Annotated in this window: 113 protein-coding genes, 3 tRNA genes, 2 pseudogenes and 1 riboswitch (2 of these 119 running past the window's edge); of the genes and pseudogenes, 97 read left to right on the top strand and 21 right to left on the bottom strand. The window is 70.7% G+C overall.

Annotated features, from left to right (window positions below; translation table 11 throughout):
• The 3 genes and pseudogenes from ACQPWW_RS31030 to ACQPWW_RS31020 all read left to right on the top strand — a co-directional run.
• A protein-coding gene (locus ACQPWW_RS31030; protein WP_433127377.1) for a pentapeptide repeat-containing protein crosses the window boundary here: on the top strand, window positions 1–98 show its end. 1,324 nt of this gene lie to the left of the window's left edge; the window shows 98 of its 1,422 coding nt (coding positions 1,325–1,422); its start codon lies beyond the left edge, outside the window; its stop codon occupies window positions 96–98.
• Window positions 99–169: 71 nt separating this feature from the next.
• Window positions 170–280, top strand: a pseudogene (locus ACQPWW_RS31025) (GntR family transcriptional regulator); the annotation flags it as partial.
• A pseudogene (locus tag ACQPWW_RS31020) lies at window positions 277–954 on the top strand (HAD family hydrolase); the annotation flags it as partial. The pseudogenes ACQPWW_RS31025 and ACQPWW_RS31020, both read left to right, overlap by 4 nt.
• Before the next feature lie 648 nt (window positions 955–1,602).
• Here ACQPWW_RS31020 and ACQPWW_RS31015 read toward each other — a convergent pair.
• A complete protein-coding gene (locus tag ACQPWW_RS31015; protein ID WP_433127376.1) occupies window positions 1,603–1,956 on the bottom strand; it encodes a hypothetical protein in 354 nt (117 codons plus the stop codon).
• A gap of 228 nt (window positions 1,957–2,184) precedes the next feature.
• Here ACQPWW_RS31015 and ACQPWW_RS31010 point away from each other — a divergent pair, with 228 nt between their 5' ends.
• The 58 genes from ACQPWW_RS31010 to truA all read left to right on the top strand — a co-directional run bounded on the left by ACQPWW_RS31010 (window position 2,185) and on the right by truA (window position 47,768).
• The gene (locus ACQPWW_RS31010) at window positions 2,185–2,442 is read left to right on the top strand and encodes a hypothetical protein (RefSeq protein WP_433127375.1); all 258 of its coding nucleotides are present in this window, start codon (window positions 2,185–2,187) and stop codon (window positions 2,440–2,442) included.
• 174 nt (window positions 2,443–2,616) lie between these two features.
• On the top strand, window positions 2,617–3,810 hold the full coding sequence (locus ACQPWW_RS31005; RefSeq protein ID WP_433127374.1) for an epoxide hydrolase family protein: 1,194 nt from the start codon (window positions 2,617–2,619) through the stop codon (window positions 3,808–3,810).
• Between the two features lie 566 nt (window positions 3,811–4,376).
• Window positions 4,377–6,902, top strand: a complete 2,526-nt coding sequence (locus tag ACQPWW_RS31000) for a putative bifunctional diguanylate cyclase/phosphodiesterase (protein ID WP_433127373.1) — start codon at window positions 4,377–4,379, stop codon at window positions 6,900–6,902.
• A gap of 93 nt (window positions 6,903–6,995) precedes the next feature.
• Window positions 6,996–7,068 (top strand) — tRNA-Thr (locus ACQPWW_RS30995).
• A 24-nt stretch (window positions 7,069–7,092) separates the two neighbouring features.
• Window positions 7,093–7,165, top strand: a tRNA-Met gene (locus tag ACQPWW_RS30990).
• Window positions 7,166–7,300: 135 nt separating this feature from the next.
• Window positions 7,301–7,468, top strand: coding sequence for a 50S ribosomal protein L33 (gene rpmG, locus ACQPWW_RS30985; RefSeq protein ID WP_007073056.1), 168 nt, complete (start codon window positions 7,301–7,303; stop codon window positions 7,466–7,468).
• A 125-nt stretch (window positions 7,469–7,593) separates the two neighbouring features.
• On the top strand, window positions 7,594–8,040 hold the full coding sequence (locus tag ACQPWW_RS30980; RefSeq protein WP_433127372.1) for an FAS1-like dehydratase domain-containing protein: 447 nt from the start codon (window positions 7,594–7,596) through the stop codon (window positions 8,038–8,040).
• A 1-nt stretch (window position 8,041) separates the two neighbouring features.
• Window positions 8,042–8,434, top strand: a complete 393-nt coding sequence (locus tag ACQPWW_RS30975) for a MaoC family dehydratase (RefSeq protein WP_433127371.1) — start codon at window positions 8,042–8,044, stop codon at window positions 8,432–8,434.
• Window positions 8,435–8,563: 129 nt separating this feature from the next.
• Window positions 8,564–8,636 (top strand) — tRNA-Trp (locus ACQPWW_RS30970).
• Between the two features lie 212 nt (window positions 8,637–8,848).
• Window positions 8,849–9,241, top strand: coding sequence for a preprotein translocase subunit SecE (secE, locus tag ACQPWW_RS30965; RefSeq protein ID WP_433127370.1), 393 nt, complete (start codon window positions 8,849–8,851; stop codon window positions 9,239–9,241).
• Window positions 9,242–9,280: 39 nt separating this feature from the next.
• Entirely contained in the window at window positions 9,281–10,003 is a 723-nt protein-coding gene (nusG, locus tag ACQPWW_RS30960; protein ID WP_433127369.1) for a transcription termination/antitermination protein NusG, read from the top strand.
• A gap of 187 nt (window positions 10,004–10,190) precedes the next feature.
• Window positions 10,191–10,622: a 50S ribosomal protein L11 gene (gene rplK / locus ACQPWW_RS30955; RefSeq protein ID WP_088950247.1), complete on the top strand. Its 432-nt coding sequence runs from the start codon at window positions 10,191–10,193 to the stop codon at window positions 10,620–10,622.
• 77 nt (window positions 10,623–10,699) lie between these two features.
• Window positions 10,700–11,416, top strand: coding sequence for a 50S ribosomal protein L1 (gene rplA / locus ACQPWW_RS30950; protein ID WP_433127368.1), 717 nt, complete (start codon window positions 10,700–10,702; stop codon window positions 11,414–11,416).
• Between the two features lie 80 nt (window positions 11,417–11,496).
• Window positions 11,497–12,360, top strand: a complete 864-nt coding sequence (locus tag ACQPWW_RS30945) for an ABC transporter ATP-binding protein (protein WP_433127367.1) — start codon at window positions 11,497–11,499, stop codon at window positions 12,358–12,360.
• Entirely contained in the window at window positions 12,357–13,046 is a 690-nt protein-coding gene (locus tag ACQPWW_RS30940; protein ID WP_433127366.1) for a hypothetical protein, read from the top strand. The genes ACQPWW_RS30945 and ACQPWW_RS30940 overlap by 4 nt, the downstream gene beginning before the upstream one ends.
• Before the next feature lie 341 nt (window positions 13,047–13,387).
• A complete protein-coding gene (gene rplJ / locus ACQPWW_RS30935) occupies window positions 13,388–13,933 on the top strand; it encodes a 50S ribosomal protein L10 (RefSeq protein WP_238645346.1) in 546 nt (181 codons plus the stop codon).
• Window positions 13,934–13,987: 54 nt separating this feature from the next.
• Window positions 13,988–14,374 carry a 50S ribosomal protein L7/L12 gene (gene rplL, locus ACQPWW_RS30930; protein WP_433127365.1) on the top strand — a complete coding sequence of 129 codons (387 nt, stop codon included), beginning with the start codon at window positions 13,988–13,990 and terminating at the stop codon, window positions 14,372–14,374.
• Window positions 14,375–14,944: 570 nt separating this feature from the next.
• Complete coding sequence (locus tag ACQPWW_RS30925; RefSeq protein ID WP_433127364.1) at window positions 14,945–18,376, top strand: DNA-directed RNA polymerase subunit beta; 3,432 nt, start codon at window positions 14,945–14,947, stop codon at window positions 18,374–18,376.
• An 80-nt stretch (window positions 18,377–18,456) separates the two neighbouring features.
• Complete coding sequence (locus tag ACQPWW_RS30920) at window positions 18,457–22,344, top strand: DNA-directed RNA polymerase subunit beta' (protein WP_433127362.1); 3,888 nt, start codon at window positions 18,457–18,459, stop codon at window positions 22,342–22,344.
• Between the two features lie 94 nt (window positions 22,345–22,438).
• Window positions 22,439–22,807 carry a hypothetical protein gene (locus ACQPWW_RS30915; protein ID WP_433127360.1) on the top strand — a complete coding sequence of 123 codons (369 nt, stop codon included), beginning with the start codon at window positions 22,439–22,441 and terminating at the stop codon, window positions 22,805–22,807.
• Between the two features lie 672 nt (window positions 22,808–23,479).
• Window positions 23,480–23,860: a hypothetical protein gene (locus tag ACQPWW_RS30910; RefSeq protein ID WP_433134690.1), complete on the top strand. Its 381-nt coding sequence runs from the start codon at window positions 23,480–23,482 to the stop codon at window positions 23,858–23,860.
• A 510-nt stretch (window positions 23,861–24,370) separates the two neighbouring features.
• The gene (gene rpsL / locus ACQPWW_RS30905) at window positions 24,371–24,745 is read left to right on the top strand and encodes a 30S ribosomal protein S12 (RefSeq protein ID WP_007465318.1); all 375 of its coding nucleotides are present in this window, start codon (window positions 24,371–24,373) and stop codon (window positions 24,743–24,745) included.
• 1 nt (window position 24,746) lies between these two features.
• A complete protein-coding gene (gene rpsG / locus ACQPWW_RS30900; protein ID WP_007465317.1) occupies window positions 24,747–25,217 on the top strand; it encodes a 30S ribosomal protein S7 in 471 nt (156 codons plus the stop codon).
• A 74-nt stretch (window positions 25,218–25,291) separates the two neighbouring features.
• Window positions 25,292–27,388 carry an elongation factor G gene (gene fusA / locus ACQPWW_RS30895; protein ID WP_433127358.1) on the top strand — a complete coding sequence of 699 codons (2,097 nt, stop codon included), beginning with the start codon at window positions 25,292–25,294 and terminating at the stop codon, window positions 27,386–27,388.
• A gap of 212 nt (window positions 27,389–27,600) precedes the next feature.
• Window positions 27,601–28,794, top strand: a complete 1,194-nt coding sequence (tuf, locus tag ACQPWW_RS30890) for an elongation factor Tu (protein WP_357253575.1) — start codon at window positions 27,601–27,603, stop codon at window positions 28,792–28,794.
• Window positions 28,795–29,144: 350 nt separating this feature from the next.
• Window positions 29,145–29,453 (top strand): 30S ribosomal protein S10, encoded by a 309-nt coding sequence (rpsJ, locus tag ACQPWW_RS30885; protein WP_007073037.1) that lies wholly within the window; start codon window positions 29,145–29,147, stop codon window positions 29,451–29,453.
• A gap of 11 nt (window positions 29,454–29,464) precedes the next feature.
• Window positions 29,465–30,130 (top strand): 50S ribosomal protein L3, encoded by a 666-nt coding sequence (rplC, locus tag ACQPWW_RS30880; RefSeq protein ID WP_357557764.1) that lies wholly within the window; start codon window positions 29,465–29,467, stop codon window positions 30,128–30,130.
• Window positions 30,127–30,777, top strand: coding sequence for a 50S ribosomal protein L4 (rplD, locus tag ACQPWW_RS30875; RefSeq protein ID WP_110563096.1), 651 nt, complete (start codon window positions 30,127–30,129; stop codon window positions 30,775–30,777). Before rplC ends, rplD begins: the two co-directional genes overlap by 4 nt.
• Entirely contained in the window at window positions 30,774–31,076 is a 303-nt protein-coding gene (gene rplW / locus ACQPWW_RS30870) for a 50S ribosomal protein L23 (protein ID WP_007465304.1), read from the top strand. The genes rplD and rplW overlap by 4 nt, the downstream gene beginning before the upstream one ends.
• Window positions 31,077–31,088: 12 nt before the next feature.
• Complete coding sequence (rplB, locus tag ACQPWW_RS30865; RefSeq protein ID WP_110563095.1) at window positions 31,089–31,928, top strand: 50S ribosomal protein L2; 840 nt, start codon at window positions 31,089–31,091, stop codon at window positions 31,926–31,928.
• Window positions 31,929–31,940: 12 nt separating this feature from the next.
• Window positions 31,941–32,222 (top strand): 30S ribosomal protein S19, encoded by a 282-nt coding sequence (gene rpsS, locus ACQPWW_RS30860; RefSeq protein ID WP_007465299.1) that lies wholly within the window; start codon window positions 31,941–31,943, stop codon window positions 32,220–32,222.
• Between the two features lie 41 nt (window positions 32,223–32,263).
• Window positions 32,264–32,722 carry a 50S ribosomal protein L22 gene (rplV, locus tag ACQPWW_RS30855; RefSeq protein ID WP_007465297.1) on the top strand — a complete coding sequence of 153 codons (459 nt, stop codon included), beginning with the start codon at window positions 32,264–32,266 and terminating at the stop codon, window positions 32,720–32,722.
• The gene (rpsC, locus tag ACQPWW_RS30850) at window positions 32,722–33,591 is read left to right on the top strand and encodes a 30S ribosomal protein S3 (RefSeq protein WP_007465294.1); all 870 of its coding nucleotides are present in this window, start codon (window positions 32,722–32,724) and stop codon (window positions 33,589–33,591) included. The genes rplV and rpsC overlap by 1 nt, the downstream gene beginning before the upstream one ends.
• Before the next feature lie 3 nt (window positions 33,592–33,594).
• Entirely contained in the window at window positions 33,595–34,020 is a 426-nt protein-coding gene (rplP, locus tag ACQPWW_RS30845; protein ID WP_053653940.1) for a 50S ribosomal protein L16, read from the top strand.
• Window positions 34,020–34,256 (top strand): 50S ribosomal protein L29, encoded by a 237-nt coding sequence (rpmC, locus tag ACQPWW_RS30840; RefSeq protein WP_007465283.1) that lies wholly within the window; start codon window positions 34,020–34,022, stop codon window positions 34,254–34,256. Before rplP ends, rpmC begins: the two co-directional genes overlap by 1 nt.
• Window positions 34,253–34,531 carry a 30S ribosomal protein S17 gene (gene rpsQ / locus ACQPWW_RS30835; protein WP_030489590.1) on the top strand — a complete coding sequence of 93 codons (279 nt, stop codon included), beginning with the start codon at window positions 34,253–34,255 and terminating at the stop codon, window positions 34,529–34,531. Before rpmC ends, rpsQ begins: the two co-directional genes overlap by 4 nt.
• A 97-nt stretch (window positions 34,532–34,628) precedes the next feature.
• Complete coding sequence (gene rplN, locus ACQPWW_RS30830; RefSeq protein ID WP_007073026.1) at window positions 34,629–34,997, top strand: 50S ribosomal protein L14; 369 nt, start codon at window positions 34,629–34,631, stop codon at window positions 34,995–34,997.
• The gene (gene rplX / locus ACQPWW_RS30825; protein WP_172899047.1) at window positions 34,994–35,314 is read left to right on the top strand and encodes a 50S ribosomal protein L24; all 321 of its coding nucleotides are present in this window, start codon (window positions 34,994–34,996) and stop codon (window positions 35,312–35,314) included. The genes rplN and rplX overlap by 4 nt, the downstream gene beginning before the upstream one ends.
• Entirely contained in the window at window positions 35,314–35,880 is a 567-nt protein-coding gene (rplE, locus tag ACQPWW_RS30820; RefSeq protein ID WP_110563094.1) for a 50S ribosomal protein L5, read from the top strand. Before rplX ends, rplE begins: the two co-directional genes overlap by 1 nt.
• Before the next feature lies 1 nt (window position 35,881).
• Window positions 35,882–36,067: a type Z 30S ribosomal protein S14 gene (locus ACQPWW_RS30815; protein WP_007465272.1), complete on the top strand. Its 186-nt coding sequence runs from the start codon at window positions 35,882–35,884 to the stop codon at window positions 36,065–36,067.
• A 116-nt stretch (window positions 36,068–36,183) separates the two neighbouring features.
• Complete coding sequence (gene rpsH, locus ACQPWW_RS30810) at window positions 36,184–36,591, top strand: 30S ribosomal protein S8 (RefSeq protein ID WP_007465270.1); 408 nt, start codon at window positions 36,184–36,186, stop codon at window positions 36,589–36,591.
• A 16-nt stretch (window positions 36,592–36,607) separates the two neighbouring features.
• A complete protein-coding gene (rplF, locus tag ACQPWW_RS30805) occupies window positions 36,608–37,150 on the top strand; it encodes a 50S ribosomal protein L6 (RefSeq protein ID WP_266246314.1) in 543 nt (180 codons plus the stop codon).
• A complete protein-coding gene (gene rplR / locus ACQPWW_RS30800; protein WP_151488126.1) occupies window positions 37,147–37,536 on the top strand; it encodes a 50S ribosomal protein L18 in 390 nt (129 codons plus the stop codon). The genes rplF and rplR overlap by 4 nt, the downstream gene beginning before the upstream one ends.
• Before the next feature lie 33 nt (window positions 37,537–37,569).
• Window positions 37,570–38,184: a 30S ribosomal protein S5 gene (rpsE, locus tag ACQPWW_RS30795; protein WP_007465263.1), complete on the top strand. Its 615-nt coding sequence runs from the start codon at window positions 37,570–37,572 to the stop codon at window positions 38,182–38,184.
• Window positions 38,184–38,366, top strand: a complete 183-nt coding sequence (rpmD, locus tag ACQPWW_RS30790) for a 50S ribosomal protein L30 (protein WP_007465262.1) — start codon at window positions 38,184–38,186, stop codon at window positions 38,364–38,366. The genes rpsE and rpmD overlap by 1 nt, the downstream gene beginning before the upstream one ends.
• Entirely contained in the window at window positions 38,366–38,809 is a 444-nt protein-coding gene (rplO, locus tag ACQPWW_RS30785; protein WP_088950230.1) for a 50S ribosomal protein L15, read from the top strand. Before rpmD ends, rplO begins: the two co-directional genes overlap by 1 nt.
• 233 nt (window positions 38,810–39,042) lie before the next feature.
• Entirely contained in the window at window positions 39,043–40,371 is a 1,329-nt protein-coding gene (secY, locus tag ACQPWW_RS30780; protein ID WP_357253566.1) for a preprotein translocase subunit SecY, read from the top strand.
• On the top strand, window positions 40,372–41,025 hold the full coding sequence (locus ACQPWW_RS30775; RefSeq protein WP_007465256.1) for an adenylate kinase: 654 nt from the start codon (window positions 40,372–40,374) through the stop codon (window positions 41,023–41,025).
• A gap of 87 nt (window positions 41,026–41,112) precedes the next feature.
• Window positions 41,113–41,964 carry a type I methionyl aminopeptidase gene (map, locus tag ACQPWW_RS30770; RefSeq protein ID WP_433127351.1) on the top strand — a complete coding sequence of 284 codons (852 nt, stop codon included), beginning with the start codon at window positions 41,113–41,115 and terminating at the stop codon, window positions 41,962–41,964.
• A 137-nt stretch (window positions 41,965–42,101) separates the two neighbouring features.
• Window positions 42,102–42,635, top strand: a complete 534-nt coding sequence (locus ACQPWW_RS30765; protein WP_433134688.1) for a DUF1707 SHOCT-like domain-containing protein — start codon at window positions 42,102–42,104, stop codon at window positions 42,633–42,635.
• A gap of 313 nt (window positions 42,636–42,948) precedes the next feature.
• Window positions 42,949–43,170, top strand: a complete 222-nt coding sequence (gene infA / locus ACQPWW_RS30760) for a translation initiation factor IF-1 (RefSeq protein ID WP_007073013.1) — start codon at window positions 42,949–42,951, stop codon at window positions 43,168–43,170.
• Window positions 43,171–43,261: 91 nt separating this feature from the next.
• Window positions 43,262–43,375 (top strand): 50S ribosomal protein L36, encoded by a 114-nt coding sequence (gene rpmJ, locus ACQPWW_RS30755; protein ID WP_043965539.1) that lies wholly within the window; start codon window positions 43,262–43,264, stop codon window positions 43,373–43,375.
• A gap of 266 nt (window positions 43,376–43,641) precedes the next feature.
• Window positions 43,642–44,022, top strand: coding sequence for a 30S ribosomal protein S13 (rpsM, locus tag ACQPWW_RS30750; RefSeq protein WP_088950226.1), 381 nt, complete (start codon window positions 43,642–43,644; stop codon window positions 44,020–44,022).
• Between the two features lie 87 nt (window positions 44,023–44,109).
• The gene (gene rpsK, locus ACQPWW_RS30745) at window positions 44,110–44,517 is read left to right on the top strand and encodes a 30S ribosomal protein S11 (RefSeq protein ID WP_030329919.1); all 408 of its coding nucleotides are present in this window, start codon (window positions 44,110–44,112) and stop codon (window positions 44,515–44,517) included.
• A gap of 13 nt (window positions 44,518–44,530) precedes the next feature.
• Window positions 44,531–45,157 (top strand): 30S ribosomal protein S4, encoded by a 627-nt coding sequence (gene rpsD / locus ACQPWW_RS30740; protein WP_030489600.1) that lies wholly within the window; start codon window positions 44,531–44,533, stop codon window positions 45,155–45,157.
• Window positions 45,158–45,255: 98 nt separating this feature from the next.
• Entirely contained in the window at window positions 45,256–46,278 is a 1,023-nt protein-coding gene (locus tag ACQPWW_RS30735) for a DNA-directed RNA polymerase subunit alpha (protein WP_007465227.1), read from the top strand.
• Between the two features lie 34 nt (window positions 46,279–46,312).
• Window positions 46,313–46,870 carry a 50S ribosomal protein L17 gene (rplQ, locus tag ACQPWW_RS30730; protein WP_357412702.1) on the top strand — a complete coding sequence of 186 codons (558 nt, stop codon included), beginning with the start codon at window positions 46,313–46,315 and terminating at the stop codon, window positions 46,868–46,870.
• A gap of 67 nt (window positions 46,871–46,937) precedes the next feature.
• Window positions 46,938–47,768, top strand: coding sequence for a tRNA pseudouridine(38-40) synthase TruA (gene truA, locus ACQPWW_RS30725; RefSeq protein ID WP_433127348.1), 831 nt, complete (start codon window positions 46,938–46,940; stop codon window positions 47,766–47,768).
• 23 nt (window positions 47,769–47,791) lie between these two features.
• On the opposite strand, the gene ACQPWW_RS30720 is transcribed toward truA, so the two are convergent.
• On the bottom strand, window positions 47,792–48,835 hold the full coding sequence (locus ACQPWW_RS30720) for a hypothetical protein (RefSeq protein WP_433127346.1): 1,044 nt from the start codon (window positions 48,833–48,835) through the stop codon (window positions 47,792–47,794).
• A gap of 103 nt (window positions 48,836–48,938) precedes the next feature.
• On the opposite strand from ACQPWW_RS30720, the gene ACQPWW_RS30715 reads away from it, so the two are divergent.
• From ACQPWW_RS30715 to ACQPWW_RS30700, 4 genes are read left to right on the top strand one after another with little or no spacing between them, the layout of a single operon-like run.
• On the top strand, window positions 48,939–49,544 hold the full coding sequence (locus ACQPWW_RS30715) for a class I SAM-dependent methyltransferase (protein WP_433127344.1): 606 nt from the start codon (window positions 48,939–48,941) through the stop codon (window positions 49,542–49,544).
• Window positions 49,545–49,584: 40 nt separating this feature from the next.
• Window positions 49,585–51,264, top strand: a complete 1,680-nt coding sequence (locus ACQPWW_RS30710) for an ABC-F family ATP-binding cassette domain-containing protein (protein WP_433127342.1) — start codon at window positions 49,585–49,587, stop codon at window positions 51,262–51,264.
• Complete coding sequence (locus ACQPWW_RS30705; RefSeq protein ID WP_433127340.1) at window positions 51,261–52,061, top strand: nucleotidyltransferase domain-containing protein; 801 nt, start codon at window positions 51,261–51,263, stop codon at window positions 52,059–52,061. Before ACQPWW_RS30710 ends, ACQPWW_RS30705 begins: the two co-directional genes overlap by 4 nt.
• Window positions 52,062–52,098: 37 nt before the next feature.
• Window positions 52,099–53,061: an aldo/keto reductase gene (locus ACQPWW_RS30700; RefSeq protein WP_433127338.1), complete on the top strand. Its 963-nt coding sequence runs from the start codon at window positions 52,099–52,101 to the stop codon at window positions 53,059–53,061.
• A 240-nt stretch (window positions 53,062–53,301) separates the two neighbouring features.
• Here the strand turns inward: ACQPWW_RS30700 and ACQPWW_RS30695 are convergent, their stop codons facing one another.
• Complete coding sequence (locus tag ACQPWW_RS30695; protein WP_433127337.1) at window positions 53,302–53,826, bottom strand: hypothetical protein; 525 nt, start codon at window positions 53,824–53,826, stop codon at window positions 53,302–53,304.
• 72 nt (window positions 53,827–53,898) lie between these two features.
• Complete coding sequence (locus ACQPWW_RS30690) at window positions 53,899–59,742, bottom strand: ThuA domain-containing protein (RefSeq protein WP_433127336.1); 5,844 nt, start codon at window positions 59,740–59,742, stop codon at window positions 53,899–53,901.
• Window positions 59,743–60,053: 311 nt separating this feature from the next.
• Window positions 60,054–60,163, top strand: a riboswitch (TPP riboswitch).
• On the opposite strand from ACQPWW_RS30690, the gene thiE reads away from it, so the two are divergent.
• The 7 genes from thiE to thiC all read left to right on the top strand — a co-directional run bounded on the left by thiE (window position 60,158) and on the right by thiC (window position 65,953).
• Entirely contained in the window at window positions 60,158–60,784 is a 627-nt protein-coding gene (gene thiE, locus ACQPWW_RS30685) for a thiamine phosphate synthase (RefSeq protein ID WP_433127334.1), read from the top strand. Its footprint overlaps the riboswitch before it by 6 nt.
• A complete protein-coding gene (gene thiO / locus ACQPWW_RS30680; RefSeq protein WP_433134686.1) occupies window positions 60,781–61,926 on the top strand; it encodes a glycine oxidase ThiO in 1,146 nt (381 codons plus the stop codon). The genes thiE and thiO overlap by 4 nt, the downstream gene beginning before the upstream one ends.
• A complete protein-coding gene (thiS, locus tag ACQPWW_RS30675) occupies window positions 61,917–62,117 on the top strand; it encodes a sulfur carrier protein ThiS (protein WP_433127333.1) in 201 nt (66 codons plus the stop codon). The genes thiO and thiS overlap by 10 nt, the downstream gene beginning before the upstream one ends.
• On the top strand, window positions 62,114–62,893 hold the full coding sequence (locus ACQPWW_RS30670; RefSeq protein WP_433127332.1) for a thiazole synthase: 780 nt from the start codon (window positions 62,114–62,116) through the stop codon (window positions 62,891–62,893). The genes thiS and ACQPWW_RS30670 overlap by 4 nt, the downstream gene beginning before the upstream one ends.
• Complete coding sequence (locus tag ACQPWW_RS30665) at window positions 62,890–63,561, top strand: thiamine phosphate synthase (protein WP_433127330.1); 672 nt, start codon at window positions 62,890–62,892, stop codon at window positions 63,559–63,561. Before ACQPWW_RS30670 ends, ACQPWW_RS30665 begins: the two co-directional genes overlap by 4 nt.
• Window positions 63,558–64,343, top strand: a complete 786-nt coding sequence (gene thiD, locus ACQPWW_RS30660) for a bifunctional hydroxymethylpyrimidine kinase/phosphomethylpyrimidine kinase (RefSeq protein WP_433127328.1) — start codon at window positions 63,558–63,560, stop codon at window positions 64,341–64,343. Before ACQPWW_RS30665 ends, thiD begins: the two co-directional genes overlap by 4 nt.
• 17 nt (window positions 64,344–64,360) lie before the next feature.
• Window positions 64,361–65,953, top strand: a complete 1,593-nt coding sequence (thiC, locus tag ACQPWW_RS30655; RefSeq protein ID WP_433127327.1) for a phosphomethylpyrimidine synthase ThiC — start codon at window positions 64,361–64,363, stop codon at window positions 65,951–65,953.
• Between the two features lie 156 nt (window positions 65,954–66,109).
• Here the strand turns inward: thiC and ACQPWW_RS30650 are convergent, their stop codons facing one another.
• The 4 genes from ACQPWW_RS30650 to ACQPWW_RS30635 form a co-directional block, all read right to left on the bottom strand.
• Window positions 66,110–69,220, bottom strand: coding sequence for a hypothetical protein (locus ACQPWW_RS30650; RefSeq protein WP_433127325.1), 3,111 nt, complete (start codon window positions 69,218–69,220; stop codon window positions 66,110–66,112).
• A gap of 78 nt (window positions 69,221–69,298) precedes the next feature.
• Complete coding sequence (locus tag ACQPWW_RS30645; RefSeq protein WP_030329959.1) at window positions 69,299–69,607, bottom strand: cupin; 309 nt, start codon at window positions 69,605–69,607, stop codon at window positions 69,299–69,301.
• Window positions 69,604–70,554: an LLM class F420-dependent oxidoreductase gene (locus tag ACQPWW_RS30640; protein ID WP_433134684.1), complete on the bottom strand. Its 951-nt coding sequence runs from the start codon at window positions 70,552–70,554 to the stop codon at window positions 69,604–69,606. The genes ACQPWW_RS30645 and ACQPWW_RS30640 overlap by 4 nt, the downstream gene beginning before the upstream one ends.
• Before the next feature lie 2 nt (window positions 70,555–70,556).
• A complete protein-coding gene (locus ACQPWW_RS30635; protein WP_433127324.1) occupies window positions 70,557–71,342 on the bottom strand; it encodes an ABC transporter ATP-binding protein in 786 nt (261 codons plus the stop codon).
• A gap of 271 nt (window positions 71,343–71,613) precedes the next feature.
• On the opposite strand from ACQPWW_RS30635, the gene ACQPWW_RS30630 reads away from it, so the two are divergent.
• Together ACQPWW_RS30630 and ACQPWW_RS30625 are read left to right on the top strand one after the other, a co-directional pair.
• Window positions 71,614–72,645, top strand: coding sequence for an ABC transporter substrate-binding protein (locus ACQPWW_RS30630; RefSeq protein ID WP_433127323.1), 1,032 nt, complete (start codon window positions 71,614–71,616; stop codon window positions 72,643–72,645).
• Between the two features lie 104 nt (window positions 72,646–72,749).
• Window positions 72,750–73,610, top strand: coding sequence for an ABC transporter permease (locus ACQPWW_RS30625; RefSeq protein ID WP_433127321.1), 861 nt, complete (start codon window positions 72,750–72,752; stop codon window positions 73,608–73,610).
• Window positions 73,611–73,769: 159 nt separating this feature from the next.
• Here the strand turns inward: ACQPWW_RS30625 and ACQPWW_RS30620 are convergent, their stop codons facing one another.
• Entirely contained in the window at window positions 73,770–74,948 is a 1,179-nt protein-coding gene (locus tag ACQPWW_RS30620; RefSeq protein ID WP_433127319.1) for an ABC transporter substrate-binding protein, read from the bottom strand.
• Between the two features lie 446 nt (window positions 74,949–75,394).
• On the opposite strand from ACQPWW_RS30620, the gene ACQPWW_RS30615 reads away from it, so the two are divergent.
• From ACQPWW_RS30615 to ACQPWW_RS30600, 4 genes are all read left to right on the top strand, one after another.
• On the top strand, window positions 75,395–78,520 hold the full coding sequence (locus ACQPWW_RS30615; protein WP_433127317.1) for a sensor histidine kinase: 3,126 nt from the start codon (window positions 75,395–75,397) through the stop codon (window positions 78,518–78,520).
• On the top strand, window positions 78,517–78,924 hold the full coding sequence (locus ACQPWW_RS30610; protein WP_007465177.1) for a roadblock/LC7 domain-containing protein: 408 nt from the start codon (window positions 78,517–78,519) through the stop codon (window positions 78,922–78,924). Before ACQPWW_RS30615 ends, ACQPWW_RS30610 begins: the two co-directional genes overlap by 4 nt.
• Before the next feature lie 89 nt (window positions 78,925–79,013).
• Window positions 79,014–79,379, top strand: coding sequence for a DUF742 domain-containing protein (locus ACQPWW_RS30605; protein ID WP_124778091.1), 366 nt, complete (start codon window positions 79,014–79,016; stop codon window positions 79,377–79,379).
• Window positions 79,360–79,983, top strand: a complete 624-nt coding sequence (locus ACQPWW_RS30600) for a GTP-binding protein (protein ID WP_393370325.1) — start codon at window positions 79,360–79,362, stop codon at window positions 79,981–79,983. Before ACQPWW_RS30605 ends, ACQPWW_RS30600 begins: the two co-directional genes overlap by 20 nt.
• A 45-nt stretch (window positions 79,984–80,028) precedes the next feature.
• On the opposite strand, the gene ACQPWW_RS30595 is transcribed toward ACQPWW_RS30600, so the two are convergent.
• The 5 genes from ACQPWW_RS30595 to ACQPWW_RS30575 are packed head-to-tail and all read right to left on the bottom strand — an operon-like array spanning window position 80,029 to window position 87,695.
• A complete protein-coding gene (locus ACQPWW_RS30595) occupies window positions 80,029–81,117 on the bottom strand; it encodes a uroporphyrinogen-III synthase (protein ID WP_433127315.1) in 1,089 nt (362 codons plus the stop codon).
• Window positions 81,117–81,464 (bottom strand): nitrite reductase small subunit NirD, encoded by a 348-nt coding sequence (nirD, locus tag ACQPWW_RS30590; RefSeq protein ID WP_433127313.1) that lies wholly within the window; start codon window positions 81,462–81,464, stop codon window positions 81,117–81,119. Before nirD ends, ACQPWW_RS30595 begins: the two co-directional genes overlap by 1 nt.
• Entirely contained in the window at window positions 81,461–83,998 is a 2,538-nt protein-coding gene (gene nirB / locus ACQPWW_RS30585; protein WP_433127311.1) for a nitrite reductase large subunit NirB, read from the bottom strand. The genes nirD and nirB overlap by 4 nt, the downstream gene beginning before the upstream one ends.
• On the bottom strand, window positions 83,995–85,434 hold the full coding sequence (locus tag ACQPWW_RS30580; RefSeq protein ID WP_433127309.1) for an FAD-dependent oxidoreductase: 1,440 nt from the start codon (window positions 85,432–85,434) through the stop codon (window positions 83,995–83,997). The genes nirB and ACQPWW_RS30580 overlap by 4 nt, the downstream gene beginning before the upstream one ends.
• Complete coding sequence (locus ACQPWW_RS30575; protein WP_433127307.1) at window positions 85,431–87,695, bottom strand: molybdopterin oxidoreductase family protein; 2,265 nt, start codon at window positions 87,693–87,695, stop codon at window positions 85,431–85,433. The genes ACQPWW_RS30580 and ACQPWW_RS30575 overlap by 4 nt, the downstream gene beginning before the upstream one ends.
• Window positions 87,696–88,177: 482 nt before the next feature.
• Between ACQPWW_RS30575 and ACQPWW_RS30570 the strand changes: the two genes are divergently transcribed.
• The 7 genes from ACQPWW_RS30570 to glmM all read left to right on the top strand — a co-directional run bounded on the left by ACQPWW_RS30570 (window position 88,178) and on the right by glmM (window position 93,641).
• Window positions 88,178–88,873, top strand: a complete 696-nt coding sequence (locus tag ACQPWW_RS30570; RefSeq protein ID WP_433127306.1) for a class I SAM-dependent methyltransferase — start codon at window positions 88,178–88,180, stop codon at window positions 88,871–88,873.
• A gap of 90 nt (window positions 88,874–88,963) precedes the next feature.
• Window positions 88,964–89,221 carry a DUF6364 family protein gene (locus tag ACQPWW_RS30565; RefSeq protein WP_088950199.1) on the top strand — a complete coding sequence of 86 codons (258 nt, stop codon included), beginning with the start codon at window positions 88,964–88,966 and terminating at the stop codon, window positions 89,219–89,221.
• Window positions 89,211–89,504 carry a hypothetical protein gene (locus tag ACQPWW_RS30560; protein WP_151488090.1) on the top strand — a complete coding sequence of 98 codons (294 nt, stop codon included), beginning with the start codon at window positions 89,211–89,213 and terminating at the stop codon, window positions 89,502–89,504. Before ACQPWW_RS30565 ends, ACQPWW_RS30560 begins: the two co-directional genes overlap by 11 nt.
• A gap of 128 nt (window positions 89,505–89,632) precedes the next feature.
• Window positions 89,633–91,018, top strand: coding sequence for a nitrate/nitrite transporter (locus tag ACQPWW_RS30555; RefSeq protein WP_433127304.1), 1,386 nt, complete (start codon window positions 89,633–89,635; stop codon window positions 91,016–91,018).
• A 209-nt stretch (window positions 91,019–91,227) separates the two neighbouring features.
• Window positions 91,228–91,671: a 50S ribosomal protein L13 gene (gene rplM, locus ACQPWW_RS30550; protein WP_053653864.1), complete on the top strand. Its 444-nt coding sequence runs from the start codon at window positions 91,228–91,230 to the stop codon at window positions 91,669–91,671.
• A 20-nt stretch (window positions 91,672–91,691) separates the two neighbouring features.
• Window positions 91,692–92,168 carry a 30S ribosomal protein S9 gene (rpsI, locus tag ACQPWW_RS30545; RefSeq protein ID WP_433127303.1) on the top strand — a complete coding sequence of 159 codons (477 nt, stop codon included), beginning with the start codon at window positions 91,692–91,694 and terminating at the stop codon, window positions 92,166–92,168.
• 117 nt (window positions 92,169–92,285) lie between these two features.
• Window positions 92,286–93,641 (top strand): phosphoglucosamine mutase, encoded by a 1,356-nt coding sequence (gene glmM, locus ACQPWW_RS30540; protein WP_433127301.1) that lies wholly within the window; start codon window positions 92,286–92,288, stop codon window positions 93,639–93,641.
• A gap of 20 nt (window positions 93,642–93,661) precedes the next feature.
• Here glmM and ACQPWW_RS30535 read toward each other — a convergent pair whose 3' ends face one another.
• A complete protein-coding gene (locus tag ACQPWW_RS30535; protein ID WP_433127299.1) occupies window positions 93,662–94,408 on the bottom strand; it encodes an ABC transporter ATP-binding protein in 747 nt (248 codons plus the stop codon).
• A 2-nt stretch (window positions 94,409–94,410) separates the two neighbouring features.
• The gene (locus ACQPWW_RS30530; RefSeq protein WP_433127298.1) at window positions 94,411–97,236 is read right to left on the bottom strand and encodes an FtsX-like permease family protein; all 2,826 of its coding nucleotides are present in this window, start codon (window positions 97,234–97,236) and stop codon (window positions 94,411–94,413) included.
• Window positions 97,237–97,328: 92 nt separating this feature from the next.
• Here ACQPWW_RS30530 and ACQPWW_RS30525 point away from each other — a divergent pair, with 92 nt between their 5' ends.
• Entirely contained in the window at window positions 97,329–97,955 is a 627-nt protein-coding gene (locus ACQPWW_RS30525; protein WP_433127297.1) for a PadR family transcriptional regulator, read from the top strand.
• 9 nt (window positions 97,956–97,964) lie between these two features.
• Here ACQPWW_RS30525 and ACQPWW_RS30520 read toward each other — a convergent pair whose 3' ends face one another.
• Window positions 97,965–99,158: a pyridoxal phosphate-dependent aminotransferase gene (locus ACQPWW_RS30520; protein ID WP_433127295.1), complete on the bottom strand. Its 1,194-nt coding sequence runs from the start codon at window positions 99,156–99,158 to the stop codon at window positions 97,965–97,967.
• Between the two features lie 270 nt (window positions 99,159–99,428).
• Between ACQPWW_RS30520 and glmS the strand changes: the two genes are divergently transcribed.
• On the top strand, window positions 99,429–101,342 hold the full coding sequence (glmS, locus tag ACQPWW_RS30515; protein ID WP_433127293.1) for a glutamine--fructose-6-phosphate transaminase (isomerizing): 1,914 nt from the start codon (window positions 99,429–99,431) through the stop codon (window positions 101,340–101,342).
• A 5-nt stretch (window positions 101,343–101,347) separates the two neighbouring features.
• On the opposite strand, the gene ACQPWW_RS30510 is transcribed toward glmS, so the two are convergent.
• Together ACQPWW_RS30510 and ACQPWW_RS30505 are read right to left on the bottom strand one after the other, a co-directional pair.
• Window positions 101,348–102,940, bottom strand: coding sequence for an alpha/beta hydrolase (locus ACQPWW_RS30510; protein WP_433127291.1), 1,593 nt, complete (start codon window positions 102,938–102,940; stop codon window positions 101,348–101,350).
• Window positions 102,937–103,233: a hypothetical protein gene (locus ACQPWW_RS30505; protein WP_433127289.1), complete on the bottom strand. Its 297-nt coding sequence runs from the start codon at window positions 103,231–103,233 to the stop codon at window positions 102,937–102,939. Before ACQPWW_RS30505 ends, ACQPWW_RS30510 begins: the two co-directional genes overlap by 4 nt.
• A 174-nt stretch (window positions 103,234–103,407) precedes the next feature.
• Between ACQPWW_RS30505 and ACQPWW_RS30500 the strand changes: the two genes are divergently transcribed.
• The 6 genes from ACQPWW_RS30500 to ACQPWW_RS30475 all read left to right on the top strand — a co-directional run bounded on the left by ACQPWW_RS30500 (window position 103,408) and on the right by ACQPWW_RS30475 (window position 108,856).
• Complete coding sequence (locus ACQPWW_RS30500) at window positions 103,408–103,776, top strand: holo-ACP synthase (RefSeq protein ID WP_433127287.1); 369 nt, start codon at window positions 103,408–103,410, stop codon at window positions 103,774–103,776.
• A 55-nt stretch (window positions 103,777–103,831) separates the two neighbouring features.
• Entirely contained in the window at window positions 103,832–105,301 is a 1,470-nt protein-coding gene (locus ACQPWW_RS30495; RefSeq protein ID WP_433127285.1) for an NAD(P)H-hydrate dehydratase, read from the top strand.
• Between the two features lie 90 nt (window positions 105,302–105,391).
• A complete protein-coding gene (gene alr, locus ACQPWW_RS30490) occupies window positions 105,392–106,510 on the top strand; it encodes an alanine racemase (RefSeq protein WP_433127283.1) in 1,119 nt (372 codons plus the stop codon).
• Window positions 106,507–107,610, top strand: a complete 1,104-nt coding sequence (locus tag ACQPWW_RS30485; RefSeq protein ID WP_433127281.1) for an alpha/beta fold hydrolase — start codon at window positions 106,507–106,509, stop codon at window positions 107,608–107,610. The genes alr and ACQPWW_RS30485 overlap by 4 nt, the downstream gene beginning before the upstream one ends.
• Complete coding sequence (gene tsaE, locus ACQPWW_RS30480) at window positions 107,607–108,089, top strand: tRNA (adenosine(37)-N6)-threonylcarbamoyltransferase complex ATPase subunit type 1 TsaE (protein WP_433127279.1); 483 nt, start codon at window positions 107,607–107,609, stop codon at window positions 108,087–108,089. The genes ACQPWW_RS30485 and tsaE overlap by 4 nt, the downstream gene beginning before the upstream one ends.
• Before the next feature lie 65 nt (window positions 108,090–108,154).
• Window positions 108,155–108,856 (top strand): uracil-DNA glycosylase, encoded by a 702-nt coding sequence (locus tag ACQPWW_RS30475; RefSeq protein ID WP_433127278.1) that lies wholly within the window; start codon window positions 108,155–108,157, stop codon window positions 108,854–108,856.
• A gap of 99 nt (window positions 108,857–108,955) precedes the next feature.
• On the opposite strand, the gene ACQPWW_RS30470 is transcribed toward ACQPWW_RS30475, so the two are convergent.
• Window positions 108,956–109,660 carry a helix-turn-helix domain-containing protein gene (locus ACQPWW_RS30470; RefSeq protein WP_433127277.1) on the bottom strand — a complete coding sequence of 235 codons (705 nt, stop codon included), beginning with the start codon at window positions 109,658–109,660 and terminating at the stop codon, window positions 108,956–108,958.
• A 375-nt stretch (window positions 109,661–110,035) separates the two neighbouring features.
• On the opposite strand from ACQPWW_RS30470, the gene tsaB reads away from it, so the two are divergent.
• From tsaB to ACQPWW_RS30450, 4 genes are read left to right on the top strand one after another with little or no spacing between them, the layout of a single operon-like run.
• Window positions 110,036–110,713: a tRNA (adenosine(37)-N6)-threonylcarbamoyltransferase complex dimerization subunit type 1 TsaB gene (gene tsaB / locus ACQPWW_RS30465; protein WP_433127276.1), complete on the top strand. Its 678-nt coding sequence runs from the start codon at window positions 110,036–110,038 to the stop codon at window positions 110,711–110,713.
• A complete protein-coding gene (rimI, locus tag ACQPWW_RS30460) occupies window positions 110,710–111,192 on the top strand; it encodes a ribosomal protein S18-alanine N-acetyltransferase (protein ID WP_433127275.1) in 483 nt (160 codons plus the stop codon). Before tsaB ends, rimI begins: the two co-directional genes overlap by 4 nt.
• The gene (gene tsaD / locus ACQPWW_RS30455; RefSeq protein WP_179780980.1) at window positions 111,185–112,231 is read left to right on the top strand and encodes a tRNA (adenosine(37)-N6)-threonylcarbamoyltransferase complex transferase subunit TsaD; all 1,047 of its coding nucleotides are present in this window, start codon (window positions 111,185–111,187) and stop codon (window positions 112,229–112,231) included. The genes rimI and tsaD overlap by 8 nt, the downstream gene beginning before the upstream one ends.
• 14 nt (window positions 112,232–112,245) lie before the next feature.
• Window positions 112,246–112,500, top strand: coding sequence for a hypothetical protein (locus tag ACQPWW_RS30450; RefSeq protein ID WP_433127274.1), 255 nt, complete (start codon window positions 112,246–112,248; stop codon window positions 112,498–112,500).
• Between the two features lie 23 nt (window positions 112,501–112,523).
• Here the strand turns inward: ACQPWW_RS30450 and ACQPWW_RS30445 are convergent, their stop codons facing one another.
• On the bottom strand, window positions 112,524–112,840 hold the final stretch of the coding sequence (locus tag ACQPWW_RS30445; protein ID WP_433127273.1) for a DUF4142 domain-containing protein. Its footprint extends 424 nt past the window's final position; 317 of the gene's 741 nt are visible here — the last part of the coding sequence; its start codon lies beyond the right edge, outside the window; it ends in the stop codon at window positions 112,524–112,526.

Raw genomic sequence — 112,840 nt, 5'->3', positions numbered from 1 at the left:
ACGTGTCCTTTGATGCGGCGAGGTTCCAGGTCCCGCCGAGATTCGATGATGGGCTCCTTGGGCATCCTCCGGACGGTCTGACCCTGCCGCAGAAGTGAAGCCATTGGGCGTGGGCAGATGGTGGGCGGCTGACTGGACCGCCCTTCCTCGGACGATTGAAATGCCTGGTCACTACGCGGCGACCGACGACGACACCTCGCACGGCAAGCAGTTCGTGGAAACGTCCCGCCAGTGGTTCGACTCGATGTGGTCGACCATCGCCAACCGGTACGACGGATGAACGCCGACCTCAGCCGACTGCTCGCCGGGGTCGGCGCGGTGCTGCTCGACTTCGACGGGCCTGTGTGCAGCATCTTCGCTGGCCATCCTGCGCCGCCGGTCGCGGCCGAGCTGGTCGACGTGCTGCGGCGGTACGGTGTCGACGTACCGCCCGACCTCGCCAGCGAGCCCGACCCGCTTGAAGTGCTGCGCCGTACCGGCGCGGCAGGTGACCACGGCATCACGCGGGCGGTGGAGGATGCGCTCTGCGGGGCCGAGCGCCGGGCCGTCGAGACCGCCGGGCCAACGCCGTACGGCCGGGAGGTCATCGTGGCTGCCCGGCAAGCCGGAATGCCAGTGGCGCTGGTCAGCAACAACTCGGCTGGCGCGGTGACGGCCTACCTCACGGCGCACCGGCTCGAGAGATACGTCTCTCGGGTGGTCGGCCGGGCGTACGCCGACCCGGACCGCATGAAGCCCAACCCGGAACCGATCCTGCAAGCCGTGCGAGCCCTCGGCGTGGCCGCGGGACGGTGCGTGCTGGTCGGTGACTCGCTCTCGGACATTGCGGGCGCGCGGGCCGCCGGGGTCGCGGTGGTCGGCTACGCGAATCGACCGGCGAAGGTTGACGCGTTCCGGCTCGCCGGCGCGGATGTGGTGGTCACCAGCATGGGCGAAATAGCCGGCGCGCTGATGGCGGCCGGGCCGGAGGCGGCGGGGACCTCCATCACCACCACCGCTACGCAGTTTGGGCCAGGCAAGGTAACGGGAACGCTAACCACGGAGATGCCGGTCACGCCGGCGAAGGCATCTGAGGCGGAACTGCGGAGTATTGCCCGTAAGCGTGCCTTTGCGTCTAAGCAGGACATCGGCTTCAACGTGGCGCAGGCGGTCCGCGAGGAGAAGAGCAGGGCCTTCGATCCAGAGCCCGAGGGCGGGGGCGCGGCCGACCGGAACGGCTACGACCGAGGGAGCGGCTAAAAGCGGGGCGCTCTGTCACGGCGTGAGTTCATGGTTATCTACCTCGTCCTCCCCCTTGCCGCCCAAGTCGCTGAAACCGAATCGTCCGTGTGAGGCTGGATCGTCGCGGCGGTGCCGGCGCTGGCCTTCCTCGCCCTGGCAAGGTCGCCCTGTCCCGCACACCCACCACCCCGCCGGCACCAGAACCCGATCAGCCGCAGGGTGATTGGTACGACGAGCCGCAACCGGTCGAACCCACGCCGCCGGCTCCGGTGATGCCGCCGGGATCAGCCGCGGTGCTGCCCCGATAGGTGTCGTTCGGCCCAACCGGCCCCAGGTCGTCGGGATCCTCCGATCCTGGCCACCCTCGCCGCCGGCCGGCGCCTACCGGAACTCGTGCACGACCTCGATCAGTCCGACGATGTGCGCGTTGAACTCGCCCAACTCCTCGGCCGGCACCCACAGCTCCAGAATGGTCTTTCCGCCTGCCTGGCGGACCGGGTACCGACTCAGAAACTCCGACTCGACCCGGAAGCGGGTGACGTACCCGACGCCGGACGCGGGCACGTTCCAGTCCCGGGCGATCGTCACCGCGTAGTCCTCGTTGAGGACCGGGTAGAAGATGGGTTGTTCCGGCAGGCGCGGCGGCCACGCCCGCCAACCGGACTCGCGGACGAGATCCAGCTCTGTCGGCCCGGTTGGGCGCCACAGCACCGTCGTACCGTCCTCGCTGTTCATCTCGACCTCGCCGCTCGGATTTTGGGTGAGCCCGGACGGTACCGGCGGACCTGCACCCGGGACCACCGCATTCGACCCGCGGCGGGGGCGGCCCGATGAGCGCTCCGACGCTGCCCGCCTCGAACCCGCGCCTCGGACCTGCGAAAGCCTGAGTCGCCAACAGCACCGACGAAACCATGAGCGACTGGACTGCTGGAGCACTCGGTTGAGCTGCCCGATACTGGCGGCGTGGATCGGGATGAGGCTCGGGAGTTGGCTGTCGCTGAGTTCACCAGACGGATGCGGGCCCGAAAGCCCAGGGGTGGGTTCCGGATCGATGACTGGCAGGTCGGCGAGCCGTACGAGGAGGAAGTGCGAGGGCTCAGGGGTTACCAGCCCTGTTTCATCGTGGACTTCGTTCCGCAGGGTGACGCCGAGGCTCGGGGCTACCGCAAGCTCGGCGTGGCGGTGGATCCGGAGACGGGTGCGGTCGACGTGCTCAGGTGACCGGTTGCCCGGAGGCGGCCAGCAATGGGTCGTAAGAGGGCCAGGGACGCCTGTTCGAATAGCCCGAATTGTCGTTCTGGTCTACTTGCCACGGGGTCGCTGCGAGACTGGACGCGTGTCAGCTCCGCCGGAGCGCCGGCACCGGTCGTCGTCCCAACCCGGTAGGTGGAGTTCATGTCCGACAACGAGATCCGTCCCTTCCGGCTCGACACGCCGGAGGAAGCGATGGCGGACCTGCGTCGCCGGATCGCGGCCACCCGCTGGCCGGCTCGGGAGTTGGTCACCGATCGTTCCCAGGGCGTGCAGTTGGCGACGGTCCAGGAGTTGGCCCGCTACTGGACGACGGATTACGACTGGCGCGCGTTCGAGACGAAGCTGAACGCCTTGCCGCAGTACACCACCTACCTCGACGGCGTCGAGATCCACTTCATTCACGTGCGGTCGCAGCACGAGGACGCCCTGCCGTTGATCATGACGCATGGCTGGCCGGGTTCGGTAGTGGAGCTGCTCGGGGTCATCGGCCCACTCACCGATCCGACCGCGCACGGCGGACGGGCGGAGGACGCCTTCCACCTGGTCCTGCCCTCTCTGCCGGGTTACGGCTTCTCGGGCGAGCCGGTCGAGCTGGGCTGGGAGAACGGCCGCATCGCACGGGCGTGGGCGGGGCTGATGAATCGCCTCGGTTACACGCGTTACGTCGCCCAGGGGGGCGATGTGGGTGCTGCCGTCACTGACGCCATGGGCCGCCAGGCGCCTGCGGGGCTGCTCGGCATCCACGTCAATCTGCTGGCCGGCGCGACAGGTATCAAGGACAAACTGCCGGCTGAGTCCGCGCAGGAACGTGCGGCGCACGACGCGCTCAACCTGTTCACGAAGGATGGGTTCGGCTACTTCCTGGAGCAGTCCACCCGGCCGCAGACGATCGGCTACTCCCTGCTGGACTCACCCATCGGGCTGGCCGCCTGGATGTTCGACCACGACACCGACAGCTACTACAAGATCTCCCGGGCGCTCGTCGACGGCGAGCCAGTGGGCGGTCTCACCCGGGACACGATCGTCGACAACGTCACGCTGTACTGGCTCACCGGCACCGGCGCGTCGTCCGCCCGGTGGTACTGGGAACTCGGACGGTTCCTGGCGGCGGCCGCCGCTGCCGGCCAGGCCCCTCCGCCGGTCTCGGTTCCGGTCGGCTTCACCACGTTCCCCGACGAGATCTGGCCCGCCCCGCGCAGTTGGGTGGAGACGGTCTACCCGGACCTCGCGTACTTCAACGAGGCCGACCGCGGCGGCCACTTCGCCGCCTGGGAGGAGCCGGAGCTGTTCGCCGCCGAGTTGCGGGCCGCGTTCCGGCCGCTGCGCGGGTCCTGAGCCCGGACCGGAGCGCATCAGCGGCAGTACGATCGGAGTGTCGAACGGTCATCCAGATTGATGACAGTGCTCTGTTGCGGCGAGGTAGCGGCGAGTAGTGTGCGTACCCGGGACGGAGGGGCGCACAGTCAATTCAACTGTTACGTCTAGTAGGTGCGCTTTCCCCTGCTAGGTCGTTTCTTGGGCGTACCAACGTGGGCTGATCAGCAGATGGTCTGGCCGGACGATGTGTCTGGTCGGCCGAGCGGGTCAGCTCACGGGTCGGTCGGCCCGATCGCGGGTGGGGAACTTTCCTGGCGGACGTCGCTGTGGCACCATCGTGGAATCTCCATCCCCGCACAGCCCCCCTGCCGACAGGAGTTCCACATGTCTGGTCGAAAGTTTGGCCGGCTGCGCATGGCGTCGCTCGTCCTCGCCGCGCTGGCCGTTGGTCTCCTAGGCGCCCAATTCGGTGGCGGCTTCCAGTCCACGAGCATCGAGTGGGGCGCCCCCGCGAGTGGAGCGCAGTCAGTCGTCGCTCGGTGACTCCGGTGCGGCGGCGACGTGACCGATGACAGGACGGTGCGGTGTCACCTAAGGCTGTCCGACGTCGTACGACCGAGCACGCCTGGCTGATCACGGCGCCCCTCGCCGGGATCGCCCTGGTGGGATCGCTGATCCTCGCGCTGACGGTGCCGATCCGCCTGGCGGACTGGCCGACTGCTGTGGTGTTGCTGGTGGTGATGGCTGCCGCCGGGATACCAACGCTCAGTTTTGTCGTCCGCCGCCAGGCGATGGTGGTGACCCTCAGCGAGATTCCACTCGTGCTCGCCCTGTTCTGGTTGTCGCCGCTGCTCATGGTCGTCGTCGCTACGGCAGCCGAGCTCTTCACCCAGATCCACCGCGGCTACGCGCCGCCGAAGTTCTGGTTCAACGTCGCCCGTGCGGCGGCCGGCTTCTCCGTCGCCGGGCTGGTGTTGGCCGCGATGCCGCCGCACGAGGGGGTGGGACCGTCCACCTGGAGCGCGGTCTTCGCCGCGGTCGCCGCCAACGCGCTGATCAGCCTGGTCGCCGTGGTCGGCGTGATCACTCTCCTGCAGGGTTGGCAGGGCACCCGGGAGACGACGAGTACGGCCGTCCAGGTCCTGCTGACCACGGCACTGAACGTCGCGGTCGGCATGATCATCCTGATCGCCCTGGCGACCACTCTCTGGTCGAGTCTGCTTCTGCTGGCCCTGGCGGTGGCCGGCGTCCTTCTCTACCGCTCGTACTCGCAGTTCATTCGGCAGCACCGCACGCTGGGCGACCTGTACGAGCTGACCCGGGCGATGAGCGAGGCGGGTCAGGACGGCAACCTGACGGACGCGCTGCTCGGCCGGATCCGTTCCCTCATGCAGGCGGAGTACGCCACGTTGTGGCTTCCGGCGCAGGGCCGGCACCCCGAGGTCCTGCTGAGCGCCCGCCTGGACGACAGGGGTCTGCTCGACGTCGCCCCGACGCCGCCGGTGTTCCGGGAGAAGACCCGTGCGTCGGGCCGGACTGTCGCGCTCGGCCGGGCCTTCGGTGGCGACCCGATGCTGCGCTCCGCACTCGCCGACTCCAAGGTCAAGGACGTCATCGCGGTGCCCCTGCGCTCGGGGCAGGCGGTGATCGGCACGCTGGAGGTGGTCAACCGGCTCAGCGACGTGGGCCACTTCGCTCCGGCAGACATCCCCATCTTCGAGACCGTGGCAGCGCACGCCGCCGTCGCCCTGGAGAATTCGCGGCTTGTCGACAGGCTCCGGCACGACGCGTACCACGACGCGCTGACCCGGCTGCCCAACCGCCGGCGGATCACCGGCGCACTCGCGGAGTCCTTCAAGATCGCGGCTCCCGGCGAGGTGGTGGCACTGCTGCTCTTCGACGTGGACGGGCTGCGCCAGGTCAACGAGTCGCTCGGCCACGCGGCCGGGGACAAGGTCCTCGCCGAGGTTGCCAGCCGGCTGCGGGAAAGCGCGCCGTCGTCGGCTCTCGTCGGCCGGGCCGGTGGGGACGAGTTCCTCGTGACACTGCGGTTGGAGAGCGCGGAGGCGGCGCTCGAGCTGGCCGCCCAGCTACGCGACCAGATCCGTGACGAGATGGTCTTCGACGCGCTCACCCTCGACGTGAACACTGCCGTCGGGGTGGCCGTGCACCCCGATCACGGCAGCGACGCGGCGACCCTGCTGCTCAGGGTCGACCTGGCCGCCACGGCAGCCAAGTCGGTGCCGGGCAGCGTGCAGCTGTTCAACCCCGCGCTGGAGTCCCGATCGTTGCGCCGGCTGGGTCTGGCCGGCGATCTGCGCCGCGCACTGGACCAGGGCGAGTTGGAGGTCTACTTCCAGCCCAAGGTGACGCTGCGGGATCGGCGTCTGGTTGGTGTCGAGTGCCTGGCCCGGTGGGAGGACCCGACGCACGGCACTGTCGCCCCCGAGGACTTCGTGGCGGTGGCCGAGCACACCGGCCAGTTGAGCCGGCTCACCGAGGTGGTGCTCCGCGAGGGGCTGCGCCGTAGCCGCGACTGGGCGCTTGCTGATCAACCGCTGCCGATCGCTGTCAACATCGCGGCCCGTACGCTCACCGACCAGCACTTCCCGGACCGGATCCAGGAGATGCTGACCGAGTACGGCGTGCCGGCGCAGCGGCTGACCCTGGAGATCACCGAGGCGGGGGTGTTGGACGGCACCGACCGGCCCATCCCGACCCTGCGGCGGCTGCGGGACCTGGGTGTCCGGCTCTCGGTGGACGACTTCGGCACTGGCGACTCGTCGCTGGCGCACCTGCGCCGGCTCCCGGTGCACGAGGTGAAGGTGGACCGCTCCTTCGTGCAGGGCATGGCGACGGACCCGGGGGACCTGGCCATCGTCAACGCGGTGGTGACCCTCTCCCAGCAGTTCGGCCTGGCGGTGGTCGCCGAGGGCGTGGAGAGTGAGCTGACCCTGGAGCTGCTCCAGGACATCGGCTGCGAGATCGGGCAGGGCTTCCTGTTCAGCCGGCCGCTGCCGTACGAGCGGCTGGCCGCCTGGTTCGGCGCCCAGGTCGAGCCGGAATCGATCTCCAGCGGTGAGCTGCCGCGCCTTCGCGTCGTGCCCTGACCAGGGCGTAGACGATCATCGGGGATCCGATTTCACCTGTCGAGCCGGGCCGTGTACTCTTACTTCTGCGCGCCCCACGGGGAGATCGCGCAGGCCCCCTTAGCTCAGTCGGCAGAGCGTCTCCATGGTAAGGAGAAGGTCTACGGTTCGATTCCGTAAGGGGGCTCGAGGGTTCAGCTGGACCCATCGCAGCGGTGTAGCTCAGATGGTAGAGCAAGCGGCTCATAATCGCTGTGTCGCCGGTTCAAGTCCGGCCACCGCTACTCTCGTCTTCCGGGCTCGTTGCCGGTGGTCGTAAGAAAAATGGGCGCTTCCGGCGCCCACTTTGCATGTCCGCGCTGCCAGCGTCTAGGCTGGCGCGTCGTAGTTGTTTCCGTTAGCGAGGAAGGCACTCCGCCGTGGCGAAGGCTACCGATGTCCGGCCGAAGATCACTTTGGCGTGTGTGGAGTGCAAGGAGCGCAACTACATCACGCGCAAGAACCGGCGTAACGACCCCGACCGCATCGAGCTGAAGAAGTTCTGCCCGCGCGACGGTCGGCACACGGTCCACCGCGAGACCCGCTGACCCTGGGCCGGCCTCGTGCCGGCCGGTGTCCAAGCTTTCCAGTCGCCGATCTGGGCGGTGTGGTGCGGCTCTGCCGTAGCCTGCCGGCCAGGTCGGCGATTGTGCGTTCCGTGTAGGTTCGCGGCATGTCCCTGGACCCTTCCTTCGTCGGCCGGACCTATCCGCCGACCGCCCCCTACCAGGTGGGCCGAGAAAAGATCCGCGAGTTCGCCACCGCCATCGGCGCCACCGACCCGGCCCACCACGACCCGGCGGCCGCGCAGGCGCTCGGCCACCCCGACGTGGTGGCTCCGCCGACCTTCCCGGTGCTCGTCACGATGGCCGCGAGCCGGCAGATCATCGAGGACCCGGCCCTGGGCATGGACTACAGCCGCGTGGTGCATGGTGACCAGCGGTTCGCGTACACCCGACCGGTGGTCGCCGGCGACGAACTGGTCTGCGTCAACACCATCGAGGACGTCAGCACCAGGGGCGGGCACGGATTCCTGACCACGCGCACCGACGTGCACACCGTCGCCGGGGAACCGGTCGTCGCCGTCTGGTCGAAGATCGTCGTACGCGGGGAGGCCTGAGATGGAGTTGTCAGCCAAGACGTTCCAGGTGACCCGCGCGGACCTGGTCCGCTACGCCGGCGCCTCGGGTGACTTCAACCCGATCCACTGGAGCGACCGGTTCGCCACCGAGGTGGGCCTGCCCGGGGTGATCGCCCACGGCATGTTCACAATGGCGCTGGTCGGCCGGGCGGTCACCGAGTGGGCCGGGTCGCCGGACGCGGTGGTCGAGTACGGCGTGCGCTTCACCCGGCCGGTGGTGGTCCCGGACGATGACCGGGGGACCGAGATCGAGGTCACCGCGCGGGTGCGTGAGGTGACCACTGACGGGCTCACCCGGCTCGACGTGACAGCGACCTGCGGGGGCGAGAAGGTGCTCTCGCAGGCCCGCGCGACCATCCGGACGACGCGCTGAAGCAGGCCCGCCACGCGAGGCGGAGAGACCGGTTGGGAAAGTCGGGCGGCTACCCGTACACTGGTCCGCCGTGGGGCAAGTGACCCCTGCTCGGTCGTCTGTGACCGCGTGGGGCGAGTGTTGCCGCACAGGGGTGTAGCTCAATTGGCAGAGCAGCGGTCTCCAAAACCGCAGGCTGCAGGTTCAAGTCCTGTCACCCCTGCGCCTCAGGCCTGACCGTTCCCGTGGGTCGCGCCGCCAACCTGGCGGCGTCCGGCCCGTGGTGGTGGCATCGGCGGGGTGGTCCGAGGCAATCGGACCCTCCGGATGATCCACCGGCCGCGGCCCGTCGCGGGACGGTTGGGTCCGGCCGGCGTGACCAGCGCCGCGTACGCCGCTCGGCGTGCGACCCGAGATTCCGCGACGGAGGGCGAAGTGGCCGACAACAAGCGGCGCGGCGAGGACGCCGGCGACGATCGTCTGGACGACGATGTCGTCGACGAGGTAGCCGACGACGACGCCTCCAGCGCGGACGAGCTGGTCTCCCGGGGGGGCACCGCCACGCGGTCCCGTGCCCGGGCGGAGTCGGCGGACAGCCGACCGACCACCCGGTCGGAAACGGGTCGGGTGGGCGTCTTCGGCCGCATCGCCCGGTTCTTCCGCGAGGTCGTAGCCGAACTGCGTAAGGTCATCTGGCCGACCCGCAAGGAGTTGCTGACCTACACCGCCGTGGTGGTGACGTTCGTCGCGGTGATGCTGACGATCGTCGGCGTGCTGGACTACGGCTTCGCCAAGGTCGTGCTGTTTGTCTTCGGCAACTCGGACTGACCGGCTGTCTCCAGCCGATAGTGACGGAAGTGAGCTAGCGTGCCTGAGTACGACGAGACCGCCGGACCCGTGGACGAGCAGTCCACGGTCGCGACGGCGGCTGGTGACGAGTCGGTTGAGGCCGCCAGCGAGCCGGAGTTCCCCATGACCGAGCCCGCGCCGGACGAGGATTTCGATCCGGTCGCGGAGTTGAGGCAGAAGCTGCGCTACGCGCCGGGTGACTGGTACGTCGTGCACTCGTACGCCGGCTACGAGAACAAGGTCAAGACCAACCTCGAGACCCGGATCACGAGCCTCGACATGGAGGACTTCATCTACCAGGTCGAGGTGCCGACCCGGGAAGAGGTCGAGGTCAAGAACGGTAAGCGTTCTCAGATCCAGGCCAAGGTCTTCCCGGGCTACATCCTGGTTCGGATGGAGCTGACCGCCGAGTCCTACTCGTGTGTGCGGAACACCCCGGGCGTGACCGGCTTCGTCGGCGCGACCGACCGGGCCGACCGGCCCGCCCCGCTCTCCCTCGACGAGGTGCTGAAGTGGCTGGCGCCGGCCGTCGAGACCGAGCAGAAGAAGTCGAAGCCGGAGATCAAGGTCCTCGACTTCGAGGTGGGCGACTCGGTCACCGTCACCGACGGCGCGTTCGCGTCGCTGCCGGCCACGATCAGCGAGATCAACGCCGACCAGCAGAAGCTCAAGGTGCTGGTGTCGATCTTCGGTCGCGAGACGCCGGTGGAGCTCAACTTCAACCAGGTCGCCAAGATCTGACTGGTCGTCGGCGGCGGGTCCGACCCGCCGCCGACGTCGGCGTACGCCCTCCCGCTCGACCTCGGCGGACGAGTGGGCTGCGGCCTGCGCTACTCTTGAATGTCGCCGCTGTCGCACCGCGCTGACCGTGCGCGCTCCGAGGGCGGCGACAGCCGCATTTTCCCAGCTCCAAGCCCCAGGAAGTGACATGCCTCCGAAGAAGAAGCTCGTCAAGACGTTCACGCTTCAGTTGCCGGCTGGCCAGGCCACGCCGGCGCCGCCGGTCGGCCCCGCGCTCGGCCAGCACGGCGTGAACATCATGGAGTTCTGCAAGTCCTACAACTCGCAGACCGAGTCCCAGCGGGGCGACATCGTCCCCGCCGAGATCAGCGTGTACGAGGACCGGTCCTTCACGTTCGTGCTGAAGACCCCGCCCGCCGCCCGGCTGCTGATCAAGGCCGCCGGTGTGCAGAAGGGCTCGGGTGTCCCGCAGTCCGAGAAGGTCGGCTCGGTCAGCCGTGCCCAGCTGCGTGAGATCGCCGAGAAGAAGATGGCCGACCTCAACGCCAACGACCTGGCCCAGGCCGAGAAGATCATCGCCGGCACCGCCCGGTCGATGGGCATCACCGTCAACGACTGACGTCGGCCAAGCCTTCGACCCGACCGTGGGAGGGTTCGCGCCGAGCGGCCCGCCAGAGACCACAGGAGTAATAAGCAATGCAGCGCAGCAAGAGCTACCGCAAGGCCGCCGATGTCATCGACCGGTCGAAGCTCTACACCCCCGCCGAGGCCGTGAAGCTGGCCAAGGAGACCACCAACGTCAAGTTCGACGCCACGGTCGAGGTCGCCATGCGCCTCGGCGTCGACCCCCGCAAGGCGGACCAGATGGTCCGCGGCACGGTCAACCTGCCGCACGGCACCGGTAAGACCGCCCGCGTGATCGTGTTCGCCAGCGGCGCGAAGGCCGAAGAGGCCGCCGCCGCGGGTGCCGACGAGGTGGGCACCGACGAGCTGGTCGCCCGGATCCAGGGTGGTTGGCTCGACTTCGACGCGGCGATCGCCACGCCGGACCAGATGGCCAAGATCGGCCGGATCGCGCGGATCCTGGGCCCGCGCGGTCTCATGCCGAACCCGAAGACCGGCACGGTGACCATGGACGTCACCAAGGCGGTGCAGGACATCAAGGGCGGCAAGATCACCTTCCGGGTGGACAAGCACTCCAACCTGCACCTGATCATCGGTAAGTCCTCCTTCACGGAGAGCCAGCTGGTGGACAACTACGCCGCGGTGCTCGACGAGGTGCTGCGTGCCAAGCCGTCCGCGGCCAAGGGCAAGTACCTTCGCAAGGTCATCGTGACCACCACGATGGGTCCGGGCGTTCCGGTCGACCCCAACCTGGTGAAGAACCTCACGGGAGACGCCGCCGAGGCCTGAGCCGGCAATCTGCTCCACCGGGGCGCCGTCACGATCGTGGCGGCGCCCCGGCGCGTCTGCGGTGTGGCATCCTCTGTCCCATGCGGCTGGAGAACGTCTGGTTGCGGTACCACCGGCGCGGGCCGTGGGTGCTGCGCGACGTGGACGCGCGGCTCGATCCGGGCGAGGTGGCTGTCGTTCTGGGTCGCAACGGGGTCGGCAAGTCGACACTGCTCCAGGTGGCCGCGGGGGTGCTCCGGCCAGGCCGGGGCCGGGTCACCGACCGGCCGGCACGGGTGGGCTGGGTGCCGGAGCGTTTCCCCGCCGACCAGCCGTTCACAGTGGCCCGCTATCTGACCGGGATGGCCCGGGTGGCGGGGCTGGGCGCGGCGGAGGCCGACGAGGCGGTCGCCACCTGGACCGACCGGCTCGGGCTGGCCGCCTTCCGCTCGGTCCGGCTGCCGGAGTTGTCCAAGGGCACCGCCCAGAAGGTGGGCCTCGCCCAGGCGATGGTGCGTCCGCCGGGCCTGCTGGTGCTCGACGAGCCGTGGGAGGGGCTGGACGCCACCACCCGCGAGCTGGTTCCCGAGCTGATCGCCGAGGTCCTCGCCGCCGATGGTGCCGTGCTGGTCAGCGACCACCGTGGGGAGACGGTCCGGCTGCCGACCGCGCGCCGCTGGTTGGTGGCCGACGGGTCGCTGACCGAGGAGACGTCGTCGGCGGAGGAGACGTTCGCGGTGGTCGAGGTCGCGGTCCCGACCGCGCGGGTCGCCGGCACCGTCGCCCGGTTGCGCGCCGAGGGCCACCACATTCTTCGGGTACGCGCCGACGCCTCCGGCACCGCACCGCAGGCTCGCCCCGCGTCGACCTCCCCGGCCCGGCCGGACGGTGAGCGGGCGCCCGGACAGCCCGCGGCCGCCGAGGGCCCGCACACTGTCGACCAGGCAGCGGAGGAGGCCCGGTGAGCGCCCTGGTGCGGATGCGGCTGGCCGGTTTCCTGCGGACCGGTCGGGCGCTGGCGCCGCTGCTCGCCGGCCTCGTCGTGCTCGGCACGCTGTACGGCGGCGGCCGGTCCCAGCCGGCCGAGGCGTACGGCGTCTCGGCCGTGGTGCTCTTCCCGGTGCTCGCCTGGCAGACCAAGATCCTGCTCGACGTCGAGCCGGACGTGCAGCGTCGACTGGCCCAGGTGACCGTCGGGGTGGCCCGCGAACGGTTCGCCGGGCTCCTCGCCGCGATTGTGGCGGCGTTGGCGACGGTGGCCTTCGCGCTGCTCTTCCCGTGGCTGGTCGGCGGGGTCACCGGTCCGGTGGAGCCGGGGGACCGGTCGATCCCGGTCGGGCTCGCGCTGGGGTTGTGGGCGCACCTGCTCGCCGTACCCGCCGCCGTTGCCCTCGGCGCGTTGGCCAGCCGGGCGTCGGTGGGCGGTGCCGCGTACGGCGTCGCGGTGCTGGCCCTCGGCGGTGTCGGCGCGGTGGTGCTCGGCCTGAGCGGTTCGGTGGCGCCCTGGCTGGCGCCGCCGATCATGGCCGCCGCCCGCACCACGGGAGGCGACGCGGCCGCGCTCACCCTGCTGGGGCTGACGGGGTGGGCGCTGGCCTGGAGCACCGCGGTCGTCGGTGGCTATCTGTGGCGGCGGCGGGCCCAGGGCTGAGCGGCCGGGCGTCGGTGGTGTGGCTCACCAGGCGCGATTTGGCGCTGGTAGCCGGGGGCGCGTATTCTTCACACCGTCATCCGTGTTCTCATGGATGAGGAACCACCCAGAGACCGCTGGTCACCGTGCTCCGGCACGGTCGAAGGTCCCGCGACAACGGGCGACCCGCGTAGGGCGGCAAGCGTAACTCGGCAGTGAACATGGTCCGCCGACTGTGTTGATCCGCCGGCCCTCGCCCCGTGCGCCCTGCGCCGGGGCTTTTTCGTTGTCGTGCTGCCTCCGCCCCCGCTCCGGCTTCGGCCGGGACGGGGACCAGCCTCGAGTAACGAGAGAGGAGGGACATGGCGGACAAGCCGATCCGGGCCGACAAGGCCACGGCCGTCGCTGAGCTGACCGAGAGCTTCCGCAGCTCGGGCGCCACCGTGCTGACCGAGTACCGCGGTCTGACGGTTTCCCAGCTCACCCAGCTTCGGCGCTCCCTCGGCGCCGAGACCAGCTACACGGTCGCGAAGAACACGCTGGCGAAGCGTGCTGCGACGGACGCGGGCATCACCGGCCTCGACGAGCTGTTCACCGGTCCTACCGCGCTGACTTTCGTTTCGGGCGACGTCGTCGAGGCGGCGAAGGGGCTTCGCGACTTCGCGAAGGCCAACCCGAAGCTCGTCATCAAGGGCGGTGTCTTCGAGGGCAAGGCCATTTCCGCGGCCGAGGTCACGAAGCTCGCCGACCTGGAGTCCCGCGAGGTGCTGCTGGCCAAGCTGGCCGGCGCGATGAAGGGCAACCTGAGCAAGGCCGCGGCCCTGTTCCAGGCCCCGCTGTCGAAGACCGCCCGTCTGGCGGCCGCACTGCAGGACAAGCGCGAGAAGGAGGGCGCCGAGGCGGCCTGAGGCCCCCACGGCGCACCAGTTCTTACTTAACAGAATCAGGAAAGGACGCCAGATATGGCGAAGCTCAGCACCGTCGAGCTGCTCGACGCGTTCAAGGAGATGACGCTGATCGAGCTCTCTGAGTTCGTGAAGCAGTTCGAGGAGACCTTCGAGGTCACCGCCGCGGCTCCGGTCGCGATCGCCCAGGGTGGCGGCGGCGGCGGCACCGCTGCTCCGGTCGAGGAGGAGAAGGACGAGTTCGACGTCATCCTCGAGGCTGACGGCGGCAAGAAGATCCAGGTCATCAAGGTCGTGCGTGAGCTGACCGGCCTGGGCCTCAAGGAGGCCAAGGACGCGGTTGAGTCCGCGCCGAAGGCCATCCTGGAGAAGGTCAACAAGGAGACCGCCGAGAAGGCGAAGGCCAAGCTCGAGGGTGAGGGCGCCAAGGTCACCCTCAAGTGACCTGAGCTCCACCTGCGCGTACCTGGCTCGTGAGCCGGGACACGGTCGCGTCGCGGCGGGCGGTGATCCGACACGGATCGCCGCCCGCCGTGTTCGTGGTCGCGCCGCCGACCCGCTCCTGAGCTGGGCGCCGACGGCTGCGGCGGTCGATCCGAACGCGCGTGGCGGGTCGCCCTCCGGTGGGAAAGAACTGCCGACCCGGATACCGGCCCTTGACGCGGCCCCAGGCTGCCAGGCACGCTGACACCAGCAAGACACCGCGCTTGCGACGGCCACGACGTGGGTATGACAGCGGCGGCACCATCGGCCGTGTCGAACCCGAGCGGCCCAGTGGGGACGTTGCGTTCTGAGCGGCCCGGCAGCCCCGGTTTACGGGGGCCGAGGCACGTTCCGCAAACGACCTGCGGGGTGGGCTGGACAGCGGTTAGCCTCTCGGCTACACTGCTAGTTTGCGCTGCCTTCCGACTTGACCCCTGCTCGGAAATGTCCGTTTACGGATATTTCTGGTGGGGTCATTGGAGTGCACGCGTACCAGCCGTTCTGCAGCACCGGTCCTCGGAAGGACGCATCTTGGCAGCTTCCCGCCCTGCGAAGACCAGTCGTACGTCGAGCGCATTCGCTCCCCGCCGAGTTTCATTCGGCAGGATCACCGAACACCTCGAGGTCCCCAACCTCCTTGCCATCCAGAACGAGTCCTTCGACTGGCTCGTGGGCAACGAGGCTTGGCAGGGCCGGTCGGCGGACGACCCGCACGCACGCTCGGGTCTCGCGGAGATCCTTGAAGAGATCAGTCCCATTGAGGACTTCTCCGGCACCATGTCGCTCTCCTTCTCGGCGCCGCGCTTCGACGAGGTCAAGGCCTCGATCGAGGAGTGCAAGGAGAAGGACCTGACCTACTGCGCTCCGCTCTTCGTGACCGCGGAGTTCACCAACAACACCACTGGCGAGATCAAGAGCCAGACGGTGTTCATGGGTGACTTCCCGATGATGACGCCCAAGGGCACCTTCGTCATCAACGGCACCGAGCGCGTCGTGGTCAGCCAGCTCGTCCGGTCCCCGGGCGTGTACTTCGACAAGCAGCCGGACAAGACCTCCGACCGCGACCTCTCCAGCGTCAAGGTCATCCCGAGTCGGGGTGCCTGGCTGGAGTTTGACATCGACAAGCGCGACACGGTCGGCGTACGCATCGACCGCAAGCGTCGGCAGGCCGTCACGGTCCTGCTCAAGGCCATCGGCTGGTCGGCCGAGCGGATCCGTGAGCGGTTCGGCTGGTCCGAGCTGCTGATGACCACGCTCGAGAAGGACCACATCGCCGGCCAGGACGAGGCCCTGCTAGACATCTACCGCAAGCTGCGCCCTGGCGAGCCGCCGACGCGCGAGAACGCCCAGACCCTGCTCGACAACCTCTTCTTCAACCCGAAGAGGTACGACGTCGCCAAGGTCGGGCGCTACAAGTTCAACAAGAAGCTCGAAGTCGACGTGCCGATCACCACCGGCACGCTGACCGAGGACGACATCGTCGCCACCGTGGAGTACCTGTGCCGGCTGCACGCCGGTGAGGACGGCTACGAGGCCGACGACATCGACCACTTCGGCAACCGCCGCCTGCGTACCGTGGGTGAGCTGATCCAGAACCAGGTCCGGGTCGGCCTGTCCCGGATGGAGCGGGTCGTCCGCGAGCGGATGACCACGCAGGACGTCGAGGCGATCACCCCGCAGACCCTGATCAACATCCGCCCGGTGGTGGCGGCGATCAAGGAGTTCTTCGGGACGTCGCAGCTGTCCCAGTTCATGGACCAGACCAACCCGCTGGCGGGTCTGACCCACCGGCGTCGGCTGAGCGCGCTCGGCCCGGGTGGTCTGTCCCGGGAGCGGGCCGGCTTCGAGGTCCGCGACGTGCACCCGTCCCACTACGGCCGGATGTGCCCGATCGAGACGCCGGAAGGCCCGAACATCGGCCTGATCGGCGCGCTGTCCACCTTCGCCCGGGTCAACCCGTTCGGCTTCATCGAGACGCCGTACCGGAAGGTCGTCGAGGGTCGGGTCACCGACCAGATCGACTACCTGACCGCGGACGAGGAGGACCGGTTCGTCAAGGCCCAGGCCAACGCGCGGCTGAAGGCGGACGGCACGTTCGCCGAGGAGCGGGTGCTCTGCCGTCGTAAGGGCGGCGAGACCGAGGACGTCGTCCCCGGCGCCGTCGACTACATGGACGTCTCGCCTCGGCAGATGACCTCGGTCGCGACCGCCATGATCCCGTTCCTCGAGCACGACGACGCCAACCGGGCACTGATGGGCGCGAACATGCAGCGCCAGGCGGTGCCGCTGGTCAAGGCCGAGGCGCCGCTGGTGGGCACGGGCATGGAGTACCGGGCCGCGGTCGACGCTGGCGACGTGGTGGTCGCCGAGGTCGGCGGTGTGATCGAGGATCTCTGCGCCGACTACGTCACGATCCACCAGGACGACGGCCACCGCCGGACGTACCTGCTGCACAAGTTCCGCCGCTCCAACGCCGGCTCGTGCGTCAACCAGAAGCCGGTGGTCTTCGAGGGCGACCGCGTCGAGGCCGGTCAGGTCATCGCCGACGGGCCGTGCACCGACGAGGGCGAGATGGCGCTCGGACGCAACCTGCTTGTGGCGTTCATGTGCTGGGAGGGTCACAACTACGAGGACGCGATCATCCTGTCGCAGCGCCTCGTGCAGCAGGACGTGCTCACCTCGATCCACATCGAGGAGCACGAGGTCGACGCTCGGGACACCAAGCTCGGCCCGGAGGAGATCACCCGCGACATCCCGAACGTCAGCGAGGAAATGCTCGCCGACCTCGACGAGCGCGGCATCATCCGGATCGGTGCCGAGGTCGTCCCCGGCGACATCCTGGTCGGCAAGGTCACGCCCAAGGGTGAGACCGAGCTGACCCCGGAGGAGCGCCTGCTCCGCGCGATCTTCGGTGAGAAGGCGCGTGAGGTTCGGGACACCTCGCTGAAGGTGCCGCACGGCGAGACCGGCACGGTCATCGGTGTGCGCACGTTCTCCCGCGAGGACGGCGACGAGCTGCCGCCGGGTGTCAACGAGCTGGTCCGGGTCTACGTCGCCCAGAAGCGCAAGATCCAGGACGGCGACAAGCTCGCCGGCCGGCACGGCAACAAGGGTGTCATCTCGAAGATCCTGCCGATCGAGGACATGCCGTTCCTGGAGGACGGCACCCCGGTCGACATCGTGCTCAACCCGCTCGGTGTGCCGAGCCGGATGAACATCGGCCAGGTGCTGGAGACCCACCTCGGTTGGGTCGCCAAGACCGGTTGGAAGGTCGAGGGGGACGACGCCGACTGGAAGCGCCAGCTCCGCTCGATCGACGCGCACGAGTCCGAGGGGGACACCAACGTGGCCACCCCGGTCTTCGATGGTGCCCGCGAGGAGGAAATCTCCGGTCTGCTCGAGTCGACCCTGCCCAACCGGGACGGCAAGCAGCTGATCGGCCGTACCGGCAAGGCGCAGCTGTTCGACGGTCGCTCCGGCGAGCCGCTGCCGGACCCGATCGCGGTCGGCTACGTCTACATCCTGAAGCTCAACCACCTGGTCGACGACAAGATCCACGCTCGTTCGACCGGTCCGTACTCGATGATCACGCAGCAGCCGCTGGGTGGTAAGGCGCAGTTCGGTGGTCAGCGTTTCGGTGAGATGGAGTGCTGGGCGATGCAGGCGTACGGCGCCGCGTACGCCCTGCAGGAGCTGCTCACGATCAAGTCCGACGACGTGCTCGGCCGGGTGAAGGTCTACGAGGCCATCGTCAAGGGCGAGAACATCCCGGAGCCGGGCATCCCGGAGTCGTTCAAGGTGCTGCTCAAGGAGCTGCAGTCGCTGTGCCTCAACGTTGAGGTGCTCTCCAGCGACGGTGTGGCCCTGGAAATGCGCGAGACCGACGACGAGGTGTTCCGGGCCGCTGAGGAGCTGGGCATCGACCTGTCCCGGCGCGAGCCGAGCTCGGTCGAAGAGGTCTGAGGTGAGCGGTCGGGGGCCGGCTCGCCGGCCCCCGACCCCACCCGAGAATTAGCAGTACAGACGACGACATAGGGGACATAGTGCTCGACGTCAACTTCTTCGACGAGCTGCGCATTGGTCTCGCCACCGCCGACGACATCCGTCAGTGGTCGCACGGCGAGGTCAAGAAGCCTGAGACGATCAACTACCGCACCCTGAAGCCGGAAAAGGACGGGCTCTTCTGCGAGAAGATCTTCGGTCCGCAGCGGGACTGGGAGTGCTACTGCGGTAAGTACAAGCGCGTCCGGTTCAAGGGCATCATCTGTGAGCGCTGCGGCGTCGAGGTGACTCGCTCCAAGGTCCGTCGTGAGCGGATGGGGCACATCGAGCTCGCTGCTCCGGTGACCCACATCTGGTACTTCAAGGGCGTGCCGAGCCGGCTGGGCTACCTGCTGGACCTGGCCCCCAAGGACCTCGAGAAGATCATCTACTTCGCCTCGTACGTCGTGACGAGCGTGGACGCGGAGTCGCGTCACCGCGACCTCTCGACGATCGAGAACGAGATCCTGGCCGAGAAGCGGCAGTCCGAGAACAGCCGCGACTCGGAGATCGAGAAGCGGGCCGCCAAGCTCGAGGCCGACCTGGCCGAGCTGGAGGCCGAGGGTGCCAAGGCGGACGTCCGGCGCAAGGTCAAGGAGGGCGGAGAGCGCGAGATGCGCCAGATCCGCGACCGGGCCCAGCGCGAGATCGACCGCCTGGACGAGGTGCTTGACACCTTCCGCAAGCTGGAGCCGAAGCAGCTGGTCACCGACGAGCTGCTCTACCGCGAGCTGCGCGACCGGTTCGGTGAGTACTTCACCGGTTCCATGGGCGCCGAGGCGATCAAGGCGCTGGTCCAGAACATGGACCTCGACGCCGAGGCCGAGAGCCTGCGGGAGACCATCCGGTCCGGCAAGGGTCAGCGGAAGATCCGGGCGCTCAAGCGGCTGAAGGTCGTCGCGGCGTTCCTGAACACCCGCAACTCGCCGCTCGGCATGGTGCTGGACTGCGTCCCGGTCATCCCGCCGGACCTGCGCCCGATGGTGCAGCTCGACGGTGGCCGGTTCGCGACCTCGGACCTGAACGACCTGTACCGCCGCGTGATCAACCGGAACAACCGCCTCAAGCGACTGATCGACCTCGGCGCGCCCGAGATCATCGTCAACAACGAGAAGCGGATGCTCCAGGAGGCCGTCGACGCGCTGTTCGACAACGGCCGTCGTGGTCGGCCGGTCACCGGCCCGGGTAACCGCCCGCTCAAGTCGCTGTCCGACATGCTCAAGGGCAAGCAGGGCCGGTTCCGCCAGAACCTGCTGGGCAAGCGCGTCGACTACTCCGGCCGTTCGGTCATCGTGGTCGGCCCGAAGCTCAAGCTGCACCAGTGCGGTCTGCCCAAGCAGATGGCGCTGGAACTGTTCAAGCCCTTCGTGATGAAGCGGCTGGTCGACCTCAACCACGCGCAGAACATCAAGTCCGCCAAGCGGATGGTCGAGCGTCAGCGCCCGGTCGTGTGGGATGTGCTGGAAGAGGTCATCGGCGAGCACCCGGTGCTGCTGAACCGGGCGCCGACCCTGCACCGTCTGGGCATCCAGGCCTTCGAGCCGCAGCTGGTCGAGGGCAAGGCGATCCAGATCCACCCGCTGGTCTGCACCGCGTTCAACGCCGACTTCGACGGTGACCAGATGGCGGTGCACGTGCCGCTGTCCGCCGAGGCTCAGGCCGAGGCGCGGATCCTGATGCTTTCGTCGAACAACATCCTCAAGCCGGCCGACGGCAAGCCGGTCACCATGCCCACGCAGGACATGGTCATCGGTCTGTACCACCTCACCCACCTCACCGCCGGTGAGAAGGGCGAGGGCCGGGCGTTCAGCTCGGACGCCGAGGCGCGGATGGCCTTCGACAACGGCGAGCTGCACCTGCAGGCGCCGGTGAAGATCCGCCTGCGTGCCGTGGTCGGTGTCGACAACGGCGCCGGCTCCGAGGCGTGGACCGCCCCGGAGGGCTGGGTCGAGGGTGACCCGCTGACCGTGGAGACCACCCTGGGTCGGGTGCTGTTCAACGAGACGCTGCCGCAGGGCTACCGCTTCGTGAACTACGAGATCCGCAAGGGTCAGCTCTCCGCGATCGTCAACGACCTCGCCGAGCGCTTCCCCAAGGTGGCGCTGGCCGCCACCCTGGACGGGCTCAAGGAGGCCGGTTTCCACTGGGCCACCTGGTCCGGCGTGACGATCGGCATGGAGGACGTCATCGCGCCGCCGCGCAAGGCGGAGATCCTGGCGAAGTACGAGAAGGAAGCCGACCAGATCGACAAGCAGTACCAGCGTGGTCTGATGACCGCCGAGGAGCGTCGCGGCGAGCTCATCACGATCTGGACCAAGGCGACGAACGAGGTCGCCAAGGAGATGGACACCGCGCTTCCGCAGGAGAACCCACTGTGGAAGATGATCAACTCCGGTGCCCGCGGTAACCTGCTCCAGCTCCGGCAGATCGCCGCGATCCGTGGTCTGGTGGCCAACCCGAAGGGCGAGATCATCCCGCGGCCGATCAAGGCCAGCTACCGGGAGGGTCTGTCCGTGCTGGAGTACTTCATCTCCACGCACGGTGCCCGTAAGGGTCTCGCCGACACCGCGCTGCGGACCGCCGACTCGGGTTACCTGACCCGTCGTCTGGTGGACGTCTCGCAGGACGTCATCATCCGCGAAGAGGACTGCGGCACCGACCGGGCGATCCCGATGCAGATCGGCGAGAAGCTCGACGGCAAGCTCGTCGTCCACACCCACGCCGAGACCAGCGTGCACGCCCGGACCCTGGCCGACGACATCAAGGGGCCGGACGGCACCGTGGTCGCCGAGCGCGGCCAGGACATCAACTCCATCGGGGTCGACAAGATCGTCGCCGCCGGCGTGGAGACGGTCCGGGTGCGCAGCGTGCTCACCTGTGAGTCGAAGCTGGGCGTCTGCGCGGCCTGCTACGGCCGGTCGCTGCCGACCGGCAAGTCGGTCGACATCGGCGAGGCGGTCGGCATCATCGCCGCCCAGTCCATCGGTGAGCCCGGTACGCAGCTGACGATGCGTACCTTCCACACCGGTGGTGTCGCGGGTGAGGACATCACCCAGGGTCTGCCGCGTGTGCAGGAAATCTTCGAGGCCCGGGTCCCGAAGGGTAAGGCGCCCATCGCCGACACCCCGGGTCGGATCCGGATCGAGGACGGCGAGCGCTCGCGGAAGATCATCGTGGTGCCGGACGACGGCAGCGAAGAGATCGTCTACGACAAGATCTCGAAGCGCGTCAAGCTCCGGACCCACGACGGCGGTCACGTCGCGGTCGGCGAGAAGCTGACCGAGGGCACCATCGACCCGCACGAGCTTCTGCGGATCATGGGTCCGCGGGCGGTCCAGGTCCACCTGACCAGTGAGGTCCAGGAGGTCTACCGCTCGCAGGGTGTGCTCATCCACGACAAGCACATCGAGATCATCATTCGCCAGATGCTCAAGCGGGTGACGGTCATCGACTCCGGCTCGACCGAGTTCCTGCCGGGTGTGCTCGTCGACCGGGCGCTGTTCGAGTCGGAGAACCGCCGACTCGTCTCGGAGGGCGGCGAGCCCGCCGCCGGTCGTCCGGTGCTGATGGGTATCACCAAGGCCTCGCTGGCCACCGACTCCTGGCTCTCGGCGGCCTCCTTCCAGGAGACCACCCGGGTGCTGACCGACGCTGCGATCAACTCGCGCAGCGACTCGCTGGTCGGCCTCAAGGAGAACGTGATCATCGGAAAGCTCATCCCGGCCGGTACGGGCATCAGCAAGTACCGCAACGTCCGGGTCGAGCCGACCGAGGAGGCCAAGGCCAAGGTCTACTCGATGACCGGGTACCCGGAGACCGACTACGGCTTCGGACCGGCAAGCGGGCAGGCTGTGCCGCTTGACGACTTCGACTTCGGGTCGTACCGCTAAACAGCACGCACACGACGAGGCCCCCGGTATCCGCCGGGGGCCTCGTCGTGTCCGGACCCACCCACCTCCGGTCCGAGTTCGGCATGATGGGGGGATGACGACCGCACCCGGGCAGGTGTCCGTCGCGCAGCAGGGCCTGCGCCACCCGTTGGACCCGGATCCGGCCCGCGCCACGAAGGCTCGGGCGGTTTTCGCTCTCGGGCTGCTCGGCATGCTGACCGGGTTGTTCATCGGCGGGGTGGTACCGGCGACGGTGGCGCTGCAACTGGCCCGCCAGGCGCGCCGTGAGGCGTACTCCTCGGGGGGTTTCCTGACCGGCGGCAGCTGGCTGCGACGGGGGGAGCGGATGGCCTGGGCCGGCCTGGTGCTGGCCGCGGTCAGCGTGGTGGCCGTGGTGGTGATCGGCGTGGTGCGGTTGGCCGGTGCGCCGTTCGGTCACGACTACCCGGCGAACATGGACTGAGCGGCCGCGCCCGGCGTGGGCGTCGGCGCCTCCGGCGGTAGCCTGGCCGATGTCCGCCGTGCGGCGGTGGCGGCCTTTCGACAGGAGGACCTCGTGACGGATCCGGCGCGGCCCCCTGCGGACGAGCCGGCCGGCCAGCCGGCTGCGCCGACTCCGACCGAGCCGACTCCGGCTGAGGTGACTCCGGCTGAGCCGGCTCCGTTCGCGCCCATCGGCTGGGCGCAACCGGGCCCGAGCAGCGAGCCGCACCCACCCGCGTCCACACCGGGTTGGGGCGCGCCGACCTCTGCCGCGCCGCACCCCGGCTGGGGTACGACCAGTCCGCCCGGCTCCGGTCCGCCGTACCCGGCCTCCGGGGTGCCCACCCCGACACCGCCAGGTTGGGGTCCGCCGTCGTCCGGGCCTGCTGTCCCGTACGGGTGGGGTCCGCCGCAGTCTGGGCCCGATGTGGCGCCGGGTTGGGGTCCGCCGCAGTCTGGGCCTGGTGTGCCGCCGGGCTGGGGTCCGCCGCAGTCTGGGCCTGGTGTGCCGCCGGGTTGGGGTCCGCCCCAGTCCGGTCCTGGTGTGCCCCCGGGTTGGGGTCCGCCGTCCGGTCCCGCGCCCGGTTGGGCTGGGATGCCCGGACGCCCGGTTCCGCCACCCAGCGACGCCCAGCACCGGCCGCCGAAGCGGGTGGAGGCGGTGCCGGGCACTCCGTTCGGCGTCGTGCACCTGGACGTGGCTCCGGTCACGTCGGGGCTGGCCATCGGGGCCCTGGTGGCCGGGATCGCGTCGGTTCTGGTGTCGTTGCTCGTGATCTGCTTCGGGGTGGCCTTCGCGAACGACGGCGGGGCCTGGGCTTCCGGAGCGTTCACCGTGCTCGGGTTGCTGGCCGGCGTGGCGGCGGTCGTCACCGGCCTGCTCGGCCGGCGGCAGATCCGCCGTCCGACAGCGCCCCCGGCGGTCCGCTTCACCGGCCGAGGGCTCGCGATGGCCGGAATCAGCTGCGGCGCGGCGGGGGCCCTGCTCAGCGTTCTGGGTCTTGGCGTGGCACTGCTGCTCGCTCTGACGTGAGGCTGGTCACCGTCCGCTCCGGCGCCTGACCCGCTTCCGCACCCCTCTTGGCGGTGCCCGGCCCGGGGGCGACGGGTGGTCCCGCGGGGAAGCCGGTACACTTGTGTCCGTAGGTGCCCATCGCGGGCGACGGGGCAGAACGAGATTCGGCCGGCGGGTGTGAGACAGTCGCCGGGCCCTTCCGTTTTGACCTGGGCGGTTGTGGTAGGTACTCTTTCCCCTTGTGCCCGGGCATGCCCGGGCAACTCGTGCGTGCGCTGTTTCCGGATTCCGGACGGCGGCACGACAAGCCAAGGATCCGGTGGCGGGGCGACCCGCGCGCCGGTGACACAAACCCGATGGCACGCGCAAGCGTCCGCAACGGGACCGTGGAGAGGGCGACACGCCCGACCGCGGGTGCCGGGGTCTCCGTGAGGTGGCCCAGGTCGGAATGTAGGAGAGCCGGTCAGCAGGCCGGCTAACGAGCAGACGGCGCGGCCGCGATGCGGCCGAAGGGAGCGGAGAAACCCGGTGCCCACGATCCAGCAGCTGGTCCGAAAGGGCCGCCAGGCGAAGACGACCAAGACCAAGACCCCGGCGCTGAAGGGTTCCCCTCAGCGGCGCGGCGTGTGCACCCGCGTGTACACCACCACCCCGAAGAAGCCGAACTCGGCGCTGCGCAAGGTCGCTCGCGTGAAGCTCAGCAGCCAGATCGAGGTGACCGCCTACATCCCGGGCGTCGGTCACAACCTCCAGGAGCACTCGATCGTGCTCGTGCGCGGTGGCCGGGTGAAGGACCTCCCCGGCGTGCGTTACAAGATCGTTCGCGGTTCGCTGGACACCCAGGGTGTCCGCAACCGCAAGCAGGCGCGCAGCCGTTACGGCGCGAAGAAGGAGAAGAGCTGACATGCCGCGTAAGGGACCCGCTCCGCGGCGGCCACTGGTCGCTGACCCGGTGTACAACTCGCCGCTGGTCACCCAGCTGGTGAACAAGATCCTGCTCCGCGGCAAGCGTCAGCTCGCCGAGTCCATCGTGTACGCGGCCCTCGAGGGCTGCCGCGAGAAGTCCGGCACCGACCCGGTCGTCACCCTCAAGCGGGCGATGGACAACGTCAAGCCGACCCTCGAGGTGCGTAGCCGTCGTGTCGGTGGCGCCACCTACCAGGTTCCGGTCGAGGTCCGCCCGACCCGGGCGACCACGCTGGGCCTGCGTTGGCTTGTCACCTACTCGCGCGCCCGGCGCGAGAAGACCATGGTCGAGCGGCTGATGAACGAGCTGCTGGACGCGAGCAACGGCCTCGGTGCCGCCGTCAAGCGGCGCGAGGACACGCACAAGATGGCCGAGTCGAACAAGGCCTTCGCGCACTACCGCTGGTAACACCCTGGTTCCGGCGCCTCCGGGCGCCGGAACCGCCACCAGTTGTGTCGAGACGACGATAAGTAGGGATTGAAGTGGCCGCCGCAGACGCGCTCGCCAACGTACGCAACATCGGCATCATGGCGCACATCGATGCCGGTAAGACCACGACCACCGAGCGGATCCTGTTCTACACCGGCATCACGTACAAGATCGGTGAGGTCCACGAGGGCGCTGCCGTCATGGACTGGATGGAGCAGGAGCAGGAGCGTGGCATCACCATCACCTCCGCTGCTACCAAGTGTGAGTGGAAGGGCCACACGATCCAGATCATCGACACGCCCGGTCACGTCGACTTCACGGTCGAGGTCGAGCGGTCGCTGCGAGTGCTGGATGGTGCGGTAGCGGTCTACGACGGTGTCGCCGGCGTGGAGCCGCAGACGGAGAACGTCTGGCGGCAGGCCGACAAGTACAACGTCCCGCGTATGTGCTTCGTCAACAAGCTCGACCGGACCGGCGCCGACTTCTTCCGCTGCGTGCAGATGATGATCGACCGGCTGAACGCCACCCCGCTGGTGCTCCAGATCCCGATCGGGCTCGAGGGCGACCACATCGGTGTCGTCGACCTGATCGGCATGCGCGCTCTCACCTGGCGTGGGGAGACCCAGAAGGGTGAGGACTACGCGATCGAGGAGATCCCGGCCGAGCTGGCCGACTCCGCGGCCGAGTGGCGCGAGAAGCTGATGGAGACCCTGGCCGACGTCGACGACTCGGTGATGGAGAAGTACCTGGAAGGCGAGGAGGTCTCCGTCGAGGAGATCAAGGCCGCCATCCGGCGTGCCACCATCGCCGGCAAGGCCAACCCGGTGCTGTGCGGCTCGGCGTTCAAGAACAAGGGCGTTCAGCCCATGCTCGACGCCGTTGTCGACTTCCTGCCGTCGCCGCTGGACGTTCCGGCGATCGAGGGTACGGCCACCGATGGCGAGACCCCGCTGCTGCGGAAGCCGTCCAACTCGGAGCCGTTCTCCGGCCTGGCGTTCAAGATCCAGACGGACAAGCACCTCGGTAAGCTCACCTACGTGCGGGTCTACTCCGGCACGCTCGATTCCGGTTCCCAGGTGGTCAACTCCACCAAGGACCGCAAGGAGCGCATCGGCAAGATCTACCAGATGCACGCCAACAAGCGGGAAGAGCGTCCGTCGGCGCAGGCCGGCGACATCATCGCCGTGCAGGGTCTCAAGCAGACCACCACCGGCGACACGCTCTCCGACCCGGCGAACCCGGTGATCCTGGAGTCGATGACGTTCCCGGAGCCGGTCATCTCGGTGGCGATCGAGCCGAAGACCAAGTCCGACCAGGAGAAGCTGGGCACCGCGATCCAGCGGTTGGCCGAGGAGGACCCGACCTTCCGCGTCCAGCTGGACGAGGAGACCGGTCAGACGGTCATCTCCGGCATGGGCGAGCTGCACCTGGACATCCTGGTCGACCGGATGCGCCGCGAGTTCAACGTCGAGGCCAACGTCGGCAAGCCGCAGGTGGCGTACCGCGAGACCATCCGCCGCAAGGTGGAGAAGGTCGAGTACACCCACAAGAAGCAGACCGGTGGTTCCGGCCAGTACGCCCGCGTGATCGTGAGCGTCGAGCCGCTGCCGCTGGACAACGACTCGCCGACCTACGAGTTCGCAAACGCCGTCAGCGGCGGCCGGATCCCCCGGGAGTTCATCCCGTCGGTGGACGCCGGTGCGCAGGACGCGCTGCAGTACGGCATCCTCGCGGGCTTCCCGCTGGTCGGTGTGAAGCTGACCCTGCTGGACGGCCAGTACCACGAGGTCGACTCGTCGGAAATGGCATTCAAGATCGCCGGCTCGATGGTGATGAAGGACGCGGCCCGCAAGGCCGATCCCGCGTTGCTCGAGCCGATGATGGCCGTTGAAGTCACCACTCCTGAGGAGAACATGGGTGACGTCATCGGTGACCTCAACTCCCGCCGCGGCATCATCCAGGCGATGGAGGAGCGCAGTGGCGCCCGCATCGTCAGGGCTCTGGTGCCGTTGTCGGAGATGTTCGGCTACGTCGGCGACCTGCGGTCGAAGACCCAGGGCCGGGCTAGCTACAGCATGCAGTTCGACTCCTACGCCGAGGTTCCGCAGAGCGTCGCGAAGGAGATCATCGCCAAGGCAACGGGCGAGTAACGCTCTGAGCTGGTGATTCGTGGTTGGTCGCGGGAGGGTTCACCCGCCCGCGGCCACCACGATCGGATCGCGTGAGACCGGGCCTGTAGGCTTCATCGCCGCAGAACCCACAAAGGCTCTCCGACCGTCAGGTCGGAAAGGCTGTCGACAGAGTCCTAAGCGCCGACCGGCGCGCCGGGCGTACGAACCAAGAAGTCCACAGGAGGACACCAGTGGCGAAGGCTAAGTTCGAGCGGACTAAGCCGCACGTCAACATCGGCACCATTGGTCACATCGACCACGGTAAGACGACGCTGACGGCGGCCATCACCAAGGTCCTGCACGACCAGTTCCCGGACCTGAACCCCTACACGCCGTTCGACGAGATCGACAAGGCGCCGGAGGAGAAGGCCCGCGGCATCACGATCTCGATCGCGCACGTCGAGTACCAGACCGAGGCGCGGCACTACGCGCACGTCGACTGCCCCGGCCACGCGGACTACATCAAGAACATGATCACCGGTGCCGCGCAGATGGACGGCGCGATCCTGGTGGTCGCGGCGACCGACGGCCCGATGCCGCAGACCCGCGAGCACGTGCTGCTGGCCCGTCAGGTTGGTGTGCCGTACATCGTCGTGGCGCTCAACAAGAGCGACATGGTCGACGACGAGGAGCTCCTGGAGCTCGTCGAGCTCGAGGTCCGTGAGCTGCTCTCCTCGCAGGAGTACCCGGGTGACGACCTGCCGGTCGTTCGGGTTTCGGCGCTGAAGGCCCTCGAGGGTGACCCCGAGTGGACCGGCAAGCTGCTGGACCTGATGACCGCTGTCGACACCTCGATCCCGCAGCCGGAGCGCGAGGTCGACATGCCGTTCCTGATGCCGGTTGAGGACGTCTTCACGATCACCGGTCGTGGCACCGTCGTCACCGGTCGCGTGGAGCGCGGCGTTCTCCTGCCGAACGAGGATGTTGAGCTCGTCGGTATCAAGGAGAAGAGCTTCAAGACCAAGGTCACCGCGATCGAGATGTTCCGGAAGACCCTGGACGACGCCCGCGCAGGCGAGAACGTCGGCCTGCTGCTGCGTGGCACCAAGCGCGACGAGGTCGAGCGCGGCATGGTCGTCGTGAAGCCGGGCTCGAACACCCCGCACACGGAGTTCGAGGCGACGGTCTACATCCTCTCCAAGGAGGAGGGTGGCCGCCACACCCCGTTCTTCCAGAACTACCGTCCGCAGTTCTACTTCCGGACCACGGACGTCACCGGTGTCGTCACCCTCCCCGAGGGCACCGAGATGGTCATGCCGGGTGACAACACGTCCATGTCGGTGAAGCTGATCCAGCCCATCGCCATGGAGGAGAACCTCAAGTTCGCGATCCGCGAGGGTGGCCGCACCGTCGGCGCCGGGTTCGTCACCAAGATCATCAAGTGAACTAGGTAACCCCGATTAGACCCGCCGCCGGTCGTGCGGCATACTAGTCAGGTTGCGTAACGACAGTTCGTCGCCTGTGTTCGGCTTTCGCTGAACCTCCGGGTGGCGAGTCAGTCGAGCGTAGGGTGGTTGGCGGCCCAGTCGCCAACCACCCTCGCACGGCGTTCAGGTCGCGGTAATGCGATCGGCGCCTTGACCCACCGCGCGGTCAGCACCACTCCGGAACCACGGGGCGGAGCTCGGCCCGAGGGCGCGACACGCCCGACCGCGGGGGTCGGCGAAGTGGGCCTGTGCCAGCCGGCACAGGCGCCCGCAACACAGCGGCATCGAGAGAAGGAACAGAAGCCACCATGGCGGGACAGAAGATCCGCATCCGGCTCAAGGCCTATGACCACGAGGTCGTCGACTCCTCGGCTCGGAAGATCGTCGAGACGGTGACGCGCACCGGGGCGCAGGTCGCGGGCCCGGTGCCGCTGCCCACGGAGATCAACCGTTTCTGCGTTATCCGCTCGCCGCACAAGTACAAGGACTCGCGCGAGCACTTCGAGATGCGCACGCACAAGCGGCTGATCGACATCATCGACCCGACCCCGAAGACGGTCGACTCGCTCATGCGCCTCGACCTGCCGGCTGGCGTCGACATCGAGATCAAGCTGTAGGGACCGGACAAATGGACAGGCAAGTCAAGGGGATCCTGGGCGCCAAGCTCGGCATGACCCAGGTCTGGGACAACAACAAGGTTGTTCCCGTGACCGTGGTCGAGGCCGGCCCGTGCGTCATCAGCCAGGTTCGTAGCGCCGAGAAGGACGGTTACTCCGCGGTCCAGCTGGCCTACGGCACCATCGACCCGCGCAAGGTCAAGAAGCCGATCAGCGGGCACTACGCCAAGGCGGACGTGGCGCCGCGCCGGCACATCGTCGAGCTGCGCACCACGGACGCGGGGGAGTACTCGCTCGGCCAGGAAGTCACTGTCGAGGAGTTCCCGGCCGGCGTCACCATCGACGTCACCGGCAAGACCAAGGGCAAGGGCTTTGCCGGCGCGATGAAGCGGCACGGCTTCCACGGTCTGGGCAGCAGCCACGGTGTCGAGCGCAAGCACCGTTCGCCCGGTTCCATCGGCGCCTGCGCGACCCCCGGTCGCGTCTTCAAGGGCACCCGGATGGCCGGTCGGATGGGTGGCGTGCGGTACACCGTGCAGAACCTCACCGTCCAGGCGGTCGACACCGAGAACAACCTCCTGCTCGTCCGGGGCGCCATTCCTGGCCCCAAGGGCGCGCTGGTTCTGGTCCGTACCGCGGCCAAGATCAAGGTGAAGAAGGGCGGTGCGGCCAAGTGACCACCGTTGACGTGCGCACCGTCGAAGGCACCACCAGCAGCTCCGTCGAGCTGCCGGCGGACATCTTCGACGTGCAGGCCAACGTCGCGCTGATGCACCAGGTCGTGGTGGCCCAGCTCGCGGCGGCCCGACAGGGCACGCACAAGACCAAGACCCGCGCCGAGGTCGCTGGTGGCGGCAAGAAGCCGTACAAGCAGAAGGGCACCGGTCGCGCCCGGCAGGGCTCGATCCGCGCGCCGCAGTTCGCCGGCGGTGGCGTCGTGCACGGTCCCGTGCCGCGCGACTACAGCCAGCGGACCCCGAAGAAGATGAAGGCCGCCGCTCTGCGGGGTGCCCTCTCCGACCGGGCCCGCGCCGGGCAGGTGCACGTCGTCGAGGCGTTCGTCTCGGGCGAGAAGCCGTCGACCAAGGCGGCCCTGGCCACGCTGACCAAGCTCACCGAGGCCCGTCGGGTCCTGGTCGTGCTGAGCAGCACCGACGAGCTGAACTGGGTGTCGCTGCGCAACGAGCCGCGCGTGCACCTGATCGAGTCCGGCCAGCTGAACACGTACGACGTGCTGGTGGCCGACGACGTGGTCTTCACCAAGGACGCCCTGGACGAGTTCCTGGGCGTGCCCGCCGAGACCACCGAGGAGGGTGGCAAGTGAGCACGATCGCCGACCCGCGCGACATCATCGTGGCGCCGGTCGTCTCGGAGAAGAGCTACAGCGAGCTGAACCGGAACTGGTACACCTTCCTGGTGCACCCGGACGCGAACAAGACCGAGATCAAGATCGCTATCCAGCAGATCTTCAACGTCCGCGTCCTGACGGTCAACACGCTCAACCGCCAGGGTAAGCGCAAGCGCACCAAGACCGGCTTCGGTCAGCGCAAGGCGACCAAGCGGGCGATCGTGAAGCTGGCTGACGGTGACCGCATCGAGGCCTTCGGCGGCCCGGTCAGCTGAGGGGTGTAGACAATGGCTATCCGTAAGTACAAGCCGACGACGCCGGGCCGACGTGGCTCGAGTGTCGCTGACTTCGCCGAGATCACCCGGTCCACGCCGGAGAAGTCGCTGCTGGTTCCGCTGCCGAAGAAGGGCGGGCGTAACGCCCACGGCCGGATCACCACGCGGCACCACGGCGGCGGTCACAAGCGCCAGTACCGTCTGATCGACTTCAAGCGGGTCGACAAGGACGGCGTGCCGGCGAAGGTCGCTCACATCGAGTACGACCCGAACCGCACGGCGCGCATCGCGCTGCTGCACTACGCCGACGGCGAGAAGCGGTACATCATCGCGCCGAAGGACCTGAAGCAGGGCGACCGCGTCGAGTCCGGTCCGGGCGCCGACATCAAGCCGGGTAACAACCTGCCGCTGCGCAACATCCCGGTCGGTACCACGATCCACAACGTGGAGCTGCGTCCGGGTGGCGGGGCCAAGCTGGCCCGCTCCGCCGGTGTCGGTATCCAGCTGCTCGGCCGCGAGGGCGCGTACGCGACCCTTCGTATGCCGTCCGGCGAGATCCGGCGGGTGGATGTGCGCTGCCGCGCCAGCGTCGGCGAGATCGGCAACGCCGACCAGTCGAACATCAACTGGGGCAAGGCCGGCCGGATGCGGTGGAAGGGCAAGCGCCCGACCGTCCGTGGTGTCGCCATGAACCCGGTCGACCACCCGCACGGTGGTGGTGAGGGTAAGACCTCCGGTGGTCGCCACCCGGTCAACCCGCAGGGTAAGCCCGAGGGCCGCACCCGCCGTAAGGGCCAGCCGAGTGACCGGCTGATCGTCCGCCGCCGCTACGCCACGCGTAAGCGCGGCTGAGGGAGATAAGACATGCCTCGCAGCCTGAAGAAGGGCCCGTTCGTAGACGACCACCTGCTCAAGAAGGTGGAAGTACAGAACGACAAGGGCTCCAAGAACGTGATCAAGACCTGGTCGCGGCGTTCGACGATCATCCCCGAGATGCTGGGGCACACGATCGCCGTTCATGACGGACGCAAGCACGTCCCGGTGTTCGTGACCGAGGCGATGGTCGGGCACAAGCTCGGCGAGTTCGCGCTGACCCGCACTTTCAAGGGTCACGAGAAGGACGACCGGAAGAGCCGTCGGCGCTGACGCCGCGGGCATACGGATAGAGGGAACAAGGGGTTACAGCGATGCCAGGAAAGGGCGACGCTCCGGTGCTTCCGGGCGCGCGGGCGGTTGCGCGGCACGTGCGCATCTCGCCGATGAAGGCGCGCCGGGTGGTCAACCTCGTCCGCGGCCTGCCCGCGAAGGAGGCGCTCACGGTGCTGCAGTTCGCGCCGCAGGCTGCGAGCGAGCAGGTGTACAAGGTGCTCGCTAGCGCGATCGCCAACGCGGAGAACAACGAGCGGCTGGACCCCGACGCGCTGCTCGTCAGCGAGGCCTTCGTGGACGAGGGCCCGACGATGAAGCGGTTCCAGCCGCGGGCGCAGGGTCGGGCGTACCGAATCCGCAAGCGCACCTGCCACATCACCGTGGCGGTCGAAGCGGTCGCGCCGGCAGCGCCGAGGAAGGCCGCGGCGAAGAAGGCCGCCCCGGCCACGGAGGCCGCACCGGCCGAAGCGCAGAGCAAGACGGAGGACGCCGAGTAATGGGTCAGAAGGTTCACCCCACTGGGTTCCGGCTCGGCATCTCGACCGACTGGAAGTCCCGCTGGTTCGCGGACAAGCTCTACAAGGACTACATCGGCGAAGATGTCAAGATTCGCCGGATGATGTCCAAGGGCCTGGAGCGTGCCGGGATTTCCAAGGTCGACATCGAGCGCACCCGCGACCGGGTCCGGGTCGACATCCACACCGCCCGGCCGGGCATCGTCATCGGCCGTAAGGGTGCGGAGGCCGACCGGATCCGCGGCGAGCTTGAGAAGCTCACCGGCAAGCAGGTTCAGCTGAACATCATCGAGGTGAAGAACCCCGAGTCGGACGCTCAGCTGGTCGCGCAGGGCGTGGCCGAGCAGCTGTCCAGCCGGGTCAGCTTCCGTCGGGCGATGCGCAAGGCCATGCAGTCGGCGATGAAGAACCCGGTCTGCAAGGGCATCCGGGTTCAGGTCTCGGGCCGCCTCGGCGGCGCCGAGATGAGCCGGACCGAGTTCTACCGTGAGGGCCGGGTTCCGCTGCACACGCTGCGGGCCAACATCGAGTACGGCTTCTTCGAGGCCCGTACGACGTTCGGTCGGATCGGTGTGAAGGTCTGGATCTACAAGGGCGACGCCGTCCCGGGCCGGGAGGCTCCGGCCGAGGCCGGTCCGTCCCGCCCGCGTCGTGGTGAGCGTGGCGACCGTCCCGAGCGTCCGCGTCGTGGTCGGTCGGGTTCGTCCGGCACCACGGCCGGTGGCACCGAGGCCGGGCGGGCTGCTGCGACCACCATCGCGCAGCAGGCCGAGACGCCGAGCGGCGAGCCGGTGGACAGCGCAGCTGTCGCCGCCGCGGCTGCTCCGGCAGAAACGCAGCAGGAGGGCTGACAGATGCTGATGCCGCGCAAGCCCCCGAAGGGCTTCCGCAAGCCGCACCACCCGGACCGCAGTGGCGCGTCCAAGGGTGGTAACCGGGTGGTGTTCGGCGAGTTCGGGATCCAGGCTCTCGAGCCGGCGTACGTGACGAACCGGCAGATCGAGTCGGCACGTATCGCGATGACTCGCCACATCAAGCGTGGTGGCAAGGTCTGGATCACGATCTTCCCGGACCAGGCCCTCACCAAGAAGCCTGCCGAGACCCGGATGGGTTCCGGTAAGGGTTCGCCCGAGTGGTGGGTCGCCAACGTCAAGCCGGGGCGGGTTCTCTTCGAGATGTCCTTCCCCAACGAGCAGACCGCGCGAGAGGCCATGCGTCGCGCGATCCACAAGCTCCCGATGAAGTGCCGCATTGTTACGCGCGAAGTGGGTGAATCCTGATGGCAGCGGGCGTTAAGGCGACCGAGCTGCGTGAGCTCTCCGAAGAGGAGCTGGTCACGAAGCTGCGGGAGGCCAAGGCGGAGCTGTTCAACCTCCGCGTGCAGGCCGCAACCGGGCAGCTGGACAACAACCGGCGGTTGCAGGTCATCCGTCGGGAGATCGCCCGGATCTACACGATCATGCGTGAGCGCGAGCTGGGGCTCTCGGCCGCGCCGACTGAGGTGACTGCATCATGACCGAAGAGACCGCCACCGCCGCCGCGCGGTCGCGCCGCAAGGTCCGCGAGGGCCTGGTGATCAGCGACAAGATGGACAAGACCGTCGTCGTCGAGGTCGAGGACCGGGTTCGGCACGCGCTGTACGGCAAGATCATGCGCCGTACGGCCAAGCTGAAGGTGCACGACGAGCAGAACGCCGCTGGCACCGGTGACCGGGTTCTCATCATGGAGACCCGGCCGCTGAGCGCCACCAAGCGTTGGCGGATCGTGGAGATCCTGGAAAAGGCCAAGTAGCGAAGGCTCGAGCTCGCCCGGCGTTGCGTCGGGCGTAGGTTCCGCCAGGCTCCGGCCGCTACGGCGGCCGGAGAACCGGCAGACATAGGAGATAGACGTGATTCAGCAGGAGTCGCGACTGCGCGTCGCCGACAACACGGGTGCTCGGGAGATCCTGTGCATCCGGGTTCTCGGTGGCTCGGGTCGGCGCTACGCGAGCATCGGCGACGTCATCGTGGCCACGGTCAAGGACGCGATCCCGGGTGCCGGTGTGAAGAAGGGCGACGTCGTCAAGGCGGTCGTCGTTCGCACGGCCAAGGAGAAGCGTCGGCCGGACGGCTCGTACATCCGCTTCGACGAGAACGCCGCCGTCATCATCAAGGACGGCGGGGACCCGCGTGGTACCCGCATCTTCGGCCCGGTGGGCCGGGAGCTGCGGGACAAGCGGTTCATGAAGATTATTTCCCTCGCGCCGGAGGTGTTGTGACCGTGAAGGTCAAGAAGGGCGACACGGTCGTCGTCATCGCCGGCAAGGACAAGGGTGCCAAGGGCAAGGTCATTCAGGCCTACCCGCGGCAGGACAAGGTCCTGGTCGAGGGCGTGAACCGGGTCAAGAAGCACACCCGCATCAGCACCACCCAGCGTGGCGCCAAGACCGGCGGCATCGTCACTCAGGAGGCCCCGATCCACGTCTCGAACGTGCAGGTCCTGGACTCCGACGGCAAGCCGACCCGCGTCGGTTACCGGATCGACGACAACGGCCAGAAGGTCCGCATCGCGCGTAGCACCGGTAAGGACCTGTGATGACCACGGCTACCGAAAAGACCCTGCCGCGCCTCAAGGAGCGGTACCGCAACGAGATCGTGGCCCAGCTGCGCGAGCAGCGCAGCTACGGCAACCCCATGCAGGTGCCGCGGCTGGTCAAGATCGTCGTCAACATGGGTGTCGGCGAGGCTGCTCGCGACGCCAAGCTGATCGACGGCGCGGTCCGCGACCTCGCCACGATCACCGGCCAGAAGCCGCAGGTGCGGCGGGCGACCAAGTCCATCGCGCAGTTCAAGCTGCGCGAGGGCATGCCGATCGGTGCGAAGGTGACCCTTCGCGGCGACCGGATGTGGGAGTTCCTGGACCGGCTGCTGTCCATCTCGCTGCCGCGTATCCGCGACTTCCGCGGTCTGGACGGGCGCAAGCTGGACGGGCACGGCAACTACACGTTCGGTCTGACCGAGCAGTCGGTGTTCCACGAGATCGACCAGGACCGGATCGATCGCCAGCGGGGCATGGACATCACGGTGGTCACGACCGCCACGACCGACGACGAGGGCCGGGCGCTGCTCAAGCTCCTGGGCTTCCCGTTCAAGGAGAACTGAGATGGCCAAGAAGGCGCTGATCATCAAGGCGGCCGCGAAGCCGAAGTTCTCGGTTCGCGCGTACACCCGCTGCCAGCGGTGCGGGCGTCCGAAGGCGGTCTACCGCAAGTTCGGGCTCTGCCGGGTCTGCATCCGGGAGATGGCTCACCGCGGTGAGCTGCCGGGCGTGTCCAAGGCTTCCTGGTAAGGGCGACCGCGTCCCGGCCGTCGGCCGGGAACTCCTGCACCGATTAGGTATTGCTCTTCGCCGTAGGCCCGGGGCTGATGCCCCGGGAACCCCGGCGAGAAAGGCTGACGAAATCCATGACGATGACCGACCCGATCGCAGACATGCTCACGCGTCTGCGTAACGCCAACCAGGCGTACCACGATCAGGTGAAGATGCCCTACTCCAAGATCAAGGCGAACATCGCCGAGGTCCTGAAGGCCGAGGGTTACATCGCCACCTGGTCGGTCGAGGAGCCCGAGGAGGGTGCCGTCGGCAAGCGACTGGTCGTCGAGCTGAAGTACGGCCAGAACCGCGAGCGGAGCCTGGCCGGCATCAAGCGCGTGTCCAAGCCCGGTCTCCGGGTGTACGCCAAGTCGGACGGGCTCCCGCGGGTGCTCGGTGGGCTGGGCGTGGCGATCATTTCGACGTCCCAGGGGCTGCTGACCGACCGGCAGGCCCGCAAGCGGAGTGTTGGCGGGGAAGTCCTCGCCTTCGTCTGGTAACGGGAGACTGGTAGAAATGTCGCGAATTGGACGTAAGTCGATCCCGGTACCAGCCGGCGTCGACATCACGATCGACGGGCAGACCGTCAAGGTCAAGGGCCCCAAGGGCCAGCTTGAGCACACCCTCGCCGAGCCGATCACGGTCGAGCGGGCCGAGGATGGGCAGCTGAACGTCAACCGGCCGAACGACGAGCGCAAGGCCAAGGAACTCCACGGCCTGAGCCGTACGCTGGTTGCCAACATGATCGTCGGGGTCACCGAGGGCTACCGCAAGAGCCTGGAGATCGCCGGCACCGGTTACCGGGTCACCGCCAAGGGTTCGGACCTCGAGTTCGCGCTCGGGTTCTCGCACCCGGTGGTCGTCCCCGCCCCGGCGGGCATCACCTTCACGGTGGAGCGGCCCACTCTGTTCCACGTGGCTGGCATCGACAAGCAGCAGGTCGGTGAGGTCGCCGCCAACATCCGGAAGATCCGCCCGCCGGAGCCCTACAAGGGCAAGGGCGTGAAGTACCAGGGCGAGGTCATCCGCCGCAAGGCCGGAAAGGCAGGTAAGAAGTGAGCGCCACGCTGCTCAAGCGCCGCCGCGGTGTCGCCGCCAAGCGCGCCGTTGGGCGTGCGCGTCGGCACTTCCGCGTCCGCAAGAACGTCAGCGGTACGTCCGAGCGTCCGCGCCTGGTCGTCACCCGTTCGCTGCGACACATGGTCGCCCAGATCGTCGACGACACCAAGGGCCACACCCTGGCGTCGGCGTCGACCCTGGACGCCTCGCTGCGCGGTGCGGAGGGCGACAAGAGCGCCCTCGCCGGCAAGGTGGGCGCACTGCTCGCCGAGCGGGCCAAGGCCGCCGGCGTCTCCAAGGTCGTCTTCGACCGCGGCGGCAACCGGTACGCGGGGCGAGTCGCCGCGCTTGCCGACGCCGCCCGCGAAGCCGGGCTCGAGTTCTAACAACCCCGTCACGAGAGATAAGGAAGGCTGCTGATGCCAGGTCAACAGCGCCGTGGCGGCGGGTCCGGTGGCAACGAGGGTGGTCGCCGCGACAACCGCCGTGAGGGCGGCCGCGGAAACGCGCCCGTCGAGAAGACCCCGCACCTTGAGCGGGTCGTCGCGATCAACCGCGTCGCCAAGGTCGTGAAGGGTGGTCGTCGCTTCAGCTTCACCGCCCTGGTGATCGTGGGCGACGGCGACGGCACGGTCGGCGTGGGCTACGGAAAGGCCAAGGAGGTGCCCGCGGCCATCGCCAAGGGTGTCGAGGAGGCCAAGAAGCACTTCTTCAAGGTCCCGCGGATCGGTCAGTCGATCCCGCACCCGGTGACGGGTGAGGACGCCGCTGGCGTCGTGCTGCTCAAGCCGGCCTCGGCCGGTACGGGTGTCATCGCCGGTGGTCCGGTGCGCGCCGTGCTGGAGTGCGCCGGGATCCACGACGTGCTCTCCAAGAGCCTCGGTTCGTCGAACCCGATCAACATCGTGCACGCCACCGTGGCGGCCCTGAAGGGGCTTGAGTCCCCCGAGCAGGTCGCGGCGCGTCGTGGCCTGCCGGTGGAGGACGTCGCGCCGGCCGCCATGCTGGCGTCGCGTGCGGGGGTGGCGCGCTGATGGCACGTCTGAAGGTCACCCAGCTCCGGTCCGGTATCGGGACCAAGCACAACCAGCGTGAGTCGCTGCGTTCGCTCGGTCTCAAGCGGATCAACGACGTGGTGGTCAAGGAGGACCGGCCCGAGATCCGCGGCATGATCTTCACTGTGAGCCACCTCGTGAAGGTCGAGGAGGTCGAGTAATGACGATCAAGGTGCATCACCTGCGCCCGGCGCCCGGTTCCAAGACCGCGAAGACCCGCGTGGGTCGCGGTGAGGGTTCCAAGGGCAAGACCGCTGGTCGCGGTACCAAGGGCTCCAAGGCCCGCAAGAACATCTCGGCGGCGTTCGAGGGTGGGCAGATGCCCATCCACATGCGCCTGCCGAAGATGAAGGGCTTCAAGAACAAGTTCAAGGTGGTCTTCCAGGTGGTCAACCTGGACCGACTCGCTGAGCTGTTCCCGAATGGTGGTCAGGTCGGCCCGCTGGAGCTCGTCGAGTCCGGCGCGGTCCGCAAGGGTCACCCGGTCAAGGTCCTCGGCACCGGGGACCTCGGCGGTGTGGCGCTCCAGGTGTCTGCGCACGCGTTCAGTGCGTCGGCCAAGGAGAAGATCGCCGCTGCCGGTGGCTCCGCCACCGAGCTGTAAGGCGTACCGCCCATGGCGCCCGTCCAGTTGTGAGCAACTGACGGGCGCCATGGTCTGCCTGGGCCTCGAACGCCCGGTAACATCGGAATCGATTTATGTAGTCGGGCGCATCTGCCCGGACCGGGGTCGGACTGTTAGAGTCCCATCCCAGCCATGGATTGCGGGCACTCGCCCGTGATCCACCCCCACCCGCCAGGGATCACCGGCGGCCCGCCTCGCGCAGGAGGAAGAAGTTGCTGTCCGCCTTTCTCAGTGCGTTCCGTACGCCTGACCTGCGCAAGAAGCTGCTGTTCACAGTAGGCATCATCGCGGTCTACCGGCTGGGTGCGACGCTCCCCAGCCCGGGCGTCTCGTACGGCAACGTGCAGAAGTGCCTCGACTCCATCTCGGGTGACACGACGGGCCCGCTGAATCTGCTCAACCTCTTCTCCGGCGGAGCGCTGCTACAGCTCTCGGTCTTCGCGCTGGGCATCATGCCCTACATCACCGCGTCGATCATCCTGCAGCTGCTGACCGTCGTGATCCCGCGGCTGGAGCAGCTCCGCAAGGAGGGCCAGGCCGGCCAGGCGAAGATCACGCAGTACACGCGCTACCTGACCCTCGGTCTCGGCGTGCTGCAGGCCTCGGCGTTCGTGGCGCTGGCCCGCTCGGGGCAGCTGTTCCAGAACCGCTGCGACCAGTTCCCGATCATCCCGACCGGCACCGGCATCCCGGACTGGCTGACCCTGACCATCCTGGTGATCACCATGACCGCCGGCACCGGCATGGTCATGTGGCTCGGTGAGCTGATCACCGACCGGGGCGTCGGCAACGGCATGTCCGTTCTGATCTTCACCTCGATCGCGGCCCGGCTGCCCGGCGAGGGCTGGCAGATCAAGACCAGCCAGGGTTGGGGCAAGTTCGCCCTGGTCATCGCGCTGGTTCTGGTGGTCATCACCGCTGTCACCTTCATCGAGCAGGCGCAGCGCCGGATTCCCGTGCAGTACGCCAAGCGGATGATCGGCCGGCGGATGTACGGCGGCACCTCGACCTACATCCCGCTGAAGGTCAACCAGGCGGGTGTGATCCCGGTCATCTTCGGCTCGTCGCTGCTCTACCTGCCGCAGCTGGCCCTGCAGTTCTTCGACCAGAACGATCCGGGCAAGGTCCAGGCGTGGATCCAGAACAACCTGGTCGCCCCGAACAGCCCGATCTACATCTCGGTCTACTTCCTGCTGATCATCTTCTTCACGTACTTCTACGTCTCGATCACGTTCAACCCGACCGAGGTCGCGGACAACATGAAGAAGTACGGCGGGTTCGTGCCGGGCATCCGGCCGGGCAAGCCGACTGCCGACTACCTGGACTTCATCCTCAGCCGGATCACCCTGCCGGGCGCGCTCTACCTCGGCATCATCTCGATCCTGCCGAACTTCTTCTTCATCTGGCTGGACAGCCAGCAGTACCAGAACTTCCCGTTCGGTGGCACCGCTGTGCTCATCATGGTCGGCGTCGGTCTGGAGACCGTGAAGCAGATCGAGAGCCAACTCATGCAGCGGAACTACGAAGGGTTCCTGCGGTAGATGAGACTCGTTCTGGTTGGCCCGCCGGGTGCGGGTAAGGGCACGCAGGCGGAGTTCGTCGCCGCGCACCTGTCGGTACCCAAGATCTCGACCGGAGACATCTTCCGCTCGAACGTCACCCAGGGCACGCCGCTCGGCGTCGAGGCGAAGCGCTACATGGATGCAGGCGAGCTGGTTCCGGACGAGGTCACCATCAACATGGTCCGGGACCGGCTGGCCGAGCCCGACGCCAGCGAGGGCTTCCTGCTCGACGGCTTCCCGCGGACCACGCCGCAGGCGGCCGCCCTGGACAAGCTCCTCGCCGACCTGGGCACCGCGCTGGATCTGGTCCTGGAGCTGGTGGTCGACGACGACGAGGTGATCAGGCGCCTCTCCGGTCGGCGTACCTGCCGGGGCTGCGGCAAGATCTGGCACGTCGAGTTCGACGCCACCACCCGGCCGGGCATCTGCGACAGGTGCGGCGCCGAGCTGTTCCAGCGCGACGACGACAAGCCGGAGACGATCGCCACCCGGCTTCGTGAGTACAGCGAGAAGACCGCGCCCCTCGTCGACTACTACGGCGCTCAGGGCAAGCTGGTCGGGATCGACGCCACCGGCCCGGTGGAGGACGTCACCACCCGGGCCATCGACGCACTGCGGTCGTACGGCGGCTGAGGTCCCGCCGGACCACGGCGGATAGAGTGCGAACAGCGGGGTACGCGTGACGTGCCCCGCTGTTCGGCAACGAAAGGTAATCGCTCCATGCGTCGTCCCCAGCTGGACATCCAGCTGAAGACCCCTGACCAGATCGAGAAGATGCGGGCCGCCGGTCTGGTGGTCGCCGAGGCGCTTCGCCGGATGCGGGAGGCTGTCGCCCCCGGTGTGAGCACCGCCGATCTGGACGCCATCGCCGAGTCGACAATCCGTGCGGCGGGTGGCGTCCCGTCGTTCAAGGGCTACCACGGTTTCCCGGCGTCGATCTGCTCCTCGGTCAACGAGCAGATCGTGCACGCCATCCCGTCGCCGAAGCAGGTGCTTCAGGCCGGTGATCTGATCTCCATCGACTGCGGCGCGGTGCTGGACGGGTGGCACGGGGACTCCGCCATCACCGTCGGGGTCGGCGACGTCGACCCGGCGCTGCTGAAGATGGCCGAGGTCGCCGAGGACGCCATGTGGGCCGGCATCGCCGCCGCCGCCCGCGGCGCGGCAAGCGGCAAGGGCCGTCTCACCGACATCTCGCACGCCGTGGAGAGCGCGGTTCGCAAGGGCGGCCGGTACGGCATCGTCGACGGCTACGGCGGCCACGGCATCGGCACCGAGATGCACCAGGACCCGCACGTGCTCAACCACGGCCGGCCGGGCAAGGGCCCGCGTCTGGTGCCCGGCATGGCGTTGGCCATCGAGCCGATGATCACGATGGCGTCCCCCCGTACCGTCGAGTTGGCCGACGGCTGGACGGTCGTCACCCGGGACGGCTCGATCGCGGCGCACGTCGAGCACTCGATGGCGCTGCTGCCCGACGGCGTGTGGGTGCTCACGGCCTTCGACGGTGGCCGCGCCCGCCTGGGCGACCTGGTGACCGCCCGCCAACCCGCGGCCTCGACAACCCCCTAGCACTCCCGCCCCGCGCCGGTGGAGCACGAGGTGTGGTCGCGCCGGTGTGGTGGCAGCTTCATGATCGACCGAGCTCTGGGGCAGGGCGTGGCTGGCGTGGCGGTGGCATGCTTGCCGGCATGGACGGGCGCGACGGGATGCGAGCGGCGGACGCGGACCGCGAGGCGGTGGCCGAACGGTTGCGGGTAGCCCTCAACGAGGGTCGTCTGGACCTGCACGAGTACGACGAGCGGTTGCAACGGGCCTACGCCGCGCGGACCTACGCCGAGCTGGACACGCTGCTGCTGGACCTGCCGCCGACGCCGCCCCCGGCGCAGCCGGCCCTGCGGTCGGCCAGCCCGGTGGCCGGGCCGTCCGCCGGTCGGCTCGCCTCGTTCGTGCTCAGCGACACCAATCGTTGGCTGGGCGAGGTGTGGTGGCCGTACCTGAGGGTGCTCGCCATCGTGGTGACCGTCTGGGGCGTGACCTCGCTGCTGAGTCAGGAACTGCTCTACTTCTGGCCGGCCTGGGTGGCCGGGCCGTGGGGGGTGGTGCTGCTGCTCCGGACGGTCGGTGGGCTGGCCGGGGGAGAGCCCCGACGCAAGGCGATCGAGCGGGAGCGTCGGCGCGAGCGCAAGCGGAAACGCGAGCTACCCCCCAACAACCCGGACAACCCACCCCCAACCCCCTGACCCACCCCACCCCACCCCACCCCACCCACCCACCTCGTGTTGATCATGAGGATGTCGTCGCCTCAGGCGGCGTGTCGGGACGACAACCTCATGATCAACGGGAGTCGGTGAGGTGGATGGGTGGCCGGTTTGGCGTGCGAGTGCAGGCCGGCGTACACTTTCAGATCGGCGCACAGCGTCCACTCCGGCATGCCCACCCTGCGCTTCGGTGGGACCTGGAGCCGCGGCTGGCGCGGTCTTCTGATTCTGATCAGATTTCCGTGTAAGACGTTGTGGGCCGCCCGGAGCAATCGACGTCAGGACAGCGGAGGACATGCCGAAAAAAGACGGAGCCATTGAGATCGAGGGTCGGGTCATCGAGCCCCTGCCGAACGCCATGTTCCGGGTGGAGCTCGCGAACGGCCACAAGGTGTTGGCTCACATCAGCGGCAAGATGCGGCAGCACTACATCCGCATCCTTCCGGAGGACCGGGTCGTCGTCGAACTCTCGCCGTACGACCTGACCCGCGGGCGCATCGTCTACCGCTACAAGTAGTCCTGACGGCGGCCGGGAAGTCCCGTGTCCGTCTTCGACGTCCGGCGTCACGCATCGCGCGTCCCCGGGCCAGATGGGAAGTAAGGCAACCGTGAAGGTCAAGCCGAGCGTCAAGAGGATCTGCAACAAGTGCCGGGTTATCCGCCGGCACGGCCGGGTCATGGTCATCTGCAGCGACCCGCGCCACAAGCAGCGCCAGGGCTGACTCAGCCCGCCCGGCCGTAGTCCGGTCGGGTGGCGTTGGTCCGGGCAGATCCTCAGCGACACACACATCACACATGCTCGTCCCAGCCGCGAGCGGTACGCGAGTCGTACTCCTTCGTGGCTGACCCCCGGTCGGAGGCCGGGGCCCGCTCGGGCAGCGACCGATCCCGGTCGCCGGCGCTCACCGCGTCGGAAAGACGGGACGGCCGGTAGCGGGATGGGACGGGTCCACACCTCCGCCACACATCACGAGGAGTACGCCCGCACATGGCACGTCTAGTCGGCGTGGATCTCCCCCGCGAGAAGCGGATGGAAATCGCGCTCACCTACATCTTCGGGCTCGGTCGCACCCGCGCCCAGGAGACACTCGCCGCTACCGGCATCTCGCCGGACAAGCGCGCTCGGGACCTCACGGACGAGGAGCTCGTGCAGCTCCGCGACCACATCGAGGGCAACTACAAGGTTGAAGGCGACCTGCGCCGCGAGGTCGCCGCTGACATCCGCCGCAAGGTTGAGATCGGCTGCTACGCCGGCATCCGGCACCGCCGGGGCCTGCCCGTGCGTGGCCAGCGGACCAAGACCAACGCACGGACCCGCAAGGGCCCGAAGCGGACCGTCGCCGGCAAGAAGAAGCCCGGCAAGAAGTAGTTCTTGACCGGATGACGGGGTCGGCCGCCACCGAGGTGGGCCAGGCCGCAACCCGATCCGGAAAGTCAACTAGGAGCGCACAGACTTATGCCACCGAAGGCTCGTGCCGGAGCCGCTGTCAAGAAGGTCCGGCGCAAGGAACGCAAGAACGTCGCCCACGGGCAGGCGCACATCAAGAGCACGTTCAACAACACCATCGTGTCCATCACGGACCCGACCGGTGCGGTCATCTCCTGGGCCTCCGCTGGCCAGGTGGGCTTCAAGGGCTCCCGCAAGTCGACTCCGTTCGCCGCGCAGCTGGCCGCCGAGGCTGCCGCGCGTCGCGCCATGGAGCACGGCATGCGCAAGGTCGACGTGTTCGTCAAGGGCCCCGGCTCCGGCCGGGAGACCGCCATCCGTTCGCTGCAGGCCGTGGGCCTCGAGGTCGGCCAGATCGCCGACGTCACCCCGCAGCCGCACAACGGATGCCGTCCGCCGAAGCGTCGCCGGGTCTGAGAGGTAGAGAGAGATGGCTCGTTACACCGGTGCTGACTGCCGCCGTTGCCGGCGGGAGAAGATGAAGCTGTTCCTCAAGGGCAGCAAGTGCGATGGTCCGAAGTGCCCGTTCGAGTCCCGGCCGTTCCCGCCCGGGCAGCACGGCCGCGGCCGCACCAAGGAGACGGAGTACCTGCTCCAGCTCCGCGAGAAGCAGAAGGCCCGCCGCGTCTACGGCGTGCTGGAGAAGCAGTTCCGCGGTTACTACGAGGAAGCCGTTGGCAAGCAGGCGAAGACCGGTGAGGTCCTCCTGCAGATCCTCGAGTCGCGGCTGGACAACGTCGTTTACCGGGCCGGCTACGCCCACTCGCGGGACATGGCCCGCCAGCTGGTCAAGCACGGTCACTTCACGGTGAACGGCAAGAAGGTCGACATCCCGTCGTACCGCGTCAAGGAGCACGACATCATCGAGGTTCGGGGCAAGAGCAAGGAGCTCACCCCGTTCATCGTCGCGCAGGCTCAGGCCGGCTCGAAGACGGTTCCGGCGTGGCTTGAGGCCATCCCGAGCCAGATGAAGGTGCTCGTGCACTCCCTCCCGGCCCGGCAGGTCATTGACACGCAGGTCCAGGAGCAGCTGATCGTCGAGCTCTACTCCAAGTAGTCGGAGCTCGTTCGGTGGCCCGTCCTTCGGGGCGGGCCACCGGAACAGTTTGTGTCGTGGGCGTCAAATAGCGGGCGCCCCGGAAGAGAAGAGAAAAGATGCTCATCAGCCAGCGACCCTCCCTCTCCGAGGAGTCGATCAACGAGACCCGGTCGCGGTTCGCCATCGAGCCGCTCGAGCCGGGCTTCGGCTACACCCTGGGTAACTCGCTGCGGCGTACGCTGCTGTCGTCGATCCCGGGCGCGGCCGTCACCTCGATCAAGATCGACGGTGTGCTGCACGAGTTCACCACGATCCCCGGTGTCAAGGAGGACGTGGTCGAGCTCGTCATGAACATCAAGGAGCTGTGCGTCAGCTCCGAGCACGACGAGCCGGTCAGCATGTACCTGCGCAAGCAGGGCCCGGGGGACGTGACCGCGGGTGACATCCAGCCGCCGGCCGGCGTCTCGGTGCACAACCCGGATCTCAAGCTCGCCACCCTCAACGGCAAGGGCCGGCTCGACATGGAGCTGACCGTCGAGCGGGGCCGGGGCTACGTGACGGCGGCGCAGAACAAGCAGTCCGGCGCCGAGATCGGCCGCATCCCGGTCGACTCGATCTACTCGCCGGTGCTGAAGGTGACCTACCGCGTCGAGGCGACCCGTGTCGAGCAGCGCACCGACTTCGACCGGTTGATCATCGACGTCGAGACCAAGCCGTCGATGGGTCCGCGTACCGCGCTGGCCTCCGCCGGTTCGACGCTTGTGGAGCTGTTCGGGCTGGCCCGGGAGCTGGACGAGACCGCCGAGGGCATCGACATCGGGCCGTCCCCGCAGGACGCCCAGCTGGCGGCGGACCTGGCCCTGCCGATCGAGGAGCTGGACCTCACCGTCCGCTCCTACAACTGCCTCAAGCGCGAGGGCATCAACTCCGTTGGTGAGCTCATCGGGCGTACCGAGGCCGACCTCCTCGACATTCGCAACTTCGGTCAGAAGTCGATCGACGAGGTCAAGATGAAGCTCGCCGGGATGGGTCTCGGGCTGAAGGACTCGGCTCCGAACTTCGACCCGGCGCACGTCGTGGACACCTTCGGCGAGGCCGACTACGACACCGACGACTACCGCGAGACCGAGCAGCTCTAGTCCGCGCTGCCGCCACAACTGAGGAGCACCAAAAATGCCCACGCCCACCAAGGGCCCCCGCCTCGGCGGCAGCCCCTCGCACGAGCGGCTGATGCTCGCCAACCTGGCGACCGCGCTGTTCCAGCACGGCAAGATCCAGACCACCGAGACGAAGGCCCGTCGGCTGCGTCCGCTGGCCGAGCAGCTCATCACCAAGGCCAAGCGCGGTGACCTCGCCTCGCGGCGGCGGGTGCTGGGTGTCGTCAAGGACAAGGACGTGGTCTACGCCCTGTTCGACCAGATCGCGCCCCGGTACTCCAACCGCCCCGGCGGTTACACCCGGATCGTGAAGACCGGTCCCCGCAAGGGTGACAACGCGCCGATGGCGATCATCGAGCTGGTCGAGGAGCTTCAGGTCGCCGAGCCCAAGGTGAACAAGAAGACCGCGGCCCGCAAGGCAGCGCAGCAGGACAAGGTCGAGGCGCTCGCCCCGGCCGACGAGACCCCGCAGTCGGCCTCGGCCGACCAGGACTCCGAGGCGCCGGTGTCGGCGTCCGGTGACACCGCCGCCGCCCGCGAGGACAGCGACGAGGCCACCGAGAACAAGGCCTGATCAAGGGCATTGTCGGGCCCGGCACCCCATCGGGGTGCCGGGCCCGACCCGTAACAGGAGGTACGAGGTGGACGAGCGGATCCGGCTGCGGCTGGACGTCTCGTACGACGGCACGGGCTTCTCCGGCTGGGCCGCCCAGCCGACCCGCCGCACCGTCGCGGGTGTGCTCGTCGAGACCCTGGACCTGGTCCTCGGTGCCGGCACGGTCACCGGGCTGACGGTCGCCGGGCGAACCGACGCGGGAGTCCACGCCACCGGGCAGGTGTGCCACCTGGACCTGCCCGTCGACGTGTGGCGGCAGCACGACGGGCGGCTGCTGCGTCGCCTGGCCCGACTGCTCCCCACCGACGTGCGCGTACGCGCGATGACCGAGATGCCGGCCGACTTCGACGCCCGGTTCTCGGCGACCTTCCGGCGCTACGAGTACCGGGTCACCGATGCGCCCTTCGGTGCGGAGCCGTTACGCCGGCACGAGGTGCTGGCCTGGCCGAAGCCGCTCGACCTGGCCGCGTTGAATGCCGCAGCGACCGGCCTGGTCGGTGAGCACGACTTCGCCGCGTACTGCCGGCGCAAGGAGAACGCGACGACGTGGCGCGAGGTGACCCGGCTGGACTGGCGCCGCGACCCGGACGGCATCCTGGTCGCGACGGTGCAGGCCGACGCGTTCTGCCAGGCGATGGTGCGCAGCCTGGTGGGGGCGATGCTGGTGGCCGGGGACGGCCGCCGCCCGGTCGAGTGGCCGGGCAGCCTGCTCGCCCGTCAGGAGCGCTCCAGCGAGGTGACGGTGGCTCCGGCGCACGGGCTGACCCTTGTCGCCGTCGGCTACCCCGCGGATGCGTCGGAGTACGCCCGCCGGGCCGACCTCACCCGTCGACTGCGGGTTCCGGTCGAGGGCTGACCCGCCGGCGGTGTGGCGAGGGCTCACTCACCGGGCAGGCCGCCGTCGGCGCCGCTGGTGGTGGACTCCGGTGTCGGCTGGGCGGCGGTGCCACCGTCGGCCCGCTGTTGCAGGACGCCCCGGCTGAGGTGCAGCTCGATCATGTCGAACAGGATCTCGCGGACCGTGGTGTCGCCTGCCTTGATCGTCGCCCCGTCCTCGCGGACGACAAGCGCGTACGCCAGGTAGTGACCGCGTACCTGCCAGCCGACCCGGGCGGGGGCGCTGGTCAGCACGTCGGTGCCGTCGCCCTCGCCGCCGGTGAGGCCACGGAACCGGCCCTGCCGTTCGTCGAGGAGCGGGCGGATCCGGTCCCGGGCCCGTTCCGCGCTGACCTTGTCGGTGAGGTTGAACAAGCCGGCGGTGACCAGGTGGCCGCCGTCGGGCGTACGCAGCGTGGCCCGGACGACCTGGTTGCAGCCGAGGAGGGTCAGCAGGTCGGCGACCTCGCCGGTGGCGGCGACGGCGCAACTGCCGCTGGACTGTGTCTTGAGCACCTGGTAGCTCGGCTGGCCGGCGGTGACCTTCAGCTCCTTGCCGGGGAAGAGTTCCTTGGCGGTGAGCGGGGCCTGGTCGGACTCTCGGGAGTCGAGGGCCAGCGGTTCCGCAGCGGCGGACGTCGGCGCGGCGTTCGGCTGGTATGTCGGGTCGGCCGTCGGTTGTCCGTCGCGCTCGTCGAGCAGCGCGGCGGCGCCGAGGCCGCAGAGTGCGAGCAGTACCAGGACGGCCGCGCCGCCGATCAGCACCTGCCACAGCCGGCCGCCGCCGCGCCGGGGCTTGGGCTGCGCCGCGGTGGCGGAGGTGTAGACCTGGCTGCTCGGCGGGGCGGGCGGAATCTCGGCGCGGGCCGCCGCTGGTTGCGTCGACGGCAGGGCGAGCTGGTTCGCCCGGGGCAGCGACGGCGTGGGGAAGCGTGACGGAGAGGGCCCGGCCGGTGGGGGCGGACCGGCGCCGAACACCGACAGGTCGGACCCGGGCTCCGGGTACTCCTCGAAAGCGTCCTCATCGGACTCGTACCGATACACCATGTCGCCCAGAGTAGGAGTGATTGTCCCTTTAGGGGGTAATATCGGGGAAATGTGCGCGTGGGTCGCGTCATGGCCGGCCCGGGCCGGTGCGAGAATTGCCGGCGTGACCGGCGACCACTACTTCACCGCTCAGCCCGCCAGCGACGCTCCGCCGCGCGAGGTCGAGTTCTCCGTCGCCGACCGCGACTACCGGCTCGTCTCGGCCGGCGGCGTCTTCTCCGCCAGCCGCCTCGACCCCGGCACCGCCGTACTCCTGCGCAAGGCCGAGCTGCCCGCCGCCGACACCGCCGGTGACCTGCTCGACCTCGGCTGCGGGTTCGGCCCGATCGCCTGCGTGCTGGCCGACCTGGCACCGGCGAGCACGGTCTGGGCGGTCGACGTCAACGCCCGCGCCCGCGAGCTGACCGCCGCCAACGCGGCCCGGGTCGACGCCGCCGAGCGGGTCCGGGTTCGCGCGCCGGACGACGTGCCGGCGGACATCCGGTTCGCCGAGATCTGGTCCAACCCACCCATTCGGATCGGCAAGGACGAGCTGCACGAGCTGCTGCTGCGCTGGCTGCCCCGACTCGCACCGGACGGCGTCGGCTGGCTGGTCGTCGCCCGGCACCTCGGCGGCGACTCGCTGCAACGCTGGCTCACCGAGCAGAGCTGGCAGGTCGAGCGGTACGCCAGCCAGAAGGGCTTCCGGGTGCTGCGGGTCACCCGGTAATTGGATGTCCCTCCCGCCCCCGCTGGGGCAGGATCCCGGCGTGGGATACGTGGATGTGGCAGCGGTCGGGCACATCCTGCCCGACGGTCGGGAACTCTTCGCCGACGTGTCGTTCCGGGTGGGTGAGGGCAGCAAGATCGCCCTGGTCGGGCCGAACGGCGCGGGAAAGACGACCCTGCTGCGGATGGTCGCCGGTGACCTGCCGGTGCGCACCGGCACTGTCGCCCGGTCCGGCGGTCTGGGCGTGATGCGGCAGTTCATCGGCATGATCGGCGACGAGTCGACGCTCGCCGACCTGGCGCTGTCACTGGCCCCGCCGTCGCTACGGGACGCCGGCCGCCGGCTCGCCGAGACCGAGGCGGCCATGCGGGCGGCCGAGGCCCACGGCAAGTTCGGCAACGCCGCGGCCAAGGCCCAGCTGGCGTACGCCGACGCGCTGGCGGCCTGGGGCGAGTCCGGCGGGTACGACGCCGAGGTGCTCTTCGACACCGTGGCGACCATCGTGCTCGACCGCACCTGGTACACGGTGCGGGACCGGCCGGTGCGCACCCTCTCCGGGGGTCAGCAGAAGCGCTTCGCGTTGGAGCTGCTGCTGCGCGGCCCCGACGAGGTGCTGCTGCTCGACGAGCCGGACAACTTCCTCGACGTGCCCGGCAAACGCTGGCTGGAGGCGCGACTGCGCGAGTCGACGAAGTCGGTGCTCTACGTCTCGCACGACCGGGAGTTGCTGGCCCAGAGCGCCGACCGGGTGGTGGCCGTCGAGGGCGGCAGCGCCTGGGTGCACCCAGGCGGCTTCGCGAGCTGGCACTCCGCCCGGGTCGCCCGGCATGCCCGCCTCGACGAGCTGCGCCGGCGCTGGGACGAGGAGCACCAGAAACTGCGCGAGCTGATGCTCATGTACAAGCAGAAAGCCGCGTACAACGACGGGTTGGCCTCGCGTTACCAGGCCGCGCAGACCCGGCTGCGCAAGTTCGAGGAGGCCGGGCCGCCGCCCGTACCCCCGAAGGACCAGGACATCCGGATGCGGCTCAGCGGCGGGCGGACCGGCAAGCGCGCGGTCGTCTGCGAGCAGCTGGAGCTCGACGGCCTGACCTTCCCCTTCGACCTGGAGATCTGGTACGGCGACCGGGTGGCGGTGCTCGGCGCCAACGGCACCGGCAAGTCGCACTTCCTGCGGCTGCTGGCCCGGGGTGGCACCGACCCCGACCCGGCCAACGGGCCGGTCGACGGGGCGGGGGCGCTCGCGCCGGTGGCACACGACGGCGTGGCCCGGCTGGGCGCCCGGGTCCGGCCCGGGCACTTCTCCCAGACCCACGACCGGCCGGAGCTGATGTCGAAGACACTTGTCGAGATCCTCTGGCGGGGCGACGAGCACCGCACCGGGATGGACCGGCACGCGGCGATGGGGGTGCTCAGCCGCTACGAGCTGGCCGCACAGGGCGACCAGCGCTTCGGCACGCTCTCGGGTGGTCAGCAGGCCCGTTTCCTGGTGCTGCTGCTGGAACTGTCCGGTGCGACGCTGCTGCTGCTCGACGAGCCCACCGACAACCTCGACCTGGCCAGCGCGGAAGCCCTCGAAGCGGGCCTGAACGCGTTCGAGGGGACGGTCGTCGCGGTCACCCACGACCGCTGGTTCACCCGCTCCTTCGACAGGTTCGTGCTGTTCCGGGGCGACAGCGAGGTGGTGGAGACCCCGGAGCCGGTCTGGGACGTGGGGTGATCCCCGCCGACCTGCCCGGTCGACTCTGCACCGTCACCGGAGTGGTCGCCGTGGCGCTCGGTGGCAGCCGGGCGCGGGGCGAGCACCGCCCGGACTCCGACTGGGACCTGGGCCTGTACTACCGGGGCGAGCTGGACGTGGCGGCGCTGCGTGTGGTTGCCGGAACGGTCGCCGACGACACCGATGTCACGCTCACCGCCCCGGGTGGTTGGGGCCCCTGGGTCGACGGCGGCGGTTGGCTACGGATCGGCGGGGTGGCGGTGGACTGGATCTATCGGGACCTCGACCGGGTGCGCCGCGTCTGGGCGGACTGCCGGGCCGGCCGGTACGAGGTGGGGATGCAGACCGGGCACCCGCTCGGGTTCTACTCGTCGGCCTACGTCGGTGAGGTGGCGCTCTGTCAGGTGCTTGCGGACCCGACCGGCCAGCTGACCCGGCTGAAGGAACAGACCCGCGACTATCCGCCCGCACTGGCCGACGCGCTGGTGGCGGGCGGCTGGGAGGCCGGGTTTCTGCTGGCCGCCGCGGCCAAGGCCAGCGCCGGCGGGGACAGCGGGTACGTCGCCGGCTGCCTGTTCCGGGTGGTGGGAGTGCTCGCCCAGGTGCTGCACGCCCGAGCGGGTCGGTGGTTGGTGAACGAGAAGGGGATGATCGCCGCCGCGGGACGGCTGCCCTGCGCTCCGCCGGACTTCGCGCAGCGGGCGCAGGCACTGCTCGGCGGCGTCGGCCGCAGTCCCGCCGAGCTGGCCGTCACCATCGGCACCGCCCGCGACCTGGTCACCGAGGTGGTCGGCTGAGCCTCCGCCGGGGTGGTCCACGCCTGGCCGGCATAGGGTGGATCGCGTGACTGACATGACCTATCGCCGGTTGGGCGACTCCGGGCTCGTGGTGTCCGTGGTCGGCATCGGCTGCAACAACTTCGGCCGCAAGCTGGACCTCGACGGCACCCGAGCGGTGGTGGACGCCGCCCTGGACGCCGGGATCACCCTGTTCGACACCGCCGACATCTACGGCGAACCGCAGGGCGGCTCCGAGGAGCTGCTCGGGCAGGCCCTCAAGGGACGCCGGGACGACGTCGTGGTGGCCACCAAGTTCGGCATGGACATGAACGGCCTCAACGGGCCGGACTTCGGTGCCCGCGGCTCGCGGCGCTACATCGCCCGCGCGGTGGAGGCGTCGCTGCGCCGGCTCGGCACCGACCACATCGACCTGTACCAGATGCACGAGCCCGACCCGGGCACCCCGATCGACGAGACCCTGGCCGCCCTTGACGATCTGGTCCGCGACGGCAAGGTGCGGTACCTGGGCAACTCCAACTTCGCCGGCTGGCAGATCGCCGACGCGGACTGGGTCGCCTCGTCCAACGGCCGGGCCCGCTTCATCAGCGCGCAGAACAACTACAGCCTTGTGGAGCGCTCGGTGGAGACCGAGATCATCCCGGCCTGCGAGCGGTTCGGCCTCGGTATGCTGCCGTTCTTCCCGCTCGCCAACGGGCTGCTCACCGGCAAGTACAAGCGCGAGGCCCAGCCGCCAGCCGGCAGCCGGCTCTCCGGCGGTGGCCGGTACGCGGAGCGGCTCGCCGCGGCCGACTGGGACACCATCGAGGCGATCGAGGCGTACGCGGCCGAGCGGGGTGTGACGATGCTCCAGGTGGCGATCGGTGGGCTGGCCGCCCAGCCCGCGGTGACCTCGGTGATCGCCGGTGCCACCACGCCCGAGCAGGTGCGCGCCAACGCCGCGGCCGGCACCTGGGAGCCCAGCGACGAGGACCTGGCGGCACTGCGCGCCATCCTCTGAGCGGCGCGGCCTCTTGATTCACTCGTGTTCCTGGAAGTCGGGGTGACAGGGGGCCGGGAAGGCGCGGTTTCATGAATGTCGAGTCGCGGCCGGGTGGTCAGGTGACGCCAGTGAGGGCTGGCGGTGACCACGCCCGGTCGGGCTGGTGAGATGACGGCGGGCCGGGCCGCTTGTCGCGGCCCGGCCCGTTTCGTCGTCGGTGTCGGTCGGTCGGCCGATCCGGCGAGATCGTCTTCTCGGTCAGGTGGTGGCGCGGCGGCGGCCGAACAGCATGGCCACCCCCATCGCCGCGGCGACGAGGACCAGGCCGGCCGCCGCGAACGGCCACCAGCCAGCCCCACTGCCGCCGTCCGCCGGCCTGTTGACCGCGACCGGCCTGGGCGCCGGCGGAGACTGCGCGGCACGGGCCTGCACCGTGGCGGTGGCCTCGCCCGGCAGTGGAGCTGGGGAGTTCACCTTCACCTTCCACGTGCCGGCGGTGAGCACCGGGCCGCTGCTGTAGAAGCCCTGCCCCTCCGGCTGCGGCTCCAACTGCACCGGTCCGACCTTCTGCCCGTCCGGGCCGGTGGCCGTGAGCACCAACCGCACCACCCGGTCCAGCCGCCGGCCATCGGCGTACGTGGCCTGGATGGTGACCCCCACAGCCCCGTCGCCGGCCACCGTCAGCTTGATCTTGTCAGCCTGGGCGGCCGCCGGGGCAGCGGAGAACAGGGTCAGGGCCAGCCCGGCGAACACGGCGGCCAACACCTTGCGGATAACCGTCACGGACATCTCCTCAACTACGAATGAGGGAGGCCCCTCCCCGACGCCGCAACGTCGGGAAGGGGCCCCGTCGGATCAGAGCTGGCGACCGGGCGCCAGCCGGGTGGCATCGCCACCGAGCCGCCCGGTGCCCTTGACCGATTCGCCGTCGTTCGCCTTGACGCCGGCCTTGCTGGCCGCACCGCCGAGACGAACGATCATCGCGTCGGTGTCCCGGACCAGAACATCCCGGACCTCCGCCTCAGCCACCAGCGTGGCGTCGGCGGCGAGCGTGCGGAACGCGGTCAACTGCTTGATCGCCTTGCCGTCGTTGCCGGCCGCCTCGGCCTGACGGGCCGCGTCGAGCTTGGCCGTCAACTGCTTGTGCGCCTTGGCCGAGAGCCGACCCGTCGCCTTGAACCGGTCCAGCAGGTTCTGCATGTCCCGGAACGAGGTGGTGACGAAGAACCGCACCGCCGAGGTGGTCTCGTTGCCCGCCTTGTCGGTCGCGGTCACGGTCAGCTCGTGCAGGCCGAGCGGCAGCTCGTACATGGCCTGCAGGGTGCCGCTGGCGTACGCCTGGCCGTCCAACTTGCCGACCACCGTCGCGATGCCCGAGGTCGGGTCGACGGCCTGCCAGGACACCCGAACGTCCTGGCTGTCCCCGTAGAGCTGGCCGTCGGCGATCCCGGACACGAGCAGCGTCGGCTTGGTGCCGTCGATCTTCAGGATCGCCGACTTCAGCGTCTCGACGTTGCCCGCCTTGTCGGTGGAGCGGTACAGCAGCTCGTGCTGCCCGTCACCGGTCACCGCGATCGGCGTCGTGTACGGCGTCCACTCGCCGCCGTCCAGCGACCACTCCACCGTCTTGACGCCGGAACCGGCGTCGGTCGAGGTCAGCACGACGGGGATAGTCCCGTTGTGCCAGCCGGCGTCGTTCGCCGGAGCGAACGTCGCCGAGGTCACCGGCGCGGTGGCGTCGATCTTGGCGGAGACGGTCTTCGTCTCCTCCACGTTGCCGGCCTTGTCGGTCGAGCGGAACCGAAGCTCGTGCTCGCCGTCCCCGGAGACGACCACCGGTGCGGTGTACGCCGTCCAGGTGGTTGCCCCGTCCAGCTGGTACTCCGTACCGGCGAGCCCGCTACCGCCAGCCTCGTCGGCGCCGGTGAGCGTCACCGTCACCGGCCCGGTGTACCACCCCTCGATCGGGGTGCCGGAAACCGCCGCCGTGGTGACCGGCGCGGTCTCGTCGGCCACCTCCGTGCTGAGCCGGAAGTAGTCGAACGAGGCGGTCTTCGACGCCGTCTGGTTGGCGCCGAGGGTGAACAGCCCGACCTTCGGGGTGGCCCCCACCGCGCTGTTGGTCAGTGTCTCCAGCGCGGTCCAGGTCGTCCCGTCCGCCGAGTACGACGCGGTGAACGTGTCGCCAGTGCGGGCCAGCCGCAGGTGCCACACCGCCGAGGTGAGGCTGGTCGCCTCCGGCTGCGGGCTCTGCACCGTCCCGGCGATCTCGCTGCGGAACTCGATCCGCCGCGTCACCGCCGAGCCGGCCTGGTTGTCCGCGATGAAGTCGAACTTCAGGTAGTTGTCGTCGTCCGCCTGCACGAGCAGACCGGCCTGCTGGTACTGCTCGTTCAGCAGGCTGCCGTCGACCTTCGTCTCCAGGGTCCAGTCGCCGGACGGCGCGGTCTGGAGGATGAAGTTCTTCGGCCCGGTGTTGTCGGTGCCGTAGATGTCACCATTCGGCACGTCGATCCGCAACGCGCCGTCGGTGACCCGGTAACCGGCCGGGTCCTCCCGCAGGATGGCGTCCCACCGGCACTTGTCCAGCGAGCTGCCGGTGAACTCGTCCGACGGGTCGACCGGGCCGGCCGGGGCGTCCGGCGTGACCTGGAACGAGTCGAACGCGGCGTCGACGACCGGCGCCTCGGTGCCGCCGTTGAGGGCGAAGACCCCGATCCGCGGGTTGGTGATGCCGGCCAGCGCGGCCGAACGGCCGACCGGGGTGAAGGTCTGCCCGTCGCCCGAGGAGGACGCGGTCAGGTTCGTCCCGTCGCTGGTGATCCGCAGGTACACGGTGTCACCCGCCGGTGCGGCGGCGCTGTCCGCGGCGTCGTTGCGCGGCGTGGCGGCCGTCTCCCGGATGAACTCCACCCGCCGGCTGCCGTTGTACAGCAGGTCCAGCTTGGCGTAGTTGTCGTCGTCGCCGTACACCAGCAGGCCAGCCTGCTGGTAGTTGGCCGTCACCGGCAGGGTGACCTTGGTGGTCATCTCCCAGGCGCCGGTCGGGGCCGCCTGGAGCACCAGGTTGGTGGCGTCGTTGCGAGCCCCGTAGAGGTCACCGACCCCGGTGGGCAGCCGCAGCGCGCCGCCACTCTGCGAGTAGAGCTGGTTCTCGCGGATGACACTGGTCCAGCGGGCCTTGTCGAGGCTGTTGCCGTTGAAGTCGTCCGAACGCGCCCCGACGCAGGACGTGTCCGGCGCGTTGACCCGCACCGGCACCGTGGCGTACGACTTGGCACCCTTGCTGTCGGTCACCGTGAGGGTGGCCGTGAAGGCGCCGACGCTGGTGTACGTGTGGCTGGCGTCCAGTGTGGACGCCGTACCGCCGTCACCGAAGTCCCAGGCGTACGTCAGCGGGGTGTCGCCCTCGGCGTCGGTGGCCGTGCCGTCGAAGGCGACGGTGACCGGTGCGGTGCCGGTGGCCGGGGTGGCCGTGGCACTGACGGTCGGCGGCGCGTTCTCGGTGACACCGCGACCGACGAAGTCCATCCAGTTGACGTTGAACAGCGAACCCGTTCCGCCGTTCGGATCGCGGGCAACGAAGAACAGCGAGCCGCTCGCGGCACCGGTGACCGGCGCGCTCACGTCCGTGTACGTCTGCCACGCCCCGGTCGACGGCACGACGGCCGTGGCGACCACCGGTCCGTCAACCGCGCCCGCGTGGACCTCGATCCGACCGCCAGCGGCGGCCGAGGCGGCCCGGAACCGGATCTCGGTGATGTTGGTCAGGTTCGCCGGAGCGACCGACCACCAGTCACCGTCCTCGATGAACGCGATGCTCTGGCCGCCACCCGCGGTGTCGGCCCCGGCCTCCCGCTGCACGCCGGCGTCGCCGCCGCCGGTGCTCACCGGGGTACGCCCGGTGGCGGTGAAGAACTCGGCCTGCTTCTGCTTGGGCTGGAGAACCTCGATCTGCCGACCGGTGAGCGCGCCGGAACCGCCCGCGCCACCCTTGTCGGTGTAGGTGGCCTCGAAGACCGCGAAGACGTTCGCCTCGGCGCCGTGCCCGGAGGCGAGCGACGTCTGGACGGTGCCGGTGCAGCCGGTGTGCTGCTCCAGCGGGTGGGCGTGCTCGTCGTGACCGAGCAGCACCTGGAGGTTCACCTTGGTGCAGTCGATCTGCCCGTCCTCGGGATCGGTCACCTTGACCGTGTAACGGACCTGGTCACCCCAGTTGAAGAAGCCACCGTCCGGCGGGAACTCGATGGTCACCGTCGGTGCGGTGTTGCCCACGGTGACCGGCACGTTGGCCACCGCGGTACGGCCCTTCGGGTTGGTCACGGTGAGCTGGGCGGTGTAGTTGCCAGCCGTCGCGTAGGTGTGCGTCGGGTTCGCCTCGGTGGAGGTCTGCCCGTCGCCGAAGGCCCAGGCGTAGGTGAGCGCGCCACCGTCCGGGTCCCGGGAGCCGGCACTGGAGAAGGTGACTGTCAACGGCGCCGGACCCGAGGTCGGGTTGGCGGACGCCGCCGCGATGGGTGCACGGTCACCGGCGGTGTAGTCGATCCGGTAGACGCCGGAGTTGTCGTTGTTGCCGCCGAAGCCGCTGCCCCACTCGATCAGGTACAACGCGCCGTCCGGGCCGAACTCGAAGTCCATCGGCCGGATCATGCTCATGCCGGTGAGCAACTGGTTGATGTCCACGAGGGACTTGCCGTCGGCGCTCACCTGCATCGTGTACATCTTGTTCTGGTTCCACTCGCCGAGCAGCGCCTTGCCGTCGTAGTACGCCGGCCACTTGCGGGTGGAGTTGAGGTTGGCGTCGTACCGGTAGGCCGGGCCGCCCATCGGCGCGCCACCGCCACCGATCTCCGGGTACCGCGCGTCACCGGCGTAGCCGTAGTCGACGGTGGCCGGGACGACAGGTGGGAGGTTGGTCAGGCCGGTGTTGTTCGGCGAGTTGTTGACCGGCGCGGCGCAGTCGAACTTCGCGCCGCTCGGGCCGGACGGGAACGTGTAGTCGTTGTAGGCCTCGTTCGTACCCGTGCAGTACGGCCAGCCGTAGTTGCCCGGGGTCACGATGTTCCACTCGACCAGGCCCCGCGGGCCCCGGTCCGGGTTGTTGGCGTTGGCGTCCGGTCCGTAGTCACCGACGAAGAGCGTGTCGGTCTTCGGGTCGGTGCCGATCCGGAACGGGTTGCGGAAGCCCATCGCGTAGATCTCGGGACGGGTCTTCTCGGTCCCCGGCGCGAACAGGTTGCCCGTCGGAACGGTGTACGTCCCGTCGTCCTCCGGGTGGATCCGGAGCACCTTGCCGCGCAGGTCGTTGGTGTTCGCCGAGGTGCGCTGCGAGTCGTAGTCCTGACGGCCCGGCCGCTCGTCGAGCGGCGAGTACGAGTTCGACTCGAACGGGTTGGTGTTGTCACCGGTGGCCAGGTAGAGGTTGCCGGCGCTGTCGAAGGTCATGCTGCCACCCGCGTGGCAGCACGTGTTGCGCTGCGTGTCGACCCGCAGGATCTGCTTCTCGCTGGCCAGGTCGATGGTGTCGCCGGTCACCGTGAAGCGGGACAGCAGGTTGCGGGTGACGTTGTCGTTCGGGGCGTAGTAGAGATACACCCACTTGTTGGTGGCGAAGTCCGGGTCGAGCCGGATGCCGATCAGACCGTCCTCGTTGCCGGTGAAGACGTCCAGGTCGACGGCGGTGACGGTGCTGCCGGTGTCCGGCTTGATGATCTGCACGCGGCCGTCACGCTCGATGTAGAAGACCCGCCCGTCGGGGGCGATGTCCAGCTCCATCGGGTTGCTGGTGTTGCTGTCCAGCGTGACCTTCTCGAAGTTCGAGGTCTTGGAGGCGCCGCAGTCGGCGTCCTCGACACCGGCCGCGGTCCGGATGCCGCCGAGCAGGTGGGACAGGAACTCGGGCTCGGCGTACGACTCCCGGGTGTGCCCACCGCCGGTGTACCAGGAGCGGCCACCGTCGAAGTCCTGACACCAGGAGGTCGGGTGGTCGGCGCCCATCGCGCCCGCGCCCGGGGTGTAGCTCTTCTCGTCCAGGCTGGCCAGCACGTGCACGTCCGGCCGCGGGTTGGTCTGGAAGTTGTACCACTCGTCGAACCGGGACCAGCGGTCCGGCAGCTCGGCCGTGGACGGGTGGGCGTGGTCCTCCACCTTGACAGTGGCCTGCTGGTTCTGCGGGTGGTTGGCGAAGTACGCGCCGACCAGGTCGCCGTACCAGGCCCAGCTGTACTCGGTGTCCGACGCGGCGTGGATGCCGACGTAACCGCCGCCAGCCCGCACGTAGCGCTCGAACGCCGCCTGCTGCTCGGCGTTGAGGACGTCACCGGTGGTGGAGAGCCAGATCACGGCCTTGTACTTCGCCAGGTTGGCGTCGCTGAATGCGGCGCCGTCCTCGGAAGCGTCCACTGTGAATCCGTTGTCGGCGCCGAGCTTCTGGATGGCGGCGATGCCGGTGGGGATGGAGTCGTGCCGGAAGCCGGCGGTCTTGGAGAAGACCAGGACGGAGAAGGGATCGTCGGCGGCCTTTGCGGGCAGCTTCGGTGCCACCTGGGTGACCGGGGTTCCGGCTGCAGCCTCCCGCGGGGGGACCTGTGCGGCGGCCGGCGCGGCTTGCGCGGGCGTGCCGAACAGGGTCGTCGAGGCGAGGGCCAGGGAGATGAGGGTTGCGGTGATGGGTAAGCGGGCACGACGAGAACGGGACACGCCGCCTCCTGTGTCGTAGTGACAGAGCTCGCGGGAGTCGGCACGCCGAAGGCCGTCCCTGATGGAGCCGGTGGTGACGCCGTGCCAGGGTGCCCCCACCGACATTTTGTCGAATCGCTGAACAAATTAATTCGGCTGGTTCAATGTCCGGCAAGATGCCGGCGGGTAACGGTTCTGCAACGGCGGGCGACATTCCGAACAGGACCGTATGAACCGCCCCACAGATCTAGCTCGATTCGGTGCGTTCCGGCCCGATGATCAGCGCAGAACCCCGCCTTGGCAGACCGGCGGATCTGTCGTACGGTGACACGCAAGTAACCCACGGGAGCCCGGTGTACCGGGCTGAGAGGGGGGCTGACAGCCCCCGACCGTCGAACCTGATCCGGATAATGCCGGCGCAGGGAGGAGCGTTGCCGTGCCGTCCCTGGGGCGACTACATCTGATCACCGACACCCGACCCGGTCGGGACCCCCTCACCGTGGTCCGGGCCGCCCTCACTGTGGCCCGCGCCGACCTGGTGGTGCAGGTCCGGGTCGAGGACTCCGCCACCGACCGCGAGACGTACGACCTGGCCCGGCGGGTGCTGGCGCTCTGCGTGTCGTTCGGCGCGACCTGCCTGGTGAACGACCGGCTGCACGTGGCGCTGGCGGTGGGCGCGGCCGGCGGGCACATCGGAGCGGACGACCTGCCGGTCGCCGCCGCGCGTCGGGTGCTCGGCCCCACCGGTGTGCTGGGAGCCACCGCCCGCGCGCCGGAGACAGCGTCCGCGGCCGTCGCGGCGGGAGCCACCTACCTGGGTGTCGGCCCCTGCCATCCCACAAGCACCAAACCCGGCCTGCCGGACCCGATCGGGCCGGCCGGCGTCCGCGCTGTCGCCGACGCCGTCGACGTGCCGGTCATCGCGATCGGCGGCGTGACCGCCGCCCGGGTGCCGGAGCTGCGGGCCGCCGGGGCGTACGGGGTGGCGGTGGTCGGCGCGGTGTCCGCCGCCGCCGACCCGGCGCGGGCCACCGCCACGCTGATCGAGGCTCTGACGTGCTGACCGGCCGGTCCCCGTCGGCGTCATCGATCGACCGGGCCCGGCCGGACGTGGCGGTGGTCGGGGCGGGGCCGATCGGGTTGGCGATCGCCTGGCGCTGCGCCGCCCGGGGGCTGCGGGTGGTGGTGCACGATCCGGCGCCCGGCTCGGGGGCGTCGGCGGTGGCCGCCGGCATGCTCGCCCCGGTCGCCGAGGCGTACTTCGGTGAGCGGCAACTGACCGAGCTGTTGCTGGCGTCCGCCGCCCGCTGGCCCACGTTCGCCGACGAGCTGGCCGAGGCGACGGGCGTCGACATCGGCTACCGGACCGAGGGCACCCTGCTTGTCGGGTTGACCGGCGACGACCTGGCCGAGGCGCGTCGGCTCTGGGCGTACCAGCAGGGGTTGGGCCTGCCGGTGACCCCGCTGCGCCCCAGCGAGCTGCGCGACCGCGAGCCGGCGCTCGCCCCGCGGGTGCGCGGCGGCGCGCTCGCGCCCACCGACCACCAGGTGGACCCTCGACTGCTGGTGCCGGCGCTGCGCACGGCCGCACAGCGGGCCGGCGCGGTGCTGGTGCCGCAGCCCGTGGCCCGCCTGTCCGACGTGGACGCACGCGTCACGGTGGTCGCCGCCGGCTGCGGGGCCGCGACACTCACCGGCCTGCCCGTGCGGCCGGTGAAGGGCCAGATCCTCCGGCTCCGCGCGCCCGACGGCGTCGCGCCGGGCTTCCGGCACGTCATCCGGGGGTACGCCGACGGCGAGCACGTCTACCTGGTGCCCCGCGCCGACGGCGAGGTCGTGCTCGGCGCGACGGTCGAGGAACGGTCGGACACCACTGTCACGGCCGGCGCCGTGCAGCGCCTGCTCCGCGCCGGCGTGGACCTGCTGCCCGAGCTGGCCGAGTACGACCTGGTCGAGGCGGTCGCCGGGCTGCGCCCAGGAACCCCGGACAACGCACCGATCCTCGGACCGCTGCCGGGCCGGCCGGACGTGCTGGCCGCCACCGGTCACCACCGGCACGGCATCGTGCTCACCCCGGTCACCGCCGATCTGATCGCCGACCTGGTGTGCACCGGCGTACCCGATCCGCTGCTCGCGCCCTTCCGGCCGGACCGGTTCGCCGGCGGCGAGCCCGAACCGACGATGAAGGGGGACCTGTGGAGTTGACGGTGAACGGGGCCGAACGAAGCGTCCCGGGTGAGGTGTCGGTGGCCGAGCTGGTCCGGGCCGTCGCCCCGCAACCGCGGGGGGTGGCCGTCGCGGTGAACGGTGAGGTGGTGCCCCGGGCGGGCTGGGCGACCACCGCGCTGCGCGACGGTGACCGCGTCGAGGTGCTCACCGCGGCGCAGGGCGGGTGAGCGGCGTGTCGTTCGAGCTGGGTGGGGAGACGTTCACCTCACGGCTGATCCTCGGCACCGGTGGTGCCGCGAACCTGCACGTGCTGGAACAGGCGATCCGGGCGTCCGGCACCGAGCTTGTCACAGTGGCCCTGCGCCGGGTGGACACCGCCCCCGGCACGGCCGGCGGGCTGCTGGACCTGCTGGACCGCTGCGGGGTACGGCTGCTGCCGAACACCGCCGGCTGCCACACCGCGACCGAGGCGGTGAAGGTGGCCCGGCTGGCCCGGGACGCGTTCGACACCGACTGGGTCAAGCTGGAGGTGATCGGCGACGAGCGGACCCTGCTGCCCGACGGGGTGGAGCTGCTCCGCGCCGCCGAGGAGTTGGTCGCCGACGGCTTCACAGTGCTGCCGTACACAAGCGACGACCCGGTGCTCGCCCGCCGACTCGCCGACGTGGGCTGTGCCGCGGTGATGCCGGCCGGCTCCCCGATCGGTTCGGGGCTCGGCATCGGCAACCCGCACCACATCCGGCTCATCCGGCAGGGTGTCGACGTGCCGGTGATCCTCGACGCCGGCATCGGCACCGCCTCCGACGCGGCCCTGGCCATGGAGCTGGGCTGCGACGGGGTGCTGCTGGCCAGCGCGGTGACCCGGGCCGCGGACCCGGTGGCGATGGCCACCGCGATGCGGTACGCGGTCGAGGCGGGCCGGCTCGCGGCCGGCGCCGGCCGGATCGCCAGGCGTTTCCACGCGCTCGCCTCCACTCCCGACGACGGAAGACCGGACCTGTGACGCCGCCGTCCGGTGTCGTCGTGTTGACCGACCGGCTTGTCGCGCGCGGCGCGCTCGACAAGGTCGTGGCGGGGGTGGTGGCCGGGGGAGTGCGCTGGGTGGTGCTGCGGGAGAGGGACCTGCCCCGCGTCGAGCGCGCCGCCCTCGCCGCCGACCTGCGCGCGATCCTCGCCGACGTCGGCGGAACCCTCGTCGTGGCCGGTCCCGACCCGCTCGGCGGCGACGCCGTCCACCTGCCCGCCGCCGGCCCGTACCCGCCGCCGACCCACGGCGTGGTCGGCCGCTCCTGCCACCACCGGACCGAGCTGAACCGCCTGACCACCGAGCACTACGCCACCGTCTCCCCGGTCTGGCCGACGAAGACCAAACCGGGTTACGGCCCACCCCTGGAACCGGACGGCCTGCGAAAGCTGGTCGAGTCCAGCCCCGTGCCCGTGCTGGCACTGGGCGGAGTCGAAACGCCGGAACAGGTAACCGCCTGCGTCCGGGCAGGAGCCGCCGGAGTGGCCGTACTGGGCGCCCTCATGCGAGCCGCAGACCCGTGTGCGGCAGCCGCCGCTTTGACCAGCGCCTATGTCGAGGCGGTCACCCCTGAGCTGCCGCAGCCCCCAACCGCAACCAGAGACGGCCAACCGCAGCCCCAAACCGCAACCAAGGAGGAGAAGTGACCCCGCACACCATCCTCACCATCGCCGGCTCGGACTCCGGCGGCGGCGCGGGCATCCAGGCCGACCTGAAGGTCTTCGCGGCGCTTGGCGCGTACGGCACGAGCGTCCTCACCGCGGTCACCGCGCAGAACACCCGGGGAGTCGACGCCGTGCTGCCGCTGCCGCCGCGCACTGTCGTCGAACAGTTGGACAGCGTCCTCACGGATTTCACGGTGCGCGCGGTCAAGACCGGGATGCTCGGCACCCCGGCGGTCGCCGACGCGGTGGCCGAGGCCGCCCGGGACGGCAGGTTGCCCCAGCTCGTCGTCGATCCGGTGCTGGTCGCCACCAGTGGACACCGGCTCGGCGTGGTGGGCGCCGTGGAGCGGCTGCTGCCGTACGCCAGGGTGGCGACGCCGAACTGCGCGGAGGCCGCGGCCATCACCGGACGCCCGGTGGACGACGTGGCCGGGATGGTCGTGGCCGCCGAGGCCCTCGCGGCCGGCGGCCCGGAGTACGTCGTGGTCACCGGCGGTGACCTGGACGGCGGCGAGGCGGTCGACGTGCTGCGCGGCGAAGGCGTGACCACGCTGCTGCGCGCCCCCCGGGTGGACACCCGGCACACCCACGGCACCGGGTGTTCGTTCTCGGCGGCGATCGCCGTGCGGCTCGCGCTGGGCGATCCGGTGCCGGCGGCGGTGGGGGCCGCGAAGGAGTACGTGCTCCGTGCGCTGACCGGCGCACGGGGTTGGGAGCTGGGCGCGGGGCGTGGACCGCTGGACCACTTCGGTTGGTCCACTTGATCACCAGGGAGGCTGTCATGCAGGCACGAGGCAAGGTGTACGTCGAGGGTTCGCGGCCGGATGTGCGGGTGCCGTTCGCGGAGGTGGAGCTGACCGGGGATCTTCCGCCGGTGCGGCTCTACGACACGTCCGGCCCGGGGTCGGACCCGGAGGTGGGGCTGCCGCCCCTGCGCGGGCCGTGGATCGCCGAGCGGGGTGACGTGGCGCCGGTGCGGGGCGCGGGTACGCCGCTCGCCGGCGCGGACGGTCGCCGGCCGACGCAGCTCGCGTACGCGCGGGCCGGTGTGGTGACGCCGGAGATGGAGTTCGTGGCGATCCGGGAGAACGTCGACCCGGAACTGGTCCGGGCCGAGATCGCCGCCGGCCGGGCGGTGCTGCCCCTCAACGTGAACCACCCGGAGTGCGAGCCGGCGATCATCGGCAAGGCGTTCCTGGTCAAGGTGAACGCCAACATCGGCACCTCGGCGGTCAGCTCGTCGGTCGCCGAGGAGGTGGAGAAGCTCACCTGGGCCACCCGGTGGGGCGCGGACACCGTGATGGACCTGTCCACCGGGAAGCGGATCCACGAGACCCGCGAGGCGATCGTGCGGAACTCGCCGGTGCCGATCGGGACGGTGCCGATCTACCAGGCGTTGGAGAAGGTCGGCGGCGACCCGGTGAAGCTGAGCTGGGAGGTGTTCCGGGAGACCGTGATCGAGCAGGCCGAGCAGGGCGTGGACTACATGACTGTGCACGCCGGGGTGCTGTTGCCGTACGTGCCGCTGGCCGTGGACCGGGTGACCGGGATCGTCTCCCGGGGCGGCTCGATCATGGCGGCGTGGTGTCTGGCGCACCACGAGGAGAACTTCCTCTACACCAACTTCGCGGAGCTGTGTGCGCTGCTCGCGCGCTACGACGTGACGTTCTCTCTCGGCGACGGGCTGCGGCCCGGTTCTATCGCCGACGCCAACGACGAGGCGCAGTTCGCCGAGTTGCGTACCCTCGGCGAGCTGACGACTGTCGCCTGGGAGCACGACGTGCAGGTGATGATCGAGGGTCCCGGTCACGTGCCCATGCACAAGATCAAGGAGAACGTGGACCTTCAGCAGGAGTGGTGCCACGAGGCGCCCTTCTACACGCTCGGCCCGCTGACCACCGACATCGCACCGGCGTACGACCACATCACCTCGGCCATCGGCGCCGCGATGATCGGCATGTTCGGCACCGCGATGCTCTGCTACGTCACCCCGAAGGAGCACCTCGGCCTGCCGGACCGGGACGACGTGAAGGCGGGCGTGATCGCGTACAAGATCGCGGCACACGCGGCGGACCTGGCCAAGGGGCACCCCGGCGCGCAGGACTGGGACGACGCGCTGTCGAAGGCGCGGTTCGAGTTTCGCTGGGAGGACCAGTTCAACCTGTCGTTGGATCCGGAGACGGCGCGCTCGTACCACGACGCGACGTTGCCGGCCGAGCCGGCGAAGACGGCGCACTTCTGCTCGATGTGCGGCCCGAAGTTCTGCTCCATGAAGATCACGCAGGAGCTCAAGGAGTACGCGGCGCGCGGCATGAAGGACAAGTCGGAGGAGTTCGTCTCCGGCGGCGGCCGGGTCTACCTGCCGCTGGCCTGACCTGATCCGCACCCGGCACGGCGGGCCCGCCGTGCCGGGGTGATCCACTCGGGTTCACTGATATCGCGGTATCCGGGTGGCTGGGACACCCCGACATCAATGAGCCCGAGTGGATCAGGCGCAACCGTTCGGCGTTCCGACCCGTTGGCCGGCGGGTCAGTCGCGGTGGTGCCGCCCGGTGGAGCGCAGCGAGCGTCGGCCGCTCTCCTGCTCCGGCTCGTTGTCCGACACCGGCTTGCCCAGACCGGCGACCCAGTCGACGAACTCCTCGTCCTGGGCCGGCAGGGCCTCCGGCGCGTCCGACGCCTCCGCGCCCTTCTCGTCGCTCCGGGACCTGTTGCGGCGGAACAGACCGCCGAGCCGTCCGCGCCGGGAAGGCTGCTCGGCCACCTTCTCGGCGGTAGGCGCGGCCGGTGTCGCGTCGGTGCTCGCCGGGTCGTCGGTGCCTGCCGGGTTGCCGGTGCGTGCCGGGTCGTCGGTGCGTGCCGGGTTGCCGGTGCTTGCCCGCTCGTCGGTGCGTGCCGGGTTGCCGGTGCCGGTGGGCGCGCCAACCCGGTCCGGCCCGACCGGAGAATCCGTCGGGACCGGGTGTCTGGCCGGAGCGGCCAACTCGCTGACCACGGCCGGCCCGGTCGTCGTCGGCCGGGCCGTCGAGCTGTCCGGCGACCCTGTCGGGCCGGCGCGGCGGGAGGTGTCGAACGCGTTCCAGGTGCCCGCCCGGCTCAGATCCGGCAGCGGCATCCGGTGCCGGGGCTTCGGTGTCTGCCCGGTCGACTCGTCCGGGCCGGTCGGCGGCTCCGCTTCGGCGGCCCCCGACTCGGAAGCCTGCGGTGGCACCGTCCAGGCCGGGGTGACCGGCCAGGCCGACTGCGTCGGCGTCCAGCGGCCCGCGCCCCGGTCGCTGGCGGCGGGACCGTCCTCGGTGGTGGGCCGCGCGCTGTTGGTTCCGCCAGCCCCGGCGGTCGGCAATTCCCCGGCCGGGTCGGCCGGTGCCGCGGTGGGACCGGTGCCGACGACATCCGGGGTACGCGGCGGGTCGGCCGCCGCCGTGGTGCCGGTCGGAGTAGCGGGCGCTCCGGTCGGGCCCGTGGTCGGGGTGGGGGTTTTGATCGGGCCGGTGGTGGTGATCGGGGTGGGCGTCTTGGTCGGGCCGATGGTCGTGGTCGGGGTGGGGGTTTTCGTCGGGCCGGTGGTGGTGATCGGGGTGGGGGTTTTCGTCGGACCGGTGGCGGTCGGGGTGGCGGTTGTTCTCGTCCGACCGGTTCTGGTGGTCGGGACCGCTGCCCGGGTGGGGGCCGCCGTGGTCGGAGTGGCCTCGGTGGTCGGGGTGCCCTCGGTGTCCCGGCCCTGCTGGCCGGGCACGGCAGTGCCGGCGACCGTTTCGTCGGTGGTCTTCGACCCCGACGCCGACGTCCCATCCGCCGGGTCGGTTGCGGCGAGCGGGCTGGCCTTTGGCTTACGGGCTCGACGAGGCTTGACCGTCGGCGGCGCACCGACCGGGCCAGGCTTGGCCCCGCCCGCGTCGGCCGCAGCCGGGCTCGTCTCCACCGCGTCGGCCGCTGCCGGGCTCGCTTCCACCGCGTCGGCCGCAGCCGGGCTCGCGTCGGCGGCAGCCGGGCTCGCGTCGGCGGCAGCCGGGCTCGCGTCGGCGGCAGCCGGGCTCGCGTCGGCGGCAGCCGGGCTCGCGTCGGCGGCAGCCGGGCTCGCGTCGGCCGTTGCCGTGCGCGCGGCGGCGGCCGTGCTGGTCGTGCTGGCGGTGCCGGGGCTGGAGTTGTCCGAGCTGGTCGTTGTGGTGCCCGTCGGGGCGCTGGTCGCCGTGCCCTTGCGGGTGGCGCGTCCGCCGGTGGTGCCCGTCGCGGTGCTGCCGGTCGGCTCGTCGGTCGCGGGATCACCCGCCGCAGTGGCGGCGTCGGCGCGTCCGGTCGCGGTGCTGGTGGGGGCGGTGTCGGTCGAGCTACCGGCGGCGATCTTGGCCGGGGGTGGGGTCTCGGCCGGGGAGGTGACCTCATCCCGGCTCACCGGGGGCGTCTGCCTCCCGGTGGTGAACTCACCGGTCGGATCGGTCAGCCAGGCCGCCGGTGTCCCCGGAGCGACAGGGGTGGCACCGTGCTGACCGCTTGCGGTGGTCGCCGGCCAGTCCCAGTGGGCCGGCACGGTGCGTACTCCGTCGGAGCCGCCTGCGGCACGCGGACCTGGGGCGGCGTCGGCCAACTCCGCGCCGGACACCTTCCCGCCGGCCAGCTCCCGGCCGGCGGGCGACCCGGCGGGCTCGGTGTCGGTCGAGGGCGCGGTGGCCCGCTCGGTGGCGTCCGGGTCGTTCGCCGGACTCGGCGAGGCGGCGTTGGGCAGGGCCGGGCCGGTGGGCAGCGCGCGCAGGATGTCGCTGGGCTCGATCGCCTGCGAATCCGTGGTGCGGGCGACCAACGGCCAGCGCAAGAGCGCGGCGGCGGCCGCGCCGAGCGCGCCGGAGAGGATGGCGATCAACGAGCCGTAGTAGGGATTCACCTGGTAGCGGTCCACGGCGTCGCCCGGGCCGGCGGTCAGGTAGGCGAACGCGACAAGCACCGGACCGGCCACCCCGGTCACCCCGCTGATCAGCGGATCCTGGCCCCGCCAGCGAGCCAGTCCGGCGGTCGCGGCCCCGGCCAGCAGTGCCACGGTGGGCAGCAGGAGCAGCGCGAGCCGTTGTGCGGTGGCGTCGCTCAGCCAGCTCGGCTCCAGCACACCGAGCCGGACGGTCGGCAGCGGGCCGGCCGTGCCGAGCGACGGTAGGACGGAGATCAGCGCCAGCAGCCAGACCACGCCGGCCACGGCGGCCATGTTCCAGCCCAGCTCGGGCCGGAACAGCACGGCGATGGCGGCGCCCGCCCCGATCACCGCGCCGAGTATGGCGCAGATGCCCACCGCCCAGACCGGGTCGACGGAGATCAGCTCCGCGGCGCGGGCGGGCTGCATGCAGAGCGGGGCGACGACTGTGGCGCCGAGCGCCGCCGCGCCGCCGATCGCCAACTGCCGGCGGGTGCTTGCCGCCGGAGCATCGCTGCGTGCGAGACGTCCGGTCAGGACAGCGCCGGCGACGGCGGCGTTCGCGGCGAACCAGCCCACCCAGACGAGCTGGGCCGGCCACTGGTTGACGGTCGTGCCGGTGAAGGCGCCGGTCAGCCGGACGATGCCGAAACCGTACGCGACGCCGAGCTGGCCGGCCCCGGCCAGCATGCTCACCCCGAGCGCCGTGAGCAGCAGTCTGCCCCAGGTCCGAAAGGCCATGTCCGGCACGTTACGCACCCCGTACACCCGACCGCCACCGGCGCGCCGCGCGGCGCGCCGGCTCGCGCCTCGGCGGGTCTACTTGAGTTCGACCAGTCGGGCCAGGTAAGTCGTGTCTCCGACATTGGTGAGCATGTGTACGGCCCCGGGGTCCCGGTAGACGACTCCGCCGGTGGGCTCGTCGGCGTCGATGCGGGTGCCGTCGACGGTCTGCACGACGTTCTTCGCGCCCTCGATCGCCACCACCAGGTACGGGTGGTCGTGCCGGTGCAGTGGCTGCCGCTCACCCGGCTCAAGCCGGATGTGCCAGACCCGGACCCGGTCGTTCTCGTACACGATCTCCTGGCCCACCGGCCCGAGTTCGGTTCCGTCGATCACGTCGGTCATCGTTCTCCGTCCAGTTGGGGGAGCACCTCGGCGGCGATCAGCTCAAGGTGGTCGAGGTCTGCGAAGTCGATCAGGCGCAGGTGGACGCGGGTGGCGCCGATGGCGGCGAACTCGCCGATCCGCTGCGCGAGCTGCGCGGGCGAGCCGACCACCGGGTCCTCCGGCGGCAGGGCGCTCTTCACGTGCAGAGGCGCGGCCCGGCGCTGGGCCTCGGCGTCGGTCCGTCCGATGGCCACGACGAGCCCGGCGGAGAGCACCAGCGGCGCCCGACCGGACTCCGTCCGACCGGTGCGCTCGCACGCCTCCCGCACCCGGTCGAACGCCTCGGCGGTGTCCGCCACGGATTTGAACGGCATGTTGAACTCGTCGGCGTACCGGGCGGCCAGCTCGGGGGTGCGCTTGGGGCCGCGCCCACCCACGATGATCGGTGGTCCGGGCACCTGCACCGGCTTGGGCAGGGCCGGCGCGTCCACGAGGCGGTAGTGGTCGCCGCTGAAGCTGTAGGTCTCCCCGGACGGAGTCCGCCACAGCCCGGTGATCACCTCGAGCTGCTCGGCCAGCCGGTCGAAGCGCTCGCCGACCGGCGGGAACGGGATGCCGTACGACGTGTGCTCGCGTTCGTACCAGCCGGCGCCGATGCCGAGGTCGACCCGGCCGCCGCTCATCTGGTCGACCTGCGCGACCATCACGGCGAGCGGGCCGGGCAGCCGGAAGGTGGCAGACGTGACCAGGGTGCCGAGCCTGATCCGCTGGGTCTCCCGGGCCAGTGCGGCGAGGGTCAGCCAGGCGTCCGTCGGGCCGGGCAGGCCCGGGTCGGCGCCCATCGACTGGTAGTGGTCGGCGCGGAGGAAGCCCTCGTACCCGCAGGCCTCGACCAGCTGGGCGAACCGGAGCTGCGTGTCGTAGCTGGCGCCGCGGTTCGGCTCGGTGAAGATCGACACCCGCATGTTCATCGCCCTTCCGCGCCGGCCGCCGCCGGCTGCTCGCGTTCCATCAGCAGCTCGTGGAGGTCGGCGCTGACGCGGGCGACATCGGCCAGGTGGGCGTTGCGGCCCAGGGTGCGCGGCCGGGGGATGGTGACGTCCACCACCTTGCGGATCCGGCCGGGGCGGGGGCTCAGCACGACCACCCGGTCGGCGAGCAGCACCGCCTCGTCGATCGAGTGGGTGACGAAGACGATTGTCGGCTTGTTCTCCATGTGGATCCGCTGGAGTTCGCCGGAGAGTTCCTCGCGGGTGAGCGCGTCCAATGCGGAGAAGGGCTCGTCCATCAGCATCACCCGGGGCTCGCCGATCAACGACCGGCACAGCGACACCCGCTGCTGCATGCCGCCGGAGAGTTCGTGCGGCAGTCGCTTCTCGAAGCCGGCCAGCCCGGCCACGTCGAGCAGTTGCCGGGCGCGCTCGCGGTGCTTGGCGCGGCTCCAGCCGAAGATCTCCACCGGCAGCAGGACGTTGTCCAGCACGGTGCGCCAGGGCAGCAGCGCCGGCTTCTGGAACAACATGGCGATGTCCTGGCGGGGACGGGAGATCGGCGTGCCGGCCACGGTGATCTCACCGGCGGTCAGCGGGAGCAGTCCGGCGATCAGCCGCAGCAGTGTGGACTTGCCGCAACCGGAGCGACCGAGTACGGCGACGAACTCGCCCTCGGTGACGTCGAAGTCGATGCCACGCAGCGCTTCGACCCGGCCTGATCGGCCTTCGAAGGTACGGGACACCCCGGATAGTTGGATCATTTCCGGCGCTCCTCCGCTGAGTGGACGGTCAGGAATCGGGCAAAGGCTAGCCGGCCTGTTGACGTATCGCACCGTCCGGGGTGGTCACGAGGTTGTATCCGTTCCGCAACCCGATACGCCTGGCGTCACAACTGTGGCTTTCTCGTACGCTGTGCCCGCGAAGAGTCCCCTCACTACGGCGGCGTCCGGCTTCCACCCCTTCCGCCGGCCCGTCACGACAACCCCCTCCGGTGGCCCTTCCGGCCCCGGTCGGAAAGGACATGGTGCACTGATGAGAAGGCTGACCCGTACGGTCGCTGCGGCCGCGCTGGCCACCGCCCTCGCCCTTGTCTCCGCCTGCAGCAGCGGGTCGGATTCGGCCGACGACGCCAAGGGCGGCAAGGGTGGGGCGCTGGAGCACGTGACCTACCTCACCTCCTTCGGCAACTTCGGCCGTGACTCCTACGCCTGGGTGGCGAAGGAGAAGGGCTTCTTCAAGGACGCCGGCTTCGACGTCGAGATCAAGGCTGGTCAGGGCACGGGTGGTGTGATCCAGACCGTCGTCGGGGGTCAGGCCGACTTCGGCCCGATCGACCTCACCGGTGGTCTGCTCCAGGTCGGCAACGGCCAGGCGAAGGACTTCACAGTGGTGGCCGCGATCCAGCAGCGCACCATGGCCGGCATCGCCTCGGTCGAGGGTAAGAACATCGCCTCCCCGAAGGACCTGGAGGGCAAGAAGCTCGCCGACACGCCCGGGTCCGTCGTCCGCAACCTCTTCCCGACGTACGCCCGGCTCGCCGGCGTGGACGCGAGCAAGGTGACCTGGGTCAACGGTGAGGCACAGGCGCTGATCGGCACGCTCGCCTCCGGTTCGGTGGACGGCATCGGCCAGTTCGTCGTCGGTCAGCCGACCATCGAGGCGGTGGCCAAGAAGAAGGCCGTCATGCTGCCGTACAGCAACGTGATGCAGGACCTCTACGGCAACGTGCTGATCACCTCCTCCAAGATCGCCAAGGAGAAGCCCGAGATGGTGAAGAAGTTCACCGGGGCGCTGCTCAAGGGTCTGGAGTACAGCCTGGCCAACTCCAAGGAGGCCGGCGAGATCCTGAAGAAGAACGTCGACGCCGCCAACCCGGTCGCCGCCGCCGCCGAGCTGGAGCTGATGGCCGCGTACGTCCGTTCCGGCAACACCGGTACCGCGATCGGCACCCTGGACAGCGGTCGGGTCGCCAAGAGCATCGCGATCCTGCAGGGCGCGGGCGCGCTCAAGCAGAACATCACCCCCGAGCAGATCATCGACTTCAGCCTCGCGCCGAAGGCCTGATCGTCCGGTCGTCACCAGGGGGTGCGTCCCGCCGGTTCCCGGGTGGGGCGTACCCCCGTCGCTCGTCGGCCCCCGGGGGGCCGTGCGATTTCGAGGAGGACAAGATGACCGACGTCCGGTCGGTGGACCCGGCGGTGGCGGCATCCCCACCAGTGGGTGTCGGACCCGGGGCTGGGCGGGCGGGTCGAGGCGCCGGTCTCCGCGCCGGGGCCGGGGCGGCGCTGTTGCCCGCGGCCGGCCTCCTGGTCGCCCTGGCGGCGTGGTGGCTGACCGCCCGGCTGGAACTGGTCCATCCCGCGGCGCTGCCGCCGCCCGGCGACGTGCTCACCGCGTTCGTCGACAAGCCCGCCCAGATGCTGGAGCACACCTGGGCCACCATGCTGGAGATCCTGATCGGCTTCGCGCTCTCGGCGGCGGCCGGCGTCCTGATCGGACTCTCCCTGGCCAGCTCCGGCACTGTGGAGCGGATGTTCACCCCACTGTTGGTCGCGGTGAACGCGGTGCCGAAGATCACGCTGGGCCCGTTGTTGGTGGTGGCGCTCGGTTGGGGCCAGCGACCGATTCTGACCATGGTGTTCCTGCTCTGCTTCTTTCCGATTGTGCTCTCGACCGCGACCGGGCTCACCACCACGCCGGCCGATCTGGCCGAGCTGGTGCGCTCCTGGAACGCCTCCCGCTGGCAGGCGTTCCGCAAGGTCCGCTTCCCGGCCGCGTTGCCGCAGATCTTCGTCGGGCTCAAGGTGGCAATGCCGCTGGCCGCGATCGGCGCGGTGATCGGTGAGTTCCAGGCCGGTGAGCGTGGCCTCGGCTACGTCATCACGCAGTACGCCGGCGTCGGTGACACCGCCACCGCGTGGGCGGCGATCATGTTGGTGGCGTTGGTGAGCATCCTGCTCTACTCGGCGCTCCTGCTGATCGAGCGGATCGCGCTGCCCTGGGTGCGGGAAACCACAAGCAGCCGCTGACCCACCGCAAGATCAAGATTCGGAATGCGGAGGGCCGGCCTCCCGATCGGGAGGCCGGCCCTTTCTTGATCGACTCGGCCTTCGTGAGGTTGGGGTGTCGGAGTTCCCGGTTACCGCGACATCAGTGACGTCGAGTTGAGGAGGGCGGCCCGGTGGCCGTTACCCCGCCAGGCGCCAGCGGCCGTTCCGGGCCACCAGCGTGGTGAGCGCCTGCGGCATCAGCCCGCTGTGGTTGTCCGGCGTCATTCGGATCGGGCCCGACAGGCCGTCCATCTGGGACGTTTCGAGCACGTCCCGAATGCCGTTACGGTCCACCTTCCCGACCTCGCCGCCGGCGCGGAGTTCCGCGTCGGCGATCAGCTGCATGGCGTCCGCCGCGAAGGACGAGGACCCGTTGTAGCCGCCGAAGCGCGCGGTGTAGTCCTGGAACCACTGCCGCCGCGCCGCCTTGGCCGGGGTCGTCGCGATGACGTCGTCGATCACCATCGTCTGGGTGAAGATCAGCGTGGCCCGCTCGGTGGCCCTGGCCGCCGCGCCGAGGAAGAGGTCGCCAGCCGCACCCGCGTCGAAGAAGAGCGACCCGCGGAAGGTGGTCTGCGAAGCGCTGGTGGCAGCCAGTGTCGCCTGCTCCGGCGGGGTCCAGAAGACCAGCGCGTCGGGCTTGCCCGCGACAAGCTGTTGGATCTGCTGGCTGACGTCGGTGTCGGTGGTCTTGACCCGCTGCTCGCGGAACGTGATGTTGGCCTTGTCCAGCTCGCTCTTGAGCGCTGTCGCGCCCTCCTGGCCGTAGTCGTCGTCGCTGACGAGCGCCCCCACCTTGCGGATGTTGTTGCGACGCAGTTCGGTGGTCAGCGCCGCCGCGCTGTCCGGGGCGTTGGGGCCGAGCTTGAACACGTAACGCCGTTCCGCGACCGGGCTGGCTATGGCGCCGGAAGCGGCGAGCGCAATGGTGGGAATCCGCTTCTCGTTGATGGTTCCCACCGCGCCGACTGCGCATTCGTTGCAGCCACCCATGATGATCGCGCTGACCCGAGAATCGCTGCTGAAGTCGACGATGTTGCGAAGTGACTCAGCCGAGTCGGAACGGTTGTCCTTCACCTTCAGTTCGATCTTCCGGTCGTTCAGTGCCCCGGAGGAGTTCAACTGGTCCCTCTTGAGTTCCAGCGCGCGCTGGTATGCCCGCCCGACGGGGGCGGCGGCGCCGGAGAGTTCGAGGTCGGCAGCGATCACGATCGGACTCGTGTCCTGCTCCGCCCCGCCAAACTGGCAGCCGGTGAGCGTGGTGGCCACTACGGCCGATGCGAGCGCCGCGATGGTCGCGGAGCGGATGGGGCTCAACTCAGTCCTCCAGGTGCGGGCGCGGGCGCTGCCCGGTCACCGCCGCTAATCCGTCCTCAGTGGAAGACGGGATCTCCTCTGCCGTACGGTGTGTGCGCGAAGCCTGCAAAACCTTGCCAATGGCCGGCGCTGTGGTCAAGCGCGGACCCCGGTAGCATTTTCGGGACGGTCATCCCACATGCTGGGGTAACGCAATGTTTGCAAAAGCTCACTTTGCATGCACGCGTGACCACTCAGGAGTTACATGCCCTGTTCAGGGGCTTGCGGAAATGAAGGTATCAGTTGCCCGGATCGCGGGATGCGCTCAGTCCGACCGTTTTCTACCTCACTGCGGCTTCCCAAACAGGATCATCTCTGATGAAATCGCGACCGTGCCGCGCGTGGTCCCCTCCGCTTACGGCATGGCTCGGTGGGTCAGGCGGGGAAGAAACGACGGAGGCGATGTCGTGAGCACCGGACCGACGACCCTGCCCGCGCTCGGCGACAGCGCTCAGCCGACGCGCCGGCGCATGCCGAGGCTGCGGGACGCCCGGATCCGGTCCAAACTGGCGTTGATCCTGGTCGTCCCGGTGGCGGCGGTGATCGCGCTGGCCACGGTCCGACTGGTCTCCGTCGGCGAGGGTGCCCTGGACGCCACCCGAGCCCGGTCACTGACGGCTCTCTCCATCGACGTCAGCGCGCTGACCCAGGACCTCCAGTCCGAGCGGATGGCCGCGGCCGCCTACCTGGCCACCCCGCAGCAGCCGGCCGACGCGTACAACCTGCGGGTCCGCCAGACGCAGCAGCAGGTGGACGAGTACCGCGCCGAGCGGGGCCGGATCGGCGAGGTGCCGACGGCCCTGCGGGACCGCCTGGCCGCCATCGACGACCACCTGGCCACTCTGGACGGCACCCGGCAGAAGGTGCTGGACCGCCGGCAGATGGCGGTGGCCGAGGCCGTGCTCCGCTACGGCGTCATCCTCACCGACCTGATCGCCTACGGTGACGGGCTGGCCCAGCTGCCCGGCGACGAGAGCCTGGCGGACAGCCGCCGCGCGGTCTCCGCGTTCGCCCGCGCCAAGGCTTCCGTCGCCGAGGAGGAGGCTGTCGCGTTCACCGCGCTGACGGCGGGCCAACTCGACTCGGAGCAGTTCTCCTCCTTCGTGGCCACGCTGACCAGTCAGCAGGAGGCCCTGGTGGCCTTCTCGCTGGCCGCCGACCCGGTGCAGCGTGCCCTCGTCGACAGCACCGTCTCCGGTGACGCGGTCGGCCTGGCCGACCGGGTCGCCACCGACATCACCCGGTCGGTCGGGCAGCGTCCGCTGGTCACCGCGCAGGACGCCACCGCAGCCATCGGCGCCGTGAACGACCTGATGCGCTGGGCCGAGGTCCAACTGCAGAGCCGGCTGCTCCAGCAGGCCGACACGGCGCGCTCGGACGTCATCCGGCAGGCCGTCATCGAGTCGATCCTGGTGCTGCTGACCCTGATCATCGCCGTGTCGCTGGCCGTGGTGCTGGCCCGCTCGCTCAACCACTCGCTGCGTCGGCTCCGTGAGGGCGCCCTCTCGGTGGCCAACCACGACCTGCCCGACGCGGTGCGGCGGTTGCAGAACATGGGCAGCGTGGGCGACGGCGGGGTGGACGAAATCGTCCGCCAGGTTCGGGACCCGATCCAGCTCAACAGCCGCGACGAGGTCGGCCAGGTGGCGTTGGCGTTCAACGTCGTGCACCGGGAGGCGGTGCGGGTCGCCGCCGAGCAGGCCGCGCTGCGTACCAGCGTCTCGGCGATGTTCCTCAACCTGGCCCGTCGTAGTCAGACCCTGGTCGACCGTATGATCGGCGAGCTGGACGCGATCGAGCGCGGCGAGGAGGACCCGAAGCGGCTCGCGCAGCTCTTCGAGCTCGACCACCTCGCCACCCGAATGCGCCGCAACGACGAGAACCTGCTGGTCCTGGCCGGCGCCGACTCCGCCGTGCCGCGTCGCGACGACGCGCTGGTGGTGGACGTGCTGCGCGCCGCCCAGTCCGAGGTGGAGCTCTACAACCGCATCGAGTTCGGCACTGTCGACACCGACATCTCGGTCGCCGCGCACGCCGTCAACGACGTCGTTCGTCTCGTCGCCGAACTACTCGACAACGCCACCCGGTTCTCACCGCCGAACACCACTGTGGTCGCCGACGGTCGCCGCATCCGCGACTACGTCCTGATCCAGATCGAGGACCGCGGGCTCGGCCTCACCGACGAGCAGCTCGACTCGCTCAACCGCCGGCTGGCCGCCCCGCCGAGCGTCGACGTCGCCGCGTTCCGGCTGATGGGTCTGGCCGTGGTCAGCCGGCTCGCCGCCCGTTACGGCATCCGGGTGGAGCTGCGCCGCAACGTCGAGGGCGGCACCGTCGCCCAGGTGACGTTGCCCGCCGCCACCGTGGTGCTGCCCAGCAACCGGGGCCGTGAGCAGGTGCTCACCCGGCCGCGTCAGCAGATGGCGGTGGAGCAGACGCCGCTCACCCCGGCCGGTCACACCGAACAGTTCGCCGGTGCCGCGACCTCGGCGGCGACGCTGCCCGACCAGTGGCGCACCAACGCGCCGGCTCCCGCCCAGTGGCAGTCGCCGCTGGACTCGCGGGACACCACCCCGGCCGTGCAGGCGGGTGGCTACTCCGGTGCCCGCTCGACGATGCCGCCCCCGGCCGCCCCGGCGCCCGTCACCCCGCCTCCACCGGCGCGACCCGCGTACAGCACCAGCGCGGGCGCCTCGTCGGGCGGTCCGACGGTGGCCTACCCGACCATCGATCCGCTGCCCCGGCGTGGCTCCACCGCGGATGCCGCGGACGGACGCAACACACCGGGTCTGCCGGTCGGGCCGGTCGCCGGCGCCGGCGCGGTGGCACCGCCTCCCGCGCCGTCGGTGCCCGCGGCACCGGTCAGCACCCGGCCCGACTTCCCGGCCGAGGCGCCGATCTTCCGGGAGATGGAGGCGGTCTGGTTCCGGTCGCACGGCGACGACGCCACAGCGATCTTCACCCGGCCCAAGTTCGACGAGCCGCCGGCGCCCGCCACCACCGCCTCGGCCGAGGCCGGGCCGCGTGCTCAGCGGAGTGCCGCCGCGGCGCCGACCACGGCGCCGGCCCGACCGCCCCTGCCGACCCGCACGCCGGGTAGCTCCACCACCGACGGCGCCACCGGGCCGGGCACCTCGGGCCGGGGCAGCGCGACCACCGGTGGGCTCGGTACGCCGCCGTCGTACGCGCCGCCTCCGGCCGCCCGCCCGGCCACCCCGGCCCCCGCCCCGGCCGCCCCGGCCGCCCCGCGGGTGGACCCGGATGCCTGGCGGACGGCGGCCGACGAGGGCTGGTCCCGGGCCAGCCGGGCCGCCGAGCCGGCCGCAGCCGGGACCACCCGGTCCGGGTTGCCCAAGCGGGTGCCGCAGGCGCAGCTCGTGCCGGGTGGCATCGAACCGAAGAGCGGTCGGGACCGCAGCCGGCGGACCCCCGATGAAGTACGCGGTCTGTTGTCGGCCTACCACCGGGGTGTACAACGTGGTCGGACGGCCGGAACGGATCTGAACAGCACCTCGACCAAGGAGAGCCGATGAACAGGCCAGCTGCCATGCAGGACATGGGTTGGCTGCTCACCAACTTCGCCGACAGCGTGGCGGGCATCGCCCACGTGGTGGCGGTGTCCGCCGACGGGCTCCTGCTCGCGTCCTCCCGGGATCTGCCGGGGGACCGGGCCGACCAGCTCGCCGCGATCACCTCCGGCGTGGTGAGCCTGACCGAGGGCGCTGCCCGGATGTTCAGCGCGGGTGGGGTGTTGCAGACAGTCATCGAGATGGACAGCGGGTACCTCTTCCTGATGTCGATCAGTGACGGTTCCTCGATGGCCGTGCTTGCCGCGCGCAGCTGCGACGTGGGCCAGGTGGGCTACGAGATGGCACTGCTCGTCGAGCGGGTGGGTGCCGCGCTGGTGCCACTGCCACGGGACGCGGTGCGCTCGTAGGACGACGGAACGGCGCTCGGACCGCGCGCCGGGTCAGGGACGGGAGGCGGCACACACCGGCTCCACCGGGAACGAGGAGGTGATCAGGGATGGACCAACGACGCGCTGACCCGCGCGGCGCACTGGTGCGTCCGTACGCGGTCACCCGGGGTCGTACCGAACCTCGTCAGGACATCGCCCTCGAGGCAGTCCTCACCGCGTCCCTCACCCAGGTTGCCGAGTCCCGCTTCGCCGGGCACGACAAGCACCGCATCGCCACGGTCTGTGAGGGCCGAGCACAGTCGCTGGCGGAGATCGCCGCGTACACCCGGATGCCGCTTGGCGTCGCCCGGGTGTTGGTCGCCGACATGGTGGCCGAGAGCCTGCTGACGTTACACACTGCTGCTCCCGCCGAGGGGTTCGAGGAGCGGATGGAACTGCTTGGAAGGGTGCTAAGTGGACTTCGCAGGCTATGACCCCGCTGGGGGGCGGCCAGGCCGGGGAATCGTCTCCGCGAAGATCGTCGTCGCGGGCGGCTTCGGCGTCGGCAAGACGACTCTGGTCGGGGCGATCTCCGAGATCACGCCGCTGACCACAGAGGCGTTGATGACGGCGGCCGGTGTCGGCATCGACGACCCGTCGAAGGTGCCGGGCAAGGAGACCACCACGGTCGCCATGGACTTCGGCCGGATCACCATGGCCCAGGACCTGATCCTGTACCTCTTCGGTACACCCGGTCAGACCCGGTTCTGGTTCATGTGGGACGAGATCATCCGAGGTGCGGTGGGTGCCGCCGTGCTGGTGGACACGCGCCGGATCACCGACGCGTTCGCCCCGCTTGACTACTTCGAGAACCGCAACCTGCCGTACGTGGTGGCGCTCAACCGGTTCGACGGCGCTCCCCAGTACGAGCTGGAGGAGATCCGCGAGGCGCTGGCCATCTCGCCGCAGGTGCCGTTGGTGATGACCGACGCCCGGCACCGGGACTCGGTCAAGCAGGTGCTGGTGACTGTCGTCGAGCACGCCATGCTGCGGCTCCAGGCCGAGCACGGGCGGGGCTTCCCCACGCCGGTCGGCTGATGCGTCGCGTCACGGCCGGCGCCCACCGGCACCGGCCGTGACGCGTCAGTCGACCCGGAGCCGGTAGCCGCGCTTCACGATTGTCTGCACCACCCGTGGCGCGTGCAGGCCGGCCCGGAGGCGGGCCACTGCCATCTCCACCGCATGCTCGTCCGCGCCCCGGGGCAGCGTCCGCAGCAGCGCGGTGCGGGACAGCACGCGGCCGGGAGACTGGGCGAGCGCCCGCAGCACCGCCATCGGGGCGGGGGCGAGTGGCCGCAACTCGCCGTCGATCACGGCGGCGTGCCCGCGCAGGGTGAGCAGGTGCCCGCCGGCCTTGAACGTCACGGTCCGGCGGGGCAACTCGTCGACGATGGTCCGCACCAGCGCGCCCAGCCGGGCCCGTCCCGGCGCGCTCACCGGCACTCCGCGCCGTAGCAGCGGCTCGGCGGTCACCGCGCCGACACAGCTGGCCAGGACGTCGCTGCGGAACGCGGACAGCACCGCCTCGGTACGGTCCCCGGCCGCTCGCAGGAGGGCCTCCACCGCGGGCGCCGAGGTGAAGGTCACCGCGTCCACCAATCGGCCGGTGATCAGGTCGATCAGCCGGTGCAGCGGCGCCGGGTCGGTCGGCGGCGCCCACCGGTAGACCGGCACCTCGATCACCGTGGCGCCGGCCGCCTCCAGCGCGAGCGTGCACTCGGGCTGCCGCTCACCGTGCAGCTGCATGGCGATCACCTGCCCGGCCACGCCGCGGCGGCGCAGGTGGTCGACGACCTCGTCGCAGCTCTCCGAGGCCGGCGACCACTGGTCGTGCAGCCCCGCCGCACGGATCGCGCCGCGCGCCTTCGGGCCACGGGCCACCACGTACGAGCTGGCCAGCACCGAACGCAGCGGCTCGCCCAGCCCCCAGCCCTCGGCCGCCTCCAGCCACCCGCGCATGCCGATGCCGGTGTTCGCCATCAGGATGTCCGGCGGCTGGTCGAGGCAGGCACGGGTCGCCTCGCGCAACTCCGTGTCGTCCGACAGTGGCACGATCCGCAACGCCGGGGCGAGCACCACCCGGGCGCCCCGCCGCTCGAGCAGCGCCGCCAACTCGTCGCGCCGCCGGTCGGCGGTCACCCCGATGGTGAAGCCCGCCAGTTCTTCCCGCATCAACCCTCCAGTCGCAGCCGCACCTCGACCAGCCCGTTGCGGCAGCGCGCGTCGTGCCGGCCCACCGCCACCCCCGGCAGGTCGAGGCACTGCCCGCTGCGCAGGTCGTACACCTGCTTGTGCAGCGGCGAGGCGACCGTCGGCACCCCGCCTCGGCTGCCCACGATGCCCCGCGACAGCACGTACGCCCCGGAGACCGGATCGCGGTTGTCGATCGCGAACAGCCCGTCCGCGGTCCGGAAGAGGGCGACCTGCACGCCGTCGACCAGCGCGGCGACGCCCCGGTCCGGTTCCAACCGGTCGAGTAGGCAGACGGTGGTCCAGGTCAGCGTGATTGTCTGAGTCATCGCCGTACCTCCGGTAGGCCGAGGGTGACCGGTTGCCGACGGCGACCGTTTGTCGGCTCGGATCCGGTCGGGGGATGGTCACGTACGGGTACCGGCTGGCCGCGTTCCTGCGCGAAGGTGATCGACGGATCGGGCACGTCCGGGGCGTTGACGAACGAGGTGTAGCGGCGCAGCCGATCCGGGTCGTTCAGCACGTCGCGCCACTCGTCGGAGTACGACGACACGTGTCGGGCCATCGCCGCGTCGAGGTCGGCGCAGAGGCCCAGCGAGTCGTCCACGATCACCGAGCGGAGATGGTCGAGGCCGCCGTCCATCGCCTCGATCCAGCCGGCGGTGCGTTGCAGCCGGTCGGCGGTGCGGATGTAGTAGATCAGGAACCTGTCGATCAGCGTGATCAGTGCTTCCGTGGACAGGTCGGTGGCGAACAGGTCGGCGTGCCGGGGCCGGAAGCCGCCGTTGCCACCGACGTAGAGGTTCCAGCCGGTCTCGGTGGCGATGATGCCGAAGTCCTTGCTGCGGGCCTCGGCGCACTCGCGGGCACAACCGGAGACCGCGGACTTGATTTTGTGTGGCGCGCGGAGGCCCCGATAGCGCAACTCCAACGCCACCGCCAACCCCACCGAGTCCTGCACCCCGTACCGGCACCAGGTCTCGCCCACGCAGGACTTCACAGTCCGCAGCGCCTTGCCGTACGCGTGGCCGGACTCGAAGCCGGCGTCCACCAGCCGCCGCCAGATCTGCGGCAACTGCTCCACCCGCGCCCCGAACAGGTCGATCCGCTGCCCACCGGTGATCTTCGTGTAGAGCTGGAAGTCCCGGGCCACCTCGCCGATCACGATCAGCTTCTCCGGGGTGATCTCACCGCCCGGAATCCGGGGCACCACCGAGTAGCTGCCGTCGCGTTGCAGGTTGGCCAGGAAGTGGTCGTTGGTGTCCTGCAACGACGCCTGCTCACCGTCGAGCACGTGCCCGCTGCCCAGCGACGCGAGGATCGACGCCACCACCGGCTTGCAGATGTCGCAGCCACGCCCCCGGCCGTGCTCGGCGACCAGCCGGGAGAAGGTGCGGATGCCGCGTACGCGGACGATCTCGAACAACTCCCGCCGGCTGACGTCGAAGTGCTCGCAGAGGGCGCTGGACTGCACCACCCCGGCCGCGTCCAGGAGCTGCTTGAGCATCGGGACGCAGGAGCCGCAACTGGTGCCGGCCCTGGTGCACGCCTTCAACGCCGGCACGTCCGCGCAGCCGTCGGCGATGGCGGCGTCCACGTCGCCCCGGGTCACCGCGTTGCAGGAGCAGACCTGGGCGGTGGCGGGCAACGCGCCGGCGTCCGCGCCGCCGCCGTCCGGGGCGAGCAGCGCCAGTGGCGCCGCCGGCAGCGGACCACCCACGCTGGCCCGCAGCGTCGGGTACGCGCTGGCATCCCCGACCAGCACCCCGCCGAGCAGGGTGTGCGCGTCGTCGGAGAGGACCAGCTTCGCGTAGACCCGGGTGGCCGGGTCGGTGAACGTGACGTCCAGGCAGCCCGGCGTCGTGCCGTGCGCGTCACCGAACGAGGCCACGTCGACGCCGAGCAGCTTGAGTTTGGTGGCGGTGTCCGCGCCCGGGAACGTCGCCGCGCCACCGACCAGCCGGTCGGCCACCACCTCGGCCGTCGCGTAGCCCGGCGCGACCAGGCCGTGGCAGGTGCCGTCGACCGCCGCGCACTCACCGACCGCCCAGATCCGCTCGTCGGCGCTGCGGCACGTCTCGTCGACGAGCACCCCGCCGCGCGGACCCACCGGCAGCCCGGCCGTCCGGGCCAGCTCGTCGCGCGGCCGAATACCGGCGGCCACCACCACCAGCTCGGCGTCGACAGCGCTGCCGTCGGACAGTTCCAGGGCGGCGACCGCGCCATCCGGGCCGGGCCGGATCGCCGTGGTGGCCACCCCGAGATGGGTTCGGACACCCAGGTCGTCGACGTAGCGGCGGAGCATCGCACCGCCGGCCTGGTCCACCTGCACGGGCATCAGCCGGGGCGCGAACTCGACCACGTCGGTGCTCAGGCCGAGCAGCCGCAGGGCATTCGCCGCCTCCAGACCGAGCAGCCCACCGCCGATCACCGCACCGACCCGCCGGCCCTGCGCGTACGCCCGGATCGCCGCCAGGTCGTCAAGGGTCCGGTAGACGAAGACCCCGGGCAGCTCGGCGCCGGGCACCGGCGGCACGAAGGGGTACGACCCGGTGGCCAGCACCAGCGCGTCGTAGTGGTACTCGCCAACGGCGGTGGTCACCACCCGCCGGTCCCGGTCGATGGCGGTGACCGGCTCACCGAGGCGCAGCCGCACGCCGTCGTGCGGGGTGTGCACGTTGAGCTCGTCCTCGCTCACCCCGTCGAAGTACGCCGAGAGCCGCACCCGGTCGTACGCCGGACGCCCCTCCTCGGCCAGCACCGTCACCCGCCAGCGCCCCTGCGGGTCGCGGGCGTGCAGCGCGTCGACGAAACGCTGCCCGACCATGCCGTTGCCGATGACGACCAGTTCGCCGCCGTTCATCGCGTCACCTCCACCGATTCCGACTGGCTCAGCCAATCGACGATGCCGCCCACCGCGTCGCGGCAACCGCCGCATCCGGTGCCGGCCCGGGTCGCGGCCACCACCGCGTCGACCGTTCGGGCTCCGGAGCGCCAGCTGCGCACCAGAGCTCCCTTGCTCACCGAGTTGCACTGACAGACCGTCGCCCCGTCCGGCATCAGCGCCGGTGACGCGGCCGGTGTCGCGCCAACCGTGCCGAGCGCCCGGCCCAGCAGCAGCGCCCGCCGGTCGGTCGGCACCGGGTGGCCGCGGTCGAAGAGCTGGATCACCGTGCCGACGGCCGGGTTGTCGCCGAGCAGGATCGCGCCGACCAGTCGCTCGTCCCTGATCCGCAACCGGGCGTACGTGCCCCGGCTCGGGTCGGTGAAGGTCAGCTCCTCGCCCGGCCCGCCGCCCACCGGGTCGCCCATCGACGCCAGGTCGATCCCGGCGGCCTTGAGCCGGGTCACCACCGGCCGGGGCCGGTACCGGGCCAGCGGGTCCGTCCCGGTCAGCACGTCGGCGAGCACCCGGGCCTGGGCCCAGGCGGGGGCGACCAGCCCGGTGAGCACCCCGTCGTGTTCGGCGCAGTCGCCGATCGCCGAGATGGACCTGTCGCTGGTGCGGAGCCGGTCGTCCACAAGCACGCCACGCCCCACGCTCAGCCCGGCCGCCTGCGCGAGGGCGGTGTCCGGGCGCACGCCGCAGGAGAGCACCAGCAGGTCGGCGTGCAGCGTCTGACCGTCGGCCAGGTCGAGGCGTACGCCGGCGGCGTCCGCGGCCACGCCGACCGCCGGCACCGCCAGTTGGCTGGTGACGCCGAGGCTGGCGAGCGTGCCGGCGAGCACCGCGCCGGCCGCCGGGTCGAGCTGTCGTTCCATCAGGTGCCCGCGCGGGTGCACCACGGTCGTGGTCAGCCCTCGGGTAGCCAGCCCGCGGGCGGCCTCCAGGCCGAGCAGGCCACCGCCGAGCACCAACGCGCTGCGCGCGCCGTCCGCCGCGGCGATGATCCGTCGGCAGTCGTCAAGGGTCCGGAAGGGGACCACCCGCTCCGGCAGGTCGGCCGGGTCGAGGCCGGGCAGGGGCGGCACCACCGCCCGGGCGCCGGTGGCCAGCACCAGGTGGTCGTACGCGATCCGTTCGCCGTCGGCGGTGTGGACCTCGCGGGCGGCCCGGTCGACAGTGGTCACCGCTACGCCGGTACGCAGGTCGATGCCGTGCCCGGCGGCCTCGGTCAGCTCCACGTCCGGCTCGTCGACCCGGCCGGCCAGCAGGGTGGAGAGCATGATCCGGTTGTACGCCCGGTGCGGCTCCGCCCCGAGCACTGTGACCTTCCGGTCGCCTTCCCGGGCATGCAGCTCGCCGGCGAGGCGGGCGCCCGCCATCCCGTTGCCGATGATGACCACCCGGGCGGTCATGCCTTCTCCACCCGGACGGCGCAGATCTTGAATTCGGGCATCCCGGAGATCGGGTCGACCGCGTCGTTCGTCACCGAGTTGGCCCGCCCGGCCCCCGCGTAGTGGAACGGGGCGAACACCGTGTCCGGTCGGATCCCGGTGCTGAGGCGGGCCGGGGCGCACAACTCGCCCCGGCGCGAGGTGACCCGCACCGGGTCTCCGTCGTCCACGCCGAGCCGGGCGGCCAGGTCGGGGTGCAGCTCGACGAATGCCTCACCGGCAGCGCGGCGTAGCGCCGCCACCCGGCGGGTCTGGGTGCCGGACTGGTACTGCGCGAGCACCCGCCCGGTGGTGAAGTGCAGCGGGTACGCGGCGCTGACCTCCTCGGCGGCCGGTCGGTGGTCGACGGGGTGGAACCGGGCTCGGCCGTCCGGGGTGGCGAACCGGTCGGCGAAGAGCCGTGGGGTGTCCGGCCCGTCCTCGGTCGGGCAGGGCCAGTAGACGCCGTCGGCGTCGTCGATCCGGGCCCAGCTGATGCCGGCGTAGTCGGCGGCCCCACCGGCCGAGGCGCGGCGCAGCTCGGCGAACACGGTGGCCGGATCGGCGGGGAACCGCGCCGCCGCGACGGCACCCGATAGCGCGGTGTCCCGCTCGACGCCCGCTGGCTCGCCGCCGGGCGTTTGGCTGCCGGCCGTGTCCGTGCCGGCCGCGTCGCTGCCGGCCGCGTCGCTGCCGGCCGTGTCGCTGCCGGCCGTGTCGGCGGCGGGCGGTTCGGCCGCGGCCAGGCGGGCTGCGAGGGCGGAGATGATGGCCAGATCGGTCCGGACGTCCGGCGGGGGCGGGCGAAGCGCACGCCGACGTAGCACGCGACCCTCCAGGTTGGTCATGGTGCCGTCCTCCTCGGCCCACTGCGCGGTGGGCAGCACCACGTCCGCCAGCGCAGCCGTCTCGGAGAGCAGGAGATCGGCGACGACCAGCAGGTCGAGGTCGCGCAGCCGGCTCTCGATCCGTGCCGCCCGGGGGGCGGAGATCACCGGGTTCGAGCCGAACACCAGCAGGGCCCGGGGGCCGTCCGGTGTGCCGAGCGAGTCGAGCAGTTGGTAGGCCGGCACACCCGGGCCGGGCAACTCGTCGGCCGGCACCCCCCAGACGCCGGCCACGTGCTCACGGGCCACCGGGTCGTCGATCCGCCGGTAGCCGGGGAGTTGGTCGGCCTTCTGCCCGTGCTCCCGCCCGCCCTGGCCGTTGCCCTGCCCGGTCAGGCAGCCGTACCCCGAACCGTCGCGGCCGGGCAGACCGAGGGCCAGGGCGAGATTGACGTACGCGGTGACCGTGTCCACGCCCTTGGCATGCTGCTCGGCGCCACGAGCGGTAAGGATGATCACTCGACCGCCGGTGCCCAGCGCACGGGCGGTCGCCTCCAGGTCGGCCACCGGCACTCCGGAGAGCTGCTCCGCGCGGGCCGGCCACCAGGCGGCGACGCTGCGGCGGACCGCCTCGAAACCGGAGGTGCGTTCGGCAACGTACGCCCGGTCGACCCAGCCCTCGGTGAGCGCGATGTGCAGCAGCGCGTTGGCCACCGCGAGGTCGGTGCCGGGCAGCGGTTGCAGGTGCAGGTCGGCCTGGCGGGCGGTGGCGGTGACCCGGGGATCCACGACGATCAGCTGACCCCCGTTGCCGCGCTGCTCGGTGAGCCAGCGCACCAGCGGCGGCATGGTCTCCGCCGGGTTCGCGCCGACAAGCAGCAGCGTGTCGGCCCGGCCCAGGTCGGAGAGCGGGAACGGCAGCCCTCGGTCGATGCCGAAGGCACGCATCCCGGCGGCCGCCGCCGAGGACATGCAGAACCGTCCGTTGTAGTCGATGTGCCGGGTGCGGAGCCCGATCCGGGCGAACTTTCCCAGCGCGTACGCCTTCTCGTTGGTCAGCCCGCCACCGCCGAAGACGGCGACCGCGTCCCGGCCGGCATCGTCCTGAACGGCGCGGATGCCGTCGACGATCCGATCGAGGGCGACGTCCCAGCTTGCCGGGCGCAGCGCACCGGTGGCGGGGTCGCGTACCAGGGGGGTGGTCAGCCGCTCCGGGTGGTCGAGCAGTTCGGCGGCGGTCCAACCCTTCTGGCAGAGCCCGCCTCGGTTGGTGGGGAACTGGCGGGGGTGGACCGTCACCCCGGTGTCGTCCTCGCGTAGCACCATGCCGCACTGAAGCGCGCAGTACGGGCAGTGCGTCGCCACCTGCCGGGGGGTACGCCCCGGTCGAGTCGCCGACCATGCACCGTCTGTCATGTCGGCAAAGCGTGCCGCCGGGCAGTTTCCGGTCCGGGTCCCTTCTGTTTCGGTCCTGTCAAGTGCGGCTCACACCGCACCGTGGATGGGCGGAGAACGGATGGGTCGAGCGAGTCGTCCCGCGGAGGACCTCGGGGTGGCGTGTCCGGCCGGGACGGGTGTCGGCCGGGACGGGCGTGTCGGCGTCGGCGCGGATTTCCGATCGGGTGGCCCGTCCGGCGCGACGCCCCTTGCTGGTCGTCGCCGAGGGAAGAGGCCACCCCTGAGTGCTCGCCTGCGGAGATCTTGGACAGTTTCCGTTCTCGGGTAACGGAAACTGTCCAAGATCTCCGCGAGTCGGGTCGGGGCGCGGATCCGGTGCGAACGCGTTCGCCGGGTTGCTTCCGGCCGCCACGTGGAGGGCAGCCGTTGGCGGCGGCAGCGTCGTTGGCCGGACAGCGCTTATAATGTGGGAAAACTGTCTCAAAGAATGGGAGACTGGGATGAGCGCGGTGGACGCCTTCGACGCGGTTGCCGGCACCTACGACGAGGCCCGTCGGCGACTGGTGCCCTGCTTCGACGCCTTCTACGGCGCGGCCGTCGACGTGGCTGCGCCTCCGCTTCACGCCGCGCTGGCAGCCGGTCGTACCCCGGAGGTGTTGGACCTGGGTGCGGGCACCGGGCTGCTCTCGCTGCTGCTCGCCGCGTCGGTGCCCGGAGTCCGGCTGACCCTGGTGGACGCCGCGCCGGCGATGCTCGACCGCGCCGCCGACCAGCTCGGCGCCCGGTCGGTGCCGCACCGGACGGTCCTGGCCGACCTGTCCGACGAGCTGCCGCCGGGCCGGTACGACGCGGTGGTCAGCGCGCTGGCGATCCACCACCTGGACGACGCGGGCAAGCGGGCGCTCTACCGGCGGGCCGCCGCCGCGCTGGCGCCGGGCGGGGTGTTCGTCAACGCCGAGCAGGTCGCCGGGCCGACCCCGGAGCTGGACCGGCGCTACGACGAGGTGTGGATGGAGCGAATCACCGAACTGGGCGCGTCCCCCGAGGAGATCGCCGCATCCCGGGAGCGGATGCGCCACGACCGGCCGGCGACAGTGGCCGACCAGTGCGGGTGGCTCGCCGAGGCCGGCCTGGTCGACGTCGACTGTTACTTCAAGGAGTGGCGCTTCGCGGTGTTCGGTGGTCGGGCCCGGTGACAGCCGCCGGAATGGGCGTTTCGACACCGGTAGCCGAGCCGGTCGGCGCGAGGATGACTGACGGTCATACCGCTGGGTAGTCTCAGCGGCATGACTGCCAAGGTGACTCTGTCGTTTACCGACGAGACGATCGAGGAGGCGCGGCGGTTCGCCAAGCGCGAGGGGCTGTCGCTCTCCGCGTGGATGGACCAGGCCGCCCGCGAGAAGGCGCTGCGCGAGGTCTTCACCGCGCACGCCGCCGCCGTGGGCCGCGCCGGCCTGGACCTGGAGTCCGCCGCTCTCGCCGACGCCCGCGAGGTGGGCATGGTCAACGACCTGCTCTCCGGCGGACGACCGCGTGCTGCGTAGGGGAGAGGTCTGGCGCATCGAGGGCGCCCGGGAACGCCTCGGTCTCGTGATCAGCTCGGACGTCTACAACTCCACCGACGTGCCCATCGTGATCGTGGTCGAGGTGGTCGAGGAGTCACTGCTGCGCGACTCGCCGCTCGCCGTGTCGATGGGCCGGTACGTGGTGATGCCCGACCGCATCTCGTCGCCGATGAAGAAGTGGTTCACCGACTGCGTGGACGTCGCCGACACCGACACCATGCTCCGGGTCGGCCGTGCACTGCGCATCCTCCAGCAACTCTGATGGGCACCTCACCATCGCGGCCGGCCCGTGGTGCGATCCCCGTTTCCGGGCCGACCCATGACGGGCACTGCCAGGTAACCCGGCGTTCCTAGCGTCTCTCCTCGTCACATCGACGAGAAGGAGCCGCCGTGAGCACGCTCACCAGCACCGCAGCCACCGCCGCGCCGCCGGCCGCCACCGCGCGTGGGCGCCGGCTCGACGACTGGCGTCCCGAGGACCCCGACTTCTGGCAGTCGACGGGCGCGCCGATCGCCCGGCGCAACCTCTGGGTCTCGATCTTCGCCGAGCACGTCGGCTTCTCGGTGTGGAGTCTCTGGTCGGTGACAGTGCTCTTCCTCGGCCCTGCGTACGGCATCGACCCGGCCGGGAAGTTCCTGCTCACCGCCGTGCCGGCGGCGCTGGGCGCGGTGCTGCGGCTGCCGTACACGTTGGCGGTGGCCCGCTTCGGCGGGCGGCGCTGGACGACCATCAGCGCCCTGCTGCTGCTGGTGCCCACGGTGCCGATGACGGTGCTGCTGGAGCCCGGGGTGTCCTACTCCACCCTGATGGTGCTCGCCTGCCTCACCGGGGTCGGCGGCGGCAACTTCGCCTCCTCGATGGCGAACATCAACCTCTTCTACCCGCAGCGGCTGAAGGGACGGGCCCTCGGGCTCAACGCCGGCGGCGGCAATCTCGGCGTACCCGCGGTGCAGCTGGTCGGGCTGGCGGTCCTCGCCACCGCCGGCGCCGCGTACCCCCGGTTGGTCCCGGCGGTCTACCTGCCGCTGATCGTGCTGGCCGCGCTGGCCGCGAGCCGCTGGTTGGACACCGTGCCCGGGGCGCGCAACGAGCCGGGCGCGCTGCGCGAGGCCGCCCGCGACCCGCACACCTGGGTCATGTCACTGCTCTACATCGGCACCTTCGGCTCGTTCATCGGGTTCGGTTTCGCCTTCGGTCAGGTGCTCCAGCTCCAGTTCGCCGAGCGGTTCCCCACTCCGGTCGACGCCGCCTGGTTGACCTTCCTCGGGCCGCTGATCGGCTCGCTGATCCGGCCCCTGGGCGGGCACCTCGCCGACCGGCTGGGTGGATCCCGGGTGACCTTCTGGAACTTCGTCGCGATGGCGGCCGGCGCGAGCGTCGTGCTGTACGCGGCCCGGGAGCGCTCGTTCGGGCTCTACCTGGCCGGGTTCCTCGCCCTCTTCGTGTTCTCCGGCATCGGCAACGGCTCCACGTACAAGATGATCCCGGCGATCTTCCGGGCCCGGGCGGCAGACGCGGTGGCCGATGGCCGCCGCGATCCGGAGGCCGCCGCCCGCTGGGCGCGGCGGATGACCGGCGCGTTGATCGGCATCGCGGGTGCGATCGGCGCCTCCGGTGGGGTGCTCGTCAACGTCGCGTTCCGCCAGTCGTTCCTCGGCTCCGGCAACGCCGACGCCGCCTACCTGGCCTTCATCGGCTGGTACGCGCTGTGCTTCGCGGTCACCTGGGTCGTCTACCGTCGTCCGGGCGCCGCCGATCGGCTCGTTGGCGTGTGAGCTGGGCCACCGCCGGCGGGTCGCCGTACGGAACGGCACCCCCGTTTTGACCTGCGGACACCGCGCCGGGTATCGTTGCCTGCTGTTGTACGACATCCAGAGGCGTGCCCCATCAGGTACGCTTGGTCGTTCGTGCGCGCTGGTCCGGCCTGCAAGATCTGGTCACCTCGGCGCGCGACCCCAGACCGACGACGAGACAAGGTAGACCTGTGCGTACGTACAGCCCGAAGCCGGGTGAGATCGAGCGTCAGTGGCACGTCATCGACGCCTCTGATGTCGTGCTGGGCCGCCTGGCCACCCACGCCGCCACGTTGCTGCGTGGTAAGCACAAGCCGACTTTCGCGCCGCACGTCGACACGGGCGACTTTGTCGTCATCGTGAACGCGGGCAAGGTTGCGTTGACCGGCAACAAGCGCCAGACCAAGGTTGCTTACCGCCACTCCGGATACCCGGGTGGCCTGAAGCAGATCGGCTACGACGAGCTGCTGACCAAGCGCCCCGAGCGGGCCATCGAGCTGGCTGTGAAGGGGATGCTCCCGCACAACAAGCTCGGCCGTCAGCTGATCAAGAAGCTGAAGGTGTACGCCGGTGCCGAGCACCCGCACCTCGCGCAGCAGCCGGTGCCGTTCGAGATCAAGCAGATCGCGCAGTGAGCGCGGGCGAAGGAAGCAGCATGACCGACATCACCACCGAGACCGAGGTTGCCCCGGAAGCTCCCGAGGCCACCGAGGCGCCGGCGCCCGTCGCCCGCGCGCCTCGTGGTGACCGGCCGATCCAGACCGTGGGCCGCCGCAAGGAGGCCATCGTCCGGGTCCGTATCGTCCCGGGCACCGGCAAGATCACCTGCAACGGCCAGGAGCTCGAGGCGTACTTCCCGAGCAAGGTGCACCAGCAGCTCATCAAGGACCCGCTGGTCACCGCCGAGAAGCTCGAGCAGTTCGACATCATCGCCAACCTGCGTGGCGGCGGCACCACCGGCCAGGCCGGTGCGCTCCGGCTGGGCATCGCCCGTGCGCTGATCGTCAACGAGCCGGACGACCGCCCGGCCCTGAAGAAGGCCGGCTTCCTGACCCGGGACGCCCGGGTCAAGGAGAGCAAGAAGTACGGCCTCAAGAAGGCCCGTAAGGCTCCCCAGTACTCGAAGCGCTGATCTTTTCCAGCGCGTTGTACTTCTGACGGACGGCCGGTTCACCTCCCCCGATTCGGGGGAGGTGGCCGGCCGTTTCGCTTTCTCCACATCGGCAGCGCACCACGGAGGTTGGCGGGTATGGGTCGGTTGTTCGGCACGGACGGCGTACGCGGGCGGGCAAACGCGGATCTCACCCCGGAGTTGGCGCTGGCGCTCGCGGTGGCCGCCGCGCACACGCTGGCCGAGACGGACCGCAGCCATCCGCCGCTGGCCGTCGTCGGCCGGGACACCCGGGCCAGTGGTGAGATGCTGGAGGCCGCCGTGGTCGCCGGGCTGACCAGCGCCGGCGCGAACGTGGTGCGGGTCGGCGTGCTGCCCACCCCCGCGGTGGCGTTCCTCACCGCCGAGGCCAAGGCCGACCTCGGCGTGGTGCTCTCCGCGTCGCACAACCCGATGCCGGACAACGGCATCAAGCTCTTCGCCGCCGGTGGGCACAAGCTGCCCGACGAAATCGAGATGCAGATCGAGGCGGCGGTGGAGGCCAACGCCACCACCGCCTGGGACCGGCCGACCGGTGCCGGCATCGGCCGCGTGCACGACCTGCTCGACGGTGCCGACCACTACGTCCAGCACCTGGTCGGCGCCTTGCCGCACCGGCTGGAAGGGATCAAGGTCGTTGTCGACTGCGCCAACGGCGCCGCCGCCGAGGTCGCCCCGGTCGCCTACCGGGAAGCCGGCGCGGAGGTCATCGCGATCCACGCCGAGCCGAACGGCCTGAACATCAACGACGAGTGTGGCTCCAACCACATCGAGGCGCTGCGCGAGGCGGTGGTCGAGCACGGCGCCCACCTGGGCATCGCCCACGACGGCGACGCCGACCGGATCGTGGCGGTCAGCGCCGACGGCGACGAGGTCGACGGCGACCAGGTGATGGCGATCCTCGCGCTGGCCATGCGGGACGCCGGCACGCTCACCCAGGACACTCTGGTCGCGACGGTGATGAGCAACCTCGGCCTGCGGTTGGCCATGTCCGCGCAGGGCATCCGGCTGATCGAGACCAAGGTCGGCGACCGGTACGTCCTGGAGGCACTGCGCGCGTCCGGGCTGGCGCTCGGCGGTGAGCAGAGCGGTCACATCGTCATGCCCGCGCACGCCACCACCGGCGACGGGGTGCTCACCGGCCTGCACCTGATGGCCCGGATGGCCGCCACCGGCCAGTCCCTCGCCGAGCTGGCCTCGGTGGTCACCAAACTGCCCCAGGTGCTGATCAACGTGCCGGTCGGCGACCGGACCGTCGGCGCCGCCGCACCGGCCGTGCGTGCCGAGGTGGAGCGGGCGGAGGCGGAGCTGGGTGAGACCGGACGGGTGCTGCTGCGCCCGTCGGGCACCGAGCCGCTGGTCCGGGTGATGGTCGAGGCCGCCACCGAGGCGACCGCCCGTGCGATCGCCGAGCGGATCGCCGAGCAGGTCCGCTCCGCCAGCCCGGCCGGCTGAACCAGCCACCGGCTGCGGCGTCACAGCCGCAGCCGGGCCACGCGTTCGTAGGTGTCGGCCGGGTCCTCGCCGTCGGTGAGGTCGAGATCCTCTACCACCCGGCCGTCGGCGAGCCTGATCAGCCGGTCGCAGCGGGCGGCGATGGCCTGTTCGTGGGTGGCCAGCAGGATGGTCATGCCGTGCCGGTCCCGCAGGTCGAGCAGCAGGTCGAGGATCTGCCCGCCGGTGGTGGAGTCGAGGTTGCCGGTCGGCTCGTCGGCAAGCAGCAGGCCCGGCGCGCCCATCAGGGCGCGGGCGATGGCGACCCGCTGCTGTTGACCGCCGGAGAGCTGCGCGGGTAGGTCCCGCTCGCGCCCGGCCAGGCCGACGGCGTCGAGCAACTCCCGGGCTCGTGCCGCGTGGTCGGCTCGGCCGCGTCGCGGCAGCACCGGGGCGATCACGTTGTCCAGCACGGTCAACGCCGGTAGCAGGTGGTAGCGCTGGAAGACGAACCCCACCCGCTGCCGGTACCGGGCCAGCGCGGCGCGCCGCAGCGCGGTGATCTCCACGTCGTCGACAGTGACGGTGCCGCTGTCGGCCTGCTCGATGGCCCCGATCAGGTGCAGCAGTGTCGACTTGCCGGAGCCGCTGGGCCCGGTCAGCGCCACCACCGACCCGGCCGCGATCTCCAACGAGACGTCGTCGACAGCGGTCAGTTGCTCGGTGCCGGTGCGGAACCGCCGATGCAGCCCGATCGTCCGCACCATGCTGCCCGTCGTCTCCGCCATCGTCACTCCTCCGCCAGTAGCCGTGCGGTCGGGAGCCGGCGCAGCAGTGCGGCCGGCACGAGCGCCGCGAAACAGGTGAGCAGCACCCCGCCGAGCGCCACCCCGGCGGCGACCAGGACCAGCGCGGCCGGCAGCCCACCGACAAGCCAGGCGGCCCCGGCGAGCCCGATCCCCACCCCGGCCACCGCTCCGAGCGTGCCGATGAGGAGCCCTTCGTAACCCACAAGGCGGCCCAGCGCCGCATCGGTCCACCCGATCGCCCGTAGCGTGGACAACTCCGCAGCGCGGTCCCGGACGTTCAGGTACAGCACGTCGGCGACGGCGCCCGCGCCCAGCAGGACGGTGACCACAGCGGCCAGGGTGTCCGCACTACGCACGTTCATCGAGACGGTGTCGCCGAGCAGGTTGCCGACGATCGCACCCCGGAAGGCGTAGGCGACGGCGCTGACCAGGGTCAACGCGGCCAACCCGATGGCCAGCGCGCCGGCCCCGAGCACTGTGCGCCCCGGCGTGCGGACCAGGTTGACCAGGGCCATCCCAAACAGGCTGCGCGGCCGGCGGACCCAACCGGCCGGTGCCACCAGGGGCCGCAGCGCGGCGGCCGGGTGGGCGCCCGCGGCCCGTAGCGCCGGGATCAGGCCCGCGACCAGCGCCAACAGCAGAGCCACAGGTACGGCGAGCGCCGCCTGCCGCCAACCGATCCCGATGTCCAGCGCGGCGGCCAGCGGGAACGCCAGGGCGAGGGTCAGCGCTCCGGCGGCCAGCCCCAGCGCGGCCACCTCGCCGAGGACCAGTGCCGCGATCCGGCGGGCGGGCCAGCCCAGGCAGGCGAGCACCGCCAGCTCGGGGCGTCGGTCGCGGACCGCAGCGGTGACCGCGTTGCCGAGGAACAGCCCGCAGACCACAAGCACCAGCCCGAAGAGTACGAGGCTCTTGCGGTCGACGGCCCTGGTGATGACCGAGGCCACTCCCAGGGCGGACCACGGCTCGGTCAGCCGCAGGTCGGGCCGGCCGAACGCGCCGGCGGGCAGCTCGACGGTCTGCGGCGCGGGCGACGAGCCGAAGGTGAGATCGACGTCCAGCCCGGTCGCGTCGGCGATCCGCTCGGCGACGAGCCGGACCCGCTCGGCGGAGCGTTCGGAGTAGCCGGCGACGTCGGCGACCCGGATCCGGATCGCGCTGATCGGCGCTGTCCGGGCGGGGGAGGCGCTGCCTTCCAGCAGCTTCGGCACCGCGGCCAGGGTGGTGAGCAGCAGTGGTGGCGAGGAGAGGTAGCCGGCCGGGTTGCCGCTCGGTTCCAGCGGCCGGCCGCCCAGCGCCTGGCGGCTGCGCTCGTCGGCGCCGTCGGTGCGGGGTGGCTCGTAGGTCTCCAGCGGCACCCGGGACAGGTCGCTGAACCCGCTCAGCTTCTCCGGATCGAAGATGCCGACGGTCCGCCAGTCCAGAACCTTGGCGGAGGCGCCCGGTGGCTGCGTGGGGACCGCGGTCAGCGGGCGGAAGCCGTTGTCCTCGGTCGACCACGGACGGCCGTCGAAGTTGTACCTGTTGTCGCCGCCGAAGGTGGCGGGATCCAGCGGTGGTCGGGTGACAGCACGGTGAGTGCCGTCGGGGAGTCGGTCGTACTCCGGGGCACCCGCCTGAATGATCGTCTGCAACTCGCCCCGGCAGCAGCCGGTCGGGGAGATCCCCTTGGCCAGCAGGTCGCGGTACCCGTCGGCCAGCGCGTACTCCTCGGTCCCGGCCCGGACCCCGGTGGCGCTGCCCAGCGTCTGCTCCAGCTCGCCGGTGCGCAGCCCGGCGGGCCGCGCCTGCGGCAGCCGGGTGAGGGCGGACCGCACTGTGACGTCGAGGTAGGGGCGGTTGGTGGTCAACACCGGGATGGTCCGCTGGGGCACATAGAGCGGGTGGTAGGTGTCGGTGGCCGTGTCGTCGGGCCGAAGGGGGCGGCCCTCGATCACCGCGTCGTCGAGGCCGACGAGCCGCTGCTCCGCGTCGGGGTCGACGGCGGCCAGCAGGAACGGCACCGTCACCCGGTAGGTGGCCACCAGTCGGTCGGTGGCGACGCGTTCGGCGCGACGGGACGCCCAGCGGTTCGCTTCGAAGCGCCCGTCGGGCAGCAGCCGGACGGTGTCGATGCTCCAGTTCTTCCGTTCGGAGGCCCAATCATCGCCTGATTCCGGTGCCAGGTGTGGGTCGCAGATCGGCTGGCTCGGTCCGTTCGGAAGCACCTCCCGTGGGACATCCCCGCACTGCTTGTCGTACTGGTACATCCGGCCGTCCGAGTACGGGATCGAGGAGGCGCTCGGGTCGTCGCTCCCCTCGGGGTAGAGCAGTGGGCGCTTTGTCACGTACACGTAGCGTGGACGGCTCGGGGCGGTGGTGAGCCCTCGTTCGGCGGTGAAGGTGGGATCGAGCCGGATGACCTGCTGCTCCAGCGAGCGGTCGACCGCGTCGGTCAGGTCGAACCGGACCGACACGGACGAGGTCGAATAGCCGAGCATGGCGATCGGCGCGGCCACGTCGACGCCGGCGACCTGCTTCACCTGCTCGTACTGGGCGGGGGTGATGCCGCCGAACAGCCCGGAGAGGTGGTTCGGGCGGACCAGCCCACGCTCGGCCTCCAGCGGCGTGCGCGTCCCGTGGGGACGGACGAGGATGTCGTAGGCGGCCCGGGTGTTGCGCTCCAGCGCACCGGTGACCTCGAGGCGGGAGGTGGTGGTGGCACCGGTCAGCACGACGAACCCGGTGGTCGCCACCAGCATGCCCGCCAGCAGCGCCACCGAGCGGCCAGCACGGCCACGTAGCTGCGCCCAGATGAACCCGAGCATGTCGCGCCTCCCCGTGTGCTACCCCACACTCTGCGCGCTACATTGTCACAATGCAAGGCCTGGCCGGTCGGTCAGCGGAATCGGAGGACACGGTGGCCATCCAGCACGCGGTTCTGGCACTGCTCGCGCGCGGCCCGAGCTACGGCTACCAGCTGAAGGGCGCCTTCGAGGCCGCCACCGGTCCACAGTGGGGGCCGCTCAACATCGGCCACCTCTACCAGATCCTCGACCGGCTCTCCCGGGACAGCCTGGTGGTCGCCGAGCGGCAGGCCCAACCTGTGAAACCCGACCGGGTCGTCTACCAGATCACCTCCGCCGGGCGGGCCGAACTCGCCAGATGGCTCGACGAGCCGAGCCCGCGCAGTGGCGGCTTCCGGGACGACTTCTTCCTCAAGGTCACCGCCGCGGCCCGATCGGGTTCCGCGCAGACCGTCCGCACCGTGCTCAGCAACCAACGCGGGCACCTGCTGCGCGAGTTGCGCAACCTCGACGGGCTGCGTCGCGCGGCCGGTGACCCGGTGGTCGGGCTGCTGCTCGCCGCGGCGAGCCGGCACGTCGAGGCCGACCTCGCCTTCGTCAACGACGCCGAGGCGGTGCTGCTGGCCGACGGCGGCGCGCTGCTCGCCACAGTGGCCGTCGCACCGTCGGAGATCGCGGCGTCCGCCGCCGACGCACCCCCGGCGGCGGAGGGCGCCGGACCGACCCGGGCGGCCGGCTGACCCCACCGGTCAGCGGCGCTCCCGCAGCCGGTGCAGGCGCGTGACCGCCTCGGCCAGCACCTCGGGGCGCTTGCAGAAGGCGAACCGGACCAGCCGCCGACCCGCCTCGACGTCGTCGTAGAAGACCTGCGTCGGCACGGCCACCACACCACACCGCTCCGGCAGCGAGCGGCAGAACTCCACCCCGTCCCGGCCGCCCAGGGCGGTGACGTCGGCGGTGACGAAGTACGTCCCCTCCGAGTCGAGCACGTCGAACCCGGCGTCGGTGAGACCGCCGACGAGCTGGTCCCGCTGCTGCTGGAGCCCGTCGCGGAAGCCGGTGTAGTAGTCGTCGGGCAGGGCCAGCGCCACGGCGACCGCCGGTTGCAGCGGGCTCGCGTTGACGTAGGTGAGGAACTGCTTCACCCGCAGCACCGCCGAGACCAGGGCCGCCGGGCCACTCGCCCAGCCGACCTTCCACCCCGTGCAGGAGAACGTCTTGCCCGCCGACGAGATGCGCAGTGTCCGCTCCCACATCCCGGGCAGGGTGGCCAGCGGGACGTGCGGGTGCGCCGCGTCGGTGAAGACCAGGTGCTCGTACACCTCGTCGGTGACCGCGTACGTGTCGTGCTCCTGGCACAGCTCGGCGATCAGCGCCAGCTCGGCCGGAGCGAAGACCTTGCCGGTCGGGTTGTGCGGCGAGTTGAGCAGCACCAGCCGGGTCCGTGGGCCGAACGCCGCGCGCAGCGCCGCCGGGTCGAAGGCGTACCGGCCGTCGGCCGCGGGGCGCAGGGTCACCGGTCGTCGGACCGCGCCGGCCAGCGCGATCGACGCCGCGTACGAGTCGTAGTACGGCTCGAAGCAGACCACCTCGTCGCCCGGCTCGCAGAGGGCGAGGATGCTGGCCGCGACCGCCTCCGTCGCGCCGGCGGTGATCACGACCTCGCCGTCCGGGTCGTACGTCAGGTCGTAGAACCGCCGTTGATGGGCCGCGACCGCCGCGCGAAGGGCGGGAGTTCCCGGGCCGGGCGGGTACTGGTTCTGCCCGCCGAGCAGCGCCTCGGCGGCGGCGGCCAGCATCTCCGGGGGGCCGTCGGTGTCGGGGAAGCCCTGGCCGAGGTTGACAGCGCCGGTCCGCGCGGCGAGGGCGGACATCTCGGCGAAGATCGTCGTGCCGAACGGCCGCATCCGGGCCACCAGCGGGTCGACATCGGTGCTCGTCACCTGCGCCAGCCTACGGCCCCACCCGGTCGAACCCCAGGCCTGCCGCGTTCGCCCGGTCGGTCTCGGAGCGGCGGAATCGGGGTATCAACGGCAGTCCGATGCCGCGAAATCGCCGATCAGGCGGTGGCGCCGGCCGGGCGCGGAGGGAGCTGGCGGGCCTGGAAGAACGTCCCGATGTGGCCCGCCAACCCACCGATCGCTCAGATTCCGTGATTGATAACCCGACTTTCGAGCACCCATGATGAGTGAAACTGGGTTAGGCTGCGGGCCATGTGTGGAATCGTGGGATACGCGGGCGCGCGCCCCGCACTGGGCATCGTGCTCGACGGGCTGCGGCGGTTGGAATACCGCGGCTACGACTCGGCGGGCGTCGCGATCGTCTGCGACGACCAGCTGCTGACCGAGAAGAAGGCCGGCAAGCTGGCCAACCTGGAGAAGGTGCTGTCCGAGCGGGCCGCCGACGACCCGACCTCCTGCGCGGCCAGCCCGATCGGCATCGGTGACGGCACCACCGGCATCGGGCACACCCGCTGGGCCACCCACGGCGGCCCGACCGACCGCAACGCCCACCCGCACGTCGCCGGCGACGGACGGGTCGCGGTGATCCACAACGGCATCATCGAGAACTTCGCCAAGCTCCGCGCCGAGCTGGAGGCCGACGGCGTCCAGTTCGCCAGCGACACCGACACCGAGTGCGCCGCGCACCTGTTCGCCGCCGCGCTGGCCGACCTGCGTGCCGCCGGCCAGCCGGACGGCCCGCAGTTGCTCGCCGCCGGCATGCGCGTGGTCTGCCAGCGGCTGGAAGGCGCCTTCACGCTGCTCGCCGTCGACGCCTCCGTGCCCGGTGCGGTCGTCGGCGCCCGGCGCAACTCGCCGCTGGTGGTCGGCCGGGGCGACGGGGAAAACTACCTGGCCAGCGACGTGGCCGCGTTCATCGAGCACACCCGCGAAGCGGTGGAGCTGGGTCAGGACCAGATCGTGCTGATCACCGGCGAGAGCATCGAGATCACCGACTTCGACGGCCAGCCCGCCGCCGGCAAGGACTTCCACATCGACTGGGACTCCTCGTCGGCCGAAAAGGGCGGCTACGACTGGTTCATGCTCAAGGAGATCGAGGAGCAGCCGCAGGCCATCGCCGACACACTGCTCGGCCGGCTCACCGAGACCGGTGAGATCGCCCTGGACGAGGTCCGCCTCAGCGACCAGGACCTGCGTGACGTCGACAAGATCTTCATCGTGGCCTGCGGCACTGCGTACCACGCCGGCATGGTCGCCAAGTACGCCATCGAGCACTGGACGCGGATCCCCTGCGAGGTGGAGCTGGCCAGCGAGTTCCGCTACCGCGACCCGGTGCTCGACCGATCCACGCTGATCGTGGTGATCTCCCAGTCCGGCGAAACGATGGACACCCTGATGGCGCTGCGCCACGCCAAGGAGCAGAAGGCCCGGGTGCTGGCGATCTGCAACACCAACGGCTCGACCATCCCCCGCGAGTCGGACGCCGTGCTCTACACCCACGGCGGGCCGGAGATCGCCGTCGCGTCCACAAAGGCGTTCCTCACCCAGGTCGTCGCCTGCTACCTGATCGGCCTGCACCTGGCCCAGGTGCGGGGAATCAAGTTCGCCGACGAGGTGGGCGCGGTGGTCGCGCAGTTGCAGGAGATCCCGGGCAAGCTGCGTGAGCTGCTCGACCGGATCGAGCCCGTCCGTGAGCTGGCCCGGGAGCTGAAGTCCGAGCCCACAGTGCTGTTCATCGGCCGGCACGTCGGCTACCCGGTGGCCCTGGAGGGCGCGCTGAAGCTCAAGGAACTGGCGTACATGCACGCCGAGGGCTTCGCGGCCGGCGAGCTGAAGCACGGCCCGATCGCCCTTATCGACAAGGGCACACCGGTGATCTGCGTGGTGCCCTCGCCGGTCGGCCGGGGCATGCTGCACGACAAGGTCGTCTCCAACATCCAGGAGGTCCGGGCCCGTGGCGCGCGGACCATCGTGATCGCGGAGGAGGGCGACGAGGCCGTCGTCCGGTACGCCGACCACCTGATCTACGTGCCGCGTACGCCGACCCTGCTGGCCCCGCTCGTCACCACTGTGCCGTTGCAGGTGTTCGCCGCCGAGATCGCCGACGCCCGTGGGCACGACGTGGACCAGCCCCGCAACCTGGCCAAGTCGGTCACCGTCGAGTAGGCCCCTCAACGCCCCAGCACGACCCGGGCCATCCCGTCCAGCGCGGGATTGCCCGGGTCCCAGTAACCGGTGTGCCCGCCTCGCCCACTGGTGAAGACCCGACCGCCGAACCCCGGTTCCGACGGGTCGTGACCGAACCACAGCTCGTGCCCCGTCCGGTCGGGCCAGCCCAGCACGGCGGCCAGTGGCGCCACGCCGAGCAGGGCGCGTCGGCCCAGCTCGTCCACCGGGCGGGCGGCGCGGATCACGTCGTCGGGGGCGCTGCTCGCCCAGACCTCACCGGGTGGCACGCCCAGCTCGGCGGCGTGCGACGCGCCGACCCCGGGCGAGCCGACGAAGACCAGCGCGTCGGCGGCCAGCCCGTGCTCCCGGGCGGCCGTCCCCACCACCACTGACCCGTAGCTGTGCCCGAGCACGGTCTGCCGGGCCGGTGGCCCCTCGTGGCTGGCCCGCAGCCCCTCCTGGAAGCGGTGCAGCGCCGGGCCGGCGTCCCGGGCCTGGCCCGCCGAGGCCGCCTCGGTCAGGAAATCCGGGGCGTCGTAGTCCAACCAGAGCACCGCCGCGCTGCGCTCACCCGGGGCGAGCGCGACGCACCGGTCCAGCACACGCGCCGCCCTGCCCAACTCGGCGTGAGCGTCGTCGAGACCCGCTGTCATTCCCGGCACGTAGGTCAGCACCCGGTCGGCGTGGTCCGGGTCGCCGAGCGCCAGCACCGCCCGACCCTCACCGGCCGGATCCAACCCGAGCAGGTACGCCCGCGGCTCCCAGCCGGCCGCCAGCCGCCCGGCCAACGCGTCCAGGCCGGCCAACCGCCCGGCCACCCCGTGCAGGCGGAGCGACGTGAGCGGCCCCGGCGGCACCCGGGTCAGTAACCGCCGCCGCTCAGCCAGCAACTCCGCGCGCCAGACCCCGAGCCGCAGCCGGTTGGCCTGGTCCCGGGCGGCCACCGGCACTCCGTCCCACCGGCCGACAAGTGCGCTCTCGTGCCCGATCAGCCACCGGCGCTGCGCCGGCGTCAACCCGGACCACCAGGCGCGGACCAACGTCGGTGCCGCACCGGCCGCCGGCCGACCCGGCGGTGGCGGGGACGCCCAACCCGAGCCGGCGGCCCGGGACAGCTCGTCCAGGCGCTCCGCGGCGACCCGATCCGCCGCCCCGGCGGCGTCGAGCGCGTCGCGCAGGGCGCCCGCCACCCGAGCCGCCGCCACGCCGGCCCGCTCGGTGGGCCGGACCCGGGTCGGATCGACGTGCACCCCGCCCGCGCGGTCCACCACCAGCCCGGCCGCGTCCGCCCGGGCGACCGTCTCCGCGAGCCGAGCCTTCGCGACAGTCAGTCGGCCCGCCAGCTCGGCCAACACCTGGTCGACCTCGATCAGTGCCGGCGCGATCGAGGCCAGCTCGGCACGGAGACCGGCGAGCCGGGCGTCCGCCGCCGTGGCCGCCGCACCGGACCAACCGCCGCGCAGGCGCGTGCCAGCCGCCCCCAACTCGCCGACCTGTCGGTCGACCGGCCCGGTCAGCCCGGCCCAGGCCACCCCGGCGGACCGCCAGCCGCCCGGATCGGCCGCCCACAGCTGCCGGTAGCCGACGCCGCTCACCGAGGCAGCGCGGCGAACCGGCCGGCGGCCCGGTCGTCAGCCGTCTCGTACGCCTCGGCCGCCGCCCGGACCCCACCGGAGGTCGCCGCGGCCTGGGCGCCCAGCCGGCAGAACCAGGCGTGCCCGGCCGCCTCCAACCCGGCCAGAGCCGCGCCGGCCTGCCACTCGGGCGCGACCACCAGCAGCCCGGGCACCCTCGCGAGGCCCAGCGCCAGCCGGTACGCCTCGTTGTCGAGCGTGCCGGCGACCGCCCGCAGCTCCTCCGGCCGGACGGCGAACAGCTCATCGGTCATGACCACACCCCCGTGGACGATCGGCATCGACGCGCTGACGCTAGGCGGGCGTGGCGGGCCCCGGAGTGCCCTGTGGACAGCGGGCGGTGGGCCGTACCCCGGCCCGTCCACAGGCGTTGCCCACCGCGGGCCCGACGGCTAATCTGCGGCCCCGGCCGCCGGTAGGGTGTGGTGGTGATCGTCGCTGTCGGCATCGACGTGGTGCTTGTCGACCGGTTCGCCAGGGCCCTGGCCCGGACGCCGCTGCTCGCCGACCGACTCTTCACCACCGCCGAGCGGCACACCCGCTCCGGCAGCCCGCGCCCGCCGGAGTCGCTCGCCGCCCGGTTCGCCGCCAAGGAGGCAGTGGCCAAGGCGCTCGGCGCGCCGGCCGGGCTGAGCTGGCACGACTGCGAGATCAAGGCCGACCCGGACGGCCGCCCCTGGCTGGCTGTCGCCGGCACCGTGGCGGCGGCGGCCGAGGCGCGCGGGGTCAACCACTGGCATCTCTCGTTGTCGCACGACGGGGGGATCGCGTCGGCCATGGTGGTCGCGGAACGGTGACGTCGACCGGGCGGACCGGTCGGGTCCACCCGCGAACGGATGGGGAGACGGTGGCATGAGATCGGTGTGGCGGGTGGCCGACGTACGGGCGGCCGAGGCGGGGCTGATGGGCACGCTGCCGGAGGGGACGCTCATGCAGCGGGCCGCCGCCGGGCTGGCCCGCCGGGCCGCGCTGCTGCTCGCCGAGCGCGGCGGCGTCTACGGCGGCCGGCTGCTGCTGCTTGTCGGCTCCGGCGACAACGGCGGCGACGCGTTGTACGCCGGGGAGCGACTGGCCCGCCGAGGTGTCCACGTGTCCGCCCTGCTCCTCACCCCCGGTCGTGCGCACGCAGCGGGGCTGGCCGCGCTGCGGGCTGCCGGCGGCCGGCTGGTGGACCAGCCCACCGGCCCGGTCGACCTGGTGCTCGACGGCATCGTCGGCATCGGTGGCACCGGCGGACTGCGGGCCGGCGCGGACGCGGTCGTGCGGCGGCTCGGTGAGCTGCGTGGACGTGACGGTCACCGGGCCACCGTGCTGGCGGTGGACGTGCCCAGCGGGGTCGCGGTGGACACCGGGCACGTGCCGTTGGCATCGTCCGGCCGGCCGGACGCGGTCCACGCCGACGTGACTGTGGCGTTCGGCGCGCTGAAGCCCGCCCTGGTGGTCGGGCCGGCCGCCGCCCTGGCCGGGCAGGTGGAGCTTGTCGACATCGGGCTGCGACCGTGGCTGCGAGGCACCCCGGCGCTGCGGGTCACCGAGTGGTCCGACGTGGTCGACTGGTGGCCCGAGCTGGGCCCGGCGTCGGAGAAGTACACGCGGGGCGTGGTGGGGGTGTCCACCGGCTCGGCGACCTACCCGGGTGCGGCGGTGCTCTCCGTGGGCGGTGCGCTGGCCGGGCCGACCGGTCTGGTCCGCTACGCCGGCAGCGCCCGCGACGAGGTGCTGCGCCAGCACCCCTCGGTGATCGCCAGCGGACGCGTCGCCGACGCGGGTCGGGTGCAGGCCTGGGTCTGCGGTTCGGGGCTGGGCACGGGCGCCGACGCGGCGGCCGAGCTGCGCGCCGTGCTGGCCGCCCCGGTGCCGGTGGTGCTCGACGCCGACGCGTTGACCCTGCTGGTGGACGGTTCGCTCGCCGACCGGCTCCGCGGTCGGGACGCGCCGATCGTGGTCACCCCGCACGACCGTGAGTTCACCCGACTCTGTGGCGAGGAGCCCGGCGCCGACCGGGTCGGCGCGGCGCTGCGGCTGGCCGCCTGGATGCAGGCGGTGGTGCTGCTCAAGGGCGACCGCACGGTGATCGCCACGCCGGACGGCCGGGCGTACGTCAACCCGACCGGCTCCCCGGCACTGGCCACCGGTGGCACCGGCGACGTGCTGGCCGGGCTGCTCGGCTCACTGCTGGCGGCCGGGGTGCCCACCGATCGGGCCGCGGCCGCGGCCGCTTACCTGCACGGGCTCGCCGGCCGGGAGGCGGCCCGGAGTGGGCCGGTGACCGCGCCCGACGTGGTCACCGCGCTGCGCCCGGTCGTCGCCCGGCTGGGCTGACCGGGTCGGTCCCGGGCGGATCGACCGGATCGACAGCCCGGGACGTGCGTCGCCGCCCGCGCTGATCTCCGCGGAAAGTAGGCTGGGCGCATGTGGCAGGCCGAGGTACGCGTCGATCTTGACGCGATCCGCGAGAACGTGAGCAGGCTCCGCTCCGCCACCACCGCCGAGCTGATGGCGGTGGTCAAGGGCGACGGGTACGGCCACGGGATGCTTCCGGCCGCTCGCGCGGCGCTCGACGCCGGCGCGGACTGGCTCGGTGTCTGCACCCTCGACGAGGCGCTCACCCTGCGTCGGGCCGGGGTGACAGCGCCGGTGCTGGCCTGGCTGCTCGCGCCCGGCCTGCCGCTGCACGAGGGGGTCAGCGCCGGGGTGGACCTGAGCGCGGCCAGCCTGTCGCAACTGGACGAGATGATCGAGGCGAGCCGGCTCGCCGCGCGTCCCGTCCGCCTGCACCTGAAGATCGACACCGGCTTGTCCCGGGGTGGGGCGACCGTCGCCGACTGGCCGGCGCTGCTGGACGCCGCCACGAAGGCGCAGGCCGACGGCCTGGTCGAGGTGGTCGGCGTGTGGAGCCACTTCGTGTACGCGGACCTCCCCGGCCACCCCACCATCGACCGTCAACTGGCCGTCTTCCACGAGGGGCTGGCCATGGTCGAGCGGGCCGGGCTACGACCGCGCTGGCGGCACCTCGCCAACTCGGCGGCCACCCTGACCCGCCCGGACACCCACTTCGACCTGGTCCGCCCCGGTCTGGCCATCTACGGGCTCTCCCCGGTGGCCGGCGAGACGTACGGGCTGCGACCGGCGATGACCGCCCGCGCCCGGGTGATGCTCACCAAGCGGGTTCCCGCCGGCACCGGGGTCTCCTACGGGCACACCTACACCACGGAGACCGACGCGAACCTGGCAGTGGTCCCGCTCGGGTACGCCGACGGGGTTCCCCGGCACGCCTCCAACACCGGGCCGGTGCAGCTCGGCGGCGTACGGCGGACGATCTCGGGGCGGGTCTGCATGGACCAGTTCGTGCTCGACTGCGGCGACGACCCGGTGGCGGACGGCGACGTGGCGACGCTCTTCGGCAGCGGCGCGGACGGCGAGCCGACCGCCGACGACTGGGCCGAGGCGGTCGGCACGATCAACTACGAGATCGTGACCCGGTTCGGCAGCACGCGGGTGCCTCGGGTCTTCGACGGCGAGCGGCCATGAGCTACCGCATTCCGCGTCCACGGACCGCGGTCGGCCGGGTCGCGGGGATCGTCGGCGCCGCGGTGGGGGTGGCAGCGGCGGGCCTGGCGGCCGGGGTCGCGACCGAGCGCACCCTGGTCCGCCGGCTCAAGGCCGACCCGGCCGACCGCTACGCGCACGAGATGTTCGGCGAGCAGCGGTACGACGAGGCGTTCCGCCTGGAGCTGCCGGACGGCACGGACATCCACGTCGAGGTGGTCGAGCCGACCCGGCCGGTTCCGGGGCAGCCCACCGTGGTGCTTGTGCACGGCTTCTGCCTGGACATGGGGACGTTCCACTTCCAGCGCCAGATGCTCGCCGCCCGCGGTGACTACCGGGTCGTCGCGTACGACCAGCCCGGTCACGGTCGGTCCGGCCGGTTGGAGACCGGGGAGTACGACCTCGCGGTGCTCGGCCGGACGCTGCGCCAGGTGATCGACCGAACCGCCCCGGACGGGCCACTGGTGCTGGTCGGCCACTCGATGGGCGGCATGACCATCATGGCGTTCGCCGAGTTGTTTCCGGAGCTGTTCGGCGACCGGGTGGTGGGTACCGTCCTGATGGCCACGTCGGGTGGGCTCGTCGCGGAAACCAAGCTGGTCGCGCCCGCGCTGCTCGGCAGGGTCGGCGGTCCGGTGCTGTACATGGTCAGCAACGCCACCAGGTACGGCGGGCCGGTGATCGACAAGGCCCGCAAGTCGACGTCGAACGTGGCCTGGCTGCTGACCCGCAGGTACGGCTTCGGCACCCGCAAACCCAGCCCGGCGCTCGTGTCCTTCGTCGAGACGATGAACTCCCGGACGTCGGCCGACACGGTGACCCGTTATCTGCGGACCCTGGCCACCCACTCGCGCTTCCCGGCTCTCGCGGCGTTGGCCGCGACGCCGGTGTTGGTGGTGGTCGGCGACAAGGACATGATCACACCAGTGGTCCACTCCGAGGAGATCGTCCGGCGGCTGCCACACGCCGAGTTCGTCAAAATCAAGGACAGCGGCCACGTGGTGATGTTGGAGCACGCTGACGAGGTCAACGCCGCGCTCGCGCGGTTCCTCGAATCACTTGGGAAGCCGGAGGAACGGTGAGTCACGTCGTCAAGCTGCCGACCGTCGAGGACACCCGGGAGTTCGGCCGACGCCTGGCCGGGCTGCTGCGGGCCGGTGACCTGGTGCTGTTGACCGGTCCACTGGGCGCCGGTAAGACCGCGCTCACTCAGGGCGTGGGCGCCGGGCTCGGTGTTCTCGGCGACATCACCTCGCCGACCTTCGTGATCGCCCGGGTGCACCGCCCCGATCCGGCCCGGGGCGGCCGGGTGGCCCTGGTGCACGCGGACGCGTACCGGCTGGGCGCCGCCACCGACCCGCGCGCCGAGATCGACGACCTGGACCTCGACGCCTCCGTCGACGATTCGGTGACGGTGGTGGAGTGGGGCGAGGGCCTGGTGGAGCAGTTGGTCGACACCCACCTGCGGGTCCGGATCGACCGCCGCGACGACGACACCCGGATCGTCGAGCTGGACCCGATCGGTGGCGACTGGGCCCGGCGGCTCGCCGACCTGGGTTAGGCCGGCCGCTGTCGTACCGGATGCCTAGAGTGCGGGGGACCGACCCGCGCTGTGAGAGGTTCCTGATGCCCGACGATGCCCCCGCCCTTGACCTGCTGGCCCTGCTGCCGGAGCAGTGGCGTGCCGTGCTCACCCCGCACCTGGACGCGGCCCGCACCGCCGCGTTGGCCGAGTTCGTCTCTCGGGAATACGCGACCCAGACCGTCTTCCCGCCGCTGGAGGACCTGTTCTCGGCATACCGGCTCTGCCCGCCGCAGGGCACCCGCGTGCTGATCCTCGGGCAGGACCCTTACCACCGGGCCGGGCAGGCGCACGGGTTGAGCTTCAGCGTCCGTGACGGTGTGGCGGTGCCGCCGTCGTTGCGCAACGTCTTCAAGGAGTTGGGCGAGGACGTCGGTGTTCCCAAGCCGCGCAGCGGCAACCTCGACGGTTGGGCCGCCCAGGGTGTGCTGCTGCTCAACGCGGTGCTGACCGTCCGCCAGGCCACCCCGGGCTCGCACGCCAACGCCGGTTGGGAGGAGTTCACCGACGCGACAATCAGGGCGCTGGACGCGTCGCCGGACCGGGTGGTCTTCCTGCTCTGGGGTGGCTACGCCCGCAAGAAGGCGGCACTTGTCACCAACCCGCAGCACGTGGTGCTGGAGGCCGGCCACCCCAGCCCGATGAACCCGCGCGGCTTCCTCGGCAGCCGTCCGTTCAGCGCGGCCAACAAGGCACTCGCCGACGCCGGCCTGCCCACCATCGACTGGGAGCGCACCGCCGGCTGAGCTGGCACTCGGCCGAGCGCGCTGCGGGCGTCCCACCGCCCGCGGCGGCGCGCCGAGCCGCTCGTCGACGTCCTGTTGCTGGTGTGGCCGGTAGTTGGCTCAGCCGTCGGCAGCCAGCTGCCGGTCCCGGTAACGGCGTAACAGTTCGGCGGCGTGTGGCTCGCTCAGCTCCAGCTCGACAAGCGGCACCACCCGGTAACTCCGCCCACCGTGCTGCACCTCGATCGTCTCGGGCAGCTCGTCGCACATCGTGGCCCTGATCTCCCCGTACCGGGTCGACCATCGATGTTCGCCTGGGTCCTCCGGCTCCAACCACACCCCACCGAACTCACCCCAGCGGGCGTTCCACCGCTGGCCGTAGTTCTTCTCCAGCCAGCGGGTGAACGGTTTGGAGTCCTGCCAGCGCAGGGCGATCTCCAGCGCGTCGACCGGCACCGGCGCTCCCTGCAACAACGCCGCGGTACTGCCGGTGAGGACCTGCGGAACGCCGGTGAGCCGATCGAGCAACTGATCCAGGCCCAGCCCGTCGATCCGCTCGGCGATCGGCTTGGCGGCGAGGTCATCGATCCGGGCGTCGAGGTGCGCGTCCAACGGCTCAACCCCGATGACCAACTGCACATCCATCGCGGCAAGCAGGCGCTCCAGCACGGCGATGCTGGGCGCTCGACCGCCACCTTCGATCCGGGCGACCGTCGCCTGGCTGACTCCGGCCAACTCGGCCAGCTCACACTGGCTCAGCTCGCGCGACTGCCGTTGCTCACGGACGGCGGTCGCGAGGAGACCGACAAGACGAGTGGATGCCATCCCGGGATGGTGAACCACGACGGCCACTGCCGATACGGCTGAGGCGGGATCACGACTGGAGGGCGTTCTGCCCGCGGCACCGGCCCACAGGGTGATGTGCCTCCGGCGACCGGGCCTTTCCCTGATGAGCGGTATACCTGTGAGTCATAAATATGACTCACAGGTATACCGCTCATTGGGGGATGTCGCCGACCGCCGGGTAGGTGGGCCGCCCGGCAGGTAGGGCCAGCTGGCAGGTGGCGGCGTCCGGCGGTTGGGGTCAGCTGGCAGGTGGTGCCGTGCGGCACGTGGCGCCGTCCGGCAGGTGGGGCTGCCCGGCAGGCGCGGGGCGGGGCGTGACCGGGGCGCGGAGCGGGGCCGCTAGGCTGGCTTACCGTGCTCGTACTCGTGGTGGACAGCTCGACCCCCGCGGTGACCGCGGCGCTGGTGGAGGTCTCGGCGGACGGCGTGGCGTCGCGGGCGCACCGCTGCACCGTCGACGCCCGCGCCCACGGCGAACTGCTCGCGCCCCAGGTGGACGCGGTCCTCGCCGATGCCGGCGCGCGCCCGCGTGACCTGACCGCCATCGTTGCCGGGCTCGGCCCCGGACCGTTCACCGGGCTGCGGGTCGGCCTGGTCACGGCCGCGACGATGGGCCAGGTGCTCGGCATCCCCACGTACGGCGTCTGCTCGCTGGACGGGATCGGCTACCCGGCGGCGTCCGGCGAGCCGGTGTTGGCCGCCAGCGACGCCCGGCGCAAGGAGCTCTACTGGGCCGTCTACGACGGCGCCGGCGAGCGGATCGTCGGCCCTGAGGTGTCCACGCCGGTGGTCGCCGCCGCGCGCGCTCGGGAGCTGGGCGCGACGATCGCGGTCGGCGATGGGGCGCACCGGTACGCCGAGACCCTGGACCTGCCCGTCCGGGTCGAGCCACGGTATCCGGACGCCACAGTGCTGGCGCTGCTCGCCGCCGAACGGATCCGCGCGGGTGCCGCCAGTGAGCGGCTCACTCCGCTCTACCTGCGCCGGCCCGATGCGGTGGCGGCGACCGGCCGCAAACCGGTCCTGCCATGACGGCGGTACGACTGGAACCGTTCCGCTGGTGGCACATCGACGACGTGCTACCGATCGAGGCGGACCTCTTCGGCGCCGAGCAGTGGTCGCCAGCCATGTTCTGGAGCGAGCTGGCCAACGGGCACCACTACCGGGTCGCCGTCGACGCGGACGGCGCGGTGCTCGGTTACGCCGGGCTCGCCGGTGTTCCGCCGGGCGAGGTGTGGGTCCAGAACATCGCCGTCCGCCGGGACGCCCAGCGGCGCGGCGTGGGCCGCGCCCTGCTGGAGGAACTGCTCGCCGAGGCGACCCGACGGGACGCCCGCAGCACCCTGTTGGAGGTCGCCGTGGACAACGCCGCGGCTCAGCGGCTCTACGCGACGTACGGGTTCGAGCCGGTCGCGGTGCGGCGGGGCTACTACCAACCGAGCAACACCGACGCGCTGGTGATGCGGCGCGACGCCGAGCCGACCGGGGACGGACCACACCACAATGGCTGACGAACCGCTGATCCTGGGCATCGAGACCTCCTGCGACGAGACCGGCGTCGGCATCGTGCGGGGGCACACCCTGCTGGCCGACGCGCTCGCCTCAAGCGTCGAGGAGCACGCCCGGTTCGGGGGCGTGGTGCCCGAGGTGGCCAGTCGGGCACACCTGGAGGCCATCGTGCCGACCATGGACCGGGCGCTGACCGAGGCCGGCGTCACCCTTGCCGACATCGACGCGATCGCTGTCACCTCCGGGCCAGGGTTGGCCGGCGCGCTGCTGGTCGGTGTCGCCGCCGCGAAGGGGTACGCCCTCGCCGCCGAGAAGCCCGTGTACGGCGTGAACCATCTCGCCGCCCACGTCGCGGTGGACACCCTCGAGCACGGCCCGCTGCCCGAACCTGCCATCGCGCTGCTGGTGTCCGGCGGGCACTCGTCCCTGCTGCTCGTCGACGACCTGGCCCGGGGTGTCACCCCGCTGGGCGCCACCATCGACGACGCGGCCGGCGAGGCGTTCGACAAGGTGGCCCGGCTGCTCGGGCTACCGTTTCCGGGCGGCCCACCGATCGACCGGGAGGCCCGGGCCGGTGACGCCGCCGCGATCGCCTTCCCCCGTGGCCTGACCGCCGCGAAGGATCTTGCCGCCCACCGGTACGACTTCTCGTTCTCCGGGCTGAAGACCGCTGTGGCCCGCTGGGTCGAGGCGCGTCAGCGGGCCGGCGAGCCGGTGCCGGTGGCCGACGTGTCCGCGTCCTTCCAGGAGGCGGTCTGTGACGTCCTGACCAGCAAGGCGCTCGCCGCCTGCCGTGCGCAGGGCATCGAGACCCTGGTGATCGGTGGGGGAGTGGCGGCGAATTCGCGGCTGCGGGCGATGGCCGAGCAGCGGGCCGAGAAGTACGGCATCCAGGTCCGGGTGCCCCGACCGAAGCTCTGCACCGACAACGGGGCGATGGTGGCGGCGCTCGGGTCGCACCTGGTCGCCGCCGGGGTCGCGCCCAGCCGCCTGGATCTGCCAGCCGACTCGGCACTGCCGTTGACAACGGTCAGCGTGTGACGGGAGCGGCGGACATGATCGTACGGATGTGGGAGGCACGCGCCGAGGCGTACGGAGTCGCCGACCTGATCACCTGGGTGTGCGACACCGCCCTGCCCGAGTTGGAACACGATCCGCTGCACGTCTCCAGCGAGGTCTTCTCCTCCACCGACCACCGGGTGGTGGTCATCTCCAAGTGGCGCAGCAACCCACGCCAGCTGCCCGATCCGCCCGCCCTGCTGGTGGCCCGCGCACCGCACTCCTGGGACTTCACCCAGGTCGACCGCTGAGCCGAGCCACCAGCGAGCGGTGGTCAGCTGCGGCGCAGCATCCGGTACGTGGCGATGCCGCCGGTGCCCAGCGCGGCGAGGAAGACCAGCCAGACGACTGTGCTGCTGACTCCGGGCTGCGGGCCGGAGTTCGCCCCGGCGGCCGCCAGCAGGCCATCCTTGCCGGGGGCGGGCAGCGCGGCCGGCGGCAGCTCCGGCCAGCGGACCAGCCCGGTGCTCTCCAGCATCTGCATGTGGTGCTGCACGAAGGCGTTGGCGTCCTCGCAGAGCTTGCGGACGGTGGCGTCCCGGGTGCTGGCGCGGACCGCGCCGATCACCGGGAAGATCTTGCCGTGGGCGA

This window comes from Micromonospora sp. CA-240977 (genome assembly GCF_050942285.1).
Classification (GTDB): domain Bacteria; phylum Actinomycetota; class Actinomycetes; order Mycobacteriales; family Micromonosporaceae; genus Micromonospora.
The sequence above is the reverse complement of the archived record's forward strand: the minus strand, read 5'-3'. Positions and strand labels throughout refer to the sequence as shown.

Coding starts and splice junctions, on each gene's coding strand:
- ACQPWW_RS31015 (WP_433127376.1), bottom strand. CDS start 1,956: ATGAACAGCGAGGACGGTACGACGGTGCTGTGGCGCCCAACCGGGCCG.
- ACQPWW_RS31005 (WP_433127374.1), top strand. CDS start 2,617: ATGTCCGACAACGAGATCCGTCCCTTCCGGCTCGACACGCCGGAGGAA.
- ACQPWW_RS30980 (WP_433127372.1), top strand. CDS start 7,594: ATGTCCCTGGACCCTTCCTTCGTCGGCCGGACCTATCCGCCGACCGCC.
- ACQPWW_RS30975 (WP_433127371.1), top strand. CDS start 8,042: ATGGAGTTGTCAGCCAAGACGTTCCAGGTGACCCGCGCGGACCTGGTC.
- rplK (WP_088950247.1), top strand. CDS start 10,191: ATGCCTCCGAAGAAGAAGCTCGTCAAGACGTTCACGCTTCAGTTGCCG.
- rplA (WP_433127368.1), top strand. CDS start 10,700: ATGCAGCGCAGCAAGAGCTACCGCAAGGCCGCCGATGTCATCGACCGG.
- ACQPWW_RS30945 (WP_433127367.1), top strand. CDS start 11,497: ATGCGGCTGGAGAACGTCTGGTTGCGGTACCACCGGCGCGGGCCGTGG.
- rplJ (WP_238645346.1), top strand. CDS start 13,388: ATGGCGGACAAGCCGATCCGGGCCGACAAGGCCACGGCCGTCGCTGAG.
- rplL (WP_433127365.1), top strand. CDS start 13,988: ATGGCGAAGCTCAGCACCGTCGAGCTGCTCGACGCGTTCAAGGAGATG.
- ACQPWW_RS30915 (WP_433127360.1), top strand. CDS start 22,439: ATGACGACCGCACCCGGGCAGGTGTCCGTCGCGCAGCAGGGCCTGCGC.
- rpsG (WP_007465317.1), top strand. CDS start 24,747: ATGCCGCGTAAGGGACCCGCTCCGCGGCGGCCACTGGTCGCTGACCCG.
- rpsJ (WP_007073037.1), top strand. CDS start 29,145: ATGGCGGGACAGAAGATCCGCATCCGGCTCAAGGCCTATGACCACGAG.
- rplC (WP_357557764.1), top strand. CDS start 29,465: ATGGACAGGCAAGTCAAGGGGATCCTGGGCGCCAAGCTCGGCATGACC.
- rplB (WP_110563095.1), top strand. CDS start 31,089: ATGGCTATCCGTAAGTACAAGCCGACGACGCCGGGCCGACGTGGCTCG.
- rpsS (WP_007465299.1), top strand. CDS start 31,941: ATGCCTCGCAGCCTGAAGAAGGGCCCGTTCGTAGACGACCACCTGCTC.
- rplV (WP_007465297.1), top strand. CDS start 32,264: ATGCCAGGAAAGGGCGACGCTCCGGTGCTTCCGGGCGCGCGGGCGGTT.
- rpsC (WP_007465294.1), top strand. CDS start 32,722: ATGGGTCAGAAGGTTCACCCCACTGGGTTCCGGCTCGGCATCTCGACC.
- rplP (WP_053653940.1), top strand. CDS start 33,595: ATGCTGATGCCGCGCAAGCCCCCGAAGGGCTTCCGCAAGCCGCACCAC.
- rpmC (WP_007465283.1), top strand. CDS start 34,020: ATGGCAGCGGGCGTTAAGGCGACCGAGCTGCGTGAGCTCTCCGAAGAG.
- rpsQ (WP_030489590.1), top strand. CDS start 34,253: ATGACCGAAGAGACCGCCACCGCCGCCGCGCGGTCGCGCCGCAAGGTC.
- rplE (WP_110563094.1), top strand. CDS start 35,314: ATGACCACGGCTACCGAAAAGACCCTGCCGCGCCTCAAGGAGCGGTAC.
- ACQPWW_RS30815 (WP_007465272.1), top strand. CDS start 35,882: ATGGCCAAGAAGGCGCTGATCATCAAGGCGGCCGCGAAGCCGAAGTTC.
- rpsH (WP_007465270.1), top strand. CDS start 36,184: ATGACGATGACCGACCCGATCGCAGACATGCTCACGCGTCTGCGTAAC.
- rplF (WP_266246314.1), top strand. CDS start 36,608: ATGTCGCGAATTGGACGTAAGTCGATCCCGGTACCAGCCGGCGTCGAC.
- rpsE (WP_007465263.1), top strand. CDS start 37,570: ATGCCAGGTCAACAGCGCCGTGGCGGCGGGTCCGGTGGCAACGAGGGT.
- rpmD (WP_007465262.1), top strand. CDS start 38,184: ATGGCACGTCTGAAGGTCACCCAGCTCCGGTCCGGTATCGGGACCAAG.
- rplO (WP_088950230.1), top strand. CDS start 38,366: ATGACGATCAAGGTGCATCACCTGCGCCCGGCGCCCGGTTCCAAGACC.
- ACQPWW_RS30775 (WP_007465256.1), top strand. CDS start 40,372: ATGAGACTCGTTCTGGTTGGCCCGCCGGGTGCGGGTAAGGGCACGCAG.
- map (WP_433127351.1), top strand. CDS start 41,113: ATGCGTCGTCCCCAGCTGGACATCCAGCTGAAGACCCCTGACCAGATC.
- ACQPWW_RS30765 (WP_433134688.1), top strand. CDS start 42,102: ATGCGAGCGGCGGACGCGGACCGCGAGGCGGTGGCCGAACGGTTGCGG.
- infA (WP_007073013.1), top strand. CDS start 42,949: ATGCCGAAAAAAGACGGAGCCATTGAGATCGAGGGTCGGGTCATCGAG.
- rpsM (WP_088950226.1), top strand. CDS start 43,642: ATGGCACGTCTAGTCGGCGTGGATCTCCCCCGCGAGAAGCGGATGGAA.
- rpsK (WP_030329919.1), top strand. CDS start 44,110: ATGCCACCGAAGGCTCGTGCCGGAGCCGCTGTCAAGAAGGTCCGGCGC.
- rpsD (WP_030489600.1), top strand. CDS start 44,531: ATGGCTCGTTACACCGGTGCTGACTGCCGCCGTTGCCGGCGGGAGAAG.
- ACQPWW_RS30735 (WP_007465227.1), top strand. CDS start 45,256: ATGCTCATCAGCCAGCGACCCTCCCTCTCCGAGGAGTCGATCAACGAG.
- rplQ (WP_357412702.1), top strand. CDS start 46,313: ATGCCCACGCCCACCAAGGGCCCCCGCCTCGGCGGCAGCCCCTCGCAC.
- ACQPWW_RS30720 (WP_433127346.1), bottom strand. CDS start 48,835: ATGGTGTATCGGTACGAGTCCGATGAGGACGCTTTCGAGGAGTACCCG.
- thiC (WP_433127327.1), top strand. CDS start 64,361: ATGCAGGCACGAGGCAAGGTGTACGTCGAGGGTTCGCGGCCGGATGTG.
- ACQPWW_RS30650 (WP_433127325.1), bottom strand. CDS start 69,220: ATGGCCTTTCGGACCTGGGGCAGACTGCTGCTCACGGCGCTCGGGGTG.
- ACQPWW_RS30645 (WP_030329959.1), bottom strand. CDS start 69,607: ATGACCGACGTGATCGACGGAACCGAACTCGGGCCGGTGGGCCAGGAG.
- ACQPWW_RS30640 (WP_433134684.1), bottom strand. CDS start 70,554: ATGCGGGTGTCGATCTTCACCGAGCCGAACCGCGGCGCCAGCTACGAC.
- ACQPWW_RS30635 (WP_433127324.1), bottom strand. CDS start 71,342: ATGATCCAACTATCCGGGGTGTCCCGTACCTTCGAAGGCCGATCAGGC.
- ACQPWW_RS30630 (WP_433127323.1), top strand. CDS start 71,614: ATGAGAAGGCTGACCCGTACGGTCGCTGCGGCCGCGCTGGCCACCGCC.
- ACQPWW_RS30625 (WP_433127321.1), top strand. CDS start 72,750: ATGACCGACGTCCGGTCGGTGGACCCGGCGGTGGCGGCATCCCCACCA.
- ACQPWW_RS30610 (WP_007465177.1), top strand. CDS start 78,517: ATGAACAGGCCAGCTGCCATGCAGGACATGGGTTGGCTGCTCACCAAC.
- ACQPWW_RS30605 (WP_124778091.1), top strand. CDS start 79,014: ATGGACCAACGACGCGCTGACCCGCGCGGCGCACTGGTGCGTCCGTAC.
- ACQPWW_RS30595 (WP_433127315.1), bottom strand. CDS start 81,117: ATGCGGGAAGAACTGGCGGGCTTCACCATCGGGGTGACCGCCGACCGG.
- nirD (WP_433127313.1), bottom strand. CDS start 81,464: ATGACTCAGACAATCACGCTGACCTGGACCACCGTCTGCCTACTCGAC.
- nirB (WP_433127311.1), bottom strand. CDS start 83,998: ATGAACGGCGGCGAACTGGTCGTCATCGGCAACGGCATGGTCGGGCAG.
- ACQPWW_RS30580 (WP_433127309.1), bottom strand. CDS start 85,434: ATGACCGCCCGGGTGGTCATCATCGGCAACGGGATGGCGGGCGCCCGC.
- ACQPWW_RS30575 (WP_433127307.1), bottom strand. CDS start 87,695: ATGACAGACGGTGCATGGTCGGCGACTCGACCGGGGCGTACCCCCCGG.
- ACQPWW_RS30570 (WP_433127306.1), top strand. CDS start 88,178: ATGAGCGCGGTGGACGCCTTCGACGCGGTTGCCGGCACCTACGACGAG.
- ACQPWW_RS30565 (WP_088950199.1), top strand. CDS start 88,964: ATGACTGCCAAGGTGACTCTGTCGTTTACCGACGAGACGATCGAGGAG.
- rpsI (WP_433127303.1), top strand. CDS start 91,692: ATGACCGACATCACCACCGAGACCGAGGTTGCCCCGGAAGCTCCCGAG.
- glmM (WP_433127301.1), top strand. CDS start 92,286: ATGGGTCGGTTGTTCGGCACGGACGGCGTACGCGGGCGGGCAAACGCG.
- ACQPWW_RS30535 (WP_433127299.1), bottom strand. CDS start 94,408: ATGGCGGAGACGACGGGCAGCATGGTGCGGACGATCGGGCTGCATCGG.
- ACQPWW_RS30530 (WP_433127298.1), bottom strand. CDS start 97,236: ATGCTCGGGTTCATCTGGGCGCAGCTACGTGGCCGTGCTGGCCGCTCG.
- glmS (WP_433127293.1), top strand. CDS start 99,429: ATGTGTGGAATCGTGGGATACGCGGGCGCGCGCCCCGCACTGGGCATC.
- ACQPWW_RS30505 (WP_433127289.1), bottom strand. CDS start 103,233: ATGACCGATGAGCTGTTCGCCGTCCGGCCGGAGGAGCTGCGGGCGGTC.
- ACQPWW_RS30495 (WP_433127285.1), top strand. CDS start 103,832: ATGAGATCGGTGTGGCGGGTGGCCGACGTACGGGCGGCCGAGGCGGGG.
- alr (WP_433127283.1), top strand. CDS start 105,392: ATGTGGCAGGCCGAGGTACGCGTCGATCTTGACGCGATCCGCGAGAAC.
- ACQPWW_RS30485 (WP_433127281.1), top strand. CDS start 106,507: ATGAGCTACCGCATTCCGCGTCCACGGACCGCGGTCGGCCGGGTCGCG.
- ACQPWW_RS30475 (WP_433127278.1), top strand. CDS start 108,155: ATGCCCGACGATGCCCCCGCCCTTGACCTGCTGGCCCTGCTGCCGGAG.
- ACQPWW_RS30470 (WP_433127277.1), bottom strand. CDS start 109,660: ATGGCATCCACTCGTCTTGTCGGTCTCCTCGCGACCGCCGTCCGTGAG.
- rimI (WP_433127275.1), top strand. CDS start 110,710: ATGACGGCGGTACGACTGGAACCGTTCCGCTGGTGGCACATCGACGAC.
- tsaD (WP_179780980.1), top strand. CDS start 111,185: ATGGCTGACGAACCGCTGATCCTGGGCATCGAGACCTCCTGCGACGAG.
- ACQPWW_RS30450 (WP_433127274.1), top strand. CDS start 112,246: ATGATCGTACGGATGTGGGAGGCACGCGCCGAGGCGTACGGAGTCGCC.